90 protein-coding genes, 2 tRNA genes and 3 rRNA genes (1 of these 95 only partly in view) are annotated in these 115,343 nt (G+C 67.8%); 42 read left to right on the top strand and 53 right to left on the bottom strand.

The window, feature by feature from the left end:
• Positions 1-362 precede the first annotated feature (362 nt).
• The gene (purB, locus tag CAL29_RS10205; protein ID WP_094852942.1) at positions 363-1,739 is read right to left on the bottom strand and encodes an adenylosuccinate lyase; all 1,377 of its coding nucleotides are present in this window, start codon (positions 1,737-1,739) and stop codon (positions 363-365) included.
• A 157-nt stretch (positions 1,740-1,896) separates the two neighbouring features.
• Here purB and CAL29_RS10200 point away from each other — a divergent pair, with 157 nt between their 5' ends.
• Positions 1,897-2,508, top strand: coding sequence for a glutathione S-transferase (locus tag CAL29_RS10200; protein WP_094852941.1), 612 nt, complete (start codon positions 1,897-1,899; stop codon positions 2,506-2,508).
• Between the two features lie 13 nt (positions 2,509-2,521).
• Here CAL29_RS10200 and mnmA read toward each other — a convergent pair whose 3' ends face one another.
• A complete protein-coding gene (gene mnmA, locus CAL29_RS10195) occupies positions 2,522-3,634 on the bottom strand; it encodes a tRNA 2-thiouridine(34) synthase MnmA (RefSeq protein WP_094852940.1) in 1,113 nt (370 codons plus the stop codon).
• A 250-nt stretch (positions 3,635-3,884) separates the two neighbouring features.
• On the opposite strand from mnmA, the gene CAL29_RS10190 reads away from it, so the two are divergent.
• The 3 genes from CAL29_RS10190 to CAL29_RS10180 are packed head-to-tail and all read left to right on the top strand — an operon-like array spanning position 3,885 to position 6,775.
• Entirely contained in the window at positions 3,885-5,003 is a 1,119-nt protein-coding gene (locus CAL29_RS10190; protein WP_094852939.1) for a Re/Si-specific NAD(P)(+) transhydrogenase subunit alpha, read from the top strand.
• The gene (locus CAL29_RS10185; protein WP_094852938.1) at positions 5,004-5,330 is read left to right on the top strand and encodes an NAD(P) transhydrogenase subunit alpha; all 327 of its coding nucleotides are present in this window, start codon (positions 5,004-5,006) and stop codon (positions 5,328-5,330) included.
• Positions 5,327-6,775 carry an NAD(P)(+) transhydrogenase (Re/Si-specific) subunit beta gene (locus CAL29_RS10180; RefSeq protein ID WP_094852937.1) on the top strand — a complete coding sequence of 483 codons (1,449 nt, stop codon included), beginning with the start codon at positions 5,327-5,329 and terminating at the stop codon, positions 6,773-6,775. Before CAL29_RS10185 ends, CAL29_RS10180 begins: the two co-directional genes overlap by 4 nt.
• A gap of 28 nt (positions 6,776-6,803) precedes the next feature.
• Here CAL29_RS10180 and glcF read toward each other — a convergent pair whose 3' ends face one another.
• The 7 genes from glcF to CAL29_RS10145 all read right to left on the bottom strand — a co-directional run bounded on the left by glcF (position 6,804) and on the right by CAL29_RS10145 (position 16,130).
• Entirely contained in the window at positions 6,804-8,084 is a 1,281-nt protein-coding gene (gene glcF / locus CAL29_RS10175) for a glycolate oxidase subunit GlcF (RefSeq protein WP_094852936.1), read from the bottom strand.
• A gap of 6 nt (positions 8,085-8,090) precedes the next feature.
• On the bottom strand, positions 8,091-9,203 hold the full coding sequence (glcE, locus tag CAL29_RS10170; RefSeq protein WP_094852935.1) for a glycolate oxidase subunit GlcE: 1,113 nt from the start codon (positions 9,201-9,203) through the stop codon (positions 8,091-8,093).
• Between the two features lie 13 nt (positions 9,204-9,216).
• On the bottom strand, positions 9,217-10,719 hold the full coding sequence (locus CAL29_RS10165) for an FAD-linked oxidase C-terminal domain-containing protein (protein WP_094854004.1): 1,503 nt from the start codon (positions 10,717-10,719) through the stop codon (positions 9,217-9,219).
• Between the two features lie 111 nt (positions 10,720-10,830).
• Entirely contained in the window at positions 10,831-12,240 is a 1,410-nt protein-coding gene (locus tag CAL29_RS10160; RefSeq protein WP_094852934.1) for an FAD-binding oxidoreductase, read from the bottom strand.
• Positions 12,241-12,355: 115 nt separating this feature from the next.
• Positions 12,356-13,429 (bottom strand): 3-deoxy-7-phosphoheptulonate synthase AroG, encoded by a 1,074-nt coding sequence (gene aroG / locus CAL29_RS10155; RefSeq protein ID WP_094852933.1) that lies wholly within the window; start codon positions 13,427-13,429, stop codon positions 12,356-12,358.
• Between the two features lie 358 nt (positions 13,430-13,787).
• Positions 13,788-15,248: a metalloprotease TldD gene (gene tldD, locus CAL29_RS10150; protein ID WP_094852932.1), complete on the bottom strand. Its 1,461-nt coding sequence runs from the start codon at positions 15,246-15,248 to the stop codon at positions 13,788-13,790.
• 81 nt (positions 15,249-15,329) lie between these two features.
• Positions 15,330-16,130, bottom strand: coding sequence for a carbon-nitrogen hydrolase family protein (locus tag CAL29_RS10145; protein ID WP_094852931.1), 801 nt, complete (start codon positions 16,128-16,130; stop codon positions 15,330-15,332).
• Between the two features lie 149 nt (positions 16,131-16,279).
• Between CAL29_RS10145 and CAL29_RS10140 the strand changes: the two genes are divergently transcribed.
• Positions 16,280-16,645, top strand: a complete 366-nt coding sequence (locus CAL29_RS10140; protein WP_094854003.1) for an H-NS histone family protein — start codon at positions 16,280-16,282, stop codon at positions 16,643-16,645.
• A gap of 241 nt (positions 16,646-16,886) precedes the next feature.
• On the opposite strand, the gene CAL29_RS10135 is transcribed toward CAL29_RS10140, so the two are convergent.
• On the bottom strand, positions 16,887-17,531 hold the full coding sequence (locus CAL29_RS10135) for a DUF4136 domain-containing protein (RefSeq protein ID WP_094852930.1): 645 nt from the start codon (positions 17,529-17,531) through the stop codon (positions 16,887-16,889).
• A gap of 165 nt (positions 17,532-17,696) precedes the next feature.
• Here CAL29_RS10135 and pepN point away from each other — a divergent pair, with 165 nt between their 5' ends.
• Positions 17,697-20,402 carry an aminopeptidase N gene (gene pepN / locus CAL29_RS10130; protein WP_094852929.1) on the top strand — a complete coding sequence of 902 codons (2,706 nt, stop codon included), beginning with the start codon at positions 17,697-17,699 and terminating at the stop codon, positions 20,400-20,402.
• Between the two features lie 23 nt (positions 20,403-20,425).
• Positions 20,426-21,445 (top strand): class 1 fructose-bisphosphatase, encoded by a 1,020-nt coding sequence (locus CAL29_RS10125; RefSeq protein ID WP_094852928.1) that lies wholly within the window; start codon positions 20,426-20,428, stop codon positions 21,443-21,445.
• Positions 21,446-21,498: 53 nt separating this feature from the next.
• On the opposite strand, the gene CAL29_RS10120 is transcribed toward CAL29_RS10125, so the two are convergent.
• Together CAL29_RS10120 and CAL29_RS10115 are read right to left on the bottom strand one after the other, a co-directional pair.
• Positions 21,499-21,720: a YgdI/YgdR family lipoprotein gene (locus CAL29_RS10120; RefSeq protein WP_094852927.1), complete on the bottom strand. Its 222-nt coding sequence runs from the start codon at positions 21,718-21,720 to the stop codon at positions 21,499-21,501.
• Positions 21,721-21,921: 201 nt separating this feature from the next.
• Positions 21,922-22,911 (bottom strand): quinone oxidoreductase family protein, encoded by a 990-nt coding sequence (locus CAL29_RS10115; protein ID WP_094852926.1) that lies wholly within the window; start codon positions 22,909-22,911, stop codon positions 21,922-21,924.
• Positions 22,912-23,273: 362 nt separating this feature from the next.
• Here CAL29_RS10115 and CAL29_RS10110 point away from each other — a divergent pair, with 362 nt between their 5' ends.
• The 4 genes from CAL29_RS10110 to CAL29_RS10095 all read left to right on the top strand — a co-directional run bounded on the left by CAL29_RS10110 (position 23,274) and on the right by CAL29_RS10095 (position 28,133).
• Positions 23,274-23,774: a MarR family winged helix-turn-helix transcriptional regulator gene (locus CAL29_RS10110; RefSeq protein WP_179283974.1), complete on the top strand. Its 501-nt coding sequence runs from the start codon at positions 23,274-23,276 to the stop codon at positions 23,772-23,774.
• 97 nt (positions 23,775-23,871) lie between these two features.
• Positions 23,872-25,293 carry an efflux transporter outer membrane subunit gene (locus tag CAL29_RS10105; protein ID WP_094852925.1) on the top strand — a complete coding sequence of 474 codons (1,422 nt, stop codon included), beginning with the start codon at positions 23,872-23,874 and terminating at the stop codon, positions 25,291-25,293.
• Between the two features lie 19 nt (positions 25,294-25,312).
• Entirely contained in the window at positions 25,313-26,503 is a 1,191-nt protein-coding gene (locus tag CAL29_RS10100) for an HlyD family secretion protein (protein ID WP_094852924.1), read from the top strand.
• A 25-nt stretch (positions 26,504-26,528) separates the two neighbouring features.
• Positions 26,529-28,133: a DHA2 family efflux MFS transporter permease subunit gene (locus CAL29_RS10095; RefSeq protein WP_094852923.1), complete on the top strand. Its 1,605-nt coding sequence runs from the start codon at positions 26,529-26,531 to the stop codon at positions 28,131-28,133.
• Between the two features lie 107 nt (positions 28,134-28,240).
• Here the strand turns inward: CAL29_RS10095 and CAL29_RS10090 are convergent, their stop codons facing one another.
• The 3 genes from CAL29_RS10090 to pdxR all read right to left on the bottom strand — a co-directional run bounded on the left by CAL29_RS10090 (position 28,241) and on the right by pdxR (position 32,256).
• On the bottom strand, positions 28,241-29,239 hold the full coding sequence (locus tag CAL29_RS10090; protein ID WP_256977332.1) for a hypothetical protein: 999 nt from the start codon (positions 29,237-29,239) through the stop codon (positions 28,241-28,243).
• Between the two features lie 389 nt (positions 29,240-29,628).
• On the bottom strand, positions 29,629-30,696 hold the full coding sequence (locus CAL29_RS10085; RefSeq protein WP_094852922.1) for a tartrate dehydrogenase: 1,068 nt from the start codon (positions 30,694-30,696) through the stop codon (positions 29,629-29,631).
• A 48-nt stretch (positions 30,697-30,744) separates the two neighbouring features.
• The gene (pdxR, locus tag CAL29_RS10080; RefSeq protein ID WP_094852921.1) at positions 30,745-32,256 is read right to left on the bottom strand and encodes a MocR-like pyridoxine biosynthesis transcription factor PdxR; all 1,512 of its coding nucleotides are present in this window, start codon (positions 32,254-32,256) and stop codon (positions 30,745-30,747) included.
• A gap of 348 nt (positions 32,257-32,604) precedes the next feature.
• Between pdxR and CAL29_RS10075 the strand changes: the two genes are divergently transcribed.
• From CAL29_RS10075 to CAL29_RS10055, 5 genes are all read left to right on the top strand, one after another.
• Positions 32,605-34,176, top strand: a complete 1,572-nt coding sequence (locus tag CAL29_RS10075) for an ABC transporter substrate-binding protein (RefSeq protein WP_094852920.1) — start codon at positions 32,605-32,607, stop codon at positions 34,174-34,176.
• 120 nt (positions 34,177-34,296) lie between these two features.
• Positions 34,297-34,632 (top strand): cupin domain-containing protein, encoded by a 336-nt coding sequence (locus tag CAL29_RS10070; RefSeq protein ID WP_094852919.1) that lies wholly within the window; start codon positions 34,297-34,299, stop codon positions 34,630-34,632.
• Positions 34,629-35,687: a histone deacetylase family protein gene (locus tag CAL29_RS10065; RefSeq protein WP_094854000.1), complete on the top strand. Its 1,059-nt coding sequence runs from the start codon at positions 34,629-34,631 to the stop codon at positions 35,685-35,687. The genes CAL29_RS10070 and CAL29_RS10065 overlap by 4 nt, the downstream gene beginning before the upstream one ends.
• Before the next feature lies 1 nt (position 35,688).
• The gene (locus tag CAL29_RS10060; RefSeq protein WP_094852918.1) at positions 35,689-36,624 is read left to right on the top strand and encodes a DMT family transporter; all 936 of its coding nucleotides are present in this window, start codon (positions 35,689-35,691) and stop codon (positions 36,622-36,624) included.
• Between the two features lie 131 nt (positions 36,625-36,755).
• Positions 36,756-38,123: an aspartate aminotransferase family protein gene (locus CAL29_RS10055; protein ID WP_094852917.1), complete on the top strand. Its 1,368-nt coding sequence runs from the start codon at positions 36,756-36,758 to the stop codon at positions 38,121-38,123.
• Positions 38,124-38,246: 123 nt separating this feature from the next.
• Here CAL29_RS10055 and CAL29_RS10050 read toward each other — a convergent pair whose 3' ends face one another.
• Positions 38,247-39,842: a helicase HerA-like C-terminal domain-containing protein gene (locus CAL29_RS10050; RefSeq protein WP_094852916.1), complete on the bottom strand. Its 1,596-nt coding sequence runs from the start codon at positions 39,840-39,842 to the stop codon at positions 38,247-38,249.
• A gap of 159 nt (positions 39,843-40,001) precedes the next feature.
• Here CAL29_RS10050 and CAL29_RS10045 point away from each other — a divergent pair, with 159 nt between their 5' ends.
• The 7 genes from CAL29_RS10045 (at position 40,002) to CAL29_RS10015 (ending at position 45,435) form a co-directional block, all read left to right on the top strand.
• Positions 40,002-40,733: a YebC/PmpR family DNA-binding transcriptional regulator gene (locus tag CAL29_RS10045; protein ID WP_094852915.1), complete on the top strand. Its 732-nt coding sequence runs from the start codon at positions 40,002-40,004 to the stop codon at positions 40,731-40,733.
• A gap of 111 nt (positions 40,734-40,844) precedes the next feature.
• Positions 40,845-42,155 (top strand): phosphoribosylamine--glycine ligase, encoded by a 1,311-nt coding sequence (purD, locus tag CAL29_RS10040; RefSeq protein ID WP_094852914.1) that lies wholly within the window; start codon positions 40,845-40,847, stop codon positions 42,153-42,155.
• 43 nt (positions 42,156-42,198) lie between these two features.
• The gene (gene hemF / locus CAL29_RS10035; protein ID WP_094852913.1) at positions 42,199-43,134 is read left to right on the top strand and encodes an oxygen-dependent coproporphyrinogen oxidase; all 936 of its coding nucleotides are present in this window, start codon (positions 42,199-42,201) and stop codon (positions 43,132-43,134) included.
• On the top strand, positions 43,131-43,721 hold the full coding sequence (nadD, locus tag CAL29_RS10030; RefSeq protein WP_094852912.1) for a nicotinate (nicotinamide) nucleotide adenylyltransferase: 591 nt from the start codon (positions 43,131-43,133) through the stop codon (positions 43,719-43,721). The genes hemF and nadD overlap by 4 nt, the downstream gene beginning before the upstream one ends.
• 70 nt (positions 43,722-43,791) lie before the next feature.
• A complete protein-coding gene (gene rsfS / locus CAL29_RS10025; RefSeq protein WP_094852911.1) occupies positions 43,792-44,217 on the top strand; it encodes a ribosome silencing factor in 426 nt (141 codons plus the stop codon).
• A gap of 43 nt (positions 44,218-44,260) precedes the next feature.
• Positions 44,261-44,731 carry a 23S rRNA (pseudouridine(1915)-N(3))-methyltransferase RlmH gene (gene rlmH, locus CAL29_RS10020; RefSeq protein WP_094852910.1) on the top strand — a complete coding sequence of 157 codons (471 nt, stop codon included), beginning with the start codon at positions 44,261-44,263 and terminating at the stop codon, positions 44,729-44,731.
• 74 nt (positions 44,732-44,805) lie between these two features.
• Positions 44,806-45,435, top strand: coding sequence for a Maf family protein (locus CAL29_RS10015; protein WP_256977330.1), 630 nt, complete (start codon positions 44,806-44,808; stop codon positions 45,433-45,435).
• Positions 45,436-45,539: 104 nt separating this feature from the next.
• On the opposite strand, the gene CAL29_RS31985 is transcribed toward CAL29_RS10015, so the two are convergent.
• The 7 genes from CAL29_RS31985 to CAL29_RS09980 all read right to left on the bottom strand — a co-directional run bounded on the left by CAL29_RS31985 (position 45,540) and on the right by CAL29_RS09980 (position 55,536).
• Positions 45,540-47,357 (bottom strand): NEL-type E3 ubiquitin ligase domain-containing protein, encoded by a 1,818-nt coding sequence (locus tag CAL29_RS31985; protein WP_094852908.1) that lies wholly within the window; start codon positions 47,355-47,357, stop codon positions 45,540-45,542.
• A gap of 1,097 nt (positions 47,358-48,454) precedes the next feature.
• On the bottom strand, positions 48,455-49,783 hold the full coding sequence (locus tag CAL29_RS10005) for a dicarboxylate/amino acid:cation symporter (RefSeq protein WP_094852907.1): 1,329 nt from the start codon (positions 49,781-49,783) through the stop codon (positions 48,455-48,457).
• 358 nt (positions 49,784-50,141) lie between these two features.
• Positions 50,142-50,254: ribosomal RNA gene (rrf, locus tag CAL29_RS10000) — 5S ribosomal RNA — on the bottom strand.
• Positions 50,255-50,481: 227 nt separating this feature from the next.
• Positions 50,482-53,364 (bottom strand): 23S ribosomal RNA (locus CAL29_RS09995).
• Between the two features lie 334 nt (positions 53,365-53,698).
• Positions 53,699-53,774 (bottom strand) — tRNA-Ala (locus CAL29_RS09990).
• A gap of 35 nt (positions 53,775-53,809) precedes the next feature.
• Positions 53,810-53,886: transfer RNA gene (locus CAL29_RS09985), tRNA-Ile, on the bottom strand.
• Positions 53,887-54,005: 119 nt separating this feature from the next.
• Positions 54,006-55,536: ribosomal RNA gene (locus tag CAL29_RS09980) — 16S ribosomal RNA — on the bottom strand.
• The 16S, 23S and 5S rRNA genes sit together here with 2 tRNA genes alongside, the layout of an rRNA operon.
• Positions 55,537-56,293: 757 nt before the next feature.
• On the opposite strand from CAL29_RS09980, the gene rng reads away from it, so the two are divergent.
• Positions 56,294-57,778: a ribonuclease G gene (gene rng / locus CAL29_RS09975; protein ID WP_094852906.1), complete on the top strand. Its 1,485-nt coding sequence runs from the start codon at positions 56,294-56,296 to the stop codon at positions 57,776-57,778.
• A 56-nt stretch (positions 57,779-57,834) separates the two neighbouring features.
• Here the strand turns inward: rng and msbA are convergent, their stop codons facing one another.
• Positions 57,835-59,613: a lipid A export permease/ATP-binding protein MsbA gene (gene msbA / locus CAL29_RS09970; protein WP_094852905.1), complete on the bottom strand. Its 1,779-nt coding sequence runs from the start codon at positions 59,611-59,613 to the stop codon at positions 57,835-57,837.
• 122 nt (positions 59,614-59,735) lie between these two features.
• On the opposite strand from msbA, the gene CAL29_RS09965 reads away from it, so the two are divergent.
• The 4 genes from CAL29_RS09965 (at position 59,736) to CAL29_RS09950 (ending at position 65,045) form a co-directional block, all read left to right on the top strand.
• Positions 59,736-60,716 carry a glycosyltransferase family 9 protein gene (locus CAL29_RS09965; RefSeq protein WP_094853999.1) on the top strand — a complete coding sequence of 327 codons (981 nt, stop codon included), beginning with the start codon at positions 59,736-59,738 and terminating at the stop codon, positions 60,714-60,716.
• 34 nt (positions 60,717-60,750) lie between these two features.
• On the top strand, positions 60,751-61,518 hold the full coding sequence (locus tag CAL29_RS09960) for a YdcF family protein (RefSeq protein ID WP_094852904.1): 768 nt from the start codon (positions 60,751-60,753) through the stop codon (positions 61,516-61,518).
• A complete protein-coding gene (locus CAL29_RS09955; RefSeq protein WP_094852903.1) occupies positions 61,518-61,787 on the top strand; it encodes a YkgJ family cysteine cluster protein in 270 nt (89 codons plus the stop codon). The genes CAL29_RS09960 and CAL29_RS09955 overlap by 1 nt, the downstream gene beginning before the upstream one ends.
• A 291-nt stretch (positions 61,788-62,078) precedes the next feature.
• Entirely contained in the window at positions 62,079-65,045 is a 2,967-nt protein-coding gene (locus CAL29_RS09950; protein ID WP_094852902.1) for a S8 family serine peptidase, read from the top strand.
• A gap of 16 nt (positions 65,046-65,061) precedes the next feature.
• Here the strand turns inward: CAL29_RS09950 and CAL29_RS09945 are convergent, their stop codons facing one another.
• The 6 genes from CAL29_RS09945 to dnaE form a co-directional block, all read right to left on the bottom strand.
• On the bottom strand, positions 65,062-65,787 hold the full coding sequence (locus tag CAL29_RS09945) for a polysaccharide deacetylase family protein (protein WP_094852901.1): 726 nt from the start codon (positions 65,785-65,787) through the stop codon (positions 65,062-65,064).
• Positions 65,788-65,865: 78 nt separating this feature from the next.
• On the bottom strand, positions 65,866-66,996 hold the full coding sequence (locus tag CAL29_RS09940) for a glycosyltransferase (protein ID WP_094852900.1): 1,131 nt from the start codon (positions 66,994-66,996) through the stop codon (positions 65,866-65,868).
• Positions 66,993-67,757 carry a glycosyltransferase family 2 protein gene (locus tag CAL29_RS09935; protein ID WP_094852899.1) on the bottom strand — a complete coding sequence of 255 codons (765 nt, stop codon included), beginning with the start codon at positions 67,755-67,757 and terminating at the stop codon, positions 66,993-66,995. Before CAL29_RS09935 ends, CAL29_RS09940 begins: the two co-directional genes overlap by 4 nt.
• Entirely contained in the window at positions 67,754-68,647 is an 894-nt protein-coding gene (locus tag CAL29_RS09930) for a polysaccharide deacetylase family protein (RefSeq protein WP_094853998.1), read from the bottom strand. Before CAL29_RS09930 ends, CAL29_RS09935 begins: the two co-directional genes overlap by 4 nt.
• 35 nt (positions 68,648-68,682) lie before the next feature.
• Complete coding sequence (locus CAL29_RS09925) at positions 68,683-69,786, bottom strand: glycosyltransferase family 4 protein (protein ID WP_094852898.1); 1,104 nt, start codon at positions 69,784-69,786, stop codon at positions 68,683-68,685.
• Positions 69,786-73,277, bottom strand: a complete 3,492-nt coding sequence (gene dnaE, locus CAL29_RS09920; protein ID WP_094853997.1) for a DNA polymerase III subunit alpha — start codon at positions 73,275-73,277, stop codon at positions 69,786-69,788. Before dnaE ends, CAL29_RS09925 begins: the two co-directional genes overlap by 1 nt.
• 96 nt (positions 73,278-73,373) lie before the next feature.
• Here dnaE and lpxO point away from each other — a divergent pair, with 96 nt between their 5' ends.
• The gene (lpxO, locus tag CAL29_RS09915) at positions 73,374-74,273 is read left to right on the top strand and encodes a lipid A hydroxylase LpxO (RefSeq protein WP_094852897.1); all 900 of its coding nucleotides are present in this window, start codon (positions 73,374-73,376) and stop codon (positions 74,271-74,273) included.
• Between the two features lie 29 nt (positions 74,274-74,302).
• Here lpxO and hrpA read toward each other — a convergent pair whose 3' ends face one another.
• Positions 74,303-78,307 carry an ATP-dependent RNA helicase HrpA gene (gene hrpA, locus CAL29_RS09910; protein WP_094852896.1) on the bottom strand — a complete coding sequence of 1,335 codons (4,005 nt, stop codon included), beginning with the start codon at positions 78,305-78,307 and terminating at the stop codon, positions 74,303-74,305.
• Between the two features lie 74 nt (positions 78,308-78,381).
• A complete protein-coding gene (locus CAL29_RS09905) occupies positions 78,382-80,172 on the bottom strand; it encodes a DUF342 domain-containing protein (RefSeq protein ID WP_179283971.1) in 1,791 nt (596 codons plus the stop codon).
• Positions 80,173-80,387: 215 nt separating this feature from the next.
• Here CAL29_RS09905 and CAL29_RS09900 point away from each other — a divergent pair, with 215 nt between their 5' ends.
• From CAL29_RS09900 to CAL29_RS09890, 3 genes are all read left to right on the top strand, one after another.
• A complete protein-coding gene (locus tag CAL29_RS09900) occupies positions 80,388-81,158 on the top strand; it encodes an SDR family oxidoreductase (RefSeq protein WP_094852894.1) in 771 nt (256 codons plus the stop codon).
• A 197-nt stretch (positions 81,159-81,355) separates the two neighbouring features.
• Complete coding sequence (gene argA / locus CAL29_RS09895; protein WP_094852893.1) at positions 81,356-82,711, top strand: amino-acid N-acetyltransferase; 1,356 nt, start codon at positions 81,356-81,358, stop codon at positions 82,709-82,711.
• A 112-nt stretch (positions 82,712-82,823) separates the two neighbouring features.
• Positions 82,824-83,096 carry an oxidative damage protection protein gene (locus tag CAL29_RS09890; protein ID WP_094852892.1) on the top strand — a complete coding sequence of 91 codons (273 nt, stop codon included), beginning with the start codon at positions 82,824-82,826 and terminating at the stop codon, positions 83,094-83,096.
• A gap of 2 nt (positions 83,097-83,098) precedes the next feature.
• Here the strand turns inward: CAL29_RS09890 and CAL29_RS09885 are convergent, their stop codons facing one another.
• Positions 83,099-83,902 carry a helix-turn-helix transcriptional regulator gene (locus CAL29_RS09885; protein WP_094852891.1) on the bottom strand — a complete coding sequence of 268 codons (804 nt, stop codon included), beginning with the start codon at positions 83,900-83,902 and terminating at the stop codon, positions 83,099-83,101.
• A gap of 165 nt (positions 83,903-84,067) precedes the next feature.
• Between CAL29_RS09885 and CAL29_RS09880 the strand changes: the two genes are divergently transcribed.
• Entirely contained in the window at positions 84,068-85,561 is a 1,494-nt protein-coding gene (locus CAL29_RS09880) for an MFS transporter (RefSeq protein WP_256977324.1), read from the top strand.
• A gap of 15 nt (positions 85,562-85,576) precedes the next feature.
• Here the strand turns inward: CAL29_RS09880 and phoU are convergent, their stop codons facing one another.
• From phoU to CAL29_RS09865, 3 genes are all read right to left on the bottom strand, one after another.
• Positions 85,577-86,320 (bottom strand): phosphate signaling complex protein PhoU, encoded by a 744-nt coding sequence (gene phoU / locus CAL29_RS09875; RefSeq protein WP_094852889.1) that lies wholly within the window; start codon positions 86,318-86,320, stop codon positions 85,577-85,579.
• Between the two features lie 168 nt (positions 86,321-86,488).
• Positions 86,489-87,166: a ribose-5-phosphate isomerase RpiA gene (rpiA, locus tag CAL29_RS09870; protein WP_094852888.1), complete on the bottom strand. Its 678-nt coding sequence runs from the start codon at positions 87,164-87,166 to the stop codon at positions 86,489-86,491.
• Positions 87,167-87,316: 150 nt separating this feature from the next.
• The gene (locus tag CAL29_RS09865) at positions 87,317-88,672 is read right to left on the bottom strand and encodes a DNA recombination protein RmuC (RefSeq protein ID WP_256977323.1); all 1,356 of its coding nucleotides are present in this window, start codon (positions 88,670-88,672) and stop codon (positions 87,317-87,319) included.
• A gap of 290 nt (positions 88,673-88,962) precedes the next feature.
• On the opposite strand from CAL29_RS09865, the gene CAL29_RS09860 reads away from it, so the two are divergent.
• Positions 88,963-89,646, top strand: coding sequence for a PhoP regulatory network YrbL family protein (locus CAL29_RS09860; RefSeq protein ID WP_256977322.1), 684 nt, complete (start codon positions 88,963-88,965; stop codon positions 89,644-89,646).
• Positions 89,647-89,698: 52 nt separating this feature from the next.
• Here the strand turns inward: CAL29_RS09860 and CAL29_RS09855 are convergent, their stop codons facing one another.
• The 13 genes from CAL29_RS09855 to alr form a co-directional block, all read right to left on the bottom strand.
• Positions 89,699-90,388 carry a DNA-3-methyladenine glycosylase gene (locus CAL29_RS09855; RefSeq protein WP_094853996.1) on the bottom strand — a complete coding sequence of 230 codons (690 nt, stop codon included), beginning with the start codon at positions 90,386-90,388 and terminating at the stop codon, positions 89,699-89,701.
• Between the two features lie 147 nt (positions 90,389-90,535).
• The gene (locus CAL29_RS09850; protein WP_094852885.1) at positions 90,536-90,892 is read right to left on the bottom strand and encodes a Spx/MgsR family RNA polymerase-binding regulatory protein; all 357 of its coding nucleotides are present in this window, start codon (positions 90,890-90,892) and stop codon (positions 90,536-90,538) included.
• Positions 90,889-91,692, bottom strand: a complete 804-nt coding sequence (locus tag CAL29_RS09845; protein ID WP_094852884.1) for an ABC transporter permease subunit — start codon at positions 91,690-91,692, stop codon at positions 90,889-90,891. Before CAL29_RS09845 ends, CAL29_RS09850 begins: the two co-directional genes overlap by 4 nt.
• Positions 91,692-92,600, bottom strand: coding sequence for an ABC transporter permease subunit (locus CAL29_RS09840; protein WP_373559725.1), 909 nt, complete (start codon positions 92,598-92,600; stop codon positions 91,692-91,694). Before CAL29_RS09840 ends, CAL29_RS09845 begins: the two co-directional genes overlap by 1 nt.
• Complete coding sequence (locus tag CAL29_RS09835) at positions 92,597-93,724, bottom strand: ABC transporter ATP-binding protein (protein WP_094852883.1); 1,128 nt, start codon at positions 93,722-93,724, stop codon at positions 92,597-92,599. The genes CAL29_RS09840 and CAL29_RS09835 overlap by 4 nt, the downstream gene beginning before the upstream one ends.
• Before the next feature lie 6 nt (positions 93,725-93,730).
• Positions 93,731-94,834 (bottom strand): polyamine ABC transporter substrate-binding protein, encoded by a 1,104-nt coding sequence (locus CAL29_RS09830; RefSeq protein WP_094852882.1) that lies wholly within the window; start codon positions 94,832-94,834, stop codon positions 93,731-93,733.
• Between the two features lie 95 nt (positions 94,835-94,929).
• Entirely contained in the window at positions 94,930-95,595 is a 666-nt protein-coding gene (locus tag CAL29_RS09825; protein ID WP_094852881.1) for a 3-deoxy-D-manno-octulosonic acid kinase, read from the bottom strand.
• A gap of 40 nt (positions 95,596-95,635) precedes the next feature.
• Positions 95,636-96,064, bottom strand: a complete 429-nt coding sequence (locus CAL29_RS09820) for a group II truncated hemoglobin (protein WP_094852880.1) — start codon at positions 96,062-96,064, stop codon at positions 95,636-95,638.
• Complete coding sequence (locus tag CAL29_RS09815; protein ID WP_094852879.1) at positions 96,061-98,613, bottom strand: ABC transporter permease; 2,553 nt, start codon at positions 98,611-98,613, stop codon at positions 96,061-96,063. The genes CAL29_RS09820 and CAL29_RS09815 overlap by 4 nt, the downstream gene beginning before the upstream one ends.
• A gap of 192 nt (positions 98,614-98,805) precedes the next feature.
• Positions 98,806-99,006, bottom strand: a complete 201-nt coding sequence (locus CAL29_RS09810; RefSeq protein WP_094852878.1) for a hypothetical protein — start codon at positions 99,004-99,006, stop codon at positions 98,806-98,808.
• A 370-nt stretch (positions 99,007-99,376) separates the two neighbouring features.
• Positions 99,377-100,747: a DNA repair protein RadA gene (gene radA / locus CAL29_RS09805; RefSeq protein ID WP_094852877.1), complete on the bottom strand. Its 1,371-nt coding sequence runs from the start codon at positions 100,745-100,747 to the stop codon at positions 99,377-99,379.
• A 145-nt stretch (positions 100,748-100,892) separates the two neighbouring features.
• Positions 100,893-101,612: an SDR family oxidoreductase gene (locus CAL29_RS09800; protein WP_094852876.1), complete on the bottom strand. Its 720-nt coding sequence runs from the start codon at positions 101,610-101,612 to the stop codon at positions 100,893-100,895.
• A gap of 106 nt (positions 101,613-101,718) precedes the next feature.
• A complete protein-coding gene (gene alr, locus CAL29_RS09795) occupies positions 101,719-102,864 on the bottom strand; it encodes an alanine racemase (protein ID WP_094852875.1) in 1,146 nt (381 codons plus the stop codon).
• 121 nt (positions 102,865-102,985) lie between these two features.
• On the opposite strand from alr, the gene hpnC reads away from it, so the two are divergent.
• The 3 genes from hpnC to hpnE all read left to right on the top strand — a co-directional run bounded on the left by hpnC (position 102,986) and on the right by hpnE (position 106,249).
• Complete coding sequence (gene hpnC, locus CAL29_RS09790; protein ID WP_094852874.1) at positions 102,986-103,819, top strand: squalene synthase HpnC; 834 nt, start codon at positions 102,986-102,988, stop codon at positions 103,817-103,819.
• A 139-nt stretch (positions 103,820-103,958) separates the two neighbouring features.
• Positions 103,959-104,822: a presqualene diphosphate synthase HpnD gene (gene hpnD / locus CAL29_RS09785; RefSeq protein WP_094852873.1), complete on the top strand. Its 864-nt coding sequence runs from the start codon at positions 103,959-103,961 to the stop codon at positions 104,820-104,822.
• A complete protein-coding gene (gene hpnE, locus CAL29_RS09780) occupies positions 104,819-106,249 on the top strand; it encodes a hydroxysqualene dehydroxylase HpnE (protein WP_094852872.1) in 1,431 nt (476 codons plus the stop codon). The genes hpnD and hpnE overlap by 4 nt, the downstream gene beginning before the upstream one ends.
• Before the next feature lie 26 nt (positions 106,250-106,275).
• Here hpnE and crcB read toward each other — a convergent pair whose 3' ends face one another.
• The 4 genes from crcB to alaC form a co-directional block, all read right to left on the bottom strand.
• A complete protein-coding gene (gene crcB, locus CAL29_RS09775; RefSeq protein ID WP_373559724.1) occupies positions 106,276-106,665 on the bottom strand; it encodes a fluoride efflux transporter CrcB in 390 nt (129 codons plus the stop codon).
• A 118-nt stretch (positions 106,666-106,783) separates the two neighbouring features.
• Positions 106,784-108,193: a threonine synthase gene (thrC, locus tag CAL29_RS09770; protein ID WP_094852871.1), complete on the bottom strand. Its 1,410-nt coding sequence runs from the start codon at positions 108,191-108,193 to the stop codon at positions 106,784-106,786.
• Positions 108,190-109,494 carry a homoserine dehydrogenase gene (locus tag CAL29_RS09765; protein ID WP_094852870.1) on the bottom strand — a complete coding sequence of 435 codons (1,305 nt, stop codon included), beginning with the start codon at positions 109,492-109,494 and terminating at the stop codon, positions 108,190-108,192. Before CAL29_RS09765 ends, thrC begins: the two co-directional genes overlap by 4 nt.
• Positions 109,491-110,678 carry an alanine transaminase gene (alaC, locus tag CAL29_RS09760; RefSeq protein ID WP_094852869.1) on the bottom strand — a complete coding sequence of 396 codons (1,188 nt, stop codon included), beginning with the start codon at positions 110,676-110,678 and terminating at the stop codon, positions 109,491-109,493. Before alaC ends, CAL29_RS09765 begins: the two co-directional genes overlap by 4 nt.
• A gap of 179 nt (positions 110,679-110,857) precedes the next feature.
• On the opposite strand from alaC, the gene CAL29_RS09755 reads away from it, so the two are divergent.
• From CAL29_RS09755 to CAL29_RS09735, 5 genes are all read left to right on the top strand, one after another.
• Positions 110,858-111,316, top strand: coding sequence for an Mth938-like domain-containing protein (locus CAL29_RS09755; protein ID WP_094852868.1), 459 nt, complete (start codon positions 110,858-110,860; stop codon positions 111,314-111,316).
• Complete coding sequence (locus tag CAL29_RS09750; RefSeq protein WP_094852867.1) at positions 111,316-111,780, top strand: peroxiredoxin; 465 nt, start codon at positions 111,316-111,318, stop codon at positions 111,778-111,780. Before CAL29_RS09755 ends, CAL29_RS09750 begins: the two co-directional genes overlap by 1 nt.
• 54 nt (positions 111,781-111,834) lie before the next feature.
• Positions 111,835-113,562: a PhoH family protein gene (locus CAL29_RS09745; protein WP_094852866.1), complete on the top strand. Its 1,728-nt coding sequence runs from the start codon at positions 111,835-111,837 to the stop codon at positions 113,560-113,562.
• 64 nt (positions 113,563-113,626) lie between these two features.
• The gene (gene pdxA / locus CAL29_RS09740; protein ID WP_094853993.1) at positions 113,627-114,604 is read left to right on the top strand and encodes a 4-hydroxythreonine-4-phosphate dehydrogenase PdxA; all 978 of its coding nucleotides are present in this window, start codon (positions 113,627-113,629) and stop codon (positions 114,602-114,604) included.
• A 93-nt stretch (positions 114,605-114,697) separates the two neighbouring features.
• Positions 114,698-115,343, top strand: partial view of a LysR family transcriptional regulator gene (locus tag CAL29_RS09735; protein ID WP_094852865.1) — the 5' portion only. Its footprint extends 260 nt past the window's final position; the window shows 646 of its 906 coding nt (coding positions 1-646); its start codon is at positions 114,698-114,700; its stop codon lies beyond the right edge, outside the window.

The raw sequence follows: 115,343 nt of genomic DNA, 5'->3' as shown, positions 1-115,343 counted from the left end.
CCATTACGTTTCGTGTTTGCCGTGGATGCCCTCCTTCAGCAAGCAGCGTGCCTGACCCATCGAAAGGCGTGGCGGAAGTTCCTTTTCCCTATGAAGCAGGCCAGCCCGCGGGCGCAGGCGCGGGCGGCCGGCCTCTTTTCGATCGAATTTGGGGTGCGGGAAATAGATACAAAACGCGCGAGGCAAGTAACCCGATTTTTCCCACGGCGGGCAGGCGCCCTCCCCGCATGCCCGCCACAAAGCAAAACGCCCCGCATGAGGGGCGTTCAACCTGCAAGCTGCAAGCGCGCAAAGGCGCATGCAAGGGCGCCGGGCCTCGATTGCCGGCCGCCGGGCTCGCCGGCGGCCGCCGCCCGCTCCCGTCAGACGGCGCGGGCGAGTTCGACCGCCAGGCCGACGTAGGAGCGCGGCGTCATGGCCAGCAGCCGCGCCTTGGGTTCCTCGGGCAGCGCCAGGCCCTGGATGAACTCGCGCAGCGCGCTTTCCGTGATGCCCTTGCCGCGGGTCAGCGCCTTGAGCTGTTCGTACGGCTGCGGCAGGCCATAGCGGCGCATGACCGTCTGCACCGGCTCGGCCAGCACTTCCCAGGCGGCGTCGATATCCGCGTCGATGGCGGCCGTATTGACCTCCAGCTTGTCCAGGCCGCGCAGGCAGGCATCCCAGGCCACCATGCAATAGCCGAAGGCCACGCCGAGGTTGCGCAGCACCGTCGAATCGGTCAGGTCGCGCTGCCAGCGGGACACCGGCAGCTTGTCCGACAGATGGCGCAGCGTGGCGTTGGCCAGGCCCAGGTTGCCTTCGGAGTTCTCGAAGTCGATGGGATTGACCTTGTGCGGCATGGTCGAGGAGCCCACCTCGCCTTCCTTCAGGCGCTGCTTGAAGTAGCCCAGGGAAACGTAGCCCCAGACGTCGCGGTCCAGGTCCAGGATGATGACGTTGGCGCGCGCCACGGCGTCGAACAGCGCCGCCATCCAGTCATGCGGTTCGATCTGGATGGTGTGACGGTTCTGCGTCAGCCCCAGGCCATTGAGGACGCGCTCGCTGAAAGCCGGCCAATCGATTTCCGGATAGGCCGACAGGTGCGCGTTGTAGTTGCCGGTGGCGCCGTTGAGCTTGGCCAGCGGCTGCACGGCGGCGACGGCGTCGATGGCGCGCAGCAGGCGGGCCGCCACGTTGGCGAATTCCTTGCCCAGCGTGGTGGGGCTGGCCGGCTGGCCGTGCGTGCGCGACAGCATGGGCTGGGCGGCATTGGCCTGGGCCAGCGCGACCAGCTTGGCGGCGACTTTCTTCAGCGTCGGGAGCACCACGTTGTTGCATGCGCGCGACAACATGAGCGCATGCGAGGTGTTATTGATATCTTCCGAGGTGCACGCGAAATGGATGAACTCCGCGGCGCTGGAGAGTTCGACGTGATCCGCCACCTTTTCTTTCAGCCAGTATTCCACTGCCTTGACGTCATGGTTGGTGACACGCTCGATTTCCTTGATGCGCGCGGCGTCGGCCTCGTTGAAATCGGCCACCAGTTGCGTCAGCCGGGCGCGCGCCTCGTCGGAAAAACGGGGCAGTTCGGGCAGGCCGGCGTCGGACAGCGCCACCAGCCAGGCCACTTCGACTTCGACGCGGTGCGCCATGAAGCCCGCCTCCGACAACAGGCCGCGCAAGGCGTCGCCGCGCGAGGCATAGCGGCCGTCGAGCGGCGAAAGAGCGTTGAGTTGGCTGAGGGCGGGAGCGATATGCATGGGATAGGGCTGAAAGAGAGGAAACCGTTGAAAAGCGGGGCGATTTTATCATCCGGGATTTCCGCGCCCGCGCGGCGCGCCGGCGCACGCGCGCTCTCCATCGATACCGCGGCATCCTGCTATACTGCGGCCGCTTTCCGACTATGACAATGACACCATGAAACTTATCGGTTCTTATACCAGCCCTTACGTACGTAAAGTGCGTGTTGTCATGGCGGAGAAAAAACTCGATTACCGGATGGATGTCGAGAACGTCTGGTCGCCCGACACCAAGATCCAGCAATACAACCCGCTCGGCAAGGTGCCCTGCCTGGTCATGGAAGACGGCGGCGCGCTGTTCGATTCGCGCGTGATCGTCGAATACCTGGACACCCTGTCGCCGGTTGCCCGGCTGATTCCGCAATCCGGCCGCGACCGCGCCGCCGTCAAGTGCTGGGAAGCCATCGCCGACGGCGTGCTGGACGCCTGCGTGGCCATCGTCAAGGAAAAGCAGCGCCCGGAAGCGCAGCAAAGCCCCGACTGGATCAGCCGCCAATACGCCAAGATCCACGCCAGCCTGGACGCCATGGACAAGAGCCTGGGCGAACACGCCTATTGCATGGGCATCAACTACAGCCTGGCCGACGTCGCCGTGGGCTGTGCCCTGGGCTACCTGGACCTGCGTTTCGCCGATATCGACTGGCGCGCGGGCCACGCCAACCTGTCGCGCCTGTACGAGAAGCTGATGACGCGCGCCTCGTTCACCGACACGGCGCCGCCCGCCGCCTGAATCCGGAATCCGGCTAGGCGATGATGCCGCCTCCCAGGCAGACGTCGCCGTCGTACAGCACCGCCGACTGCCCCGGCGTGACCGCCCACTGCGCCTGTTCGAAATCCAGCGCGAAGGTCTCGCCCGCGGCGTCGCGCAGCGTGCAGGCCGCATCGCTCTGGCGATAGCGGGTCTTGGCGCCGTACCCGCCGGCCGCGGGCGGCGCGCCGGCCACCCAGCTTGCGTCTTGCGCGGTCAGCGTCCGCGACAGCAGCCAGGGGTGGTCATGCCCCTGCACCACATACAACGTGTTCCCCGCCAGGTCCTTGCGCGCCGAATACCAGGCGTCGGACGTGCCGTCGTCGCGCTGCGCCCCCTTGATCCCGCCCACGCCCAGGCCCTTGCGCTGGCCCAGCGTATAGAACGACAGGCCCTGGTGCGTGCCGACGCGCTTGCCCTCCGGCGTCAGGATGGGACCCGGCGCGGTGGGCAGATAGCGGTTGAGGAATTCGCGGAAGGGCCGCTCGCCGATGAAGCAGATGCCGGTGGAGTCCTTCTTGGCGGCGTTGTGCAGGCCGATTTCGTGGGCGATGCGGCGCACCTCGGTCTTGGGAATCTCGCCCAGCGGGAACAGCGTGCGCGCCAGTTGCGCCTGGTTCAGGCGGTGCAGGAAATAGCTCTGGTCCTTGCTGGCGTCCAGGGCCTTGAGGAGTTCGTAGCGCGGGCCGCCGGCCTCGTCGACGCGGCGCACCCGCGCGTAGTGGCCGGTGGCGATGCGTTCGGCGCCCAGGTTCATGGCGTGGTCGAGGAAGGCCTTGAACTTGATCTCGGCATTGCACAGGACGTCGGGATTGGGCGTGCGCCCAGCCGAATATTCGCGCAGGAAGTCGGCGAACACGCGGTCCTTGTATTCGGCCGCGAAATTGACCGCCTCGATGTCCACGCCGATCAGGTCCGCCACGCTGGCGGCATCCAGCCAGTCCTGGCGCGTCGAACAGTATTCGGAATCGTCGTCGTCCTCCCAGTTCTTCATGAACAGGCCGACGACGTCATAGCCTTGCTGCTTCAGCAGCCAGGCGGTCACCGAGGAATCGACGCCGCCGGACATGCCGACGACGACACGGCCCTTGGAGGAGGAATGCGACATAGGGAAATAGCGGAAATAGCGGGAAAAACCACGGAAAGGACAGGGGCGGCGCGCGCCATCGGCGCGGCTGCCGTCAAGCGGGCATTTTAGCGCCCGGGCCCCGCCCGCCCCCCGATAACCCCCACAAAGTCCGCCAAACACGGCATCATGTCACCCGGCGACACAGCTTCACGGTATCACCTGAGAACGAAAACCGCCCCTTCGAGGGGTCCGCGCGCCGCGCGGCAAAGGGGCACTTCCTGGAGAATCCATGAGAGTCGGAGTTCCACGCGAGACCCTGCCGGGAGAAACTCGCGTTGCTGCAACACCGGAAACGGTGAAGAAGTACGTGACCGCCGGGCATGCCGTCTGCGTCGAATCCGGCGCCGGGACGGCGGCCCGCTACCCCGACGAGGCCTACACGGCGGTGGGCGCCGGCCTGGGATCGGCGGCGCAGGCGCTGGGCGCGGAACTGGTGCTCAAGGTGCGCGCGCCGGCGGGCCCCGAACTGGGCCTGCTCAAGCCGGGCGCGGTGCTGGCCGGCATGCTGGACCCCTACGACGCCGCCGGCCTGGCGGCCCTGGCCGCCACCGGCGTCACGGGCTTCGCGCTGGAGGCCGCGCCGCGCATCTCGCGGGCGCAAAGCCTGGACGTGCTGTCCTCGCAGGCCAACCTGGCCGGCTACAAGGCGGTGCTGCTGGCCGCCCACCACTACGGCCGCATCTTTCCCATGATGATGACCGCCGCCGGCACGCTGAAGGCCGCGCGCGCCGTGATCCTGGGCGCGGGCGTCGCCGGCCTGCAGGCCATCGCGACGGCGCGGCGCCTGGGCGCGGTGGTGGAAGCTTCCGACGTGCGCCCCGCCGCGCGCGAGCAGGTGGAATCGCTGGGCGCCAAGTTCATCGACGTCCCCTTCGAAACCGACGAGGAACGCGAGATCGCCCAGGGCACGGGCGGCTACGCGCGGCCCATGCCGGCGTCCTGGATGGCGCGCCAGGCGGCCCTGGTCTCGGAACGCTGCCGCCAGGCCGACATCGTCGTCACTACCGCGCTCATCCCCGGCCGGCCCGCGCCCACCCTGATCGCCGCGGAAACCGTGCAGGCCATGAAGCCGGGCTCGGTGGTGGTCGACCTGGCCGTCGAGCGCGGCGGCAACTGCCCGCTCACGGAAAAGGACCGCGTCGTCGAAAAGCACGGCGTCATCCTGGTCGGGCTGTCCAACCTGCCCGCCCTGCTGCCTACCGACGCCTCGGCGCTCTATGCGCGCAACCTGCTCGATTTCCTCAAGCTCATCACGGCCAAGGACGGCGCGCTGGCGATCCAGCGCGAGGATGAAATCGTCGCGGCCTGCCTGGTCTGCGAAGGCGGCAACGTTTTGCGGAGCGCGTGAATGGACACCATCAGCCCCACCCTGATCAATCTCATCATCTTCGTGCTGGCCGTCTACGTGGGCTACCACGTGGTATGGAACGTGACGCCGGCCCTGCATACCCCGCTGATGGCCGTGACCAACGCGATTTCGGCCATCATCATCGTCGGCGCGATGCTGGCGGCGGCGCTGACCGAAGGCGGCCTGGCGCGCGCCATGGGCGTGCTGGCCGTGGCCCTGGCCGCCGTCAACGTCTTCGGCGGCTTCCTGGTCACGCGCCGCATGCTGCAGATGTTCAAGAAGAAGGAACGTCCGGCCGCGAACCGCGCCAAGGGAGACGGGCAATGATCTCCCTGAACCTGGTCACCCTGCTCTACCTGCTGGCCTCGGTCTGCTTCATCCAGGCGCTCAAGGGCCTGTCCCATCCCAACACCTCGCGCATCGGCAATGCCTTCGGCATCGTCGGCATGGCGCTGGCGGTGCTCACCACGGCGGCGCTGATCGCCGGCCTGGCGCGTCCGGGCGCGGCCGTCCCGGGCCTGGGCTGGGTCCTGCTGGGCCTGCTGATCGGCGGCAGCGCGGGCACCGTCATGGCCCTGCGCGTGGAGATGACGAAGATGCCCGAACTGGTGGCCTTCATGCACAGCATGATAGGCCTGGCCGCCGTGGCCATCGCCGTGGCCGTGGTCGCCGAACCGCATGCCTTCGGCATCGCCGCGCCGGGCGGCGGCCTGCCGCTGGGCAACCGCATCGAGATCTTCATCGGCTCCTTCGTCGGCGCCATCACGTTCTCCGGTTCGGTCATCGCCTTCGGCAAGCTGTCCGGCAAATACAAGTTCCGCCTGTTCCAGGGCGCGCCGGTGGTGTTCCGCGGCCAGCACGCGCTGAACCTGCTGCTGGCGCTGGCCATGCTGGCCTACGGCGTCTGGTTCGTCACCAGCCCGGGGGGCGGCGCGTGGACGCCTTTCGTCGTGATGCTGGTCATCGCCTTCATCCTGGGCGTGCTGATCATCATCCCCATCGGCGGCGCCGACATGCCGGTGGTGGTGTCCATGCTCAATAGCTATTCGGGCTGGGCGGCCGCCGGCATCGGCTTCTCGCTGGACAACCCCATGCTGATCATCGCGGGCTCGCTGGTGGGATCGTCGGGCGCGATCCTTTCCTACATCATGTGCAAGGCGATGAACCGCTCCTTCTTCAACGTGCTGCTGGGCGGATTCGGCAACGGCGGGGGCGGCGCCGAGACCGCCGGCGCGACGCCGCAGCGCAGCGTGAAATCGGGCAGCGCGGAAGACGCCGCCTTCATGCTGGAGAACGCCGAGACGCTGATCATCGTGCCCGGCTACGGCCTGGCGGTGGCGCGCGCCCAGCATGCGCTCAAGGATCTCACGGACCGGCTGACCGACCGGGGCGTCTCGGTGAAATACGCCATCCACCCGGTGGCCGGCCGCATGCCGGGACACATGAACGTGCTGCTGGCCGAGGCCGAGGTGCCCTACGACCAGGTGTTCGAAATGGACGAGATCAACGGCGAGTTCGGCCAGACCGACGTGGTGCTGGTGCTCGGCGCCAACGACGTGGTCAACCCGGCGGCCAAGAACGATCCGCAATCGCCGATCGCCGGCATGCCCATCCTGGAGGTCTACAAGGCGCGCACGGTGATCGTCAACAAGCGCTCCATGGCGGCCGGCTACGCCGGGCTGGACAACGAGCTGTTCTACATGGACCGCACGATGATGGTCTTCGGCGACGCCAGGAAAGTGATCGAGGACATGGGCAAGGCCGTGGAGTGACGCCGCGGCCTTGCCCGCCCCGCGGCGCTCAGGGCGCCGCGGCCGGCTTCGGCGCGCGCGCCAGCCGTTCGTCCAGCGATTCGATCCAGTGCCGCACCGGCGTGTCCGTGCCGCTTTGCAGATGGCCGATGCAGCCGACGTTGGAGGACAGGATGATGTCCGGCCGCGCCGGCGCGATGGCCGCCAGCTTGCGGTCGCGCAAGGACAGCGAGATCCCGGGGTTCAGCACGGAATAGGCGCCCGCCGAACCGCAGCAGAGGTGCTGCTCGTTGAACGGCTGCAACTCGTAGCCCAGGTCGGCCAGCAAGGCCTCCGTCTTCGGCCGCAGCGCCTGCCAGTGCTGCAGCGTGCAGGGCGGATGGAAGGCCGCGCGCACGGGCGCGTGCGGATCGCCCTCCTCCGCCGCGCGCGGGACGGCGGCCAGCCGCGCGCGCAGCTCCGCCGCATGCGGGGCGACGATCTCCGACACGTCGCGCACGACCGCCACGATGCGCGCCGCGCGTTCCGCGTACTGGGCATCGTGGCGCAGATGGTGCGCGTACTCCTTGACCATGGCGCCGCAGCCCGACGCGTTCATCACGATGGCCTCGACCTCGCCGTCGCGCACCGCCGGCCACCAGGCGTCGATATTGGCGCGCATCTGCCGCAGCGCGGCGGCCTGGTCGTCCAGGTGGAAATTCACGGCGCCGCAGCAGCCGCCCACGCCCAGCCTCGCGCCGATGCCGATGGCGTCGAGCACGCGCACCGTGGCCGCGTCGATGCCGGGCATCAGCGCCGGCTGCACGCAGCCCGCCAGCAGCAGCACCTGGCGCGCGTGGCCCCGCGTGTCGGGCAGCGCGCCGGCCTTGCGGCGCTGAGGCACCTTGCGCCGCAGGGCCGCCGGCAATATCCCGCGCACCGCCTGTCCCAGCCGCAAGGCCGGCGCGAACAGCGGTGAATTCAGGCCCTTGCGCAGCAGGGCCCGCTTGAGCCGCTGCCGCCAGGGACGCGGCACGCGCTGTTCGACCAGGTCGCGGCCGATGTCCAGCAGGTGGCCGTATTGCACGCCCGAAGGACAGGTGGTCTCGCAATTGCGGCAGGTCAGGCAGCGGTCCAGGTGGGTCTGCGTCGACGGCCCCGGCTCGGCGCCCTCCAGCATCTGCTTGATCAGGTAGATGCGGCCGCGCGGGCTGTCCAGCTCGTCGCCCAGCACCTGGTAGGTGGGACACGTGGCGGTGCAGAATCCGCAATGCACGCAGCGCCGGAGGATGGCGTCGGCCTCCCGGCCGAAATCGGTGTCGCGCGCCCACGAGGCGATTTGCGTCTGCATGATGCGTCATAGCTCCAGGATCAGCCGGCCCGGATTGAACAGGCCCAAGGGATCGAATTCCTGCTTCAGGCGGCGCGTGAGCTGGGCCACGCCCGGCTCCAGTGGATGGAAGACGCCGTCGGCGGGAACGTCCTCCTGGCGCGCCGGCCGGAACAGCGTGGCGTGCCCGCCGCGGGCCCGCGCGGCCGCGCGCAGCGCCGCCGCATCGCCGTTCGCGCCCGCGCACAGCCAGCGCTGGCCGCCGCCCCATTCGATCAGGGTCGGACCCAGGCCCAGCGGCGGCGTGGCGGGCGGCAGCGCCAGGCGCCACAGGCCGTGCCCGCGGTCGAAGAAAGGATGGGTCTGCTCGCGCAGGGAGGCCCAGTGATCCGCCGCCCGCCCGGCATCGACGGTTTCGCCGCCGATGCGCGCGCGCGCCGAGGCGATCGCCGGCGGCGCGCCGGACAGGCGCACCCACAACTGGCCGGGCAGCCCGGGCACCGGCAGCCAGGCCGTGGCCGATATCGGCATGGGCTCGCCGCGCCAGCGCGCGAACCAGGCCAGGGCCTGCGCCTCGTCGGCCTCCAGGCACAAGGTCGATTCCTCCATCGGCCGCGGCACCACCTTCAGCGACACCTCCAGGATGGCGCCGAAAATGCCTTGGGAACCGGCCAGCAGGCGCGATACGTCGTAGCCCGCGACGTTCTTCATCACCTCGCCGCCGAAACCCAGCACGCGACCCTGCGCGTCGAGCAGGCGCGCGCCCAGCACGAAATCGCGCACGGCGCCCGCGGCCATGCGGCGCGGCCCCGACAGGCCGGTCGCCACGCAGCCGCCCACCGTGGCGCCGCGCCCGTAGTGCGGCGGCTCGAAGGCCAGCATCTGGCCGCGTTCGGCCAAGGCCGCCTCCAGGTCCTTCAAGGGCGTGCCCGCCCGCGCGGTGACCACCAGTTCGGAAGGCTGGTAGTTGACGATGCCGTGATAGGCGCTGACGTCGAGCAGGCAATGGCCATCCTGCGGCCGCAGGGGCCGGTGATTGCCATAGAAGGCCTTGCTGCCGCCGCCCGTGATGAACACGGGCTTGTGCCCGGCGTGCGCCGTCATGACCTGGTCGCACAACTCCGACAGGACGAATTCCATGAAGGGCCCGGGTTCAAAAGCGCGAAAGATCGGGGAAACGCAGTTCGCCGCCGTGCACGTGCATCTTGCCGTACTCCGCGCAGCGCGCCAGCGTCGGTATCACTTTTTGAGGGTTCAGCAGGCAACGCGGATCGAAGGCCCGCTTGACCGCCAGGAAGGTGTCGAGTTCCTCGCGCGAGAACTGCACGCACATTTGATTGATTTTCTCCATGCCCACGCCGTGCTCTCCAGTCACGGTGCCTCCTACCTGTACGCACAGTTCGAGTATCGCCACGCCGAACTTGTCGGCGCGCTCGGTCTCTTCCGGCTTGTTCGAGTCGAAAAGAATCAAGGGATGCAAATTGCCGTCGCCGGCATGGAACACGTTCGCGCAGCGCAGGCCGAACTCGTCTTCCATCTGTTCGATGGCCGTCAACACGCGCGCCAGGTGGCGGCGCGGGATGGTGCCGTCCATGCAGTAATAGTCCGGCGAGACGCGGCCCGCCGCCGGGAAGGCGTTCTTGCGCCCGGCCCAGAAGCGCAGGCGCTCGGGCTCGGACGTGGATACCTGCAGGCGCGTGGCGCCGGCGGCGCCCAGCACGGCCTCCATGCGTTCGACTTCGTGATCGACTTCCTCGCGCGTGCCGTCGGACTCGCACAGCAGGATGGCCTGCGCGTCCATGTCGTAGCCGGCCTGCACGAAGGGCTCCACCATGTGGATCGCCTGGCGGTCCATCATTTCCAGGCCCGCGGGAATGATGCCGGCGCCGATGATCCGGGTCACCGCGTGGCCGGCCGCCTCGGCGCTGTTGAAGCTGGCCAGCAGCACCTGGGCGCAGGCGGGCTTGGGCAGCAGCTTGACGGTGATCTCGGTGACGACGCCCAGCATGCCTTCCGAACCGATGAATACCGCCAGCAGGTCCAGGCCGGGCGCGTCGGGCGCCTCCGAGCCGAGCTCGACGATATCGCCGTCTATGGTGACCACGCGCACGCGCAGGATGTTGTGGACGGTGAGGCCGTACTTCATGCAGCGCACGCCGCCGGAATTCTCGGCGACGTTGCCGCCTATCGAGCAGGCGATCTGGCTGGACGGGTCGGGCGCGTAGTACAGGCCGTAGGGGGCGGCGGCTTCGGAAATCGCCAGGTTGCGCACGCCGGGCTCGACCACGGCGGTCGCGCTGTCGCGGTCGATGCGCTTGATGCGGTTGAGCTTGGACAGCCCCAGCAGAACGCCTTGCGGATGCGGCATGGCGCCGCCGGACAAGCCGGTGCCGGCGCCGCGCGGCACGACGGGGGCGTTGAGCTTGCGGCAGATGCGCATGACCGCCTGGATCTGGGCCTCGGTCTCGGGCAGGCAGACGACGGCGGGCAAGGCGCGGTAGAGCGAGAGGCCGTCGCACTCGAACGGACGCGTGTCCTCTTCGCGGAACAGGATGCAATGAGGCGGCAGGACGGCCTGCAGGGCCGCGACCAGATCGGTCGCGGCGGGCGGCGCGCTTTGGGCGTCCGTGAGGTCTGTCTCTGCCTTGTTATCCATGGTGGAGAACAATAGCGCGAGGGATGGATTCGCACAGGCCGGGATTTACCCGGGGGATTGACCACGTAGTGCCCAAGGTTACTTTCCCGGGCCCGCGGCGGGCGAGGCCGGCTACCAGGCGAAGATCTTGCCGGGGTTGAGAATATTGTTCGGATCGAAGGCGTGCTTGAGGCTGCGCATCAGGGCCAGCGCGTCGGCGCCGTGTTCCTCTTCGAGGAACTGCATCTTGTGCAGGCCGACGCCATGCTCGCCGGTGCAGGTGCCGTCGGCGGCGATGGCGCGGCGCACGAGGGCGTGGTTGATGCGCTCGGACGCCTGCCATTCCTCGGCGCTGTCCGGGTCCAGCAGCATCAGGACGTGGAAGTTGCCGTCGCCCACGTGGCCGACGATGGTGAAAGGGAACGGCGCGTCGGCCAGGTCGCGCGCGGTTTCGCGCACGCAGTCGGCCAGGGCCGAGATGGGCACGCAGACGTCGGTGGTGCTGGCGCGGCAGCCGGGACGCAGTTGCAGGCCGGCGAAGTAGGCATTGTGGCGCGCGGCCCACAGGCGGCTGCGGTCTTCGGGACGCTCGGCCCAGTCGAAGTCCATGGCGCCGTGTTCGCGCACGATGTCCTGCACGGCCTGGGCATGCTCCTGCACGGCGGCGGCGCTGCCATGGAATTCGAAGACCAGCAGCGGCGTTTCCCGCAGGCTGAGCTTGCTGTGCAGGTTGACCGAGCGCACCGCATGTTCGTCCATGAACTCCACGCGCGCGACCGGGATGCCCATCTGCATGATCTCGATGACGCTGTCGACGGCGTCGCCCAGGGTCGAGAAATTGCAGACCGCCGCCGACACCGCTTCGGGTTGCGGATACAGCTTGACCGTCACCTCGGTGATGATGCCCAGGGTGCCCTCGCTGCCGACGAAGATGCGCGTCAGGTCGTAGCCGGCCGAGGACTTGGGCGCGCGGCGCGCCGTGCGCACGATGCGGCCGTCGGCGGTGACGACGGTCAGCGACAGCACGTTCTCCCGCATCGTGCCGTAGCGCACGGCGTTCGTGCCGGACGCCCGCGTCGCCGCCATGCCGCCCAGGCTGGCGTCGGCGCCCGGGTCCACCGGGAAGAACAGGCCGGTGTCGCGGATTTCCTCGTTGAGCTGCTTGCGCGTCACGCCGGCCTGCACGGTGACGGTGAAATCCTCGGCGTTCAGCGTCAACACCGCGTTCATGCGCGACAGATCCAGCGTGATGCCGCCCTGCACCGGCAGCAGATGCCCTTCCAGCGAAGAACCCGCGCCGTAGGGAACGACCGGCACGCGGTATTGATTGCAGATGCGCGCGAAGGCGGCGACTTCCTCCGTGCTCAGGGCGAACGCCACGGCGTCGGGCAGGATGTCCGGATACGGCGACTCGTCATGCCCATGATGCTCGCGCACCGCTTGCGCGACGGACAAACGATCGCCGAACAACGCCCGCAGCTCGTCCAGACAGGCGGCGGGAATCGGACGACGCAAGGTATCGGCGTGCAGGGGAGCGTTCATGGCATTCCTGAAGAATAGGACCGGCGCCGCCTCGCGCGGCCCCGCAAAATCCCATTTTAAGCCCGCCAGAAAGGGCGCCCCCCTGGGGGGCCGCGCTCCGCGCGGTACGGGGGCCTTATTTTCCAGAGGCCGAGCTATTGCGGCGGCGTTCGCGCACGGCGGCCGCCAGGCGCTCCAGCAACTGCACCGAGGAGTCCCAGTCGATGCAGCCGTCGGTGATGCTCTGCCCGTAGGTGAGCGCCTGTCCCGGCACCAGGTCCTGGCGCCCCGCCAGCAGATGGCTTTCCACCATCAGGCCGACGATGCGCGTATCGCCCGCCTCCATCTGGCGCGCGATGTCGTCGGCCACCATGGGCTGGTTTTCCGGCTTCTTGCTGCTGTTGGCGTGGCTGGTGTCTATCATCAGGCGCTGCGCCAGGCCCGCCTTCGCCAGGTCCTGGCAGGCAGCCTCGACGCTGGCCGCGTCGTAGTTCGGCGCCTTGCCGCCGCGCAGGATGACGTGGCAATCCTCGTTGCCGGCAGTCGAGACGATGGCCGAATGACCGCCCTTGGTCACCGACAGGAAATGGTGCGGTTGCGAAGCCGCCTTGATGGCATCCACCGCGATCTTGATGTTGCCGTCGGTGCCGTTCTTGAAACCGACCGGGCAGGAAAGGCCCGACGCCAGTTCGCGGTGCACCTGGCTTTCCGTCGTGCGCGCGCCGATGGCGCCCCACGACACCAGGTCGGCGATGTACTGCGGCGTGATCATGTCGAGGAATTCGCAGCCGGCCGGCACGCCGCGGCTGTTGATTTCCAGCAGCAGTTCGCGCGCGATGCGCACGCCCTTGTTGATGTTGAAGCTGCCGTCCAGGTCGGGATCGTTGATCAGCCCTTTCCAGCCCACCGTGGTGCGCGGCTTCTCGAAGTACACGCGCATGACGATCTCGAGATCCGCCTTCAGCCTTTCCCGCACGGCCTTCAGCCTGTCCGCGTATTCCAGCGCCGCCTTGGTGTCATGGATGGAGCACGGGCCGATCACCACCGCCAGCCGGTCGTCCATGCCGTGCAGGATGCGATGCAGCGCCTGGCGGGTATCGTGCACCACCGCCGACACGGCCTGGGTACACGAGAATTCACGCATCACGTGCGCGGGCGGAGTCAGTTCCTTGATTTCGCGGATTCGAAGATCGTCGGTATTGTGAGACACGGGTATTTCCTTCCTGGGGTGAGGGGCCAGGCTGGCGGACACAAAAAAAGCCGCCAGTTCGCTGGCGGCTTTTTTGGGGGGATTCTGTGCAGACTTCAGTATGCGCGCAATCCTTCCTCCGCCAGCGGCATCGGAAAGCCAAAAAAATAAAATCGGCCGGCGCCGACGGAATGGATCGCGGTATTCATGGGCTGGAACCATAGCACAAATTCTTGCAACATGAAAGCCGCCCTGAAAAAATGAAAGCCGCCCCGAGAAACCCGGGACGGCCACGGCGGCACAAGCCGCGCGCCGCCGATCGGACAAGCCGGCCGCCGGACACGGAGCCCGGCCACGCCGGCCGGCAAGCCAGCCCGGCCTAGGCCGTGCCGCCCACCGTCAGCCCTTCCATCCGCACCGTCGGCATCCCCACGCCCACCGGCACGCTCTGCCCTTCCTTGCCGCAGGTGCCGACGCCGGAATCCAGCCGCAGGTCGTTGCCGATCAGGCTGACCTTGGTCATGGCGTCCGGCCCGTTGCCGATCAGCGTCGCGCCCTTGACCGGATAGGTCACCTTGCCGTTCTCGATCATGTAGGCCTCGGAGGCGGAGAAAACGAATTTGCCGCTGGTGATGTCCACCTGGCCGCCGCCGAAATTGACGGCGTACAGGCCGCGCTTGACCGACGCGACGATTTCCTCGGGCGGGGTGGCCCCCGCCAGCATGTAGGTATTGGTCATGCGCGGCATGGGCAGATGCGCGAACGATTCGCGCCGGCCGTTGCCGGTGGCGGCGGTCTTCATCAGGCGGGCGTTCATCGTGTCCTGCATATACCCGCGCAGGATGCCGTCCTCGATCAGGACGTTGCGCTGCGTGGTATTGCCTTCGTCGTCGACGTTCAGCGAACCGCGGCGGTCCGGTATCGTGCCGTCGTCGATCACCGTCACGCCCTTGGCGGCCACGCGCTCGCCGATGCGGCCGGAAAACACGCTCGAACCCTTGCGGTTGAAATCCCCTTCCAGGCCGTGGCCGACCGCTTCGTGCAGGAGGATGCCCGGCCAGCCCGAGCCCAGCACCACCGTCATCTCGCCGGCCGGCGCCGGGCGCGCGTCCAGGTTCACCAGGGCCTCGTGCACCGCGTGCTCGACGTAGCCGCGCAGGATGTCGTCCGTGAAATACGCCAGGCCGGAGCGGCCGCCGCCGCCCGCATGCCCCATTTCGCGCCGACCGTCGCGTTCGGCGATCACCGTCAGCGACAGGCGCACCAGCGGACGCACGTCCGCGGCCAGCCGGCCATCGCTGCCGGCGACCAGGATCACGTCGTACTCGGCGCCCAGGCCGGCCATGACCTGGATCACGTGCGGGTCGCGGGCGCGCGCCATCCGCTCCACGCGCTCCAGCAGCGCCACCTTCTCCGGCGCGCCCAGGGTCAGCAAGGGATCGATGGCCGGATACAGGCCGCGTCCGGGCCCGGGATCGGCCGGCGCGGTGACGCGCGCCTTGCCGGCGCCCTGGCGGGCGATGCTGCGCACGGTGCGCGCCGAGGACAGCAGCGCCTCCGGCGACAGCGTATCGGAATAGGCAAAGGCGGTTTTCTCGCCGCTGATGGCGCGCACGCCCACGCCTTGCCCGATGGAAAAACTGCCGGTTTTCACGATTCCCTCTTCCAGGCTCCAGCCTTCGCTGCGCGTGTATTGGAAATAAAGATCGGCGTAATCCACCTTATGGGTGAATATTTCTCCCAACGCGCGCGCCATATCGGCCTCGCTCAATCCCCAGGGGTCGAGCAGCAAGGTTTTGGCGGTAGCGAGCGATTCAATGGCGGGATCGGTAATTTTCATGGCTGGACTCGACGGAGAACTTCACAATTTCTTCACGTTTTTTAGATAACCCGTTATTTATCGGGTGTAGACAATTTGCGATTACATGACGCGGTGCCGCAGTGCCGGCAAGGCTGTCCGCACTTCCGCAAGACGCTCGGCATCTATGTTACCCGCGACCACGCCCGGCCCCTCGGGCAACTGCGCGACAATTTCGCCCCAGGGATCGACCAGCATGGAATGCCCCCAGGTGCGCCGCCCATTGGGATGCACCCCGCCCTGGGCCGGCGCCAGCACATAGCATTGATTTTCGACCGCGCGGGCGCGCAGCAGCAATTCCCAGTGCGCTTGTCCCGTCGTATAAGTAAAGGCGGCGGGAACCAAAATCAAGCTGACGTCTCCAAAAGCTCGATAAAGCTCAGGGAATCTCAGGTCATAGCAGACCGACAATCCGACCTTGCCGAAAGGCGCATCGAAAATGCGCGGCGTCGCGCCCGGCCGGATGCTCGCGGCCTCGTCGAAGGATTCCGTGCCGCGCTGGAAGTTAAACAGGTGGATTTTGTCATAGCGCGCAATCCGCGCGCCGTCGGGCCCATATACCAGGGTCGTGTTATAGACTCTTTGCGGTTCCGGACAAACCATGGGCAGCGTGCCGCCGACCACATATATACCGTGCGAACGCGCCTGTTCGGCCAGGAATGCCTGGATCGGCCCGTCGTCCTCGTTCTCGCGCGCGGCCACCTTGTCGGTGTCCTTGCGCCCCATGAGGCAGAAATATTCGGGCAAGGCCACGAGGGCGGCGCCCTCCGCTACGGCCTCTGCGATCAGCGCGCCGGCCGCCTGCAGATTTTCCCGCACGTCCGGCGTACTGATCATTTGAATCGCGGCGACTTTGAAGGACATGGTTGATACTTCCTTGAACGAGCGCTGGACGGAAACATATGGATTCAAGAATTCTAAGGATAATAGCGGTATAAATTTTGTACCATTGCGGATACAATAACTTCATCCTGTCGGGAAAACCGAATTTCCATAATAAGGATCACAGCACCATGGTTAGAGAAAACTACGCGGCACAGCAGGCGAAGATAGAAAAGGAAATCGGCAAATTGCGCAAGCGCGCCGAATTGCTGCAGACCAAGCGACGCAAGCCCGTAGTGGCGTCGATCATTCGTTCGATGCGTGAATACAATATCACCCCCGAGGAAATCGCCGCGGCTTTCGGCAAGCCTGCCCGCGCGCCCGGCGTGCGCAAGAGCGCCGCGCCGGCCGCCGCGCCCCGCGCCAAGCGCGCCGTGGCGCCCAAGTACCGCCATCCCGATACGGGCGAAACCTGGAGCGGCCGCGGCAAGGCGCCGCGCTGGCTGACCGCCGCCGAGGCGGAAGGCGCCAAGCGGGACACCTTTCTCATCCAGTAAAGCCATGGGGCTGCCTGACAGCCCCTTGCGCATCGCCGCCCTGCTTCGACGGGCCGCCGCCAAAAACATCGCGCCGATATCCGGCGCGATGTTTTTTTATGTCTTCGGCCCCGCCGGCGCAAGCCTCGGGGCCAGCGGGAAGCCGATCGGGACAAATATATCCATTTATACGTATAAATGGCACGTCCCTGACTTATTTCATTAGTTAGTACATTGTATCTTCATTAAAACAACCTAATAATCAACGACCTACCGGGTATTCGACCTTCCGCTCGGAGCCATTATTGCCGGGGAACTGGTCGAAGATCGCCCGCACCAGATAAGGCATGACGCGCAGCAGACGGTCGCCGTCCGATACGCTATAAGCGCTGGCCCGATACACTTCGGCGCCGCCATTGGCGTTGTCGTGGATCGACAGCGTCAGCCAGTTGCGATAGGCCACCGTCGGCACGTCGACCCAGTCCGGTCCCCAGTAGCCGCCCCAGCCGCCCCAATAGCCGCGCGGACCGTAGAAGCCGGGATAGCCGCCGAAGAAGTAGGGGTTGTAGGGCTGCCGCACCATCACCTGGGTCTGCGCGACGCCGTAGGTAAAGGACACGTTGAACCGCGCGGGCGCCCCCTTGGCCGCCTCCACCAGGCCGGTCGCGCCGATGCCGGCGCGGACCGTGTCCTGGTACGAGAGGTATTCCAGATTATTCTCCTGCGCCGCATCGGCCGCGACGAAGCGGTACTTCTGGCCCGTCGCGTTATCGGGCCAATGCTGGAAGGACGTCACGCGCGCCGAGACCGTATGGGTGGTGGCGCAACCCGTCAACGCCACGGCGAACAAGACGGCGCAGCAAGCCTGGATCCAGCGCGAGAGGGACGAATTTTTATAGCGATTCATAACATGACTCCTGGGGAACGGCCACGCTCCTGTAAGGCCGCGACGCATCATACGTCTTGCGCATTCACTTGAGACAAGGCGTCGCGTATAAAGTTTTGCGCAGCAAGCATCAAGCCGCGTCCTACAATAGCCATGTCATTACTTCTTCCCGGGGAAAAATAGCCCATGCGCACCGATACTTCCGTGACCGTCTACCGCAAGGACTACCAGCCCTATCCCTTCGACATTCCCGAAGTGGCGTTGACGTTCGACCTGGAACCCGAGACGACCACGGTGACCTCGCGCCTGACCCTGCGCCGCCGCGCGCCCGGCGACACCGCGCCGCTGGTGCTGGACGGCAGCGAGCTGGAACTGGTCTCGGTGCATGTCGACGGCGCCGCCTGGGACGCCGGCCGCTACGCCTTGACCGCGCACACCCTGACGCTGCCCGGCCTGCCCGACCAAGCGGTGCTGGAGATCGTCAGCCGCTGCCGGCCGCAGGCCAACTCGACCCTGATGGGCCTGTACGTATCGAGCGGAAATTTCTTCACCCAGTGCGAAGCCGAGGGCTTTCGCCGCATCACCTGGTTCGCGGACCGGCCCGACGTGATGTCGCGCTATCGCGTCACGCTGCGCGCGCGGCCCGAGTACCCGCACTTGCTGAGCAACGGCAACCTGGTGGCCAGCCGCGCGCTGCCGGACGGCCGCCGGGAAGTGGAGTGGGAAGACCCCTTCCCCAAGCCCTGCTATCTGTTCGCCCTGGTGGCGGGCCGCCTGACCTGCCGCGAAACGCGCACCAGGACGGCCAGCGGCCGCGAGGTGCTGCTGCAGGTGTATAGCGATCCCGGTTCGGAGGACCGCACGGCCTGGGCCCTGGAGTCGCTGGAGCGCGCGCTGCGCTGGGACGAGACCCGCTTCGGCCTGGAGCTGGACCTGGACCGCTTCATGGTGGTCGCGGTGCGCGACTTCAACATGGGCGCGATGGAGAACAAGGGCCTGAATATCTTCAACGCGGCCTACGTGCTGGCGAATCCCGATACGGCCACGGACGCCAACTACGAAGGCATCGAATCGGTCATCGGCCATGAGTATTTCCATAACTGGACCGGCAACCGCGTGACCTGCCGCGACTGGTTCCAGTTGAGCCTTAAGGAAGGCCTGACGGTCTTCCGCGACCAGGAGTTCAGCGCCGACATGATGGCGCACGGCCTGGATGCGGCGGCCGCCGCCAGCGCGCGCGCGGTCAAGCGCATCGACGACGTGGCCACGCTGCGCGCCGCGCAGTTCCCGGAAGACGCGGGCCCCATGGCGCACCCCATCCGGCCCGAAAGCTACCAGGAGATCGGCAACTTCTATACGGCCACCGTCTACGAGAAAGGCGCCGAGGTCATCCGCATGCAGCACACGCTGCTGGGCGAGGAAGGCTTCCGCGCGGGGATGGACGAGTATTTCCGCCGCCACGACGGACAGGCCGTGACCTGCGACGATTTCGTGGCCGCGATGGAATCGGTCTACACGCGTCAGCATCCCGGCCGCGACCTGTCCGTGTTCCGGCGCTGGTATCGCCAGGCGGGCACGCCGCGCGTCACCGTGGCGATGGCCTACGACGCGGCGTCGCGGCGCTGCACCGTGACCCTGTCGCAGCGCTGCGCGGCGGTCGGCGTCGAGAAGACCGCCGCCGGCGGCGCCGCCAAGCTGCCCCTGCACATCCCCTTCGCCATCGGGCTGCTGGACCGCGCGGGCAAGACCCTGCCACTGTCGCAGGACGGCGCGCCGGCCACCGACACCGTGCTGCTGGAGCTGACCACCGACCGCCAGCAATGGGTGTTCGACGGCATTCCCAGCGAACCCGTGCCCTCGCTGCTGCGCGGATTCTCGGCGCCCGTCATCGTCGAGTACCCCTGGCGCGACGACGAACTGGCCTTGCTGTCGGCGCACGACCCGGATCCCTTCGCCCGCTGGGAAGCCGGCCAGGAACTGGCCACGCGCCAGATCCTCGCGCTGGCGGCGCACGTCCAGCGCGGCGAGGCGCTGAGCCTGCAGCCGGCGTTCGTCGAGGCCTGGCGCACCCTGCTGACCGATCCGCGGCTGGACGCGGCCTACCGCGCCCGCGCGCTGGCGCTGCCGTCGGAGAAGACGCTGGCCGAACGCATGGCCGAGATCGATCCCCCTGCCCTGGCCGCGGCGCGCGACTTCACGCGCGCGGAGCTGGGCCGCCAACTGGCCCAGGCCTGGGCCGAGGCGTTCGAGAACAACCAGACGCCGGGCGCCTACAGCCCGGCGCCCGTGCCGGCGGGCCGGCGCGCCTTGAAGAACCTGGCGCTGGCCCACCTGATGGCGGCCGGCGACGCGCGCGCGCAGGCGTGGGCCAACGAGCAATACGCGCAGGCCAGCAACATGACGGATCGTCTCGGCGCCCTGGGCGCGCTGGTCAACCATGGCCTGGCCGACGACGCCACGCGCGCCCTGGGCGAGTTCTACGAGCAATGGCAGCAGGACCCGCTGGTCATCGACAAGTGGTTCGCGCTGCAGGCCACGGCGCGCTCGACGTCGGTGGAGACGGTGCGCGGCCTGATGGCCCACCCCGCCTTCACGCTGCGCAATCCGAACCGCGCCCGCGCGCTGGTGTTCCAGTTCTGCCTGAACAATGCGCGCGGCCTGCATCTGCCCGACGGCAGCGGCTACGCCTTCTGGGTCGAGCAGGTGCTGGCGCTGGACGCGCTCAACCCCGAAATCGCCGCCCGGCTGGCCCGCGCCCTGGACAATTGGGCGCGCTATACCCCGGCCCTGCGCGAGCCCATGCGGCGCGCGCTGGAGCAGGTGCGCGCGCACGCGGGCCTTTCGCGCAACGTCAACGAAATCGTGTCCAAGGCGCTGGAACTGGCCGCCTGACTTCATTCATCCTGGAGATTCCCTTGAAACGAAAAACCCTCACCCAATACCTGATCGAGCAGCAGCGCGAACACGGCGTGGTCGTGCCGGAAGTGCGCCTGCTGATCGAAGTGGTGGCGCGCGCGTGCAAGGCCATCAGCCACGCCGTCAGCAAGGGCGCGCTGGGCGGCGTGCTGGGCAGCCTGGGCACGGAGAACGTGCAGGGCGAAGTGCAGAAGAAGCTGGACGTCATGTCCAACGAAATCCTGCTCGAGGCCAACGAGTGGGGCGGCCACCTGGCCGCCATGGCGTCGGAGGAAATGGAGACCATCCATCCAATTCCGAACCGCTACCCCAAGGGCGAATACCTGCTGCTGTTCGATCCGCTGGACGGCTCGTCGAACATCGACGTCAACGTGTCCATCGGCACCATCTTCTCGGTGCTGCGCGCGCATCACGAGGAGCCCGGCCAGCCCGTGGGCGAACAGGACTTCATGCAGCCCGGCAACAGGCAGGTGGCCTCGGGCTACGCGGTCTACGGCCCGCAGACCATGCTGGTCCTCACGGTGGGCAACGGCGTGGCCGGCTTCACCCTGGATCGCGAAATGGGATCCTGGGTGCTGACCCACGAGGAAATGCGCATTCCCGAGGACACCAAGGAATTCGCCATCAATATGTCGAACATGCGCCACTGGGCGCCGCCGGTGAAGCGCTACATCGACGACTGCCTGGCCGGCAAGACGGGCCCGCGCGGCAAGGACTTCAACATGCGCTGGGTGGCGTCCATGGTGGCCGACGTCCACCGCATCCTGACGCGCGGCGGCATCTTCATGTACCCGTGGGATTCGCGCGAGCCGAACAAGCCCGGCAAGCTGCGCCTGATGTACGAAGCCAATCCCATGAGCCTGCTGATCGAGCAGGCCGGGGGCGCCGCCATCGACGGCAGCCAGCGCATCCTCGACATCCAGCCCACGCAACTGCACCAGCGCGTCAGCGTCATCCTCGGCTCGAAGAACGAAGTCGAGACCGTGGCGCGTTATCACAAGGAATACGGCCAGGGCTGAGCCCGCGGCCGGCGCAAGCCGCGCGCGGCGCGGCCCGGCGGCTGCCTGGAGGCTTACTTCACTTCCTCCATGGAATGGACGTCGTCCTTGTTGATCTGCACCTTCCTGCCGTTGTCTTCGTACTGGTAGGTGCCGGACTTCTTGTCGTATTGCGGCTCATCCGGGGCGACGATCTGTTGTCCGTCCTTGGTTTGCACCACGGTCGGATGGGAGCAGGCCGCGAGGCCGCCCAACGCCGTCGTAGCCAAGGCCAAAGCCAGAAGTTTCCGGGTCATGTCGCATCTCCTCTAGGTCAGGGACATGATTCACCTTAGCCCAGGCCCCGGAAGGGTAGACGTGACGGTCTGTGCACAAAATGCGAGTGACTGTAATGACGCGGGCGCGGCGCAATGCACGCGGCGGCGTTCGAAGACGCCGCGATGCGCGTCTTCGACCGCCGCCGTCAGGACCGCTTCGATCCCCGCGTCAATCCCGCATCAATCCAGCGTCAGGATGGTCGCGCCGGTGGTCTTGCGGCCGGCCAGCGCGGTGTGCGCCTCGCCGACCTGCGCCAGCGGATAGCGCTGGCCGATGCTCAGCTTGATCTTCTTCTTGGCCACCAGGTCGAACAGCTCGCTGGAAGCGGCCTGCAGCTTGTCCAGCGTGTTGATGTGCAGGCCCAGCGACGGACGCGTCAGGTACAGGCAGCCCTTCTGGTTGAGGATGCCGACGTTCACGCCGGCCACCGGTCCCGAGGCGTTGCCGAAGCTGACCATCAGGCCGCGCGGCTCGATGCAGTCCAGCGAGGCTTCCCAGGTGTCCTTGCCGACGCCGTCGTACACCACCGGCACCTTCTTGCCGCCGGTCAGCTCCAGCAGCTTCTCGGGCACGTTCTCGCGCGAGTAATCGATGGTGGCCCAGGCGCCGTGCTCCTTGGCCAGCGCCGCCTTCTCCGGGCTGGAAACCGTGCCGATCAACTTCACGCCCAGGGCGCGCGCCCACTGGCAGGCGATCAGGCCCACGCCGCCGGCGGCGGCATGGAAAAGAATCGTCTCATTACCTTGCAGGCGGTAGGTTTGGCGAAACAGGTATTGCACCGTCAGGCCCTTGAGCATCATGGCGGCGGCTTCGTCGAAGCCGATGGCCTTCGGCAGCTTCACCACGTTCGCGGCCGGCACGTTGCGCACCTGCGCATAGGCGCCCAGGGGGCTCTGCCCGTAGGCCACGCGGTCGCCCGTCTTCAGGTGCGTGACTTCGCTGCCGACCGCCTCCACCACGCCCGCGCCTTCCGAGCCCAGGCCGTGCGGCAGCGGGTGCGGATACAGGCCGGTGCGGTAGTAGATGTCGATGAAGTTCAAGCCCGCGGCGTGCTGGCGGATCGTGACTTCCTTCGGGCCGGGGGGCGGCACTTCCAGGTCGACGAGTTTCAGGACCTCGGGACCGCCGTGGGTTTCGAGCTGGATTGCCTTTGCGATAGTGCTGGCCATGCAACGCTCCTTTTTCTGCGTTTATCGTTGGGTACAGGATGGATGGAAAGCGAGGGAATTCGCGCCGTCGCGCGCGGCGCACCGGCGCATGCCGGCCGCCGGCCGGCGTGCGCGCATGCGCCGGCCAGGATCGGCGCGCCGCGAATAGCCGCGGGCGGCCGGGGTGGCGGTCGTTGAAGTCATGGGCCGGATTTTATGTGCGGGAGCGCCACGTTTGCACCCCCTTTCTGCGTCGCCGGCGACACGCCGGCGCGGGCCGCGCGCGAACCCGCCGCCCCCGGGGCGATGGAGCGTCCCCGAAGACCCTGAGACCGTCCCTGTCTTTATTGACAATAACTGTCTAGGCAACTATATTTCGATCCATGAACATTGAGATCCCTGACACGTCAGACGATTCGCCGCCCTACCGGTGCGACCGCCTGCAAATGTTTGAAGAGAACCCCGGGTATCTCATCAAGCTGGTGTACAACGCGTTCACCCGGGCGCTGGACCAGGAGATGGCCCCGCTCGGACTGACGGCCTCGCAATGGCGCCCGCTGGCCATGGTCAGCCTGGGACGCGCCGACACGGGGGCCGAACTGGCGCGCATGACCGACGTCGACACGGGCGCCATGACGCGCACCCTGGATCGCCTGGAAGCCAAGGGATTGCTGCGCCGCCAGCGCAGCGAGCAGGACCGCCGCGTGGTCAAGATCGAGGTCACGGAAGAAGGCGCCGCCATCACCCGGCAGATCCCCCTGAACATTGCCCGTACCCTGAATCACTTTCTGCGCGGTTTCACGGAGAAGGAGGTGGAAATGCTCGCCCATTTCATGCGCCGCATGCTGGCCAACGGCTCGGCGCCGGTGCCGCCGCCCCGATGACGGCGCGGCGCAATCGGCGGCGTTTATTCGCCCAGTTTGCTGCCTAGGCAATTACATCCTGAACAAATACTTAAAGCATCTCATCTCCACACCTTCTATGAAACGCTTATTGAGCTCCTTGCTGGTCCTGACCCTGGGCGGTTGCGCGCTGATGGAGCCAGGTCCCCAACCGGTCAAGCAGGTCGACGGGACCGCGCTGGGCCTGAGCACGGCCACCGCCGACTGGCCCACGGACAAATGGTGGCGCCGCTACCAGGACAGCCAGCTCGACGCCCTGGTGGATGAAGCCCTGGCCAACAGCCCCTCGATGGCCTCGGCCCAGGCGCGCCTGGCCCAGGCCAACGCCGCCGTGGGCACGGCCCGTTCGCCGCTGCTGCCGCACGTCGACGCCACCTACAGCCTGCAGCGCGAGCATATTTCCAAGAACTACATCTACCCGGCGCCGCTGGCCGGCTCGGTGCAGAGCGACAACAGCCTGGGGCTGAACTTCAGCTATGAACTGGACTTCTGGGGCAAGCACAGCTCGCACCTGAAGGCCGCGCTGTCGCAGCAGCAAGCCGCCGAGGCCGACCGCCAGGCGGCTCGCGTCATGCTGAGCAGCGCGGTGGTGCAGGCCTACCTGAACCTGCAGGACGCCTTCGCGCAGCGCGAGGTCCTGCAGCGCATCCTCAAGCAGCGCGAGAACGTCCAGTCCATTACCGCCCAGCGCTTCAGCGCCGGCCTGGACACGCAGGTGGAAGTCAAGCAGGCCGACGCCGCGCTGGCCGCCGGCAAGGTGCAGTTGACCCAGATCGAGACCACGCTGGCGCAACTGCGCAACCAGGTCGCCGCGCTGGTGGGCGCGGGCCCGGAGCGCGGCCAGCGCCTGGCCGCCGCCACGCTGACCGCGCCCGGCGGCGCCCTGCCCGCCACCGTGCCGCTGGAACTGCTGGGCCATCGCGCCGACGTGACGGCCGCGCGCTGGCGCGCGGAAGCGGCGCAGAAGGAGATCGACGTCGCCAAGGCGCAGTTCTACCCCAACGTCAACCTCACCGCCTTCATCGGCTTCCAGGCCCTGGGCACCGGCAACCTGCTGGACGCCGGCAGCCGCGTCGCCAACATCGGGCCGGCGATTTCGCTGCCGCTGTTCCACAACGGCGAGCTCAACGCCAACCTGGCGGGCCGCCGCGCCGATGCCGACCTGGCGATCGCCGACTACAACCAGACGGTGCTGACCGCCGTGCAGCAGACCGCCGACGCGCTGGACGCGCTGCGCCTGCTGGAACGCGAGACCGTCGAACAGCGCCAGGCGCGCGCCTCCACCGACGCGGCCTACGACCTCGCCGTGAACCGCTACCGCGCCGGCCTGGGCAATTACCTGACCGTGCTGGTAGCGCAGGACAGCGTGCTGACGCAGGCGCGCCTGGACACCGACCTGCGCTTCCGCGCGTACAAGCTCGATGCCGACCTCGCCAAGGCCCTGGGCGGCGGCTACGTGGAGGCCGCCGCGGCCTCCGACGACCAGAACAACACCCATTGAACCCATCGGACACCACGTCATGAATGCCCCGCAGACTCCCAATCCCGCCCGCAAACGCCTGATGTTGCTGGCAACCGGTGTTTTCATTCTGATCGCCATCGCCTACGCCGTCTGGTGGTGGGTGGTCGGTTCGCATTTCGAGAGCACGGACGACGCCTACGTGCACGGCAACCTGGTGCAGATCACGCCGCAGGTGCCCGGCACGGTGGTGGCGATCGAAGCCGACGACACCGAGACCGTGCAGGCCGGCGCGCCCGTGGTGCGCCTGGACAACGCCGACACCGACATCGCGCTGGCGCAGGCCGAGGCCAAGCTGGGCCAGACGGTGCGCCAGGTGCGCACGCTGTACGTGCAGAACGATGCGCTGGCCGCCGACGTCGACGTGCGCGTGGCCGACATCGAACGGGCCCAGGCGGATCTGGCGCGCGCCCGCAGCGACTTCGCGCGGCGCCAGGCCCTGGCCAAGTCCGGCGGCGTCAGCGGCGAGGAAATCCTGCACGCCCAGACCACGCTGAAGAGCGCCGAATCCGGCGTGGCGCAGGCCAAGGCCGCCCTGGCCGCCGCCAAGGCCAAGCTGGCCACCAACCAGGCCCTGACGCACGGCACCACGGTCGAACAGCATCCCGACGTGCTCGAAGCCGCCGCCAACGTCCGCAACGCCTGGCTGGCCAGCTCGCGCACGGTGCTGCCGGCGCCGGTGACCGGCATGGTGGCGCGCCGCGGCGTGCAGGTCGGCCAGCACGTCTCGCCCGGCAGCACGCTGATGAACATCGTGCCGCTGGACCAGGTCTGGGTGGAAGCGAACTTCAAGGAAGGCCAGTTGCGCAACATGCGCGTGGGCCAGGACGTGGAACTGACCGCCGACCTGTACGGCGGCAGCGTCAAGTACCACGGCAAGGTGGCCGGCCTGGATGCCGGCACCGGCAGCGCGTTCGCCCTGCTGCCCGCGCAGAACGCCACCGGCAACTGGATCAAGGTGGTGCAGCGCGTGCCCGTGCGCATCGCGCTCGATCCCAAGGAGCTGCAGGCGCATCCCCTGCGCATCGGCCTGTCCATGGACGTGGAAGTCGACGTCGGCAAGCAGGAAGGCAAGGCCGTGACCGAGGCCACCCGCGCCGAGCCGGCCTGGTCGACGCGCGCCTTCGAGCCCGACCACAAGGAAGCGGACGCCATGATCCAGAAGATCATCCAGGCCAACCTGGCGCAATAAGCCGGCCAGGCAGGAGCGCACACCAGTGAGCGAGCAAAACACCAACGCCGGCGACGCGCCGGCCGCCCCGGCGCAGCCCCCCGGCACCTACGCGCCCCTGACCGGGGCCACGCGGATCGTCGGCGCGGTGGCGCTGTCGACCGCGGTGTTCATGAACGTGCTGGACACCTCGATCGCCAACGTCTCGATCCCGACGATTTCCGGCGACCTGGGCGTCAGCACCAGCCAGGGCACCTGGGTCATCACCTCCTTCGCGGTGGCCAACGCCATCACCGTGCCGCTGACGGGCTGGCTGACGCAGCGCTTCGGCCAGGTCAGGCTGTTCCTGGCCTCCACCCTGCTGTTCGTGCTGGCCTCGTGGCTGTGCGGCTTCGCGCCCACGCTGGAAGCGCTGATCGGCTTTCGCGTGCTGCAGGGCGCGGTGGCCGGTCCCATGATTCCGCTCTCGCAGGCCCTGATGCTGGCCAGCTTCCCCAAGGAAAAGGCCGGCATGGCGCTGGCGGTCTGGGCCATGACCACGCTGGTGGCGCCCGTGGCCGGGCCGCTGCTGGGCGGGTGGATATCCGATAACTACACCTGGCCCTGGATCTTCTACATCAACGTGCCGGTGGGCCTGCTGGCCGCGTGGATAAGCTGGCGCATCTACGGCAAGCGGGAATCGGTCACGCACAAGCGGCCCATCGACAAGGTCGGCCTGCTGCTGCTGGTGGTCTGGGTCGGTTCGCTGCAGGTCATGCTCGACAAGGGCAAGGAGCTGGACTGGTTCCAGAGCTCGACCATCGTCACCCTGGCCGTGGTGGTCGTCATCGCCTTCGTGTTCTTCGTGATCTGGGAGCTGACCGACGCCCACCCGGTGGTGGACCTGCGCCTGTTCAAGATCCGCAATTTCTCGGTGGGCGCGATCACCCTGGCGGTGGCCTACGGCGTGTTCTTCGGCAACGTGGTGCTGCTGCCGCTCTGGCTACAAAGCAATATGAACTACACGGCGACGGACGCCGGCATCGTCACCGCGCCCGTGGGCATCCTGGCCATCGTGCTCACGCCCGTGGTCGGCCGCCTGCTGGCCACGCGCGATCCGCGCCACTTGGTCACCTTCGCCTTCTGCGTGTTCGCGCTGGTGTGCTATCTGCGCTCCGGCTTCACGCCGCAGACGGACATGCGCAACCTGGTCATCCCGACCATCATCCAGGGCGCGGCCATGGCCGCCTTCTTCGTGCCGCTGACGTCGATCACGCTGTCCGGCATCGAACCCTGGCGCATTCCGGCGGCCTCGGGGCTGTCCAACTTCTGCCGCTTGACCATGGGCGGCTTCGGCACCTCCATCGCCACCACGGTGTGGGAGAACCGCGCGACCATGCACCACGCGCACCTGACCGAAACGGCCCGGCCGGGGACGCAGGCCTTCGACCAGGCGGTGAATTCGCTGTCGACGATAGGCATGTCGCCGCAGCAGTCGCTTTCCGCCGTGGACGGCATCGTCAACGCCCAGGCGTTCACGCTGTCGGCGCTGGACGTGTTCTATGCGTCGGCGGTGATCTTCATCGCGCTGATCGCGCTGGTCTGGTTCGCCCGTCCCGCCAGGGCGGGCAAGGGCGGCGGCGCGGCCGAGGCGGCGGCGGGCGCGCACTGAGGCCGGCGGCGCCGGCGCAAACAGCCAGGCTGAAGCACAAACGATACGGGCCGCTCATGCGGCCCGTATCTCATCGTGCTATCTCATATGCCTCGCCACGGATCGCGCTATGCCTCCGGAGGCGATAGCAAGGTGCGCCAGTTGACCTTGGGAATGATGCGGTCGGACAGCGCGCTGTCCAGCGACAGGTTGTAGAGCTCGACGCCGCGCGCCTGCAGCAGGTGCGCGGCATGGGCGAAGGACGGCTCTATCATGCGTTCGAAATTGCGCACCAGCCGGCTGGTCTCGGGACGCGCCCCTTCGTCGTAGAAGCGGCGGCCGCTGGAGAACCCCAGGTCCAGGCCGTGGATGTACATCTTCTTCACGCCGCCCGCCACCATCACCTGCAAGGCGGCATAGGCCACGGTATCCGCGTCGAACACCCCCCGCGCCACATTGAAGCTGAAGCCCAGCGCGCGCTCCGCGTCGAACACCGACATCTCCGGGCCGGCCTGCGCCAGCGCCAGCAGCTCCTGCGGCGTCGACGACGGCTGGTAGGCGCGCTCGGACACCACTTCGATGACGCAGATCCGGCACTTGTAGGTGGCCGGCGGAATCCCCTGCATCAGATAGCGCAGCACGTCCGGCGTGACGAACAGCGTCAGGTCGCGCGACACCACCTCGCGCATCAGGTCGATGCGGCGGCGCACGAAATTCTGGTCGATGACGCAGTAGTACTTGAACGGAATATCGAACTTGTGGACCAGCGCGATGGAGCCGTTCACGCCCATGGCCGTCTCGATGGGCAGGCGGTCGTACTGGATCTCGCCGATGGACGGACCGCTCAGGATCAGGTGCACCAGCTCGTGAGGGGCGGAGAAGGCCTCGCTGATGGGGGTCAGGGGCACGGAATGGCGAAAGGCCTTGAAGGCCGAGATGGCGCCCGTGGCGTCGCGCTTGATCGAGACGTAGGGCCACAGATGGCGGTTGTGCTGCATGCGCCGGCTGCGCATCGCCGAGTAGAACTTGCGCCAGAAGCGATCCAGGCGCTGATTGCCCACCTTGCCGTTGTAAAGCACCACGCCGCCGCCGTCGCCGTAGGTGCGCGGCGGCGCGGCACCGGGCATGCTTTCAGCGGTGTCGATAGCCAAACTTGTAGAAGGTAACAATGCCAAACTCGAACTCAGTGATCATGTCGTGCGGATAAGGAATGCAGCTCCGCCAGCATCACTGGACGCCCCCGCGCCCATGGGTCCGGCACTGCACGCAACACTATAACCTTACAACCGCATTCAAAATTGAAAATTCGATGAAACGGCGCAGCTAAAAACGCCGATTCGCTCCCAATGCCTTGCGATCTTCGTGAATTTATGTTGGTTCATACGGATCGGCATAGGACTGTTACATCAAATCCTTCCTTCCGCTCCCTCCCCGCCGCCCTTGCAAATAACGGGGCGGCAGCGCGGGGCGCCGGGTTTGTAACAGCCCTGCGTTATCGGCGTCCCCTTCCCTGCGCCTACGCCTGCGCCAGCCGCTCGGCGACGGCCTTGCCGACGTCGGCGGTCTTGGCGCTGCCCTGCATGTCCGGCGTGCGGGGACCGTGCTCCAGGACGGCCTCGATGGCGCGCACCACCGCCTGCGAGGCCTCCGGGTAGCCCAGGAAGTCCAGCATCAGCGCGCCGCTCCAGATCTGCCCGATGGGATTGGCGATGCCCTTGCCGTAGATGTCCGGCGCCGACCCATGCACGGGCTCGAACAGCGACGGGAACTTGCGTTCCGGGTTGAGGTTGGCCGAAGGCGCGATGCCGATGGTGCCCGTGCAGGCGGGACCGAGGTCGGACAGGATGTCGCCGAACAGGTTCGACGCCACCACCACGTCGAAGCGATCGGGATGCTGGACGAAGTGGGCGCACAGGATATCGATGTGGAACTTGTCCCACCGCACGTCCGGGTAGTGCCGGGCCATTTCGGCCACGCGGGCGTCCCACCAGGGCATCGAAATCGAAATGCCGTTGGACTTGGTGGCGGCGGTCAGGTGCTTGCCGCGCTTGCGCGCCAGCTCGAAGGCGAACTTCAGCACGCGTTCGGCGCCGATGCGGGTGAAAACGCTTTCCTGGATGACGACTTCGCGCTCGGTGCCGGCGAACAGCGTGCCACCGCTGTTGGAATACTCGCCCTCGGTATTCTCGCGGACGATGAAGAAATCGATGTCGCCGGGCTTGCGATTGGCCAGCGGCGAGACCACGCCGGGCATCAGCCGCACGGGGCGCAGGTTGATGTACTGGTCGAAATCGCGGCGGAAGCGGAAGAGCGAGCCCCACAGCGCCTCATGGTCCGGCACCTTGTCCGGCCAGCCGATGGCGCCGAAGAAAATCGCTTCATGGCCGCCGATCTGCTCGCGCCAGTCGTCCGGCATCATCTTGCCGTGCTTTTCGTAGTGATCGCAGCTCCAGTCGAAATGGTCCCACTGGAAATCGATGCCGAAGCGCGCCGCCGCCGCATCCAGCACGCGCAGGCCCTCGGGCATGACTTCCTTGCCTATGCCATCGCCGGCGATGACTGCGATCTTGTGTTTCTTTGCCACTGGGCTGTCTCCTTGGATACGGCATTCGGAATCCGGCTGGCGCCCGTCTCAGGCGCCGCGCGTCATGGGGGCCCGCCGCCGGTGCTCCAGGGCGGGCGTGATCACCTGCACCAGGCGCTGGAAGGACGGACCGATGAGATTATCAGGCACGCAGGCATAACCCAGCAACAGGCCCGGCGCGCCGGCCGTCCCCTCGTAGTAGCGCGACAGCGGCCGCACCGCCAGTCCCAGGGTGCGCGCCGCGATGGCGATGCCCAGGTCGTCGGTGCCCGCGGGCAGGTGCATGACCAGGTGCAGCCCCGCTTCGTGCGTGGAAATGGGCCAGCCGGGGCCGAATTGGGCCGTGATGGCGTCCCGCAGCAGGGTCTGGCGGCGCGCATAGACCTGGCGCATCCGCCGCAGGTGGGTCGCGTAGTGGCCCTTCTCGATGAAGTCCGCCAGCACCGCCTGGTCCATCAGGCGCCCTTCCCGGTACAACTCGGACAGGCCGATGCCGAACGGCGCGGCCAGCGCCCGCGGCAGCACCATGTAGCCCAGGCGTATGCCGGGGTAGAGCGTCTTGGAAAACGTCCCCAGGTAAAGGACGCGGTCGTGCTGGTCCATGCCTTGCAGCGAGGCCAGCGGCTTGCCGCCGAAGCGGAACTCGCTGTCGTAGTCGTCCTCGACGATCCAGGCGCCGTGCTGGCGGGCATAGTCGAGCAGGGCGCGCCGGCGGGAAAGGCTCATGATGTGGCCCAGCGGATACTGGTGCGAGGGCGTCACGAAAATGAAGCGGGGCGGCCGTGCCAGTTGCGCGGCGTCCGGCGCCATGCCCTCGTCGTCGACGTCCACCGGCACGGTCTCGATGCCGCAGGCCTGCAGCATGGCGCGCGCGCCCCAGTAGCCCGGGTTCTCCATCCACGCCGCCTGCCCGGCGTCGCCCAGCAGGCGCGCCAGCAGGCCGATGGACTGGTGGATGCCGGTGGTCAGCACCACCTGCTCGGGTTCGCAGCGGACCGCCCGCGACAGGCGCAGGTGCTCCGCCAGCACCCGGCGCAGGGGCATGTAGCCGGCGCCGTGCGCGTAGGTGAGCAGATCCGGCGGCGGCGACCGCCAGCGCCGGCCCAGCAGCTTGTTCCAGATGGCGTGCGGAAACAGGGAGACGTCGGGCACGCCCGGGACGAAGGCGCCCAGTTGGCTGTCCGAGGCCGAGGCCAGGCGCACCAGCCGGGCGCCGCGGCTGGACAACGCGGCCTGGTGCCAGGCGGGATCGTCGGCATGGCCGGGCGAATGCCCTGCCCCGCGCGTGCGCGGCGCGGTGTCGGAAACGAAGGTGCCGCTGCCGAAGGCGGACACCACGTAGCCCTCCGCCAGCAGTTGCTCGTAGGCGTGCATGACGGTGTTGCGGGATAACCCCAGGTCGTCCGCCAGGGTGCGGGTAGCGGGCATTTTGACCCCGGCGGCGATCTCGCCGTCGAGGATCAACGTGCGCAGAACGGTATATATCTGCCGCGATAGCGGTTCCTTCTCCCCTCTATCCAGGCGTTGCAGCAAGACTTCGGACAGGCTGACGTCGCGCAAGTGGCACCCTCCATGCGGAGAATTTTGGCTCTACTGAGAGTACCAAATATTCGATACGCTGCGCTCAGCAGTACACGCAGCACTTCAAGTACCGTCCACAAGAAAAAACACGCTACCGGGCCCGCAGCGGCCCGTCTCAAGGGGAATATCTTGCCGTCGGACTTCACGCCTTTGCCATCCCGCCTTCCCGCCGGCGCCGCGGCCCTCCGCGCCCGCCGTCGCGCGGCGGCGCCGCCTTCGCATCAAACCCCTATCGGGGCCTGAAGCTGTCTTCCGTTTTCTCCCACCGCCGGCGTCCCCACGAAGGCCGCCGGGCGACGCATCCACTTCCCGCTACGGAGGCCTGTTGTGAAACTCGACCAACGCTTCAAACTCGTCCTGGCGTCGCTGGCCGCCGCGGCCGCGCTGCCTTTCGGCGCGCAGGCGCAAACGCGCGGCGGCACGCTGAACATGATCGTGCAGCCCGAGCCGCCGGTCATCGTAACCGCCATCAACCAGCAGGCCCCGACCCAGTTCGTGGCCGGCAAGATCTTCGAAAGCCTGTTCACCTACTCGGCCGACCTCAAGCCGCAGCCCAGCCTGGCCAAGTCCTATGAGGTCTCCGCCGACGGGCTGACCTACACCTTCCATCTGCAGGAGGGCGTGAAATGGCAGGACGGCCAGCCCTTCACCGCGGACGACGTGGTGTTCTCACTGGCCGACATGCTGCCGAAGACGCACGCCCGCGCCCGCGTGCTGCTGAACCAGTTCGTCGCGTCGGTCGGCAAGACCGACGACCTGACGGTGGTGGTCAAGCTGAAATCGCCCTTCCCTGCCTTCCTGCTGGCCTTCGAGCCGGGCTTCGCGCCCATCATGCCCAAGCACATCTACGCCGGCACCGACTACATGAACAACCCGGCGAACCAGAAGCCGGTCGGCACGGGTCCCTTCATCTTCAAGGAATGGAAACGCGGCGAATACATCAAGCTGGTGCGCAATCCCAATTACTGGAAAGCGGGCAAGCCCTACCTGGACGAGCTGATCTTCAACGTCATTCCCGACTCCGCCTCGCGCGCCGTGGCGTTCGAGCGCGGCTCGGTCGACGTGCTGCGCGGCGGCGACGTCGACAACGTCGACGTCAAGCGCCTGCGCGGCCTGCCCAACGTGAAGTACACCACCGCCGGCTGGGAGATGTTCTCGCCGCAGGCCTACCTGCTGATGAACATGCGCAAGCCGCCCTTCGACAACGTCAAGGTGCGTCAGGCCGTGATGGCCGCGCTCAACCGCAAGCTCATCGTCGACAACATCTTCTTCGGCCTTGGCAAGCCGTCGACCGGTCCGCTGGTCTCCACCGAAATGTTCTACGACAAGAACACGCCGGCGCTGGACTTCAACATGAAGAAGGCGCGCGAGCTGATCAAGGAATCGGGCATCAAGCCGGGCGACTACACCATCCGCCAACTGGCCTTTCCCTACGGCGCGACCTGGGACCGCCTGGGCGAATACGTGAAGCAGGCGCTGGAGCAACTGGGCTTCAAGGTAGACACCGAAGCCACCGATGCCGGCGGCTGGGCCAGCCGCACCGGCAACTGGGACTTCGACATCACGTTGAACTTCACCTACCAGTACGGCGACCCGGCGCTGGGCGTGCAACGCCTGTACGTCGGATCGAACATCGTCAAGGGCACGCCCTTCGCCAACGTGCAGGGCTATAACAACCCCGATCTCGACAAGCTGTGGAACGAGGCCGCGTCCGAAGTGGACAAGGCCAAGCGCCAGGCGCTCTATTCGAAGATCCAGTCGGGCCTGGTCAGCGACGTCGCCAACGGCTACCTGCTCGATCTCGAATATCCCACGCTGTATCGCGCCAAGGTGCATAACCTGGTGAAGACGGCCATCGGGCTGAACGAGAGCTTCGACGACGTCTATATCGACAAGTGACGCGCGCGGGCCCCGCGGCGGCCGGCGCGCCGCGGCGGGGCCTGGCGCGGCGCCGGTCCCGCCGCCGCGCCGCCGTTATCGCGCCCCGAGCATTCCCCTTCGGTCTCCAGGAGACATACGATGCAACGCCCCGCCGCCGTTCCCACCGTCCAGATCGACAACGAACTCGTCAAGGTCACCGAATGGCGCTTTCCGCCCGGTGGCGAAACCGGCTGGCATCGCCATGGCATGCACTACGTGGTGGTGCCGCAGACCACCGGCGAGCTGCTGCTTGAAACGCCGCAGGGCGAGGTCCGCAGCCCCCTGACCACGGGCAAGTCCTATTACCGGCCGGTCGGCGTGGAGCACAACGTGATCAATCCGGGCGAGGCGGAATTCGTCTTCGTGGAGATCGAGCTGAAAGGCGCGGGCGGCGACGGCTGTTGCGCGCCCGCGCCATCGAAGGGGCAGCCATGAAGGCTTTCTTTTCCGCGGACCAGATCCTGCACGACCCGCAGCAGTTCATGCGGCTGGGCCGCATCAGCAAGCCCACCGACCTGCCGGCGCGCGCCGAAGCGCTGCTGGCGCAACTGCGGGCGCGCGGCATTCCCATCGACGAGCCGCCGGATTTCGGCCGCGCCCCGCTGGCGGGCGTGCACGCCGACGCCTACCTCGACTACCTGGAAAACGCCTGGGACGGGTGGCAGGCCTTGAAGAAACCGGGCGCCATCGAACCCGGCATCGAAGTGCTGCCCAATCTCTCGCCCTATTACAACGGCCGGGTCGAGGACGACGCGCGCGGCCCCTGCCCCTCGCCCTCCATCGTGGCGCAGACCGGCTATTACCTGAGCGACCTGTCCTGCCCCATCGGCCCCCATACCTGGCGTTCGGCGCTGCGCTCCACGCATAGCGCCGTGGCCGCCGCCGACCACGCGCGGGCCACGCAGGGCAGCGCCTACGCGCTGTGCCGCCCGTCGGGCCATCACGCGCACGCCGACCGGGCCGGCGGCTTCTGCTACTTGAACAGCAGCGCCGCGGCGGCGCAGCGCCTGCGGCTGAGCTACGACAAGGTGGCCGTGCTGGACGTGGACGCGCACCACGGCGACGGCACGCAGCACATCTTCTACCGCCGCGCCGACGTCATGACGCTGTCGCTGCATGCCGACCCCGCGCAGTACTACCCCTTCTACACCGGCTACGCGCACGAGCGCGGCTACGGCAGCGGCCACGGCTACAACCTGAACTACCCGCTGCCGCACGGCGCGGACGGCGCGGCCTTCCTCGCCGCGCTGGACGAGGCCCTGACCGCCCTGCGCGACTACCGGCCCCAGGCCCTGGTGCTGCCGCTGGGCTTCGACACCTACAAGGACGATCCCATCAGCGTGCTCAAGGTGGATATCGACGCCTACCGCCAACTGGGCGAGCGCATCGCCGGCCTGGGCCTGCCCACCGTGGTGGTGCAGGAAGGCGGCTACATGGTGGAAGCCATCGGCCCGGCCCTGGACGCCTTCCTGCAAGGCCTGGCGCCGTAGGATGAACACCACCGCCCACGCCGCGCCGACGCCGGCGGCCGCTTCCCAGCGCGCCGGTTGCCTGATCTTCGTGGCCGCGCTGGTGGCCTTCGCCACCTTCGACGCGGGCTCGAAGTACATGATCTCGCGTTATCCGCCCACCTTTCTCAACCTGATGCGCTACACGGCGGTCGCGCTGGTGGGCGCGCTCTGGCTGCTGCGCGCCTGGCGCGGCCGCGCGCGCGGCGCGCAGGCCGGCGCCCCTGTCCCGGCGCGGGCGGGCGCGGCCGGCCCGCGTCCCACCGGCCTGCTGGTGGTGCGCGGACTGCTGCTGTGCGCGGTGGCCACCTGCTACATGACCGCGCTGATCTGGATGCCTTTGTCCGAAGCCACCGCGATCTACTTCACCGCGCCGCTGATCATGGTGGCGCTCTCGCCCTGGCTGCTGCGCGAGCGCGTGCGCGCCCTGCAATGGCTGGCGGTGGCGGTGGGCTTCGGCGGCATGCTGCTGGTCGTGCGCCCGGGCGGCGACCTGCCCTGGATAGGCACGGCGCTGATGGCCGCGGCGGCGATCTGCTATGCCCTGTTCCAGTTGGCCACGCGGCGCCTGGCCGGGCAGACGCCGGGCTACGTGCAGTTCGCCTCGACCACGGCGATCTGCTGGGTGGGCGCGGCGCTGCCGGCGCCCTTCTTTCCGCTCGCGGCCACGCCGGGCGCCGGCGAGCTGCTGGCCCTGCTGGCGCTGGGCCTGTGCAGCGGCATCGCGCAGGTCCTGCTGATCGTCGCCTTCCAGCGGGTGGCGGCGTCCACGCTGGCGCCGCTGAACTACCTGCAGGTTCCCATGGCGGTTGCCTACAGCACCTTCCTGTTCAATCGGCCGCCCGACCTGGAGGCGGCCGCGGGCATCGTGCTGATCTGCGGCGCGGGATTGTTCCTGGCGTTGAACCGCCGCGCGTAGGGGCCAAGGGACCGCAACCCGCCGCCCGCTGACGGCCGCGCCGCTCCCATATATCATCCACCTATCGGCCGCGCATTCCCCCAACGCACTATCCGCCTGTACACCGCGGCCCCACAGCAGGAAACACGCTAATGTCCTCCCTCCAAGACAGCCACGGCATCGACGTCCGCAGCCATCTCCATCCCTACACCAATGCCATCAAGCACCGCAGCACCGGCCCGCGCGTCATCGAGCGCGGCCAGGGCATCTACGTCTACGACGACCAGGGCAAGCAATACATCGAAGGCATGGCCGGCCTGTGGAGCGTGGCCGTGGGCTTCGGCGAACAGCGCCTGGTCGAGGCCGCCACGCGGCAGATGAGCAAGCTGCCGTACTACCACACCTTCACGCACAAGTCCCACCTGCCCGCCATCGAGCTGGCCCAGCGCCTGGTCGACTACACGGAAGGCCGCATGGCGACGGCCTTCTTCACGAACTCCGGTTCGGAAGCCAACGACACCGTCGTCAAGTTCGTCTGGTACTACAACAACGCCCTGGGCCGTCCGCTGAAGAAGAAGATCATCGCCCGCCAGCGCGCCTACCACGGCGTGACGGTGGCCTCGGCCAGCCTCACCGGCCTGGCCGGCAACCACCGCGACTTCGACCTGCCCCTGCCGCAGATCAAGCACACCGCGTGTCCGCACCACTACCGCTATGCCAAGCCCGGCGAGTCGGAAGAGGATTTCGCCACCCGCCTGGCCAACGAACTGGAAGCGCTGATACTGCAGGAAGGCGCGGACACCGTGGCCGCCTTCATCGGCGAGCCGCTGATGGGCGCCGGCGGCGTCATCGCCCCGCCGCGCACCTATTGGCAGAAAATCCAGGCCGTGTGCCGCAAGCACGACATCCTGGTGATCGCCGACGAGGTCATCACCGGCTTCGGCCGCCTGGGCAAGCGCTTCGGCAGCGACGTGTACGGCATCGAGCCGGACATCATGGTGTTCTCCAAGCAGATCACCTCGTCCTACCAGCCGCTGGCCGCCGTGCTGCTGTCGCCCCAGATCAACGAAGTCATCGCCGAGAACAGCGGCAAGGTGGGGACACTGGGCCACGGCTACACGGCCAGCGGCCATCCGGTCGCCACGGCCGTGGCGCTGGAGAACCTCAAGATCATCGACGAGCGCGGGCTGATCGAGAACGCCGCCGAATGCGGCGCGCTGCTGCACGAGCAATTGCGCGCCCTGGCCGACCATCCGCTGGTCGGCGAAGTGCGCGGCGAGGGCCTGATCGCCGGCGTCGAGCTGGTGGCGGACAAGGCCACCAAGCGGCCGTTCGACCCGCTGGGCAAGGCCGGCGGCTATGCCTACGAGCAGGCCCACGAACACGGCCTGATCGTCCGCGGCATCCAGGACACCGTGGCCTTCTGCCCGCCGCTGATCATCACGCCCGACGAGGTGCGCGAAATGGTGACGCGCTTCAAGCGCACGCTGGACGACGTCACCCGCTACGTCGGGGCCTGAGCCCGAGCCCGAGCGGGCGACAATCGCCCGCGGCGGACCGGCCCTCGAAAAGCGATCGGCCGCTGGAAACAGCGGCCGATCGTCTTTTTGCGTCCATGCGCCGCCGTGAACGCCGCGCCCCGCTTACCGCCGGCGCGATCCCATCAGCGAGCCCAGCACGCCGCGCACGAGTTCGCGTGCGGCCTGGCGCAGGGCGGTCTTGGCCATGCTCTGCACCACGCCGTCGCGCTTGCCGCCGCGCGGGCCGGTGGAGCCGAACAGGACGTCGCTGACCTCCTTCATCAAGCCGCCGTCGCCCTGCGCCTGGCCCGGCTGGCCGGCCTGGCCGCCCGCCGGCGCGGTGCCGACCGGCGCGGAAGACGCCGGGCCCGCCGGCGCCGCCTGACCCGATGCGGAGCCCGCCCCCGGGGCCACCTCGTTGCCCAGGGTGCGCTGCGCCAGTACCTCGTAGGCGGAAACCCGGTCTATGGTCTGCTCGTACTTGCCCCGCAGCGGCGACGCGTCGCGCAGCGCCTGGCGCTCGGCCGCGGTGCAGGGGCCGATGCGGCTGGCCGGCGGCAGTATCCATGCGCGCTCGGTCATGCCCGGACGCCCCTTGACGTCCAGGAAGGACACCAGCGCCTCGCCCACGCCCAGGTCGGTGATCGCCGCCTCCAGGTCCAGCGCGGGATTCGGGCGCATGGTCTGCGCGGCCGTGCGCACCGCCTTCTGGTCGCGCGGCGTGAAGGCGCGCAGGGCGTGCTGCACGCGATTGCCCAACTGGCCCAGCACCGTGTCCGGGATGTCCAGCGGATTCTGGGTGACGAAGTACACGCCGACGCCCTTGGACCGCACCAGCCGCACTACCTGCTCGATCTTGTCCAGCAGCGCCTTGGGCGCGTCGGTGAACAGCAGATGGGCCTCGTCGAAAAAAAACACCAGCTTGGGCTGCTCCGGGTCGCCCACCTCCGGCAGCTTCTCGTACAGGTCGGCCAGCAGCCACAGCAGGAAAACGGCGTACAGGCGCGGCGACTGCATCAGCTTGTCGGCGGCCAGGATGTTGACCACGCCCCGCCCCTGCGCATCCGTGCGCATCAGGTCGGCGACGTCGAGCATGGGCTCGCCGAAGAACTTGTCCGCGCCCTGCGATTCCAGCGTCAGCAGGCCGCGCTGGATGGCGCCCACGGAGGCCGCCGAGACGTTGCCGTAGCGGGTCTTCAGTTCGCCGGCGCGGTCGGCCACGTTCTGCAGCATGGCGCGCAGGTCCTTCAGGTCCAGCAGCAACTGGCCTTCGTCGTCGGCCACCCGGAACACCAGGGACAGCACCCCTTCCTGGGTGTCGTTCAGCTCCAGCATGCGGGCCAGCAGCAGCGGCCCCATGTCGGAAATGGTGGCGCGCACGGGCTGGCCCTGCTCCCCGAACACGTCCCACAGGACCACGGGGCTGCCGCCCCAGGCCGGCGCGGGCACGCCCAGCGACGCCAGCCGCTCCATCAGCTTGGGCGCGGGCGTGCCGGGCTGCGCGATGCCGGTCAGGTCGCCCTTGATGTCCGCCATGAACACGGGGGTGCCGATGCGCGAGAACTGCTCGGCCAGCACCTGCAGGGTGACGGTCTTGCCGGTGCCGGTCGCCCCGGTGATGCAGCCATGGCGGTTGGCCAGGGCCGGCAGCAGCGCCAGTTCGGCGGCGCCGTTCTTGGCGATCGGCAGCGGGGGGACGGGAACGACGGGGTCGGACATGGGTAAAACTCCGGGATTGGACGGTTGCGGCAAGTGTAGAGCGAGCCGCCGCCGCTGTGTACGTCCGCCGGCGCTGCGCCCGCGCAACACTGCCGCCGGGACGGCGCGCCCGGCGGCACGGTAAAATAGCCGTTTTGCTCAAATCACAATCGGAAAGCCATGGCCGGACACAGTAAATGGGCCAATATCCAGCACCGCAAGGGTCGCCAAGACGCCAAACGCGGCAAGCTGTGGACCAAGATCATTCGTGAAATCACCGTCGCCGCACGGGCCGGCGGCCCCGATCCGGACAGCAACCCCCGGCTGCGCCTGGCCTGGGACAAGGCCACCGACGCCAACATGCCCAAGGACAATGTCCAGCGCGCCATCCAGCGCGGCGCCGGCGGCGCCGACGGCGCCAACTACGACGAAGTCCGCTACGAGGGCTACGGCATCGGCGGCGCGGCGGTCATCGTCGACTGCATGACCGACAACCGCACCCGCACCGTCGCCGACGTGCGCCACGCCTTCGCCAAGAACGGCGGCAACCTGGGCCAGGAGGGCTCGGTGGCCTTCATGTTCAAGCACTGCGGCCAGTTCATCTTCGCCCCCGGCACGCCCGAGGACAAGGTCATGGAAGCCGCGCTGGAAGCCGGCGCCGAGGACGTCGTCACGGACGAGGAAGGCGTGATCGAGGTCATCACCGCCCCGGCCGACTACGCCGCCGTGCGCCAGGCCTTCGACGCCGCCGGCCTGAAGGCCGAAGTGGACGGCATCGTCATGAAGGCGCTGAACGAAACCGAACTGGCCGGCGAGGACGCCGTCCGGATGCAGAAACTGCTGGACGCGCTGGAAGCGCTGGACGACGTACAGGATGTCTATACGACGGCCGTACTCGACGAGGCGCAATAACGCCCTTCCATCCCCATCCGCCCGCCTTCCCCCCGGACGGCGGGCACCGGTCGCGGCGCCCGGCGGCGCGGCGGCCGCACCCAGAATCTTCCAGACGCAGAACCTCCCATCATGAAACTCCTGGTAATCGGCTCGGGCGGCCGCGAACATGCCCTCGCCTGGCGCCTCGCGCAATCCCCGCGCGTGCACAAGGTCTACGTGGCGCCCGGCAACGGCGGCACGCAAGGCGGCAGCCTTGAGAACGTCGCCCTGACCAGCGCCGACGAACTGGCCGATTTCGTCCAGCGCGAAGGCGTGGCCCTGACCGTCGTCGGCCCCGAGGCGCCGCTGGCGGCCGGCGTGGTCGACACCTTCCGCGCCCGCGGCCTGAAGATCTTCGGCCCCACCAAGGCCGCCGCGCAGTTGGAAAGCTCCAAGGACTACGCCAAGGCCTTCATGGTGCGGCACAACATCCCCACGGCCCGCTACGAAACCTTCACCGATCCCGCCGCCGCGCACGCCTATATCGACCGCGAGGGCGCGCCCATCGTGATCAAGGCCGACGGCCTGGCCGCCGGCAAGGGCGTGGTGGTCGCCGCCACCCTGGAAGAGGCCCACGCCGCCGTCGACGCCATGCTGGGCGACGGCTCCCTGGGCGCCGCCGGCGCGCGCGTGGTCATCGAGGAATGCCTGCTGGGCGAGGAAGCCAGCTTCATCGTCATGGTCGACGGCCGCCACGTGCTGGCGCTGGCCACCAGCCAGGACCACAAGCGCCTGCGCGACGGCGACGAAGGCCCCAACACCGGCGGCATGGGCGCCTATTCCCCGGCCCCGGTGGTCACCCCGGAAATGCATCACCGCATCATGCGCGAAGTGATCCTGCCCACCGTGCAGGGCATGCAGCGCGACGGCATCCCCTACACCGGCTTCCTCTACGCCGGCCTCATGATCGCGCCGGGCGAGGATCCCGACCGTCCGATCAAGGTGCTGGAGTTCAACTGCCGCATGGGCGACCCGGAAACCCAGCCCATCATGATGCGCGTGAAAAGCGACATGCTGGACGTGTTCGAGCACGCCGTGGCGGGCACCCTGGACCAGGCCGACATCGTGTGGGACCGCCGCACCGCCCTGGGCGTGGTGCTGGCCGCGCACAACTACCCCGGCACGCCGCGCACCGGCGACGTCATCTCCGGCCTGCCCGAGGGCGCCGCCGACTGCATGGTCTTCCATGCCGCCACCCAGCGCGACGGCGCCACCGTCAAGACCTCGGGCGGCCGCGTGCTGTGCGTGACGGCGCTGGGCGACTCGGTGCGCATGGCGCGCGAGCGCGTCTATGAAACCGTGAACCGCGTGGTGTTCGACGGCCGCCAGTACCGCGGCGACATCGGCTGGCGCGCGCTCAAGCGCGCCCCGGCCGCGGCCAAGCCCAAGGCGGGGTCGTGAGCCGGAACGGCCCGGCACGGACTCGGCCATGAATGCAGGCGCCATGAACCCCGCCCCCGCCTCCCGCTTGCCGGAGGCGCTGCCGATCGGCGCGGCGCGCGACTATTTCACCAGCCTGCAGGACCGCATCGTCGCGGCGCTGGAGCAGGCCGACGGCGCCGCCTTCCGCAGCGATCCCTGGCAGCGCCCGGAAGGCGGCGGCGGGCGTTCGCGCCTGCTGGAAGGCGGCCAGTTGCTGGAACGGGCGGGCGTCCTGTTCAGCCACGTGCACGGCGCCGCCCTGCCGCCCTCGGCCAGCGCCCGCCGGCCCGAGCTGGCGGGACGCCCGTGGCAGGCCATGGGGGTGTCGCTGGTGCTGCACCCGCGCAACCCCTACGTGCCGACCGTCCACATGAACGTGCGCCTGTTCGTGGCGCCGGCCCGCCACAGCGGCGAGTCCGACGTGTTCTGGTTCGGCGGCGGCATGGACCTGACGCCCTATTACCCCTACGAGGAAGACGCGCGGCATTTCCACCGGACCTGCCGCGACGCGCTGGCGCCTCACGGCGCGGACTACTACCCCCGCTACAAGAAGTGGTGCGACGAGTATTTCTTCCTCAAGCACCGCGGCGAAACGCGCGGCGTCGGCGGCATCTTCTTCGACGACCTGGATGAGGGCGGCTTCGACGCGGCCTTCGCCCTGGTGCGCGGCGTCGGCGACGCCTTCCTGCCCGCCTACATGCCCATCGTGGCCCTGCGCCGCGACCAGGCCTACGGCGAACGCGAGCGCGACTTCCAGGCCTACCGGCGCGGCCGCTACGTGGAATTCAACCTGGTCTACGACCGCGGCACGCTGTTCGGCCTGCAGTCCGGCGGCCGCACCGAATCCATCCTGCTGTCCATGCCGCCGCTGGCCCAGTGGCGCTACGACTGGCAGCCGGAAGCCGGCACGCCGGAAGCGGTATTGGCCGGCTACCTGAAGCCGCGGGAGTGGTTTTGAAGAAGATCGGCCTGCTCGGCGGCAGCTTCGATCCGGTGCACCTGGCGCACCTGGCGCTGGCGCGCAGCGCGCTCGACGGCCTGCGCCTGGACCAGGTGCAGTTGCTGCCCGCGGGCCAGCCCTGGCAGCGCGCGCCCCTGCGGGCCAGCCCGGCGCAGCGCTGCGAGATGATCCGCCTGGCGATCGGCGGTATGCCGGGCCTGGCCCTGAACACCATGGAGGTCGAGCGCGACGGCCCCACCTATACGGTGGACACCCTGCGCGCCCTGCCCCCGGGCGCCGCCTACGTGTGGCTGCTGGGCGCCGATCAACTGGCCAATTTCTGCACCTGGCACGCCTGGGAGGACATCGTCGCCCTGGCGGACCTGGCGGTCGCCACCCGGCCGGGCAGCTCGCTGACGCCGCCGCCGGCCCTGGCCGCCGAGCTCGAACGCCTGGGCCGCCGCCTGCAACCGTTGCCTTTTTCCGACATGCCCGTGTCGGCGTCGGAAATCCGGCGCAGACTGGCGCAGGACCTGCCGGTCGACGATCTGCTGCCGCCCGCGGTCGCCGAGTACATCCGCACCCACCATCTCTATCACGACTGAGCCCGCCGGCGCCCGAACTTCCGGCAGCACAATACCGGCGCGCCGCGCGCCGGAGGTTATATTTGCGACTATGGACATACAAAAACTGCAACGCGCCGTCATCGACGCCCTCGAGGACGTCAAGGCGCAAGACATCAAGGTCTTCAACACCACCCACCTGACCAGCCTGTTCGACCGCGTCATCATTGCCAGCGCGACCTCGAACCGGCAGACGCGCGCCCTGGCGGCCAGCGTCAGCGAACGCGCCCGCGAGTTCCTCAAGCTGAAGCCGACCATCGAGGGCGAGGACACGGGCGAATGGGTGGTCGTGGACCTGGGCGACATCGTCGTGCACATCATGCAGCCCGCCATCCGCCAGTACTACAACCTGGAGGAAATCTGGGGCGGCAAGCCGGTGCGCGTCAAGCTGCTGCCGCAATCGACGTCGCCGGCGCTCTCCGGCAACATGATGGGCACGGTGAGCGGCGCCACCTACGACGACGGCGACGAATTCTGAACCGTCCCCGCCGTCTCCTTTCCCCCACTGACGCCGATACGCCGTGAAACTGATCGTCGCCGCCGTCGGCAACCGCATGCCGGCCTGGGTCGAAACGGCCTGGGACGACTATGCGCGGCGCCTGCCGCCCGATTGCGCGCTGGAATTGCGCGAGATCAAGCCGGAGCCCCGCACCAGCGGCAAGACGCCGGCCCAGATGATGGCGGCCGAAGCGCGCCGCATCGAGGCGGCCCTGCCGCCGCAGGCCCTGCGCATCGCCCTGGACGAGCATGGCCGCGACCTGACCACCATGGCGCTGTCGCGCACCCTGGAGCAGTGGCGCGCCGGGGGCCGCGACGTGGCCTTCCTGGTCGGCGGCCCGGACGGCCTGGACGCGGCCCTGAAGACCTCCTGCGCCTCGCAGATCCGGCTGTCGTCCCTGACCCTGCCCCATCCCATGGTGCGGGTGGTGCTGGCCGAGCAGTTGTACCGGGCCTGGGCCATCCTCAGCAATCATCCTTACCACCGCGCCTGATCGCGGCGGCGCGCGCCTTCATCGCGCCTGATCCGTCGCAGCGCGCCTAGTTCTTCATGCCATCCGGACCGACCGTGACGAAGCCCCATGCCGAATCCGCGCGAGACGCGCCCCGTATCTACCTGGCCTCGGCGAGCCCGCGCCGCCGCGAACTGCTGACCCAGATCGGCGTGGCCCATCGCGTCCTGGCGGTGCCCGCGCCGCCGGGAGAAGACGAGCCGCGCCATGCCGGCGAGGCGGCGGAAATCTACGTGCGCCGCACCGCCCGCGAAAAAGCCGAACGGGGCGTGCGCTACCTGCGCGACCAGGCCCTGCCCGCCCTGCCGCTGCTGGCGGCGGACACCACGGTCATCCTGGACGGCGACGTGCTGGGCAAGCCCGCCGACCGCGCCGACGCCATCGACATCCTGCGGCGCCTGTCCGGCCGCGCGCATCAGGTGCACACCGCCGTGGTGGTGGCCGCCGCCGGCGCGCTGCACGAAGCGGTATCGGTCACCGAAGTCCGCCTGCGTGCGCTCAGCCAACAGGACATCGAACGCTATTGCGACAGCGGCGAACCCTTCGGCAAGGCCGGCGCCTATGGCATCCAGGGATTGGCGGGGGTTTTCGTCGCGCATATCGCCGGCAGCTACACCGGGGTGATGGGACTGCCGGTATTCGAGACGGCCGAACTGCTGGGCCGTGCCGGCATCGCGCTGCCCTGATTTTCCGGCGGGGTCGTGTTTCGGAGGCCTGCGAAGGTCCCGGACGCTCCCAAGTCCTCGACGTCCCGGAGCACTGAAGTCCGGCGAATCTCCGGGACGCGGCGCTACACGCGGCGCCAGCCTGTCGCGGATGCGGATGCGAGCGTAGGCGCCAGCGGTGATGCGCCGTTCCGCGCGCCGGCATCGAAGGGCAACCTGATGGGCGCGCCGTTCGCCGACGCGCTTTCCAGCAGGTCCATGGTCACCGGCAGCAACAGCGCCAACTGCATGCGCCGCGCCACCGCCGGGCCGGCGTCCTTGCGCGCATCGTCGCGGACCGCGCCGTCGGCGCCGGCCAGCGCCAGGGCCCGCATCGCGGCGTCGAGCTCCGCCTCGTAGGCCGTCTCCAGCGCCTCGTAGCGCCGCGCGTCGGCGCGGGCGTATGCCTCGGCCGCCTGGCGCTTGAGCAGGCCGGTCCATGGCGGATAGTCGAGCACCAGGAAGGCCGGGAATTCCTGCTCGCCGCGCCGCTGCACCTCGGCCATCGCCATCGACCTGACGCGCGGCCCGTCTACCTGGCTGGAGTCCAACGTCATGCGTTCCGGCGCGAGCGCCCACAAGTCCAGCGCATCCGGGCCGCACACCAGGCACAGGACCGCCAGATGGATCTCCAGTTCGTCCAGCACGAAATCGCGGTCGGTGCGGATATCGATCCGATGCTCGAGCTCGTCGAGCTGGCCCAGCGCGTCGGGCGCCGCCATGAGGTCGACGCTCAGCAGTTCGCCGTCCGGCAGGTAATCGAAGCCGTCTATCGCGTCGTCGCCGACGCGGCTGGAAGCGCGCGAGCGTCCCCCTTGTCCAGCCTGCCCTGCCTGCCCGGCTTGCCGGACCACGGCCTCGACGGAATGGCGCCTGATCTCATGCACCAGTTGCGCGGCGACGTCGCTCAGCACCCCGAGGGTGTAGACCTGTCTCGCGATGTCGAGCACCCGGGGGATATTCCCGTCCAGCAGGCCTTCGTCGATGTCGCTGTTCAGGCGATGGATCGCCAGGCGATTGTAGGCCAGCACCACCCGGTCGGAGCAGGTTTCATTCGCCTCGCGACAGGCGCCCAGCGTGGTCTCCCGCAGCGCCGGGCGAAACGCGAGATCGACCAGCCAGTCGCGTATGCCGTTGCGGAAATGTTCGTGTTTCCGGTAGGCGGGAACCTGCGTCAGGCGCTGCAGGAAGGAATGGAAGGCCGTCGCTTCGCGGGCGGGGATGGCGTCCCCGGCCAAGGCAGGGTTGTCGCCCCCTGGGGTGTCGTCCCATGCACCGGCGCCGGGCGCCGCGAACAGTTCGCGGCATATCGCGTCCCACCGCTCGGCCGCCTCCCGATAGCGCGGGGCATTCCGGGGGCGAGGACAACAATAAAGACCGCAGCAGATCGCGCAGCAGGATCTCGGTGCGCGTCGAAGCCGGCGTCGGCACGGCCCCCAGGTCGATGGCCAAATAACGGTTCCGCCGCAAGGCCTCCGGCACCTCCAGATGCGCGGTCGCCGCCGACCGCAGGAACAGGCCGCGCAAGCCGGCGGGAAGTTCGTCCATGCTCGCGGGCAGCGATTCCAGCGGGTTGCCCGCGGCGTACAGGAACACCAGCCCCGCCGGCAGATTCGCCGGAATCCCGCGAAAGCGATTGCCGGAGATATCCAGCGAACGAACCCCGCCGCCGAGCCGCGGCAGCGTATCCAGGTTCGTCTCCCTGAGCGACAGCGTGACGAGACGGTCCAACGCGCACAGCTTGTCCAGGAAAACGGCCGGCGCGCGTCCCAGATCGCAGTAGGACAGGTCCAGCTCGGCCAGGTCCGCCGGCAACATGGCGGCCTCGAACCGCATCCCGCGCGGGTTGCGCAGTTCCAGCGTCCGTAGCGAGCGCGGCATGTTGCGCCAATCGCCGAGGGCATTTCCGGACAGGTTCAGGCAGCGGATGCCCGGCGGAATGGGCGGAATGCTGTCCAGCCCGAGATAGCTGAGGTCCAGCGACATGCGGATGGGCAGCGCTTCGGGCCGGGCCTTGTCCAGCGTGGTCAGCAGGTCCCTGAACAGCCCAAGGTCCAGTCCGCCATAGCAACGCATTTCGACCAGGCTGCCGCGCATCTGCGCGATGGCGCGTTCGCGGGCCTCGCGCCGGTCCCCGGGCGGGGCGCTCGCCAGCCAGTGGCGCCAGGCCTGTTCGAGCTGGGGATCGATGGCGCGCAGGGGATGATCCAGGGCCAGCGACGCGTGATAGGGCTCGCCGGACGACAAGCGCGTCGCGTCCTTGTACAAGCCGGCCAGTGTCTTGAGCGCATCCGGCAGCGCGGCGCTCGCCAGGTAGTCCAGGTCCACGAGCCAGCCCATTCCGCCGGCCGCGCCCATCGGGACGCCCGGCATGCCGGCGTGGCCGCCGCCTTCGCGCCAGACGATATCCGGCGTCCTTCCCTGCGCCTGCGCCCAGGTCGCGTAGGCCCGCAGCAGCGTGCGCCCGTTGGGATCATCCGAGACGCGTTTCAATGCCGCGTGCATGCGCTCGTACTGGACCGTGGGCAGCGAACCGGGCAGCCACGGGGCCAACACCGGATCGGTGCACAGGATGGGAGGCGGCGACGCGCCGTCGGAGGCGATGCCCCAGACGACGCCGCTGCCGGACAAGGAAGGCACAGGCATACCGGATCTCCGCGCAATGAAAGAGTGACGGCGATCGGTTACCTGAAATCCATATTCGTTCCCACTTCTTAACATTCGCCGTGCGGCGAGGCCTGTATGCCAGCGTCCCCGCCAGCGTCCCTGCCTGCATCCCGCGCCGCTGCCCGCTTGCCCTGCCCCTGCCTGCGGCTCATGCGCAAACCTGCGTCCCGCCTTGGCCGGGCGCGTCCCTCAAACGCGGAAAGGACCGCGTCTCCAAAAGAATCGCCCCCGGAAAGCCGGATTCAAGTCCGGTTTTCCGGGGGCGTTCCACAAGCACGGCCCGCTTTGCCCCTGGCCGGGCGGCGCCAATGTCCGCCCGGCCAGGAACAAGACGTCAATGCGAGCTGGTGGCGGAGGCCGTGACGGTCGCGGGCACGGGATCGCCATTGAGGGCGGCGTGCAGCGCGGGCTCGTCCAACTCGCCTTCCCAACGCGCCACGACCACGGTGGCGCAGGCGTTGCCGACCAGGTTGGTCAGCGCGCGGCATTCCGACATGAAGCGGTCCACGCCGAGAATCAGCGCCATGCCGGCGACCGGCAGATCGGGAATCACGGTCAGCGTGGCGGCCAGCGTGATGAAGCCGGAGCCCGTCACGCCCGCCGCGCCCTTGGAACTCACCATCGCCACCAGCAGCAGCAGGATCTGCTGCGACCAGGTCAGGTGGATATCGCAGGCCTGCGCGATGAACATCGCGGCCATCGTCATGTAGATGTTGGTGCCGTCGAGGTTGAAGGAATAACCCGTGGGCACGACCAGGCCGACCACCGACTTGGGCGAGCCGGCGCGCTCCAACTTCTGCATCAGGGAAGGCAGGGCGGCTTCCGACGAGCTGGTGCCCAGCACCAGCAGCAGCTCTTCGCGGATATAGCGCACCAGCTTGACGATGGAGAAGCCGTTGTAGCGCGCGACCCCGCCCAGCACGACCAGCACGAACAGGATGGAGGTGGCGTAGAAGGTGCCGACGAGGGCCGCCAGGTTGATCACCGACTTGATGCCATAGGCGCCGATGGTGAAGGCCATGGCCCCGAACGCGCCGATGGGCGCCGCGCGCATCAGGATGGCGACCATCTTGAAGACGGGGATGCTCAGGGACGTCAGCAGGTTGTAGATGGGACGGCCGCGCTCGCCCACCAGGGCCAGCGCCACGCCGAACAGCACGGAGACGAACAGCACCTGCAGGATGTCGCCGGTCACGAAGGGGCCGGCCAGCGAACTGGGGATGATGTTCATCAGGAAGCCGGTGACGGTCGAATCGTGCGCCTTGGTCACGTAGCCGGCCACCTTCTTGCCGTCCAGCGTGGCGGGGTCGATGTGCATGCCCACGCCCGGCTGCGCCACGTGGCTGACCAGGATGCCGACGATCAGCGCGATGGTGGAGAAGGTCAGGAAATAGATGAAGGCCTTGCCGGCGACGCGGCCCACGCGCTTGAGGTCGCTCATGCCGGCGATGCCGGTCACCACCGTCAGGAAGATCACCGGCGCGATGATGAGCTTCACCAGCTTGATGAAGCCGTCGCCCAGCGGCCGCATGGCCTCGCCCAATTCAGGTTTGTAATGGCCCAGCAGGATGCCGATGACGATGGCGATGATTACTTGCACATAGAGAATCTGGTACCACTTGTGCGGCTTGCCCGGGACTTCGATGTTGTCTGCGTCTATCATTTAATAATCCGTGATGTCGGTGGTGCATTTTCCGCCAAGGGTGCGGGGGAAAATCCACGTCTTGAGTTACTAGCCCTCTTATCCATAGCGCTATAGAGGCGGCTCGGCCGTTATGGTAGTCCAACTGACAGGAAGATGTCGGCGCGGCCGGCGGAAACATCGAAGGTTTCATTACGCTGGGGGCTTGTTGATGGCCCGAGAAGACAAAAGGCCCGCCTGGATGACCAGGCGGGCCTTTGCATGAGGGCTTGTTTGTTCGTGTGCGCGTCAACCGAGCACAGCTATTTTCCGTGCGCATAAACCGAGCGCATAAAAACAAACCCCCGCTGGATCACCAGCGGGGGTTTGCACAATAAGAGCCTGACGATGACCTACTTTCACAGACGTCCGTCCACTATCATCGGCGCAAAGGCGTTTCACTGTCCTGTTCGGGATGGGAAGGAGTGGGACCACCTCGCTATGGTCGTCAGGCGTAAGGGGTTGCACGTCGTGAACCGGTTCGTAAACCAGCCACGCCGCGCCAATCTGGGAAGAAGCTTACAACAGTATGTTCGTAGATTCAGGCGATGGGTTGCAATCGCTTTGCACACGCGATGCCACGTCACGATGATTTCATCGTGTCGAATCGTTGGGGTTGTTGGTGTCCGCCGGCACGAGGTCCACTCACTCGCGCCACACGGACCAACCATCAGGGTTATAGGATCAAGCCTCACGGGCAATTAGTATCGGTTAGCTTAACGCATTACTGCGCTTCCACACCCGACCTATCAACGTCCTGGTCTTGAACGACCCTTCAGGGGGCTCGAGGCCCCGGGATACCTAATCTTCAGACGAGTTTCCCGCTTAGATGCCTTCAGCGGTTATCTCTTCCGTACATAGCTACCCGGCAATGCCATTGGCATGACAACCGGTACACCAGAGGTACGTCCACTCCGGTCCTCTCGTACTAGGAGCAGGCTCCGTCAAGTATCCAACGCCCACGGCAGATAGGGACCAAACTGTCTCACGACGTTTTAAACCCAGCTCACGTACCTCTTTAAATGGCGAACAGCCATACCCTTGGGACCGGCTACAGCCCCAGGATGAGATGAGCCGACATCGAGGTGCCAAACACCGCCGTCGATATGAACTCTTGGGCGGTATCAGCCTGTTATCCCCAGAGTACCTTTTATCCGTTGAGCGATGGCCCTTCCATTCAGAACCACCGGATCACTATGTCCTGCTTTCGCACCTGTTCGACTTGTCAGTCTCACAGTCAAGCACGCTTATGCCATTGCACTATCAGCACGATTTCCGACCGTACCTAGCGTACCTTCGAACTCCTCCGTTACGCTTTGGGAGGAGACCGCCCCAGTCAAACTGCCCACCATGCACTGTCCCCAACCCGGATCACGGGCCAAGGTTAGAACCGCAAACAGACCAGGGTGGTATTTCAAGGTCGGCTCCACCGAATCTAGCGACTCGGTTTCAGCGCCTCCCACCTATCCTACACAGGCCGGTTCACAGTCCAATGCAAAGCTACAGTAAAGGTTCATGGGGTCTTTCCGTCTAGCCGCGGGTAGATTGCATCATCACAAACACTTCAACTTCGCTGAGTCTCGGGAGGAGACAGTGTGGCCATCGTTACGCCATTCGTGCAGGTCGGAACTTACCCGACAAGGAATTTCGCTACCTTAGGACCGTTATAGTTACGGCCGCCGTTTACCGGGGCTTCGATCAAGAGCTTGCACCCCATCACTTAACCTTCCGGCACCGGGCAGGCGTCACACCCTATACGTCGACTTTCGTCTTTGCAGAGTGCTGTGTTTTTAATAAACAGTCGCAGCCACCGATTCTCTGCGACCCCATCATGCTCAGCGCGCAGGCGCCTCACACTACCGGGGCATACCTTCTCCCGAAGTTACGGTATCAATTTGCCGAGTTCCTTCTCCCGAGTTCTCTCAAGCGCCTTGGAATATTCATCCCGTCCACCTGTGTCGGTTTGCGGTACGGTCTCGTACAGCTGAAGCTTAGAGGCTTTTCTTGGAACCACTTCCAATCACTTCGCGAAACATGTTCGCTCGCGCCACACCCTTGAGTCATGCGCCCGGATTTGCCTAAGCGCCCTCTCTAATGCAGCAACAGGGACATCCAACACCCTGATGATCTTCCGCGATCCGTCCCCCCATCGCACTGTACGACGGTGCTGGAATATTAACCAGCTTCCCATCAGCTACGCATCTCTGCCTCGCCTTAGGGGCCGACTCACCCTGCGCCGATGAACGTTGCGCAGGAAACCTTGGACTTACGGCGAGGGGGCTTTTCACCCCCTTTATCGCTACTCATGTCAGCATTCGCACTTCTGATACCTCCAGCAGCCTTTACAAGCCACCTTCACAGGCTTACAGAACGCTCTCCTACCGCGTGCACCTAAGTGCACACCCGCAGCTTCGGTTTATCGCTTAGCCCCGTTACATCTTCCGCGCAGGACGACTCGATCAGTGAGCTATTACGCTTTCTTTAAAGGATGGCTGCTTCTAAGCCAACCTCCTGACTGTCTATGCCTTCCCACTTCGTTTCCCACTTAGCGATAATTGGGGACCTTAGCTGGCGGTCTGGGTTGTTTCCCTCTTGAGTCCGGACGTTAGCACCCGGTGCTCTGTCTCCCAAGCTGGACTTGCGGGTATTCGGAGTTTGCCATGGTTTGGTAAGTCGCCATGACCCCCTAGCCATAACAGTGCTCTACCCCCCGCAGTCATACTTGAGGCACTACCTAAATAGTTTTCGGAGAGAACCAGCTATTTCCAGATTTGTTTAGCCTTTCACCCCTATCCACAGCTCATCCCCTAGTTTTTCAACACTAGTGGGTTCGGTCCTCCAGCACGTGTTACCGTGCCTTCAACCTGGCCATGGATAGATCATCTGGTTTCGGGTCTACACCCAGCGACTGAATCGCCCTATTCGGACTCGCTTTCGCTACGCCTTCCCTATTCGGTTAAGCTCGCCACTGAATGTAAGTCGCTGACCCATTATACAAAAGGTACGCAGTCACCCCACAAGGAGGCTCCTACTGTTTGTATGCATACGGTTTCAGGATCTATTTCACTCCCCTTCCGGGGTTCTTTTCGCCTTTCCCTCACGGTACTGGTTCACTATCGGTCGATCACGAGTATTTAGCCTTGGAGGATGGTCCCCCCATCTTCAAACAGGATTTCACGTGTCCCGCCCTACTTTTCTCACGCTTAGTTCCACACCCAGAATTTCGTCTACAGGGCTATCACCTGCTACGGCCGGCCTTTCCATACCGTTCGACTATCCTGCGTGCTAAAACGTGAAGGCTCTTCCGATTTCGCTCGCCACTACTTTCGGAATCTCGGTTGATTTCTTTTCCTCGAGCTACTGAGATGTTTCAGTTCACCCGGTTCGCCTCCATGACCTATGTATTCAGTCATGGATACCGTCTCGCGACGGTGGGTTTCCCCATTCGGACATCTGCGGATCAAAGCTTGTTTGCCAGCTCCCCGCAGCTTTTCGCAGGCTACAACGTCCTTCATCGCCTGTGATCGCCAAGGCATCCACCATATGCACTTAGTCGCTTGATCCTATAACGCTAATGGCTATACAACCAAACAACCACCTTCAATTCAATGTCTGACATGACATCGCATTTGTGCCGTTCCAAATTGCTTTAGAACTATTAATGCAATCACAACCCGTATTCACCTTTCGTCCGATCACTCGAACTACTCGACGAACACATTGTCGTTTTGCTTCTTCCAGATTGTTAAAGAACGATATACAGCTTTATTGGATTAAAAACCCAACGTTTAACCCTGCATCACACTCGATGCAGCCCTAAACGTTGGACTCTCTTCGCTTTCCACGGACCCGACGATCAGCCTACTCACCCACTTGCCCGGTTACCCAAGCAATTCGTGGTGGAGGTGAACGGGATCGAACCGATGACATCCTGCTTGCAAAGCAGGCGCTCTCCCAGCTGAGCTACACCCCCATTTACCCGTCGCATACACCGCGCCGCGTAAAACCTGGTGGGTCTGGTTGGATTCGAACCAACGACCCCCGCCTTATCAAGACGGTGCTCTAACCGACTGAGCTACAGACCCAATTAATCATCGGATCCGCTGTGGATGACAGACAAATAAACCTCTCTGCCCTGCCACCGATCCAGCCATATCAACAACCGATAAGTGTGAACGCTTGACACCAATCACGCTTCGCTCTGAAAGGAGGTGATCCAGCCGCACCTTCCGATACGGCTACCTTGTTACGACTTCACCCCAGTCATGAATCCTACCGTGGTAATCGCCCTCCTTGCGGTTAGGCTAACTACTTCTGGTAAAACCCACTCCCATGGTGTGACGGGCGGTGTGTACAAGACCCGGGAACGTATTCACCGCGACATGCTGATCCGCGATTACTAGCGATTCCGACTTCACGCAGTCGAGTTGCAGACTGCGATCCGGACTACGATCGGGTTTCTGGGATTGGCTCCCCCTCGCGGGTTGGCGACCCTCTGTCCCGACCATTGTATGACGTGTGAAGCCCTACCCATAAGGGCCATGAGGACTTGACGTCATCCCCACCTTCCTCCGGTTTGTCACCGGCAGTCTCATTAGAGTGCCCTTTCGTAGCAACTAATGACAAGGGTTGCGCTCGTTGCGGGACTTAACCCAACATCTCACGACACGAGCTGACGACAGCCATGCAGCACCTGTGTTCCGGTTCTCTTGCGAGCACTGCCAAATCTCTTCGGCATTCCAGACATGTCAAGGGTAGGTAAGGTTTTTCGCGTTGCATCGAATTAATCCACATCATCCACCGCTTGTGCGGGTCCCCGTCAATTCCTTTGAGTTTTAATCTTGCGACCGTACTCCCCAGGCGGTCAACTTCACGCGTTAGCTGCGCTACCAAGGTCCGAAAACCCCAACAGCTAGTTGACATCGTTTAGGGCGTGGACTACCAGGGTATCTAATCCTGTTTGCTCCCCACGCTTTCGTGCATGAGCGTCAGTGTTATCCCAGGGGGCTGCCTTCGCCATCGGTGTTCCTCCACATATCTACGCATTTCACTGCTACACGTGGAATTCCACCCCCCTCTGACACACTCTAGCCCGGTAGTTAAAAATGCAGTTCCAAAGTTAAGCTCTGGGATTTCACATCTTTCTTTCCGAACCGCCTGCGCACGCTTTACGCCCAGTAATTCCGATTAACGCTTGCACCCTACGTATTACCGCGGCTGCTGGCACGTAGTTAGCCGGTGCTTATTCTGCAGGTACCGTCAGTTGCGCCAGGTATTAACCAGCGCCGTTTCTTTCCTGCCAAAAGTGCTTTACAACCCGAAGGCCTTCATCGCACACGCGGGATGGCTGGATCAGGGTTGCCCCCATTGTCCAAAATTCCCCACTGCTGCCTCCCGTAGGAGTCTGGGCCGTGTCTCAGTCCCAGTGTGGCTGGTCGTCCTCTCAAACCAGCTACGGATCGTCGCCTTGGTGAGCCTTTACCCCACCAACTAGCTAATCCGATATCGGCCGCTCCAATAGTGCGAGGTCTTACGATCCCCCGCTTTCCCCCGTAGGGCGTATGCGGTATTAGCTACGCTTTCGCGTAGTTATCCCCCGCTACTGGGCACGTTCCGATACATTACTCACCCGTTCGCCACTCGCCACCAGACCGAAGTCCGTGCTGCCGTTCGACTTGCATGTGTAAGGCATCCCGCTAGCGTTCAATCTGAGCCAGGATCAAACTCTTCAGTTCAATCTCTGTTTGCGCGCCCTCTAATCCAGCAAGCCAGACCAAGGACGCATTTCGCATTTGCTCAAAGGAAGTGAGAACCAAGACAAATTGCTTTGTCTCGCATTTCTTACTTCTTTGTGAGCACTTGATTTCGTTGGCGCCATCGATTGCTCGACGGTCGCGCGATCCGCATCAAGCGCCCACACTTATCGGTTGTTTCGTTGTTAAAGAGCGGTACTGCTGAATTCGGTACTACGTACTGCCTGCTGTTTACCTGACTTGCTGGGCGGCTTTCGTCGCGTCGCTGTGTCAGCAGCAGAGAAACGAGATTATGAAGCAGTTTTTCGAAGTTGTCAAATTCATTTCTGAACTTTTTTACTTCCTTCAAACGCTGCGTGCTTCGTCGAAGTCACCGCCTTGCATCTGAATGCAGCCTTGCTCGACCCGTTGCCGGATCTCGCTGAAACCGTGTCGGGCGGCGCTGCGCGCTCAACCATCAACGACCTCACCTCACTTCACCTTCGCTACCCTGCTGGCGCTTCGGAGCCGTTGCCGGCTTCGTTGTCGCGTTTGCGTTTGAGCAGCGAAGAAAGAGACTATAGCACGGTTTTTTAAGCACGTGCAAGTCGACGGGAGAAAAGATTAAAAATCCCGCTACGCAACGGCAGTGACGGGCCACTTTGTGGATAGACTTCACTCATCGGCGGCCCGCCGGACGCGAGGCCGAGGCCGCCACGGAACACCACATACATATATACATATAGAAGAAGCTTCGATCATGCCCTCTAGCACCGTGCTGCCTCAGGAAGACATACTGATCAACGTCACCCCCTTCGAAACCCGCGTCGCCATCATCGAGCAAGGGGCGGTCCAGGAACTGCACGTGGAGCGCAGCATCCAGCGGGGCCAGGTTGGCAACGTCTATCTCGGCCGGGTCGTCCGCGTCCTGCCCGGCATGCAAAGCGCCTTCGTCGACATCGGGCTGGAGCGCGCCGCCTTCATCCATATCGCCGACCTGCGCGAAAACCGCAGCGAGCGCAGCCAGGGCCTGACGCCCACCCCTATCGAAAAGCTGCTGTTCGAGGGGCAGACGCTGATGGTGCAGGTGATCAAGGATCCCCTCGGCACGAAGGGCGCGCGCCTGTCGACCCAGATCAGCATCGCCGGCCGCATGCTGGTCTACCTGCCGCACGATCCCCATATCGGGATCTCGCAGAAGATCGAGTCGGAAACGGAACGGGTACAACTGCGCGAACGCCTGCATGCGCTGGTGCCCGCCGACGAGAAAGGCGGCTTCATCGTCCGCACCCAGGCCGAGGGGGCCACCGACGAGGAACTGCAGGCCGATCTCGAATACCTGCGCAAGCTGTGGTCCAGCGTGCAGGCCCAGGCGCGCACCCAGCCGGCCCCGACCGTGCTGCACCAGGACCTGACGCTGGCCCAGCGGGTGTTGCGCGACATGGTCGGCCCGCGCACCGGCACCATCCGCGTCGATTCGCGCACCACCACGGTCAGCCTGATCGAATGGGCCAAGCTGTACACGCCTTCCGTGGTGGAACGGATCACCCACTACAGCGGCGAGCGGCCGCTGTTCGACATGGCCAACGTCGACGAGGAAATCGCGCGGGCGCTGTCGCGCCGCGTCGACCTGAAGTCCGGCGGCTACCTGATCATCGACCAGACCGAAGCGTTGACGACGGTCGACGTGAACACCGGCGGTTTCGTCGGCGGCCGCAATTTCGACGACACCATCTTCAAGACCAACCTGGAGGCGGCACAGGCCATCGCCCGCCAGTTGCGGCTGCGCAACCTGGGCGGCATCGTGATCCTGGACTTCATCGACATGGAAGACCCGGAGCACCGCGAGACCGTGCTGGCCGAGCTGCGCAAGGCCCTGGCGCGCGACCGCACGCGCATGACGGTCAACGGCTTCACGCAACTGGGCCTGGTGGAGATGACGCGCAAGCGGACGCGCGATTCGCTGGCGCACCAATTGTGCGAGCCCTGCCCCACCTGCCAGTCGCGCGGCCACGTGCGCACCGCGCGCACGGTCTGCTATGAAATCCTGCGCGAGATCCTGCGCGAGGCGCGCCAGTTCAATCCCAAGGAATTCCGCATCCTGGCCTCGCAGGAGGTAGTGGATCTGTTCCTGGAAGAAGAAAGCCCGCACCTCGCCATGCTGGGCGATTTCGTGGGCAAGAAGGTGTCCCTGGAAGTCGAGGCCGCCTATAACCAGGAACAGTACGACCTGATCCTGATCTGAAGCGGCGCGGCGGGCGGGCGGAGGAAAACCGCCCGGCCGTCCACCGCGGTCCGGTCTCAGTCCGTATCTCGGAACTGCATGCGGTACAGGGTGGCATACAGGCCGTTGGCCGCCAGCAGATCTTCGTGCCGGCCGTTTTCCACCACCTGCCCCGCGTCCAGCACGATGATGCGGTCGGCATTCTGGACGGTGGACAGCCGGTGGGCGATGACCAGGGTGGTGCGGCCCTTCATCAACCGCTCCAGCGAGGCCTGCACCTGGCGCTCCGATTCGTTGTCCAGGGCCGAGGTCGCCTCGTCCAGGATGAGGATGGGGGCGTTCTTGATCAGGGCCCGCGCGATGGCCAGGCGCTGACGCTGGCCGCCGGACAGGCGCGCGGCGTTCTCCCCTACCGGCGTCTGCAAGCCCTTGGGCAACTGGTTGACGAAGTCGCGCAGGTTGGCGGCTTCCAGCGCGGCCATGACCTGCTCGTCGGTCGCCTGCTCCAGCGAGCCATAGCCCACGTTCACCGCGATGGAGTCGTCGAACAGCACCACGTCCTGGCTGACCAGCGACAGGTGCGAGCGCAGGCTGGCCAGCGTCAGGTCGTTGATTTCGACGTCGTCGACCAGGATGCTGCCCGCCGTGGGCAGGACGAAACGCGGCAGCATGTTCACCAGGGTGGTCTTGCCGCTGCCCGAGCGGCCCACCAGGGCCACGGTCTCGCCCGGCTGCACGCTGAAGGAGACGTTGCTCACCGTATCCTGGGCGGCGTCCGGGAAGCGGTGGCTGATGCCGCGGAATTCGATCTTGCCGCGCACCGGGACGGGCAACGTGCGCGTGCCGCTGTCCAGTTCCGGCACCTGGTCGATCAGTGTGAAGACGCTTTCGGCGGAGACCAGCATGCGCTGCATCTTGCCGGCCAGGTTGGTGAGCCGCTTGACCGGGTCGAACAACTGCGCCAGGGAGGCCATGAAGGCGGCGAAACTGCCGGCGGTGAGCGTGCCCGCGTTGGCCTGCCCCAGCGCCACGGCGATGATGGCGGCCACCGAGATGGAAATGCAGACCTGCGTCAGCGGCGTCATCGCGGCGTCGGCGACGGCGCTGCGCATGGCGAAACGGCGCAGGCGCGAATTGACGTAGGCGAAGCGGCCGCGCTCGTACTCGTAGCCGTCGAACAGCTTGATGACGCGCTGGCCGTCGATGCCCTCGCCGACCACGCGGGTCAGCTCGGCGTTCATGTTGACGGTGTCGCGGTTGATCTTGCGCAGGCGCCGGATGAACACGCGGGCGATCAGCACCGATACCGGCAGCATGACCAGGATGATCAGCGTCAGCACCCAGGACATGTACAGCAGCACGCAGATCAGCGCCACCACCACCAGCGACTCGCGCACCAGCACGGTGATGACGTCGGTGGCGTAGCCGGTGACGTTGCCGGCGTCGATGGTGAAGCGGTTGAGCAGCCGGCCGGTGTCGCCCCGCTTGAATTCGGCGTCGGGCAGGCCCAGCAGGCGGTCGAACATCTCCTGGCGCATGCCGCGCAGCACGTTGTTGGCCACCCAGGCGAGCAGGTAGTCGCTGAAGAAGTTGCAGGCGCCGCGCAATACGATGAGGCCGACCACGGCCAGGGGAATGGCCCAGACGTAATAGGGTTTGGTGCCGGAGAAGCCGTCGTCCAGCAAGGGCTTCATGATGACGGCCAGGGTCGGCTGCGTGCCCGCGGCGCCCGCCATCAGCAGAACGGCAAGAATCAACGCTTTCCAATGCGACCCGACGCGGGAATAAATGCGGGCCCAGATGACGGACTTCACCGCCTGGCTACCAGCCTGCGCGTTACGTGCGGCAGAATTCAAGAAATCTCTCGCTTTTATACAATCCTGACCGGCGATTGTACCGTTGGCGCGCCAAGTCCCGCGGCGCCCGCCCCGGCCATCCCCGTATCCTTTACAAAAGCTCCATTTTCCCCTTGCCCGCCATGCCGTCCAATCTTCGCCTGTACGTCAGACTGCCCAATTGGGTAGGCGACGTCTGCATGAGCCTGCCCTCCCTGTACGCGCTGCAGGCCACCGGCCTGCCCCTGACGATCTGCGCCCGCCCCTGGGCGCGCGACCTGTTGGCGGGCGTGGCGCCGGCGCAGGACTTCGTGCCCATGCGCGGCGCCTGGCGCGCCGACCGCGCGGCGCTGCGCCAGCAACTGCGCGAGCGCGGCGCGCGAGCGCGCGACTGCCGCGGGCTCTGCCTGCCCGATTCGCTGTCCAGCGCCGCGGTCTTCCGGCTGGCCGGGATACCCACCGCCGGCTACCGCGACGATGGCCGCAGCCTGCTGCTGCGCTGGCCGGTCGACAAGCCCCGCGCGCCGCTGCACGCGGTCCAATCGTGGCACTACCTGACCCGCAAGGCGCTGGCGTGCTGGGGCCTGCCGGCCGGCGCCGAGCAGCCCGGGCCGGAACTGGGCCTGACGCCGACCGCCGACCAGATGGCGGCGGCCGACGCCGCCTTGGCCGAGGCCGGCCTGGCGCGCGGCGGCTTCGTGCTGATCGCGCCGACCGCGACCGGGCTGCATCGCGGCCGCAACAAGGTCTGGCCGGGCTTCGACGCGTTGACGCGGGGCCTCCAGGCGCGGGGCGTCGAGGTGGCCATGTGCCCGCCGCCGGCCGAGGTCGAGGAGGCGCGGCGCAACGCGCCCTCCGCGCGCCTGCTGCCGGCCCTGGGGCTGGGCGCCTTCGCCGCGCTGACCACCCGCGCGGCGGTGGTCGTGTGCAACGACTCGGGCGTTTCCCACGTGGCCGCCGCCGCCGGCGCGCGCCAGGTCACGCTGTTCGGCGTCACCGACCGCGAGCGGACCGGCCCCTGGTCGCGGGATGCCGTGTGCCTGGGCTCGAACGGCCACTGGCCGGACGTGGCCGAGGTGGAGCCGGCCGTGCAGGCGCGAATCGCTGCCCCCATCGCTGATTGACAGGGACGCCGACCGTCGGAACAATCGTGCCGGTATGGAAATCGCAAGTCTGCTGGCAAACCTGATCATCCCCCTGAACCTGTGCCTGACCCTGGTCGCCCTGGGCCTGGTATTGGCATTGTTTCGCCTGCGCGTCACGGGCGCGATCGTCGCCATCCTGGGGCTGGCGTGGGCATTGGCCTGGTCGCTGCCGGCGACCACGCTATGGCTGGGCGGCGCGCTGGAACGGCAATATCCCTATAAGCAGCCGGCCGAGCTGCCGACGGCGGACGCCATCGTGGTCCTGGGCGGCAACACCGCCAACAGCCGCCCGAACTGGTTCCTGCCCTACGACCGCGATACCGCGATCACCCGCCTGCAGACCGCCACCCAGCTCTACCTGGCCGGCCGCGCGCCGAAGATCGTCCTGTCCGGCGGCGCGCTGTCGGGCGACGTCAGCGAAGCGCAAGGCATGGCCCACGTGCTGCGCCAGGCGGGCATCCCCGAACAGGTGCTGATCCTGGAGAACTTCAGCCGCACCACCTACGAGAACGCCACGCTGACCGAGGACGAATTGCGCGACCATCACCTGGGCACCGTGCTGCTGGTCACTTCCGCCCTGCACATGCCGCGCGCCATGGCCGCCTTCCGCAAGCAGGGCGTCACCGCCATCGCGGCGCCTTCCCTGCCGCAGATCTTCATCCCCGACACGCAGCCGCCGCTGTCGCCGTGGTGGCCCGACATGCGCACCTTCGACGCCAGCCGCTCCATCATCAAGGAGTATTCGGGGCTGTTCGTGTACTGGCTGCGGGGCTGGGTGTAATGGCCGTCTCCTGTCGCCCCGGTTGCGGCGCCTGCTGTATCGCGCCGTCCATCGCCAGTCCGCTGCCGGGCATGCCGCAAGGCAAGCCGGCGGGCCAGCGCTGCGCGCAACTGCTCGACGACATGCGCTGCGCGGTCTTCGGCAAGCCGGAACGGCCGGCCTTCTGCGGCGGGCTGCAAGCGGCCGCGGACATGTGCGGGCCGGACCGCGCCCATGCCATCGCCTGGCTGACCAAGCTGGAAGCGGATACGGCGCCGGCCTCGTCCTGACGCGGCGTATCGGGCCTCCCGCTCTCACATCGCTGCCCCATACCGCTGCCCCCTATCGCTTTCCCATATCCCTTCAATACCGGCGCCGGTCCGAATAGCCGCCGCGCCGGTCGGCGTTTTTCCGCCGCCGCGCCGGAAAAAACCGTCTTGCGCCGCGTTCGCATGGAAGCGGCAGTCTCCTGTCGAGTGGAATTTTCTCCTATTGGATAACCCTATTCGATTGCTTAATTCAATCATGCGATTCAAGAGGAACCGCATGAACGAGCCGATTCAATCGACAAGGAGCATCCCATGGCGAAGAACGACCCGCGTTTCCCCCAAGCCGCCGCCGCATCGCCGGGCAGGCGCTTCCGCTTCATACCCAAGCTCGGCGCCCTCGCGCTGGCGCAGGTCTTCAGTCCCCTGGCCATGGCCGAGGGCGACGACTGGAATCTCGCGCGCGTCCGGGCCAACGAGACCTTCCACCTCGGCAAGACGGGCGCCGGCGTGCTGGTGGGGGTCGTCGACGACGGCATATTCGCCGACGACCCGGCGTTCGCGGGCCGGATCGACCCGCGTTCCGCTGGCTTCGACGACACCGACAATGCCCGGTTCCAGGCGCAGGCGGCCACGGACAGCCACGGCAGCATGGTGGCGGGCATCATCGCGGGCAGCGGGCGCAACGGCGACGTGCGCGGCGTCGCCCCGGATGCCCGCCTGCTGGTGGCGCGCTACGACGACGGCAGCGGCGACGGCGAGGACAGCTCGTCGCGCGCGACGCGCCATGCGGTCGACGCGGGCGCCCGGATCATCAACCAGAGCTTCGGGCCGCCGCCGTATCCGCGCCTGCGCGACGACGACGGCGAGCTCAACTCCGAACATGCCGTGCTCGGCCAGCACATCATCGAGTTCGACAGCCGCCGGAACACCTTGCAGAAATACGATGCCGAGGCGGTTTCGTATGCCGCGTCCAAGGACGTGCTGGTGGTGGTCGCGGCCGGCAACGAGTTCGGGGAGCAGCCGGTCGCCTCCCTGAATCCCAGCGGCAACGGCATGCTGCCCCTGATCACGCCGGAAAACACCCGACGCGGCCTCTACCGCTTCGTCGACGCGTCGGCGCCGGACCACGACGCCGACGACCCCGAAACCTACACCTACATCGACCCTGACGACGCGCGGGTCTCCGGGTTGGACTATTCGCCGCTCAAGTCCTCCGTGATCGCCGTCGTGGCGACCGACCGCGACAACAACATCACACGCTACAGCAACCGCTGCGGCGATGCGTGGCAATGGTGCATCGCCGCCCCGGGCGGCGACCAGGACGCCGAGGACGAAGGCGGCGGGTCCGCCGGGAACAGCTATCGGGTGATCGGCGACGGCGGCGAGCGGGCCAGGCGTGTGGCCGGCACGTCGGGCGCCGCGCCGCACGTCGCCGGCGCCGCCGCGATCGTGCGCGGCGCATTCCCCTTCCTGACCGCCGCGCAAACCCAGGAAACCCTGTTGACCACCGCCAACGACACGGGCCGCCTGTCCGACCGCCGCACCTACGGCCGCGGCCTGCTCGACGTCGAGCGCGCGTCCCGCGGCCCGGGCGCCTTCGGCGCGGAAGGCTTCGGCCGCTTCTTCGACGTCGACACCCAGGGCCACGACGGCGTCTTCTCCAACGACATCAAGGGTCCCGGCGGCCTGGTCAAGCGCGGCGCCGGCACGCTGGAACTGAGTGGCGCCAACACGTTCAATGGCGACACGATCGTGGCGGGCGGCACCCTGAAAGTGACCGGCTCGACCGCCGCCTCCAAGCTCAACGTACGGCCGGGCGCCACGCTGACGGGCTCGGGCACCGTCGGCGCCACCGCCGCCGACGGCATCGTCGTCCCGGGCGGCGCCGGCGGCCGGGTCCTGACCGTGGCGGGCGACTTCACGCTCGGGCCGCAAGGCGTCATCCGTTCCACCCTGGCCGGCGACGGCACGCTCGACCGCCTCGCGGTCGTGGGCAGCGCCAGCTTGAACGGCGGCACCTTGCAGGTGAACGGCGTGAACTCGTCCCTGCTGGGCCGGCAGTTCACGCTGATCGACACCGGACAAGGAGCGAGCGGGAATTTCGACCGGGTGCAAGGCGACGCCGCGCCGCTGTTCTCCTCGATAAGCACGTCCGTGCAGGACCGGCGCCTGACGGTGAGCGTCGGCCGCAACCCGGGCGGCTTCGGCGCGGTGGCCGCCAATGCCAACCAGCGCGCCGCCGGCAAGGCCGCCGATACGCTGCGGGCCGGCAACCCGGTCTTCGAGCGGCTGTTCAACGCCACCGATGCCGATACGGCGCGGCGCACCCTCGCGCCCCTGGCCGGCGACATCCACCCCAGCGTCAACGGGATGCTCGCCGCGCAGCAGGCGCAAACGCGCGCGATCCTGCTGGACCGGGCGGCCCCGCCCCGGGCCGGCGCCGCGGACGCGAACGGCGGCGCCGGGGCCTGGGGCGAGTACCTGAACCAGCGCGGCAACCTGGCCGGCGACGGCAATGCCGCAGGCCTGCGGCGCGGCGGCAGCGGGCTGATTTTCGGCGCCGATACCGCCGTCTCCCCCGCCACCCGCCTGGGCGGCGCGCTGTCCTTCGGCAACGCCAGCGTCAATACCCGGGGGACGGGCGCCGGACAAAGGGCCGGCATCGGCGGCGCATCCGTGTCGGCCTACGGTTCCACCGAGGCCGGCGCGGCGAACCTGCGCTATGGCGCGACGCTGGGCATGCATGACGTCAAGACGCGCCGCGACACCGGCTTCGGCAGGGCGAACGCCAAGTACAGGACAGGCGCCGCGCAGGTCTTCGGCGTCGCCGGCCTGCCTTACGCCATCGGCGACGCCGTGGTCGAGCCCTACGCGGGCCTGGCCTACGACCACGCCCGCAGCGGGAGTTTCAAGGAGTCCGGCGCCGGCGCGGCCAATCTGCGGGGCAGCCGGGCCGCCCAGGGCAACCTGAGCAGCACCCTCGGCGTGCGCGCGCATACCGCCTGGGACCTGGGGAAGGACGGCAAGCTCGGCGTCCATGGGCAGGCGGGTTGGCAGCACGCCTACGGCAACGTCACGCCGGCCACCCGCATGCGCCTGGGCGACTCGGCGGCCTTCACGACGCTGGGGCTGCCGCGCAGCCGCGATACCTTGCTCGTGAACGCGGGCGCCACGTGGCACTACACCCGTGACGGCTCGGCCAGCCTGGGCTACGGCGGCGCCTTCGGCGACCGCGGCACGGACCACAGCGTGCGCCTGAACCTCGGCTGGCGCTTCTGACCGGCGCGGGCGCCGCTCAACGGCGCCTGCGCTTGTCCTCGTAGGCGGTGAGCGTCTTGCGCAGGAAGCTGAACAGGCTGGTGCCGCCGGCGACCAGGACGCGCTTCAGGGCATAGGGATCGTCGCCGGCGTGCGCCAGGCCGCGCCGCGTCACGGTGGCGTTGTCGTAGCCGGCCTCGCGCGCCATGCGGCAATGGTCTTCCGTGTACTCGCCGTAGGGATAGCAGAAGGCCGTGACCGGCTGGCCCGAGGCGGCTTCCAGTTCGCCGCGCGAATCGGCGATCTGGCGCATGGCTTCCTCGGGCGCGAGCTGGGGCAGGTGGACATGGTCCAGCGTGTGCGAGCCCACCTCCATGCCCGCCGCCGCCCATTCCCGCATTTCCGCCACGCTCATCAGGGGCGACGCCGGCACGCCCTTGTCGGCGTCCCAGACATTGGCGCCGTCGAACTGGCGCGCGACGAAATAGTTGGTGGCCGTATAGCCCAGTTCCCGCAGCACCGGCAAGGCGTTGCGGTGCACGTTGCGATAGCCGTCGTCGAAGGTGATGCCGAAGACCTTGCCCTGGCGCTCGCCGCGCACGTAGGGCATGAGATCGCGCATGGACAGGCCGCGATAGCCGAAGCGGCGCAGCCAGGCCATCTGGCGGCGGAAGCGCGCCGGATGCACGGTCAGGCCGCGGTACGGCGATCCCGGCGGCGCGGGCTCGCCGATCTGGTGGTACATGAGGATGGGGATCGGCATGCGCCGGATTATATCGGCCGCCGCCACGCACGGCCGCGCCCGGGCCGGCGGCGCGCCCTGCTCACCGGGCCGCCCTGCTCAGGCCGGGCGTCGCGCGGGCGCGGCGGCCAGCGCCGCTTGGTAGACCTCGAAGGTGCTGGCGACGAAAGGCCCCAGGCTGAACTCGCGGGCGCTGCGTTCGCGCGCCGCCGCGCCCATCGCGGCGATGCGGCCCGGATCGTCCAGGATGCCGCGCAGCACGGCCGCGATGGCGTCGGGCGCGCGCACGGGCACGATCCAGCCGTCGACGCCGTCGATGATGTTCTCGGGCAGGCCGCCCGCCGAGGTGACGAGCGCCGGCAGGCCCAGCGCCATCACCTCGCGGCAGGCGAAGGACAAGGCCTCGCGGTAGGACAGGACGAAACCGACGTCGCAGGCGGCCAGCGCCGGCCGCACGTCGTCGAGCAGGCCGGGAAAGACGACGAGGTCCTGCACGCCCAGCTCGCGCACCCGCGCCATCTTCGCGTCGTTGGGCGGATCGCCCGCCACCAGCACGCGGAAACGCTCGCGCTGTTCCGGCGCCAGGGCAGCCAGGGCCGCCATGAGGTCCAGCCATCCCTTGTCGTAGTCGGTGCCGCCGGCGCTGCCCAGCAGGATCTTGCCGCGCCAGGCCGGGCCGAAATAGCGCTCGCGCAAGGCTTCGTGCAGCGAGGACGACGGCGGCGAGAAGTATTCGGTGTCGATGCCGTGGCGGATGGTGGCGATGGGCAGGGCGCGATACGGCGAGTCGCGCAGCAGGCCGGCGACGAAGTCGCTGACGGCGATCACGTAGTCGGTGGCGAAGCGGGCGCGCAGGCGATGCCCCAGCGTGTTCAGCGGCAGGTCGTTGTGCTTGGTGAAGACGATGCGCGGACGCCGCATGCCCAGCGTGGCCAGCATGACGTGGCGGTGGTCGGACGAGCCGTTCACGTGCACGACGTCATAGCCCTCGCGCGCGATCAGGCCGCGCAGCGCCGCGCGCTCGGCGAAAAAGCCCGAGGCGCGCGTGCTGAAGCGCGCATCCACCACCTTGACGCCGGGAATGGCGCCGGCGTAGCGATACAGCCGGCTGGTGGCCGGCGTCGCCACCGTGATGTCGTGCGCCGGCGCCAGCCCGCGCGCCAGGTTGAGGATGTAGGTGACGTGCCCGCCGCCGTTGCGCGGGTGGAAATTCGTGTAGAGGATTTTCATGGGCGCTTGTCCTCGTCGCCCATGAACATCAGCTTGGCGTAGCGCGAGAAACTGCCCGCCGCCGCCGTCACCGCCAGCACCACGCCCTGGCGGCCGTCGAGGAAACCGCGCCGGAGCAGGTAGATGCGCACGAAGGTCCAGAAGCCATGGCCCAGGGCGCTGAAGATGGACGCGCGCTTGCCGCGGGCGTACATCATCGTGGCGGCGTCGGAGGAATAGCGGTTGCTCTTGGCGATCAGCGCTTCCAGGTTGGGATAGGAATAGTGGATGAAATGGGCCTCCAGCCGCCCTGCCCGCCAGGCGCTCACGGGCACCACCTTCTCGTGGACGGCGGCGTCGGTGAAGCGCCCCGCGCCGCGCCGGAACAGCCGCAGCACCGGGTCGGGCCACCAGCCGCTGTGGCGGATGAAGCGCCCGCAGAACTCGGACAGGCGCGGGATTTCATAGGCATCCTTGTCGCCCGTCTCGATGGCCTGGCGGATCTCCCGCGCCAGTTCGGGCGTGACCCGCTCGTCGGCGTCGATGGACAGCACCCACTCGCCCTGCGCCAGCGCCAGCGCGCGGTTCTTCTGCGGCCCGAAGCCGGGCCAATCGGCGGTCTGCTCCACCGTCGCCCCCATGTCGCGCGCCAGTTCCACCGTATTGTCGCTGCTGCCCGAATCGACCACGATGAATTCGTCGGCGAACGCCACGGACTCCAGGCAGGCGACGATGTGCGCCGCTTCGTTCTTGGTGATGACGATGACCGACAGCTTCTTCATGAACGGCGGCCCCGCAGGCGCGCGCGCAGCCGTTTCTTCCAGGATTTCCAGGCGTTGTAGCGCGGCCCCCAGAAGGGATGGGCGGCCCACCACAGGCGCTTGGCCAGCCACGCGCCGGGCTGGTTGCGCACGGCGAAGCGGTAGATGTGTTCCGCTCCCGCCGCGCCCGGCGCGCCGGCGGCGACGTTCTGGCCGAAGGGGTCCGTCGTATAGAAATGGCGGAAGCCCGCGGCCCGCCCTTCCTGCATGTAGTCGTCGTCGAAATAGCCCTGCGGCCAGCAGAGATGGTCGCTGGCCTCGCCCAGCCGCGCCAGCAGCGTGGCGCGCGAATCCGCCAGTTCCTTGGCCATGTGCGCGCGCTTGGACGCCGTGTCCGGGCCGCAGGCCTGGTCCCAGCGCGTATGCGTATGCGTGTGGCTGTGGAACTCGAAGGTGCCGGCCGCGCGCATGGCCTCGATTTCGCTCCAGCGCAGCATGACGTCGTCATGGCGGCCGGCCTCGATCAGCTTCTTGCTGGCATCGTGGTCCGGCGCGGCCGGCAAGCTGGCCGCGGGCACGCCGTCCTGGCCTTCGTAGGGACGCACGGGGCCCTCGCCTATCCAGCCCGTGATCACGAACAGCACGGCGTGCATGCCGTAGCGCTGCAACACCGGATGGGCGTAGACCCAGTTGTCGAGATAGCCGTCGTCGAAGGTGATCAGCACCGACTTGTCGGGCACGGGGCGACCCGCCAGGTGGCCGGCGAAGCGCTCCGCGGTCAGGGAGGTGTAGCCGTTGCGCGCCAGCCAGGCGATCTGGCTTTCGAAATTGGCCGGCGTGGTGTTGATCATGCCGCCGGCCGGCGTGACGTGGTGGTACATCAGCACCGGCACGTTGTGGGCGGGCTTGATCGGCGCGACGCTGAGCGGATCCTTGATCGCGTTCTTCATGCGCCGCGCTCCGCCAGCCATTTGCGATAGATCGCCTCGGTGCGTTCGGCCAGGCGCTGCGGCGAGAAAATCCCTTCCTCGCGGATCATGCGCCGCCCCGCCTCGCCCATGGTCCTGCGCAGTTCGGGATCGTCGATCAGGCGCTGCAACGCGCCGGTCAGCGCCGGCTGGTCGTGCAGGGGCACCAGGAAACCGGAGACGCCGTCGCGGAACATCTCGGACACGCCGCCCACGTCGGTGCCGACCACCGGCAGGCCGCTGGCCTGCGCTTCCACGTAGACGGTGCCGGAGGCCTCCTGCTCCGTGGCCAGGGCGAACAGGTCGAAGCCGGCCAGCAGGTTGGGCACGTCGCGGCGCGTGCCCATCAGATGGATGCGCGATTGCATGCCGAGTTCGGCGATATAGGCCTGCACCCGTTCGAAGGTGGGCGAACCGCTGCCGACGAACACCAGGTGCAGGTGGGGCCGCGTGCGCATCAAGGGCAGCATGGCGTCGATCAGCGCGCGGTGCCCCTTGGCGGGCCGCATCACGGCCACGCAGCCGACCACGACGTCGCTCTGGGACAAGCCCAGTTCCTCGCGCAAGGTCGACTTCTCGATGGGCGGCGGCGGCACGATGGGCGAATACAGCGTGGCGATGCGATCGCGCGGCACGCCCCGCGTGATCAGGTATTCGCGCACGTGGTCGCTGACCGTGGTGACGCGGTGCGGCAGCCAGGTGTACGACCACATCGAGCCGACCTTGCTGGCCAGGTGGCGGGTGCGCACGATCAGCGGCGGCGTGCCCGCCAGCCGCGCGGCGGGCGCGGCGATCACCGTGTCGCGGCGGCTGTGGGTATTCAGCACGTCGTAGCGGCCGGCGCGCAGGATGCGCTTGATGGCCGCGATGCCCTTGAAATAGTTGCCCACGCCGGCCATGTCGACCTTGTGCACGGTAAAGCCGGCGTCGCCCAGGCGCTCCACCAGTTGCGCGCGCGATTGGACCACCGCCTCCATGTGGTGGCCGCGCTCGCGCATGGCCACCATTTCCTTGAAGATGCGATGCTCCTGGCCGCCGAAAGCGGTGGCGGCCTCGGAATGGATAATGCGCAGGGGTTGCATCAGTAAGAGATCTCCACGCCGTCCGGGCGCGCCCACTCACCCAACTGTTCCAGCAAGGTGTCCGCCATGCGGACCCGCCATTCCTCGCTCAGGCGGACCGTGCAGCGGAAATTGTCTTTCTTGTATTCGACCTCGACCGGGATGCCGGGGATGCCGTTCTCCGGCTCGGCGCGGTAGGGATTGAGCAGCTTGCGCAACTGCTCGGCGTTGGCGTTGCCGTTCAGGCGCACGCGCAGCACGCGGGCGCGCGCCTCGCGCGCCAGTTGCAGGTCGTACAGGGATTCGGCCACGATGCGCATGCCGCCCGAGTATTCGTCGTTGCTGACCTTGCCGTGCACGATGATGAGCTGGTCCTCGCGCAGGCGGTTGCGGTGCTTCTCGTACAGTTCGTTGAAGACCGAGATTTCCACCTGGGCGGTGCCGTCGTCGATCACCGCGAACACCATCTTGCCGCGCCGGGTCATCATCACCCGCACGCCGGCCAGCACGCCGCACATCCATTGCGGATCGCGCTGCGGCTCCAGGCGCGCCAGCGTCATCGGCACGATGCGGCGCACCTCGTCGCGCCAGGCGTCGAACAGGTGGCCGCTGAAGAAATAGCCCAGCGCCTGCTTTTCCTCGGACAGCCTGGTATGCAGGTTCCAGGGCGCGACCTTGGACAGCTCGCTGGCCACCACGTCGCTGCTGTCGTCGCCGAACAGCGAGACCTGGTTGGCGCTGCGGGCCGCCTGCTCGGCGGCTTCCATCGCCGTCGGCACCGAGGCCAGCATGGCGGCGCGGTTGGGCTCGATGGCATCGAAGGCGCCGGCGCGGATCAGGGCCTCGATGGTGCGGCGGTTGACCGAGTGCTTGTCGACGCGGCGGCAGAAATCGAACAGGTCCTTGAACGGACCGCCCTGCTCGCGGGCGCGGATGATTTCCTCGACCGCGCCCTGGCCGGTGCCCTTGACCGCGCCCAGGCCGTAGCGCATGGTGCGCGGCGGCTGCCCCTTGGCGGTGTGCTCGTCCTCGACCGGCTGGAAGCGGTAGCCGGAGGCGTTGACGTCCGGCGGCAGCACCGCCACGCCGTTGTCGATGGCGTCGCGGCAGAAGATCTGCACCTTGTCGGTGTCGTCCATATCGGACGACATGGTGGCGGCCAGGAACTCGGTCGGGTGATAGGCCTTGAGCCAGGCGGTCTGGTACGAAATCAGCGCGTAGGCGGCCGAGTGCGATTTGTTGAAACCGTAGCCGGCGAACTTTTCCATCAGGTCGAAGAGCTTGACCGCCAGGTCCGGGTCGTGGCCCTTCTCCACCGCGCCTTTCTGGAACAGCTCGCGGTGCTTGGCCATTTCCTCGGGCTTCTTCTTGCCCATGGCGCGGCGCAGCAGGTCGGCGCCGCCCAGCGAGTAGCCGCCGATGATCTGCGAGATCAGCATCACCTGCTCTTGGTAGACGATGACCCCGTAGGTGCTCTTGAGGGTCGCTTCCAGGTCGTCGTGGAAGTAGTCCACCGGCGCGCGGCCGTGCTTGCGGTTGACGAAGTCGTCCACCATGCCGGATTCCAGCGGACCCGGCCGGTAGAGCGCCAGCATGGCGATGATGTCTTCGAAGTTGCTGGGGCGCAGCTTCTTCAGCAGCTCCTTCATGCCGCGCGATTCCAACTGGAACACGGCGGTGGTGTTGGCGTCGGTCAACACCTTGTAGGCCGCCTGGTCGTCCAGCGGCACGGCCATGATGTCGAAGTCGCGCTTGGTCGCGTTGAACTGCCGCACGTAGCGCACGGCCCAGTCCAGGATGGTCAGGTTGCGCAGGCCCAGGAAGTCGAACTTCACCAGGCCGGCCGCTTCGACGTCGTCCTTGTCGAACTGCGACACCGCGCTGTTTTCCTGGCCGGGCTGGCAATACAGCGGGCAGAAATCGGTGAGCTTGCCGGGCGCGATCAGCACTCCGCCGGCGTGCATGCCGATGTTGCGGGTCAGGCCTTCGAGCGGCTGGGCCAGGTCCACCAGGCCGCGCACTTCCTCTTCCTGCTCGTAGCGTTCCTTGAAGGCCGGCTCGTCCTTGAGGGTGCGCTCCAGCGACCAGGGATCGGCCGGGTTGAAGGGGATCAGCTTGGACAGGCCGTCGCAGAACAGATAGGGCATGTCCAGCACGCGGCCGGCGTCGCGCACCACGGCCTTGGCGCCCAGCGTGCCGAAGGTGGCGATCTGGCTGACGGCCGCGCGGCCGTACTTTTCCTTCACGTAGTCGATGACGCGTTCGCGGTTGTCCTGGCAGAAATCGATATCGAAGTCGGGCATGGACACCCGCTCCGGATTCAGGAAGCGTTCGAACAGCAGGTCATAGCGGATGGGGTCGAGGTCGGTGATGCCCAGCGCGTAGGCCACCAGCGAACCGGCGCCGGAACCCCGGCCGGGACCGACCGGCACGCCGTTGTTCTTGCCCCAGTTGATGAAGTCCTGCACGATCAGGAAGTAGCCCGGGAAGCCCATCTGGATGATGGTCTTGCACTCCCAGCGCAGGCGTTCGTAATACTGCTCGCGCTTGGACTCGCGCTCGGCCGGGTCCGGATAGAGCACTTCCATGCGTTTTTCCAGGCCCTGCTCCGACAACTGGACCAGGTAGTCGTCCAGGGTCACGCCCTCGGGCGTGGGGAAGATGGGCAGGCGGGGCTTGCCCAGCACCAGGGTCAGGTTGCAGCGCTTGGCGATTTCGACGGTGTTGGCCAGCGCGGACGGCACGTCGGCGAAACGGCGCGCCATTTCCGTGCTGTCCATCAGGTACTGTTCCTCGGTGAACCGGCGCACGCGGCGCGGGTTGGCGAGGATTTCGCCCTCGGCGATGCAGACGCGCGCTTCGTGCGCCTGGAATTCGTCGCGGTCGAGGAACTGCACCGGGTGCGTGGCGACGACCGGCAGGCGCGCTTCGGCGGCCAGGCGCAAGGCGGCCTGGGTATACGCCTCGTCGCCGTCGAAACCGGCGCGATGCAGCTCGACGTAGTAGGCGCCCGGGAAGGCCTGCGCCCACACCCGCGCCAGGGCCAGCGCGGTGACGGCGTTGCCGGCCTCCAGCGCCTGGCCGACGTCGCCGGCGCGGCCGCCGGACAGGACGATCAGCCCCTCGCTGCCCAGCAGCCAGTCGCGCCGCACCTCGGCGCGGCCCTTGTGCTGGTTGGTCAGGAAGGCGCGCGACAGCAGGTCGCAAAGATTGAGGTAGCCCTGGCGGTTGCGCACCAGGACCAGGACGCGGAACGGCTTGTCGCGGTCCTCGTCGTTGGTCAGCCAGATATCGCAGCCGGCGATGGGCTTGACGCCGGCGCCGCGCGCCGCCTTGTAGAACTTGATCAGGCCGAACAGGTTGGACAGATCGGTCAGCGCCACGGCCGGCTGGCCGAGCTTGGCGACGCGCTTGATCAGGTCGGGGATACGGACGAGTCCATCCACCACCGAAAACTCGGAGTGGACACGCAAATGGACAAAAGGGGACGGGGCTACGGCGGCTTCTGACATGTCCGCGATTGTACCCAGGCCGCCTTTTTCGCGCGCGGTTTGGACCGGCCTGTGCAAGAATAGGCGGTTATCTCGTATCGAACGGTGTTTTACGTTATGAAATGGCTGATTCCCGGCATCTGGCTGGCCGCCATCCTCTATGGGCACTACAGAGGCAAGGTGCGCCTGTCCTGGGGCCGCGTGTTCCTGGACCATTCGGTCCTGCTGGCGCCGGTCAACGCCTTCATGGTGCTGACCTCGCGGGTGCCGACCTCGCCCTACGTCTCCACGCGGGAATTCCCGGAACTGCAGAAACTGCAGGACAACTGGGAAATCATTCGCGACGAGGCCTTGCGGATGCAGGAATTGCGCCGCATCAAGGCCGCCGAGAACCACGACGACATCGGCTTCAACTCCTTCTTCAAGTACGGCTGGAAGCGGTTCTACCTGAAGTGGTACGACGCCCGCCACCCGTCGGCCGAGGAGCTATGCCCGCGCACGGTCGCCATCCTCAAGACCATTCCGACGATCAAGGCGGCGATGTTCGCCGAATTGCCCGACGGCGGCCAGTTGAACAAGCACCGCGACCCGTTCTCGGGATCTCTGCGCTACCACCTGGGCCTGGCCACGCCCAACGACGACCGCTGCTACATCGAGGTCGACGGCCAGCCCTATAGCTGGCGCGACGGCGAAGGCGTGGTGTTCGACGAGACCTACATCCACGAAGCGCACAACCGTTCCGGCGCCAACCGCGTGATCCTGTTCTGCGACGTCGAGCGGCCGCTGAAGTGGCGCTGGGCCGAGGCCTTCAACCACTGGTTCGGCCGGGTGGTGATGTCGGCCGCCAGTTCGCCCAACGACAGCGGCGACAAGACGGGGGCGATCAACCGGTTGACCCACCTGCACCATCAGATCGACCTCAAGCGCAAGCAGTTCAAGGCCTGGAACCGGACGGTGTACAAGACCGTCAAGTGGGCCCTGGTGGCGCTGGTGGTCGGGGCGTTCATCTGGCTGTAGCCCGGCGGGCGCGCCGTCCCTGACGGCGCCTACCGCTGCATCGACTCCCAGGTCTTCATCAGCCGCTTGACCGACACGGGCATCGGCGTGCGCAGCTCCTGCGCGAACAAGGCGACGCGCAGCTCTTCCAGCAGCCAGCGGAATTCGTCCAGGCGCGCGTCGGGCGCGCCCTTGAGCGCGGCGCGGGCGCGCTGGTACTGGGTCAGCAAGGGCGCCATCTCCGCCATCAGGCGCTGGTCGCGCCCGGGATCGGCGCGCAGCTTGTCGATGCGCGCCACCGCCGCCTTCAGGTAGCGCGGGAAGTGCGCCAACTGGGCATAGGGCGTGTCGCGCAGGAACCAGCGATGCACCAGCGCGCCGCACTGCTGCTGCAGGTCGGCATAGGCCGCGGCATGCGCCTTGGCCTGCGGCAGCTTGCGCTGCAGCGCCGCCCACTCCGTGAGTATCGTCCCCGCCAGGCGCGCCACCTCCTGCGCCAGCAGGCCCACCCTGCCCTTGCCTTCGTTGCGGCGGCTGTCGAACTCGGCGGCATTGGCGGGCCAGGGCTCGGCCAGGCAGGCCTGCGCCAGGGCGGTGTCGACGATCTGGTCGCGCAATTCCTCCAACGTGCCCAGAGGCATGAAGAGCATGCTGATGCGGGTCAGGTCGGCCAGGTTCTTTTCCAGGAACTTGACCTGCTCGCGCAGCCCCAGGCGGAACAGGCGCAGCAGGCCCGCGCGGTGGTGGCGGCGCGCCTCGCCGGGATCGTCGTAGACATCCAGGTCGCAATGCGTGCCGCGATCGACCAGGGCCGGATAGCCGATCACCGACTGGCCCTTGCGCCGGATCTCCATGATCTCCGGCAGTTCGCCGAAGGTCCACGCCGTCAGGCCCTCCTGGGCCAGGGCCTGGGCCACCTGGTTGTCGCGCGCGGCCATCTGCTGGAAGTCGGCCTGCGCCTGGCGGCCATGTTCCGCCTTCAACTGGGCCAGGTTGCGGCCGGCGTCGAGCATGCGGCCATGCTCGTCGACCACCCGGAAATTCATGAACAGGTGCGCGGGCAGGGTCTCCAGCTTGAAGTCCGAGGCCTGCGGGCGCACCTTGAGCTGTTCCCACATATCGGCCGCCAGCGCGTCCAGCAGGCCCTGCCGGGGCTCGCCGAGGCGGTCGAACCAGCGGTCGTAGAAGCCGGCGGCGTAGTCCGGCAGCGGGACGCAGTGGCGGCGGATCTTCTGCGGCAGGGATTTCAGCAGCAGTTGCACCTTCTCCTTGAGCATGCCGGGCACCAGCCATTCGCAGCGCTGGGCGTCGACCTTGTTCAGGGCGAACAGCGGCACCGACAGCGTCACGCCGTCGCGCGGCGAACCGGGCTCGAAGTGGTAGTCCAGGGCCATGGAGACGCCCTGCCATTCCAGCTTCTTGGGAAAGACTTCCGTGGTGACGCCCGCGGCCTCGTGGCGCATCAGTTCGTCGCGCGTCAGCAGCAGCGCGGCGGCGCCGGCCTTGTCCAGGCCGTTGACCCATTTTTCCAGGGTGGCGGTCTGGCTCATGCCGGCCGGGATCTGGCGGTCGTAGAAGGCGTGGATGAGTTCGTCGTCGACCAGGATGTCGGGGCGGCGCGCGCGGTGCTCCAGCTTCTCGATCTCGGCGATCAGGCGGCGGTTGTGCGCCACGAAGGGCAGGCGCGTGTCGATCTCCCCCGGCACCAGGGCCTGGCGGATGAACAGTTCGCGCGCGTGGGCCGGGTTGATGCGGCCGTAGTGGACGCGGCGGCCGGAATAAATCGTCAGGCCGTACAGGGTGGCGCGTTCGTTGGCCACCACCTGGCCGGCTTTTTTCTCCCAGCGCGGGTCGCTCCAGTTGCGGCGCAGCAGGTGGGCGGCGGCGCGCTCGATCCAGGCCGGCTCGATGCGAGCGACGCAGCGCGCGTACAGGCGCGTGGTCTCCACCAGTTCGCCGGCCACGATCCAGCGGCCGGCCTTCTTGGCCAGGCGCGAACCGGGATGGATGAAGAAGCGGATGTCGCGCGCGCCCAGGTAATGGCCCGCGCCGGCCGCCCCGGCCTCGTCGCTCTTGAAGCCGATATTGCCCAGCAGGCCCGACAGCAGCGCCAGGTGCAATTGCTCGAAGGTGGCCTCGGCGGTATTCAGCCGCCAGCCCTGCTCGCCGACCACGCTGGAGAGCTGGCTGTGCACGTCGTGCCATTCGCGCAGGCGCAGCGGCGACAGGAAGTTCTGCCGCAACAGGGCCGCCAGCTTGCGCTGCGAGGCCTTGTGCTCGACCTGCTCGTGGTACCAGCGCCAGAGCTTCAGGTAGGACACGAACTCCGATTTGTCGTCGGCGAACTTGGCGTGCGCGTTTTCGGCGGCCTCCCGCTCGTGCATGGGGCGGTCGCGGGGGTCCTGCACGGACAGCGCCGACGCGATGATCAGCATCTCGGTCAGGCACTGCTGTTCGCGCGCGGCCAGGATCATGCGGCCGACGCGCGGGTCGACGGGCAGGCGGGCCAGTTCCTGGCCGGTGCGCGTGAGGACGAAACGCGGGCCGCGTGTTGCCTCGGTCCCTTCGGCCGCTTTCGTCCCTTCGGTCGCTTTCGTCCCTTCGGCCGCGTCGCCGCCGTCGCCGGCCGCGCCGGTTTTCCGCGCGGGCGCGGCGCCGGCGCCTGCGTCGGCCGCGTCGGCCCCGTCACCCTCCCCGTCCTCCGGCGCGGCCTCGATCGCGCCCAGTTCCTGCAGCAGGTGGTAGCCGTCCGCGATGGCGCGCCCGGGCGGCGCCTCGACGAAGGGGAAGCTTTCGATGTCGTTCAGGCGCAGCGACTTCATGCGCAGGATCACCGAGGCCAGCGAGGACCGCAGCACTTCGGGATCGGTGAAGGGCGGCCGCGCGTTGAAGTCGTCTTCCGCGTACAGCCTGATGCAGACGCCCGGGCCGACGCGGCCGCAACGGCCCGCGCGCTGGTTGGCCGAGGCCCGGCTGACGGGCTCGATGCGCAACTGCTCCACCTTGTTGCGCCACGAATAGCGCTTGATGCGCGCCAGCCCGCTGTCGATGACGAAGCGGATGCCGGGCACGGTCAGCGAGGTCTCGGCGACGTTGGTCGCCAGCACGATGCGGCGCGCGTTGCCGCGCGGCCGGAAGATCTGCTCCTGCTCGGCCTGCGACAGGCGGGCGAACAGGGGCAGGATCTCGGTGCCCGGCGGGTGGTGCTTGCGCAGGGCTTCGGCGGCCTCGCGGATTTCCCGTTCGCCGGGCAGGAAGACCAATACGTCGCCCGGGCCGTGGCGCGCGCACTCGTCCACGCCGTCGACGATGGCGTCGATCAGGTCGCGCTCTTCGTCGCCGGAGCGGTCGCGGCCGCCCGCGCGCGGCCGGCGCGCGGCGGTTTCCTCGATATCGTCCTCGGTCTCGTCCTGGCGCACCGGCCGGTAGCGGATCTCCACCGGGTACAGTCGGCCGGACACCTCGATGACGGGCGCCGCCGTGCCGTCGGCCGCGGCGAAATGGCGGGCGAAACGCTCGGCATCGATGGTGGCCGAGGTGATGATGACCTTCAGGTCCGGGCGGCGCGGCAGCAACTGCTTGAGATAACCCAGCAGGAAATCGATGTTCAGGCTGCGCTCGTGGGCCTCGTCGATGATAATGGTGTCGTAGCGGCGCAGCAGCGGATCGCGCTGCGACTCCGCCAGCAGGATGCCGTCGGTCATCAGCTTGATGGCGGCGTTCGGGCCGGTGCGGTCGTTGAAGCGCACCTGGTAGCCGACCAGCTCGCCCATGGGCGTATTCAATTCCTCGGCGATGCGCTTGGCCACGGAGGTGGCGGCCAGGCGGCGCGGCTGCGTGTGGCCGATCATGCGGCACCGGCCGCGGCCGGCGTCCAGGCAGATCTTGGGCAACTGGGTGGTCTTGCCCGAACCGGTCTCGCCGCTGACGATGACCACCTGGTGGCTGGCGATGGCGCGCGCGATCTCGTCGCGCCTGGCGCTGACGGGCAGGTCTTCCGGGTAATGGATGGGGGGGATTTCGCGCGGCGGCGCGGGCGGATGCTTGACGGTCATTGCCCGAATTATAGAGGGCCGCCCCCTCGCCACAGCGGGAAGGCGGCCCTCCGCACCAGGGGCACGCCGCCCGCTCAACGCATGGTGAACTTGCCGTCGCTCAGCGTGGCCTTGCCGCCGCCCCGGTCCTCGATGACTTCCTCGCGGCGATTGCCGATCTGCAGGTCGACGCCGCCATAGATCCGCTTGCCGACCTCGATGGCCGCGCCCTCGGTGGCGTCTTTCTCGGCGGCCAGTTCCTCTTCCTTGGCGGCCACCGCCGCCAGGTCGCGCGTCAGCTTGGCATGGGTCTGCAAGGCCCGCGCGCCGATGCCGTTGGCGCCTTTCTCCGGATGCTTGCGCAGGAAGACCAGCAGTTGCTCCAGCTTGTCCTTTTCCTCGGTCAGGCGCGCGCGCGTGCGCGCCAGGGCCAGCTTCTGCGTCTGCGCGTGCGGGTTCACGCCCACCTGCACCAGGGTCTTGACGCCGGCCATGGTGCCCAGCGTCACGGCGCGCACCAGGCGCAGCGCGCGCACCTGGCCGCCGTTGATGCTGCCCTGGCTGGCGCCCTTGCCTCCCACCGTGACGCTGTCGCCGGCCGCCACGTCGCTCTGGCGGATTTCGCTTTCCACCACCACGTCCTTGCCGGCGCTGATGGTGGCGTTGCCGATGAAGCGCGCCTGCACGGAGCCCCTGGCGACGACGTGCGCGCCGCGCGCGGCGGGCTCTCCGCCCAGCCCGGCGCCCTCGGCCGCGCCCAGGATGCCGCCCTTGACCACCACGTTGCCGCCGGCGTCGATCTGCGCCGCCTCGACGGTGCCGCTGACCACGACGTCGCCGGTCACCTTGACCTGCATGCCGGTGGTGATGTCGCCGTTGACCTGCAGCGTGCCGTCGAAATCGATGTTGCCCGAGGACAGGTCGACCGCCTCGACCTGGACCACCGGATTCACCGACATGCCATGGCCGCTGGCCGGCACCGACGGCGCGCCGGCGATGGTGGCCACCAGCACCTCGGGGTCGTCCGCGGCGCGCGCGACGCCCGTCAGCTCGGGGTCGTAGGGAATATCTTCCGGCTCGGGGGCCGGCGCCACCTGGCCCAGGACGTTGATGCCGTCCTTGCCGCGCCGGCCGGGAATACGGCGCATCAGGCGCATGCCCGGCTTGACCAGCAGCAGGTTGCCCAGGGTGCGGTAGTCCACCAGCGCGCGGTCGTCGACCTGGGCGTGCTGCGGATGGGTGTCCAGCAGGGACTCGAAGACGGTGGGCTCGCCGTCGGCGGGGGGAATGCCCTCGGCGATCACGATGTCTTCGCAGGAACCCGCCTCGACGGCCTGCAGCAGCAAGTCCTCCTTCACGCCGAACGCCACCTTGTGCTCGGCCAGCACCGCGCGCACGTCGGCCAGCCCGACGTGACGGCCGCCGCGCGGCGGCCGCAGCGTCAGCAGGACCTGCATGTGGTCGGCCTCGAAGGCCAGGTCGAAGCTGCCGTCGTAGACCTCGCCGACGATTTCCTCGACCACGTCGGGGTCGTCATCGGGCAGGCCGGCCGCGGCATCCGCCTCGGCGCCGACCTCGGCCGGCGCGTTCGCCAGCTCCACCACGGCGCCCAGGCGCGACGCCGCCGATTCGATGGCGGCCAGTTCCGTCACCAGGGCCGCGCCTTCGTCGGCGCCGTGCGAGGCCGTCGCCAGGGCGCCGGCGTAGCGCGCGGCGGCCTCGCAACAGCGATCGACGAAACGGGCCACGGCCGCGGGATCCAGGGCGTCGGCGGTCCACCCCCGCGTCGCCACCACCGTCTCCAGCATTTCGGCGCTGGGCGGCTCGGCATCCAGGCCGGCGCGAAAACCCGCGCGCAACGCGTGCGTCTCCGGGTCGAGGGTCAACCAGTAGCGCTGCTCCACAATGAGAACGTCCCCAATATTTGATCGATAGCCGATCGAGCCTGCCGGAAGCCGGGCGCGGTTTGCCGGCATTCCCAGCCGCCGCGGCATAGAATGCGAGTTGGCCCGCAAGGGCAATTATTTCAAAATATTAATATCATTTTCCGCGTTTTCCACCACGCGATACAAAATTTTTCTAACGTTAAGGGAACATCTCCATGGATCTGGGACTGCAAGGAAAAACCGCCCTGGTGTGCGCCTCCAGCAAGGGGCTGGGCCGCGCGTGCGCGCTGTCGCTGGCGCGCGAAGGCGTGCACGTGGTGATGTCGGCGCGCGGCGCCGAGGCCCTGGAGCAGGCGGCCGCCGCCATCCGCGCCGAGACCGGCGCCCAGGTGACCACCGTGACGGCCGACGTCGCCACCGCCGAGGGACGCGCCCGCCTGCTGGCCGCCTGCCCCCGGCCGGACATCCTCGTCAACAATGCCGGCGGCCCCAAGCCGGGCGATTTCCGCGACTGGAGCCGGGACGACTGGATCGCCGCGCTCGACGCCAACATGCTCGCGCCCATCGAACTGATCCGCGCCACCGTGGACGGCATGATCGAGCGCCGCTTCGGCCGCATCGTCAACATCACCTCGGCGGCGGTGAAGATGCCCATCGAGACGCTGGGCCTGTCCAACGGCGCCCGCAGCGGCCTGACCGGCTTCGTCGCCGGCCTGGCGCGCCAGGTGGTGGCGCACAACGTGACCATCAACAACCTGCTGCCCGGCCCCTTCGCGACCGATCGCCTGCTCAGCACCGCCAAGGCCACGGCCGGCCAGTCGGCGGAGCAGGCGCTGGAGGCGCGCCGGCAGCGCAATCCGGCCAAGCGCTTCGGCGACCCGGCGGAGTTCGGCGACGCCTGCGCCTTCCTGTGCGGCGCGCGGGCCGGCTACATCACCGGGCAGAACCTGGTGATGGACGGCGGGGCGTATCCCGGCACCCTGTAGGCGCCGGACGGGCGGCGGGAAATTCCGTGGACGCGCGCGCGAATCGGGCGCGAGCCGGCGAACGCGCGCGCGGATGTCCCGGATGCAATCCTGGATACGAACTTCCGCGAAATGACCTCGGGACCTCGTCCGGGTATTCCCTGCTGGTCCTATAATTTCGAGTTCCCTTTTTCCTCTCCAGGAAGTCTCGCCGCATCATGCCCGACCAGGACCAAGACACCGTCTCCGCGCTGGAAGCCCCGGGCTTCGCGCCCGCCCAGTTCGTCCGCTGGTTTCGTGAAGTCGCCCCCTATGTGCACGCGTTCCGAGGCAAGACCTTCGTCGTCGCCTTCGGCGGCGAACTGGTGCAGGCGGGCGCGCTGAACACGCTGGTGCAGGACCTTTCCCTGCTGTCGTCGCTGGGCATCCGCCTGGTGCTGGTGCACGGCTCGCGGCCGCAGGTCAACGAACAGTTGCGCCTGAAGGGCTACACGCATCAATTCGACCGCGGCCTGTCGCCCACCGACGCGGCCTCGCTCGAATGCGCCAAGGAAGCGGCCGGCGAGATACGCCTGGACATCGAGGCGGCCTTCAGCCAGGGCCTGCCCAACACGCCGATGTCGCATGCCCGCATCCGCGTGATCTCCGGCAATTTCGTCACCGCCCGCCCTTCCGGCGTCATCGACGGCGTGGACTACAAGCACACCGGCCTGGTCCGCAAGATCGACGTCGACGCCATGCGCCAGGCCATGGAGCAGGGTTCGGTCATCCTGCTCTCGCCGCTGGGATTCTCGCCCACCGGCGACGCCTTCAACCTGGCGATGGAAGACATGGCGACCAGCGTGGCCGTGGCGCTGCGCGCCGAGAAGCTGATCTTCCTGTCGGTGACCGACGGCGTGCGCGACGACGACGGCAACGTGGACACGGAACTGGCGCGCGTCGACGCCGACGCCCTGCTGGCCAAGGGCGAGCTGGACGAGGACACGTCGACCTTCCTGCAATACAGCTCGCTGGCGGTCAAGCGCGGCGTGGCGCGCGCCCACATCGTGCCCTACGCGCTGGACGGCGGCGTGCTGCTGGAGATCTTCACCCACGACGGCGTGGGCACCATGGTCGTCGAGGACACGCTGGACGACCTGCGGCCGGCCACGCTGGACGACGTCGGCGCCATCCTCAGCCTGATCGAACCGCTGGAGGCCGACGGCACGCTGGTGCCGCGCGGACGCGGCGTGGTCGAGCGCGACGTCGAGAACTTCACCGTGCTGGAGCACGACGGCGTCATCTACGGCTGCGCGGCGCTGCACCCCTTCCCGGACGAGCAGATGGCGGAAATGGCCTGCCTGATCGTGCATCCGGAATGGCAGGGTTCGGGCGAAGGGGAAATCCTGCTGCGCCATATGGAGTCGCGCGCCCGCGCCATCGGCGCCAAGCGGCTGTTCGTGCTGACCACGCGCACCTCGCACTGGTTCCTCAAGCGCGGCTTCGTCACCGGCGGCATCGCCGACCTGCCGCGCGAGAAGCAGCACAACTACAACCGTTCGCGCAACAGCCTGATTTTCATCAAGCGGCTGTAGGCATCATCGGGCGGCGGACGGGCGCAAGCCCCGCCGCGCGGGGCGGTTTCTCCCCGGGCGCAATGCCGCCTCGGTTAAAATCGTCCCCTTCCCTTTTTCAGGCATTACCGTCATGGCCCGTACCGTTAATTGCGTCAAACTCAAGCGTGAAGCCGAAGGGCTGGACTTTCCTCCCTACCCCGGCGAGCTGGGCACGCGCATCTGGCAAAGCATCTCCAAGGAAGCGTGGGAAGAGTGGAAAGGCGTCCAGACCCGCCTGGTCAACGAAAACCGCCTGAACCTGGCCGACGCGCGCGCCCGCAAATACCTGCAACAGCAGATGGAGCGCTTCCTGTTCGAAGACGGCGCCGTCGAAGCGCAAGGCTTCGTGCCGCCCTCGGCCTGAGGCTATTCCGGGGCAGCGCCGTCGCGCTGGCGCGCATAGACCACCAGCCGCAGTCCCCGCTCCCCGTCGATCGTCAACGAGGTGTGCTCGAACGGCTCGGCCCGGCCGTCGATCACCAGTCTTCTCATGCCGGTGCACGGGGCGTGAACCTCGTGCTTGCGCCACTCCGCCTTGAATTCCGGCGAAACCTTCTCCAGTTCGGCCACCAGTTCGTGGATATCGGACTCCCGCGGCGCGCGCGCGAAATCCCGGCGGAAGCTGGACAGCATCAGCGGCGCCTGCGCTTCCCAGGCATCGACGCGCTCGCGCAGGACCGGATCGGTGAATAGCAGCCACAGCAGGTTGCGCCGGCCCGGCGGCTGCGCGCCGAAGCCGAACAGCCGATCGGCCGGCGCATTGAAGGCCAGCACGTCCCAGCGCAGGTTGAGCACGTAGGCCAGGTGCGGGGCCAGGTCGTGCATCAGGCGCAGCACCAGCGGCGGCGCCACGCACCAGGTCTTGCCCGGCTCGGCCGGGAGGCGTTCGTGGGCCAGCAGGAACAGGTGCCGGCGCTCGGCCGCGTCCAGTTTCAGGACGCGCGCCAGGTTATCCAGGAAAGCGGCCGATACGCCGATCTCGCGCCCTTGCTCCAGCCACGTGTACCAGGTCACGCCGACGCCCGCCAGCGCGGCGACTTCCTCGCGCCGCAAGCCCGGCGTGCGCCGCCGTCCGCCGCTGGGCAGGCCCGCGTCCGCGGGCGACAGCCGTTCGCGGCGTGCCCGCAGGAAGTCGGCCAGTTCCTGCCGGGTGCGTTCCAGGGTGCGCATCGTCTATCCGATTGCTTTGAGTAACAGCATAAACAGTTAAATTGTAATGGCTTAAGAAGCGGCCGAGAATGCGCGCGTTATTCCTTTCGGCAACACCAGATGCGCGCGAATACGACGTCCCCTTCTCTTCCGACCTCGCCCGGCCCTGCGGGTGGCCTCAATCCCGTGACTGCCCCTGACGCAGCTTCGGCCGAAGCCGGGACGGGCGCCGATGCCGACGTCTGCGCCAATGCCAACGCCGGCGCCAATACCGCCGCCCCTTGGCGTGGCTTGGCTGTCCTTCTGCTGGCGGGTTTCGTGACGATCTTCGACCTGTTCGTGGTCAACGTCGCCATCCCCGGCATGCAAGCCGGGCTGGGGGCCAGCTTCGCGCAGGTCGGCTTCATCGTGGTCGGCTATGAACTGGCCTTCGGCGTATTGCTGATCACGGGCGGACGGCTGGGCGACCTGTTCGGGCGCCGCCGCCTGTTCGCCGCCGGCATGGCCGGTTTCACGGCCGCCTCCGCGCTGTGCGGCCTGGCGCCCGGCGTGGGCTTCCTGATCGGCGCGCGGGTGCTGCAAGGACTGGCGGCCGCCTTGCTGTTTCCGCAGGTCTACGCCTCCATCCGCGTCAACTTCGCCGGCGACGACAGCCGCCGCGCCTTCGGCCTGCTCGGCATGACGCTGGGCCTGGCCGCCATCGCCGGCCAGGTCTTGGGCGGCTGGCTGGTGCACGCCGACCTGTTCGGACTGGGCTGGCGCAACATCTTCCTCATCAACGTCCCCATCGGCCTGTTCGCCATCGCCGCCGCGCGCTGCATCCCGGAATCGCGCGCGCCGCGCCGGGCGGCGCTGGATTGGGGGGGCGTGGCCCTGGCCAGCGCCGGGCTGGCATGCCTGCTGGTGCCCTTGATCGCAGGGCCGGGCCAGGGCTGGCCGGCCTGGAGCCTGGCGATGCCGTGCGCGGCGGCGGCGTTGCTGGCGGGGTTCTGGCGGCAACAGGAAGGGCGCAGGATGGCGGGACGGCTGCCGCTGGTGGACATGCGCCTGCTCGCGCAACGCCGTTTCGCGCTGGGCGCGACGCTGGTGCTGCTGGTCTACTCCACCTCCAGTTCCTTCTTCCTGTGCTTCGCCCTGCTGGCGCAGACGGGACTGGGGCTCGACCCCTTCGCGGCGGGCAGCATCTTCGCGCCGTGCAGCGTGGGCTTCGTGGCGGCATCGCTGGCGATGCCGCGGCTGGTGGCGCGTCGGGGAACGGCGGCCATCATCGTGGGCGCGGCGGTCTATGCAGTGTCGATCGGCGTGTTGATCGCGCAGGTGCACGCGGCGGGCGCGTCGCTGGCGCCGGCGCCGGCGCGGCTGATTCCCGTGCTGCTGGCGGTCGGCGTGGGCCAGGGCGCCATCATGACGCCGCTACTGAACCTGGTGCTGGGCTTCGTCGAGCAGGCCCAGGCCGGCATGGCGTCCGGGGTGATCTCGACCGTGCAGCAGGTCGGCGCGGCGCTGGGCGTGGCCGCGGTCGGCATCCTGTTCAGGGCGGCGCTGGCCGGCGGCGACGGCGCGGCGACGCAGGCCGGCCGCTACGCCTCGGCCTTCGTCGCGGGAATGCTTTACAACCTCGCGGCATCGCTGGCGGTGTGCGGGCTGTTGTGGGCGCTGGCGCGCAGGCAGCGCCCATGAGGAAACGCGGCGCGTTCAGGCTTGCGCGTCGGTCGCGTCCTGCGCCTTCGGGGTTTCCTCTTCGCCGCGCGCCTGGCGCTCGGTGTTCTTGGCGCCGGTGTGGCGCACGTCCGCGCCGCGCACCATGTAGATGACCCGTTCCGACATGTTCTTGGCGTGGTCGCCGATGCGCTCCAGCGCGCGCGCCACGAAGATCACGTCGATGGAGGGGGAAATGGTGCGCGGGTCCTCGATCATGTACGAGATCAACTGGCGCAGCGCGGCCTTCCATTCCTTGTCCACGCCCTTGTCGCTGCGCACCACCGCGGCGGCCTGCACGGCGTCCAGGCGGGCGAAGGCGTCGAGCGCCTGGCGCAGCATTTCGCGCACGGCGTCGGCCATGTGGCGCAGGTCCACGCTGGGCGTGTAGCGCACTTCGTCGTCATGGATGCGGCGGGCCACGGTGGCGATCTTCTCCGCTTCGTCGCCGCAACGCTCCATGTCCGTCAGCATCTTGGACACGGCCATCAACGTGCGCAGGTCGATGGCGGTGGGCTGGTGGCGCGCCAGGATCTGGCTGATGCGCTGGTCGATGTCGACTTCGTAGCGGTTGACTTCCTTCTCGCGCTCGCGAACCTTGTCGACGAGCAGCGTATCGCCGTTGGTCAACGCTTCGGCGGACTCCTGGATCATGACCTCGACGACCCCGCCCATCGCGAGGAATTGCGACCGGACAGCTTCCAGATCGGCGTCGAATTGTTTGTTTGTATGCTCGGTCATCCGGGCTCCCAGCGGTTTAAGGGCTTGATGTATGCGCCTCGCGCGCAGCCGGGCTGGCTGCCGTGTATCAGCGTCGCCCGGAAGGTTATGACTTGTTTATGACAGGATTATGAACCGATCGGGCCGCTCCCGCGCGCGGCCCGGTCGGCGCGGCCCCCGGGGGAACGATCAGGACCGGCTGAGGCGCCGGATGCCGTTCTGCGTGGCGAGCAGCGCCAGGTCCGCGCCGGGGCGCGAGAACAGGCCGCAGGTCACCACGCCGGGGATGTTGTTGATCTCCAGTTCCAGGGCCGGCGCGTCGGTAATGACCAGGCCGGACACGTCCAGGATGACGTTGCCGTTGTCGGTCGTGAAGCCCTGGCGCACGGCGGGGCGGCCGCCCAGCTTGGCCAGCGTGCGCGACACGGCGGCGACGGCCATCGGGATGACCTCCACCGGCAGCGGGAAGGCGCCGAGGCGTTCGACCAGCTTCGATTCGTCGGCGATGCAGACGAAACGGTCGGCCACCGAGGCGACGATTTTCTCGCGGGTCTGCGCGCCGCCGCCGCCCTTGATCATGTGCAGGCGGGCGTCGATCTCGTCGGCGCCGTCGACGTAGACGGGCATGCGGTCGATGTCGTTCAGGTCGAACACCGCCAGGCCGTGCCCCTGCAGGCGCTTGGCGCTGCGTTCGGAACTGGCGACTGCGCCGCGCACGCGGCCCTTGAAACGCGCCAGGCCGTCGATGAACAGGTCGGCGGTGGAACCGGTGCCGACGCCGATGACGACGTCGGGGCCGGCAAGCTGTTCGACGATTTCCAGGGCCGCGTCGGCGGCCTGCTGCTTCAATTCTTGCTGGGAAAGCATGGCGGGAGGCTCAAAAAAACGGAATAAAGGACGGCGGACGATCCGCGCCGGCGGACCGCGAGCCCGCAATTTAGCAGAATCGGGGGAACATCCGGCTGGCGCGGGCTGCGCGCGCGAAGAACACCCATTTGCGAAGAACACGCATGGACACTAGCCCTCCGCACCCTCCTCCGTCTCGCCGCGCTGCCCCAGCAGGCGCGCCGCCTGGTCCTCCGGCAGGGACTCCACCTGCTTCAGGCTACGCAACATGGCGCGCGTGCGCACTTCCGTCTGCCCTATCTTGTTCCCCGCCGTCTCCAGCGTCCGCTTGACCGCCGCCAGCGATTCGCCGAAACGGCCGAACTCCGTCTTCACCGCCCGCAGCACCTGCCACACCTCGGAAGAACGGCGCTCGATGGCGAGGGTGCGGAAGCCCATCTGCAGGCTGTTGAGCAAGGCGGCCAGGTTGCCGGGCCCGGCCACGTTGACCCGCAGGTCGTGCAGGCGGTCCAGCACGCCCGGGCGGCGCAGCACTTCGGCGTACAGGCCCTCGGTGGGCAGGAACATGATGGCGAAGTCGGTCGTGTGCGGCGGCGCGATGTACTTGTCGGCGATCAGGCGGGCCTGTATCTCCACCGCGCGCGCCAGCGCCGCGCCGGCGGCCCGCGCGGCCTCCGCGTCGGCCGCTTCCTCGGCCGCCATCAGGCGCTCGTATTCTTCCTTGGGAAACTTGGCGTCGATGGGCAGCCAGACCGGCTCGCCGCCCTCGCCCCGTCCCGGCAGGCGGATGGCGAATTCGACGATGGCGTCGCTGCCGGGCACGGGCTTGACGTTGCGGCCGTATTGCTCGGCCGTCATGGTGTCTTCCAGCAGCCGGGCCAACTGGACCTCGCCCCAGGTGCCGCGCGACTTGACGTTGGTCAGCACCCGCTTGAGGTCGCCCACGCCGGCGGCGAGGGATTGCATTTCCCCCAGCCCCTTGTGGACGGCCTCCAGACGGTCCGAGACCAGCTTGAACGATTCGCCCAGCCGCTGCTCCAGCGTGGCGTGCAGCTTGTCGTCCACCGTGCGGCGCATCTCCTCCAGCTTGGCGGCATTCTCGGCCTGCAAGGCGGCCAGCCGCTGCTCGACCGTCTGCCGCACTTCCAGCAGGCGGCGGTCGTTGAGGTCGACGAGGTTGCGCAGCTCCTGCCGCAACTGGCCCGCGAAGCGGTCCAGCGATTCCGCCGCCTCCACCCGCGCCGCCTGCGCGTCGCGCCCCAGGGCGCCGCGCAAGGCCTCGTGGCTATGGCCCAGCTCCTGGCGCAAGGCCCTGTCGGCCGCGCCGAATTCCTCGCGCAGCCCGCGCTGGTTGTCGGCCAGGTCGGCGCGCACGGTCTTTTCGATTCTCTCCAGGCCGGCGAGCAGGAGATCCAGCCGCTCGTCCGCGGCGGGCCGCCGGCGCCAGGCCAAACCCGCCAGCAGGGCCGCCAACAGCGCGGCGGCCAGGCTGAGCCAGACGACGATATCCAGGGGTAACTTGGGCAAAAGGCCTCCAAAATGGAACAATCGGAATAATTACAGCCATTTCGGCCGTAAATGCGGTCATATTGGTCTGATTATGTGGGAATAACGCCACAGAACTGTCAGATTTTCCTTCACCTGAGGCCGCATCGAGTTCAAACTACGGTCACCGTAGAATTTTCGTCACAAATAGGTGGCAGCACATTTTGCTTGTTGTGCCGACCCCCTTCGACCTTATGAGCATAGTCCCGCTGCCGCGGCATCGAAACGCCGCCCAGACCGCTCCTCTGCCAGCGCACGTTCCCGGCCATGGATTGCCTTTCGGCACCCTGCAGTTGGACGAGCTCGTCCCTATCGCCTCCGGCACGGAGCGCAGCGTCTACCAGCACCCGTATGAACCCAATCTGCTGGTCAAGGTGGTCAACCGCCGCGCGTTCGCGCAGACGATGAGCAAGCACCCCTGGCGCCGCCTGACCAAGACGCTGTTCCAGCGCGAAGGCGCCTACAGCGCCTACATCCACGAACTGGCCGAGTACGCGGCGGCGCATAACGCGGCCGCCGGCCGCTGGCAGATTCCGATGGCCCGCGTGGTGGGCCTGGCCGAGACCTCGCAGGGCCTGGGCGTGCTGGTGGAGAAGATTTCCGACGGCGCGGGCGGCCTGGCGCCGACGGTCGAGGACGTCGTCAAGCGCGACGGCTACCTGGCGCCGGAGCTGACGCGCCAACTGGCGTTCTTCTTCGACTCGCTGGCCGACCATCACATCATCCTCAACGACATTTCGGCGCGCAACATCGTCATGGGCCAGAACGCCCAGGGCGAGAGCGGGCTGTACCTGATCGACGGCTTCGGCTCCAAGCAGGCCGTGCCGATCTACGCGCTCAGCAAAAGCCTGAACCGCCGCCGCATCCAGCGCAAGGTCGAAGCCATGATCGAACGCCTGAAGGCCCGCGCCGCGCGCGCGCACCGGGCACGCATCGCCGGCACGATCTCCGAGTAGGGACCCCGGGTAGGGAAAGAGCGCGAAGCGCCGAGACACAGGCCGGACGGGGTCAGGTCGACATGGCCTGACCCCTGCAAGGCCTCCCGCCCCGCGTGACCCAGGCATAGTCCCTGTCCGCCACCTGTCCCCGCCGCAGCGGATTGCGCGTGCAGAACGGCGCATAGGCGGGATCCACGTAACGGTAATGCAGATGTTCGTCGCGGCCCGGCGGAATGCCCAGGCGCGTCGTGCGCAGCAGGCGCGCCGGCCGGGCGCCGACGTCGTCGACGAACAGGCGGCCCGGATCGAAGCCCTGGCCGTCCCACTCCGGCACCTTCAGGTCGAGGGCGCGGCACAGCAGGGTCTGGCCCGCGCACAGCCGCTGGGGCGGCCGCGCCGCGCCGCGCGCGTCCGGGTTCAGGGCCTGCATCCGCGCCAGGGCGTCCTCGCCGGAAACGTCGTCCAGCCACGGATGGCCCGACTTGATGAGCACCGCGTTGCCGGGGCCGGCCGCGCTGAAATTCAGCGAATCGCCGCCGCGCGCGTAGTACATGTAGATGACGCCGCCGTCCATGAACAGGGCGCGCCGCTTGTGCGTATAGCCCAGCGAGGCGTGGCTGCCCTTCTCTTCCAGGTAATAGGCCTCGGTCTCGATGATGCGCGCCGCCAGCCACAGCCCGCCGCTGCGCCGCCGCAGCACCATGCCTATCAGTTCGCGGGCGAGCTGGCCCGCGTCGCGGTTGAAGAAGGCGTCGGGCAGCGGCCGGCCGACGACCGCGTCGGAACGGTAGGCGTAGGCGGCGTCGCCGTTCGGCGCCTTCACGCCGCGCCTGCCGTCGGCGTCATCCACGTCGTCCACGTCGTCCGCGTCATCCGGATCATCCGCGTCGTCCGAGTCGTCCGCGCTTCAGGCGAACCGTTCGCCGTAGCGCTTCTCGGAAAAGCCCACCGCCGCCGTGCCGTCCGGCGTGACGCTGACGGGGCGGCGCACCAGGGCCGGGAATTCCTTGATCAGCGCCAGCCACTGCGCGTCGGTGGACGCGCCGCGGCGCTCCTCCGGCAGGGCGCGCCAGGTCATGGACGTCCGGTTGACCAGTTTTTCCCAACCGCCCAGTTGCTTGGCCCAGTCCTTCAGCAGGGCCGGCGCCACCGGATGGTCGCGGTAGTCGATGAACTCGTGGCTGACGCCATGTTCGTCCAGCCAGGTGCGCGCCTTCACGCACGTGCTGCACTGCTTGAGACCATAGAGAACGACTTGCTTCATGAAGACAGCTCCTTGCGGCGTTGCAGGCGGTTGGCGACGACCACGCAGATGCCGACGGCCAGGATGAACAAGGCCGCCAGCGCGTTGACCTCGGGCTTCAGGCCCAACCGCACCCGCGAAAAGACTTCCAGCGGCAGGGTCGTGTAGCCCGGGCCGGACAGGAAGGAAGACAGGATCACGTCGTCCAGCGACAGCGTGAAGGACAGCAGCCAGGCCGACGCCAGGGCCGGCGCGATCAGCGGCAGCGTGATGACGAAGAACACCCGCAGCGGCGTGGCGCCGAGATCCAGGGCGGCCTCCTCCAGCGAGCGGTCCAGGTCGCGCACCCGCGACTGGATGATCACCGCCACGAAGGCCATGGCGAAGGTGGTGTGGCCGACCCAGATGGTGAACACGCCATTGTCGGGCCAGCCCACCAGGCTGCGCACCTCGACGAACATCAGCAGCAGCGAAATGCCGACCACCACTTCCGGGATCACCAGCGGCGCGCTGAGCATGCCCAGGTAGAGCGAGAAGCCGCGGAAACGGCCCATGCGCGCCAGCACGTAGCCGGCCCAGGTGCCGATGACGGTGGCCGCCGTGGCCGCCAGCGCCGCCACGCGGAAAGACAGCCAGGCCGCGCTCAGCAGCGCATCGTCGTGGAACAGCGAGGCATACCACTTGAACGAGAAGCCCGACCACGCGGTCACCAACGGCGAATCGTTGAAGGAGAACACCACCAGGCTGAGGATGGGCACGTACAGGAACAGGAAGCCCAGGCCCAGCGCCAGGGCCCGCAACACGGGATTGGGACGCAGCATCACCGCCTGCCCTCCCGCGTCGCGTCGGCCTGCCGGACCTGGTTGTATTGGAACAGCGCCAGCGGCACCAGCAGCAGGAGCACCATGACGCAGGTGACCGAGGCCGCCATGGGCCAGTCGGCGTTGTTGAAGAACTCGCTCCACATCACGCGGCCCATCATCAGCGTATTGGCCCCGCCCAGCATCTCCGGGATCACGTATTCGCCCACCGCCGGAATGAAGACCAGCATGGCGCCGGCGATCACGCCCGGCCGCGACAGCGGCACGGTGATCCGCCAGAAAGCCTGCCAGGGCTTGGCGCCCAGGTCGTAGGCGGCTTCCAGCAGGCGCAGGTCCATCTTCACCAGGTTGGCGTACAGCGGCAGGATGAAGAACGGCAGATAGGAATAGACCATGCCGATATAGACCGCCAGGTCGGTGCGGTAGATCTCCAGCGGCTGGGAAATGATGCCCAGGGAGATCAGGAACTTGTTGAGCAGGCCGTCGTTGCGCAATATGCCCACCCACGCATAGACGCGCAGCAGCAGCGAGGTCCAGAACGGCAGGATCACCCCCAGCAGCAGGATGTTGCGCGTGGCGGGCGCCGAGCGGGCGATGTAGTACGCCATGGGATAGCCGATCAGCACGCAGGCCAGCGTGCTGATGGCGGCGATCTTCACCGAGTTCAGGTAGGTCGCGAAATACAGGCTGTCCGTGAACAGCAGCGCGTAGCCGCGCAGGTGCAGGCTGAACTGCAGCGCCTGGTCCTTGTACTCCAGCAGCGAGGTATAGGGCGGGATGCCGAACTGGAGATCGGCGAGGCTGATCTTCAGGACCAGCAGGAAAGGCACCAGCAGGAACAGCACCAGCCACAGGAAAGGCGGGATCACCGCCAGCGTGCGTCCCGACGGCAGCAGGCGGCGCATCATGAAGGCAGCACCGTCGCGCTGTCGGCGCCCCAACTGGCGTGGACTTCCTCGCCCACCGACGGCGCGTCGCTTTGCGCCAGCACGCGGCGCGGCACGCTGGCCTCGATCTGCGCGCCGGAATCCAGGCGGATCTGGTACAGCGCGTAGCTGCCCATCCAGGCCATGTGCGTGACCATGCCGTGCGCCCAGTTGTGCTCGGCTTGCGGGCGTTCGCGCGACACGACGATGCGCTCCGGCCGGATCGAGACGTGCACCTGCATGCCCAGGGGCTCGCTGACGCCGTGGCTGACGTAGAGCGGACGCGACAGCGCTTCGCTTTCGATGGCGACGTGATCGGGCTCGTCGACCACGATGGTGCCGGTGAACAGGTTGGTGCTGCCGATGAAGCCGGCGACGAAGCGCGAATTGGGAAACTCGTAGACGTCCTGCGGCGCGCCGCATTGGACGATCTGGCCTTCGGTCATCACGGCCAGGCGATGCGCCATGGTCATGGCCTCTTCCTGGTCGTGCGTCACCATGATGCAGGTCACGCCGACCTGCTCCAGGATACGCACCAGTTCGATCTGGGTCTTCTGGCGTATCTGCTTGTCCAGCGCCGACATCGGCTCGTCCAGCAGCAGCAGCTTGGGACGCTTGACCAGGCTGCGCGCCAGCGCCACGCGCTGCTGCTGGCCGCCGGACAACTGGTGCGGCTTGCGCCGCGCATAGCCGGCCATCTGCACCAGGTCCAGCGCCTCGAACACGCGGTCGTGGATCTCGGCGCGGTCCACGCCCTCCTGCTTCAGGCCGAAGGCGACGTTGGCCTCGACCGACATGTGCGGGAACAAGGCGTAGGACTGGAACATCATGTTGACCGGCCGCCGGTAGGGCGGCACCGCCGTGATGTCCTCGCCATCGAGCAGGATCTGGCCGGAGGTCGCTTCCTCGAAGCCCGCCAGCATGCGCAGCAGCGTCGACTTGCCGCAGCCCGAGCTGCCCAGCAGCGCGAAGATTTCGTTGCGCTTGACGTTCAGGCTGACCGAACGGACGGCGACCGTGTCGCCGAAGATCTTCACCAGGTCGGTCACCCGGACGAACTCGTCCGGATCCGCCGTGTGCTGCGCCGGATAACGGCTATCGCTCATGATGGCTTATCTTCCGGACTTCAGTTCGGCCCACATGCGGGTCTGCAAACGCAGGATGTTGACCGGTTGCGGCTTGATCACGTAAAGCGTCTTGGCGACGTCCGGGGGCGGATAGATCATGGGATTGTCCGCGACGTCCTTCACCACGTACTTGCGCGCCTCTTTATTGGCATTGGGATAGAACATGGTGTTGGTAATGGCCGCGTGCACCTGCGGGGTCTCGATGTAATTGATGAAAGCCAGCGCCTCGTCCACGTGCTGGGCGTCCTTCGGGATGGCCATCACGTCGAACCAGGCCGGCGCGCCGCCCTGGGGGATGTAGTAGTTGATGTCGTAGGGCTGCTTGGCGTCCTTGGCGCGCTTGCGCGCGATCATGACGTCGCCCGAGAAACCGTAGACCATGCACAGGTCGCCCACGGCCAGTTCGTCGATATAGCCCGACGAGCTGAACTGACGGATGTAGGGACGAATCTTCTTCAAAAGTTCCAGCGCATCCTTGTAGTCGTCCGGATTGCTGCTGTTGGGATCCTTGCCCAGGTAGTGCAGGACCGCCGGGAACACCTGCGCGGCTTCGTCCAGCATGGAGATGCCGCAATCCTTCAGCTTGGCGGCGTTCTCGGGCTTGAACAGCATGTCCCAACTGTTCAGGGGCGCGTCCTTGCCGAAGATCTGCTGGACCTTGGTGACGTTGTATCCCAGGCCGTTGGTGCCGTAGCCCCAGGGCACCAGGTACTGGTTGCCCGGGTCGACCGTGGCGACCAGCGCCATCAGGTCGGGATCCAGGTACTTCCAGTTCGGGATCTTGGACTTGTCCAGCTTCTGGAACAGGCCGCCCTGCAACTGGCGCGCGGCGTAGTGGGTGGACGGCACGACGACGTCGTAGCCGGACTTGCCGGTCAGCAGCTTGGCCTGCAGGGTGTCGTTGTTGTCGTAGACGTCGTAGCGGACCTTGATGCCGGTCGCCTTCTCGAACCCGGGGATGGTGTCGGGCGCGGTGTATTCGGCCCAGTTATAGACGTTGACGACCTTTTCCTGGGCATGGGCCGTCGTCATGACCGCGGCCGCCAGCACCGCCCCAACCGCGTAGCGGATACCCGCATTGATTTTCATCCAGGGCCCCTTGCCTTGAAAGTTTGTAGACCTGCCGCAGCCCGATTCCCCTGGCGCGCCAAAAGCAAAATGATAATGGGTTTTTACGGCCCGCGTCAGTCGGGTTGGCTGGCCATGTAGCGCCGGTAGGAGGCGGCCAGCCTGTCGTAGAAGGCCACGCCGTCCGCGCCGCCGACCTTTTCCAGGGACCGGCGCAAGCGGCGCAGGTTGCCGGCGCGGGCCGATGCCGACGCGCCGCCCTGCCGCCCCCGGTCGAAATCGATGATCCAGGCCTTGCCCTCGCCGTCGACGAGGATGTTGTAGGCGTTCAGGTCGGCGTGCCAGACGCCGGCCTGGTGCAGGCGCGCCACGGCGCCGGCCGCGGCGTCCCAGACCTCCCGGTCCAGCAGCAGGGCCAGCGGCCGCACGTCGGGCAGCCGCTCGACGATGATGGCGGCCTCGTAGACCAGGCCCCGGCGCCAATAGGCGGCCGCCACGGGCGCGGGCACCGGCAGCCCCTGGGCCGACAGCGACTCCAGCAGGCGGAACTCCATGAAGCTGCGCGTGCGGTCCGCGCCCAGCCAGACGTAGCTGCGGTCGCTGACGCGGGCGACCATGCCCCCGCGCCGGTAATGGCGCAGCACGCCCTCGCCGAAGTCGTCGCGCACGAACCACGCCGCCTGGCGGCCTCCGGCCGCCACGGCTTCGGCGCGGTCGCCATAGGCCGTGGGGTCGAACAGGTCCGGGCCGGGCCGGCAGATGCGCGCGGCGTCGTAGAGCATGGCGCCCGCGGGCGCCGCGTCCCATGCCAGATGGGCGGTGTCAACCCTCACGATTGCGCATCCAGTCCGCGGTGCCGTAGAAGGAATGCAGCAGGCGGTCCATCAAGGCCTGCTCCAGGCCCCGGTCGGCCATGGCGCGTCCCATGCAGACGACCCACTGGTCGCGCTCCCGCGTGCCGATGGAAAACGGCAGGTGGCGGGCGCGCAGCCGCGGATGGCCGAAGCGCGCCACGTAATGGTCGGGACCGCCGAAATAGCCGCACAGGAACCAGAACAGCTTGTCGCGCGCGCTGTCCAGGCTGGGGCCATGCGCGGCGCGCAGCTCGGCCAGGTCGGCGTCCATGTCCATCAGGTCGTAGAAGCGGTCGACCAGCGCCCGCACGCCGGGCTCGCCGCCGAGTTGTTCGAAGATGCTGCGCGTGTGGTCGATCGGCTCGAATATCGGTTCGACGCGCGTCGTCGTTGTCATAGTGCTTCCCGCAAGGTGACCAGCGGCGGCGTCCGCAGGACGCCGCGCAGGGCCAGGGCGCCCCCGCCCCAGGCCCCCAGCATGCCGGCCGCGAGACCAGCCAGCCAGGGCCACAGGCTGAGCGTGATACTGAAATCGAAAACGTAGCGCGACAGCGCCCAGGCCACCGCGGCGGCGCCGGCCGCGCCCAGCAGGCCGGCCAGGCCGCCCACCGCCAGCAGCTCCAGGCGCTGGGCGCGCGCCAACTGGCGCCGCGTGGCGCCCAGCGCCCGCAGCACCGCGGCCTCGCGCACGCGCTCGTCGCGCGTGGCGCTCAAGGCCGCCGCCAGCACCAGCACGCCGGCCGCCAGGGTGAACACGAACAGCAGTTGCACCGCCTGCACCACCTGGTCGAGCACGGTCTGCAACTGCTTCAGGATGGCGCCGACGTCGAAGACGGTGAGGTTGGGAAAATCGCGCACCAGCCGCGGCAGAAGCTGCGTCTGGTCGTCGGGCAGGTGGAAGGACGTGATCCAGCTCTGCGGCGCGTCGGCCAGCACCGAGGGCGACAGCATGGCGAAGAAATTCACGCGCATCGTGTCCCAGTCGACCGCGCGCAGGCTGGTGACCTCGACGTCCACGGTCTGGCCGGCGATGTCGAAGGTCAGCTTGTCGCCCATCTTCACGCCCAGGGTGGTGGCGATGCCGGACTCCATGGAGACTTCGCGCGAGACCGGCGCCATCCACTTCCCGTCGACCAGGCGGTTGTAGGACGGCATCTGCTTGTCGTAGGAGAGATTGAATTCCCGGTCCACCAGGCGCTTGGCGCGGCCGTCCTCGTAATCGGCCGCGGAGACGGCGCGGCCGTTGATGGCGACCATGCGGCCGCGGATCATGGGATAGAGATCGGCCTGCCCGATGCCGCCCTGCGCCAGCCGCTCGGCCACCGCCGCGCGCTGGTCGGGCTGGATGTTGATGAGGAAACGGTTGGGGGCGTCCGTCGGCAAGGTGCGCTGCCAGCCGGCGATCAGGTCGGTGCGCGTCATGGCCAGCAGCAGCAGGGCCATCAGGCCGATGGCGAGCGCGCAGACCTGCGTGATCGTGGCGGCGCGCCGCCGCACCACCCCGGCCAGCGCGAAGCGCAGCGCCGGCATGCCGTCGGCGGCGCCGCGCAGGCGCGCCAGCAAGGCCACGCAGAGTCCGGCCAGCACGGCGAATACCGCGAAGGCGCCCAGGAAGCCGCCGGCGATGATGGCGCCCAGCCGGGCGTTGCCGGCGAACCACCAGATCAACAGGGCGAAGCCGGCCGCGCCCACCACGTAGCCGAGCACGCTGCCGGTCCGCAGGCCGCTGTCGTCCCGCCGCAGCACGCGCGCCGGCGGCACGTGGCGCAGCCGCGCCAGCGAAGGCAGCGCGAAGCCCAGCAGCAGCCACAGGCCGGTGGCCAGGCCCTGGACGGCGGGCACCGGCGACGGCGCGGGCAAGGCGGTGTCGATCAGGCGCGCCAGCACCTGCACCAGGCCCTCGTGCACGGCGTAGCCCGCCGCGCCGCCGGCCAGCGAGGCCAGCACGCCGACCAGGATGAACTCCACCGTCAGCATGCGGGTAATGGCCGATTGCGACGCGCCCAGGCAGCGCATCACCGCCACGCCGTCGCGATGCCGCTGCATGAAGCGGTTGGCGGCCAGGGCCACCGCCACGGCGGAAATCAGCACCGCCAGCAGGGCCACCAGCGAGAGGAAACGCTGGGCGCGATCCAGCACGCGGCGCACGTCGGGCCGGCCGGATTCCACGGTGGCGATCTTCTGGCCGCGCTGCAGGTTCTCGCCCAGCCAGGCCGAGTAGGCCGCCACGGCGGGCGGATCGCCGGCCGCCAGCAGCGCATAGTCGACGCGGCTGCCCGGCGCGATCAGATGCGTGGCGGGCAGGTCGTCGGCGCGCATCATGACGCGCGGCGAGACGTTGACGAATTGCAGGCTGCGATCCGGCTCGTAGGTCACCACGCGGGCGATGCGGAAACGCGAGTCGCCGAGCGTCAAGGTGCCGCCCACCGCGACGTCGAGCATGCCCAGCAACTGCGGGTCCACCCAGACCGTGCCGGGTTCGGGCACGTCGCGCGTGGGCGTATCGGCGCCGAACGGCGCGTCGGCCGTGCGCAGGCTGCCGCGCAGCGGATAGCCCGGCTCGACGGCCTTCAAGGACACCAGTTGGGCATTGTCGCCGGCGCCCGCCATGGAGGGGAACTGCCAGGTGTGGACCAGCTTCAGGCCTTCCTGCAAGGCGCGCTGCTCGAAGGCGGGCGGCAGCGGCGCGTCGGCGTCGAGCACCACGTCGGCGCCCAGCATCTGCGCGGCGTCGCGTTCCAGCGCGCGCCCTACCCGGTCCGCCAGGAAGCCGACGCTGGTCACGGCGGCTACCGCGACGATCAAGGCGATGACCAGCAGGCGCAGCTCGCCGGCGCGGGTGTCGCGCAGGAACGCGCGCGCGCCCAGGCGCAAGGCGTGCAGGAAGCCGTGAGGGGAAGCGGGCGGCGCGGCGGAGAAAGCGGCGGCGGCGGAGGATGCGGGCATGGGCGTATCGTACCTAAACCTGACGATAGTCTGGCGCTCTGCAGTGAGAAAAAGTCCCGCCGGCCCCGTCATGCGCCGGGGGAATAAGCAAAAGAGAAAAGGCCCCGGGAAGCGTTTTTTGCCCAGAAACGGCAAAAAAAAAGGCGAAGCTTCCTCGCGAAAGCTTCGCCCTGGACCTCGGTGCCCGCGAAATTACTTGGCCGGGGTGGCGGGGGCCGTCTTGGCGGACGACTTGGCGCCGGACTTCTTGGCCTTCTTGTGCTTGTGGGTTTGCGAGGTCTTGGGCTTGGCGGTCGTCGAAGCATCGGCGGCGAAGGCCGCCGGCGCCGCGGCCAGACCGATCGTCAGCGCCGAGACGGACAGAAAAGCAGCAATGCGGGAGCGAGTGGTCATGAATGACTCCAGAATTAATAAGGCCACCGGGCCTTGATTCCACGGGCACGGCGATCTTGCCGCGTTCCCCGTACTGCGTTTGAGCAGGGAGTTCATGGAAGGTTTCATGCAAACTCAAAAAAATTTCATACCCGATGCAACGTGATGCGAATACGCGGATTTTCCGCGCTCCGCACGGGAATTACGCAGCTTCTTTAACGCCCAAGCTGTCGTTTATCTTAAAAAGAAGCCGAAAGTAAAAGCGCGGTCTTTCGAATTTGGATATTCGCCGCGGGCCGCCCGGATAATCCGCCGGCACGTTCGCGGATAATGCCGCGCATCCCGCGAATAATCGCAAAAGCCGCCGCCCTGGCCGCGCGCGGACTACCCGTCAGGCTTCCTTCAATTTATCCAGGGCGTCTTCCAGGCGGTCGCAGGCCCATACTTCCAGGCCCTCGATCGGCTGCCGCGGCGCATTGGCCTTGGGAATCAGCGCCACGTTGAAGCCCAGTTTCGCGGCCTCGCGCAGGCGTTCCTGGCCGCGCGGCGCCGGACGGATTTCGCCGGCCAGCCCCACCTCCCCGAAGGTCACCAGCCCGCGCGGCAGCGGGCGATCGCGCAAGGACGACATAATGGACAGCAGCACCGGCAAATCGGCGGCCGGCTCGCTGATGCGCACGCCGCCCACCGCGTTGACGAACACGTCCTGGTCCGAGGTCACCACGCCCGCGTGCCGGTGCAGCACCGCCAGCAGCATGGCCAGGCGGTTGCTTTCCAGGCCCACTGTCAGGCGCTTGGGATTGGGCGCGTGCGCGGCGTCGACCAGGGCCTGGATCTCCACCAGCAGCGGCCGCGTGCCTTCCTGGGTGGCCATCACGCAGGAACCCGCCACCTGGCGGTCGTGCTGCGACAGGAACAAGGCCGAGGGATTGGCCACGCCGCGCAGGCCGCGATCCGTCATCGCGAACACGCCCAGCTCGTTGACCGCGCCGAAGCGGTTCTTGAAGGCGCGCACCAGGCGGTACGAGGAATGGGTATCGCCCTCGAAATACAGCACGGTGTCGACGATGTGCTCGAGCACCCGCGGGCCCGCCAGCGCGCCGTCCTTGGTGACGTGGCCGATCATGACGATGGCGATGCCGGTCTGCTTGGCCAGGCGGGTGAGCTGGGCGGCGCATTCGCGCACCTGCGACACCGAGCCGGGCGCCGCCGTCAATTCGCTGCTGTAGAGGGTCTGGATGGAGTCGATGACCGCGACCACCGGCTGCTGTTCGGCGACGGCGGCCTGGATGGCTTCCAGCCGGATTTCCGCCAGCAGGTCGACGTTGCCCGTCGGCAGCCCCAGCCGGCGCGCGCGCAGCGCGACCTGCTCGGCCGACTCTTCGCCGGTCACGTACAGCACCTTGGCGCCGGCCGACATGGAAGCCAGCGCCTGCAGCAGCAAGGTGGACTTGCCGATGCCGGGGTCGCCGCCGATCAGCACCACCGCGCCCGCCACCAGGCCGCCGCCCAGGACGCGGTCGAATTCGTCCAGGCCGGTGGGCTGGCGCGGCACTTCGCGCGCCTCGATCTCGGCGAGGCTGCGCACCGGGCTGGCCGCCGCCAGGGGGGCATAGCGATGCTGCGCGGCGGCCGCGGAGGCCGGGCTTTCGACGGTTTCCGCCAGGGTGTTCCAGGCGTTGCAATGCGGGCACTTGCCCTGCCACTTGAGGCTGGTGCCGCCGCATTCGGCACAGACGTAGACGGTTCGGGATTTGGCCATGCCGGCAGTTTAGCGAATGCGCCTGGCCGGCGCGGCGGAGACGCGTTGAAAGGCGCGGCCGCGCGCGCGGCCAGCGTGTTTCCCGCGGGGCTGCCTCCTCATGCGCGATGGACACGCGCGCAAACGCGCGCCCGCCCCGCCGGGTTCAGCCGCGGCCGGCGATGCTGCCGCCGCCGTCCACGCCCAGCACCTGGCCGGTGATGAAACCGGCGTCGTCGGACAGCAGGAAGGCGATGGCCGCCGCCACTTCCGCCGGGCTGCCCAGGCGCTTCATGGGAATGCCGGCCAACACGCGCTTTTCCCCTTCGCTGCCGACCGGCCGGCTGGCGCGGAACAATTCGGTTTCGATGGGGCCCGGCGCGACGGCGTTGACCGTGACGCCGTAGTCGGCCAGTTCCAGCGCCCAGGTCTGCGTGCAACCGACCAGCGCGGCCTTGGCCGCCGAATAGCTGGTGCGCTCCTGGCTGCCGTGGATGGCGCGGCTGACCACGTTGACGATGCGGCCCGAACGGCGCGCCTTCATCGATTCGACGAAGGCCTGCACCACCTGCACGGCCACGCGCACGTTCAGGTCCAGCACGTTGTAGAGCGAGGCCAGTTCCACCGAGCCCAAGGGCTGGGGCAGCACCAGGCCGACGTTGTTGACGATGGCGTCGACGGGGAATTTTTCGCGGATCTCGCGCAGCACGTCCTCGGTCTTGCCGGCATCGGCCAGGTCGCAGGCGTATAGATAACCCGGGAAATCGACGTCATTGGTATGCCGGGCGATTCCCACCACGTGACAGCCCATATCGGCCAGACGGCGGGTAAGCGCCCAGCCTATGCCCTTGGTGGCGCCGGTGACCAGCACGCATTTGTCTTTCATGGGAACAACCTCGAATCTGCATTGAAGAGAAGTCCCAAGTAGACACCATCCGGGCCCCGGCTGTCTTGCTTTTGCCCCGCTACGCCGGGCCGCTGCTTTCACCGTGTTACGGCACGACCTGGAGCGGCACCCGCGGCGCCAGGGCGCATAACAATTCGTACCCGATTGTTCCGGCCGCCTGGGCCACTTCGTCGACCGCCGGGCCGCCCTCGCCCCACAGCACCACCGGCGCGCCGATGCCGGCCGCCGGCGCCGGCGTCAGGTCGACCGCCAGCATGTCCATGGAAACGCGGCCCAGCAGGCGCGTGCGCACGCCGGCCACCGTGACCGGCGTGCCGGTGCCGGCATGGCGCGGGTAGCCGTCGGCGTAGCCGCAGGCCACCACGCCCACGCGCAGCGGCCCCTCGGCGCGGAACAGGCCGCCGTAGCCCACGGCGTCGCCGGCCCGCAGTTCCTGCACGCCGATGAGGCGCGAGGCCAGGGTCATGGCCGGACGCAGGCCGAAGCTGTCGGCGCCGGCGTCGGCGAAAGGCGTGCCGCCATACAGGCAGATGCCGGGGCGCACCCACGCGCCGTGGTCGTCGCGCGCCAGCGAGACGGCGGGATAGCGCAGGGTGGCCGCGGAATTGGAGACGCTGACCGGGCCGGGCAGGCCTTCGGTGACGCGGTCGAACACCGCCATCTGGGCCGCGATGCCCTCCGGGCCGTCGGCGTTGGCGAAGTGCGTCATCTTGCCGACGCTGTTCAGCACGCCGTCGTCGCGCATGCGCAGGGCCGAGCGATAGGCGGCGCGATAGGCGTCCGGCGCGAACCCCAGCCGGTTCATGCCGGAGTTGAGCTTCATGAAGATGTCCAGCCGGCGCGAGCGGCGGCCTTCGGCCAGGATGGCCAACTGGTCCGCATGGTGCACGGCGGTGGTCAGGTGGTAGCGGTCCAGCACCTCCACGTCGGCCGGCTCGAAAAAGCCTTCCAGCAGCAGGATGGGGCCGCCCCAGCCGGCCTCGCGGCAGCGCACCGCTTCGTTCAGGTCCAGCATGGCCAGGCCCTGGGCCTGCCGGAAACCGCGCACCGCCGGTTCGATGCCGTGGCCGTAGGCGTTGGCCTTGATCACGGCCCAGATAGAAGGCGGCGCCAGGGGCTGGCCCTGCGCCGCCGTGGCGGCCAGCGCGGCCTGGTGGAGATGGTTGCGGACGACGTCGAGATTGTGCGCGAGGGCGTCGACGGAAATCGTGGCGTGGATAGGGCGTGGCATGGCGGGCGGCGGAGGACGATCGCCAGCTTGGCGACCGGCGTTAGTCTACCCGATGCCTCGCGGCGGCCTCACTAAAATAGCGGCGATTCCATTGCGGCGATTTTGCGCAGTATCCCTCTCCATGTCCGTCGATCATTACGAAAACTTTCCCGTCGCCTCCATCCTGCTGCCGCGCCGCCTGCGCGGGGCGGTCGCCGACATCTACCGCTACGCGCGCAGCGCCGACGATATCGCCGACGAGGGCGAGGCCACGGATGCGCAGCGGCTCGCCGAACTGGCCGCCTATCGGGCGGAGCTGCACCGCATCGCCGGCGCGGGCGGCCCGGCCGAGGAACGGCTGGCGCCGGTATTCGCGCCGCTGGCGGCGACCATCGCCCGCCACCAGTTGCCCATCACGCCCTTCCTCGACCTGCTGTCGGCCTTCGAGCAGGACGTGACGGTCAAGCGCTACCCCGACGAAGCCGCCCTGCTCGACTATTGCGCCCGCTCCGCCAACCCGGTCGGCCGGCTGATGCTGCATCTCTATGGCGTGTCCGACGCCGAGGCGCTGCGCCAGTCCGACGCCATCTGCACCGGCCTGCAACTGGTCAATTTCTGGCAGGACGTCCGCGTCGACTGGCGCAAGGACCGCGTCTACCTGCCGCAGGACGCCCTGCGGCGCCACGGCGTCGGCGAGGAAGACCTGGCGGCCTGCCGCCTGACGCCGCAATGGCAGGCGCTGCTGGGCGCCCAGGTAGCGCGGGCGCGGGCGCTGTTACACTCCGGGGCGCCGCTGACCCGGCGCCTGCCCGGCCGTATCGGCCTGGAGCTGCGCCTGGTGGTGCAAGGCGGGCTGCGCATCCTGGAACGTATCGAGCAGGCCCGCTACGATGTGTTCATGAATCGCCCGGAACTGGGCGCGCGCGACTGGTGCGTCATGCTGTGGCGCGCCTTGTTCGTGCGGACCGCCGCCTGAACGGCGGCGCGTTTCGTCCCCGTTCCGCCTGGTATTCCGCCGTGCCGCGGCTTTCCCTACGCCCCGCATGCCCCCGGCATGCACCGATTCCTAACGTTACCGCCGACAGGGGCATCGGCCCCGCCCCTGCCCGACCGACATGACTCCCGACGAATACTGCCAGGACAAGGCCGCCAAGAGCGGGTCCAGTTTCTACTACGCTTTCCTGTTCCTGCCCCCGGAACGGCGGCGCGCCATCGTCGCGATGTACGCGTTCTGCCGCGAGGTGGACGACGTGGTCGACGAGGTCAGCGACGTTTCGGTGGCGCGCATCAAGCTGGCCTGGTGGCGCACCGAGATCGACCGCATGTTCGGCGGCGCGCCCGACCATCCGGTGACGCGCGCGCTGGAGCCGCACCTGCAGCCCTACGGGATTACGCGCGAGCGCCTGCTGGCGGTGATCGACGGCATGGAGATGGACCTGGACCAGACGCGCTACCTGGACTGGCCCGGCCTGCGCAAATACTGTTGGCACGCGGCCGGCGTGGTGGGCGAACTGTCGGCCTCGATTTTCGGCTACGGCGATCCGGCGACGCTGGAGTACGCGGAGAAGCTGGGCCTGGCGTTCCAGATGACCAATATCATCCGCGACGTCGGCGACGATGCGCGGCGCGGGCGCATCTACCTGCCCATCGACGAACTGCAGCGCTTCGGCGTGAAGGCGGCGGACATCCTCAACGGCAAGTATTCCGAGGGCTTCCCGGCGCTGATGGCGTTCCAGGCGCAGCGCGCCCGCGAGCTCTACCGCGAGGCCATGCGCGCGCTGCCGGAATCCGACCGGCGCGCCCAGCGGCCGGGGCTGATGATGGCCGCCATCTACCATGCCCTGCTCGACGAAATCGAGCGCGACGACTGGCAGGTGCTGCACCAGCGGATTTCGCTGACGCCGCTGCGCAAGCTGTGGCTGGCGTGGAAGACGTGGGTCAGCGGCGGCCGCGGGCTGGTGCGGCGCCTGGCGCGATGAAAACGCCGGCCGCGCGCCGGGTCGCCGTGGTCGGCGCCGGCTGGGCGGGCCTGGCGGCGGCGGTGGCGCTGCATGACCGCGGCTGGGCGGTCACCGTGCTGGAGGCCGGGCGCACGCCGGGCGGGCGCGCCCGGCGCGTCGCGCATCCGGACTTCGACGCGCCCTTGGATAACGGCCAGCACATCCTGCTGGGCGCCTACACCGACACCCTGGCCCTGATGCGGCGCCTGGGCCGCGATCCCGCCCGCCTGCTCGCGCGGCTGCCGCTGGCCTTGGCCAGCCTGGACGGCGCCTTCCGGCTGCGCGCGCCGCGCCTGCCGGCGCCGTTGCACGCGGCCGCCGCGTTGCTGGGCGCGCGCGGGCTGGACGGCGCCGCGCGCGGGGCGGCCTTGCGGCTGATGCTGGCCCTGCGGCGCGCGCGGTGGGAAGCGCCGGCGGCCGACAGCGTGGCCGCCCTGCTGGCGCGGCATGGGCAGCCGGAAAGCGCCGTGCGGTGGCTGTGGGAGCCGCTGTGCCTGGCGGCCTTGAACACGCCGGCGGCGCAAGCCGACGCCCGGCTGTTCGCCCACGTCCTGCGCGACAGCCTGGCCGGCCGGCGCGCCGCCTCGGATCTCCTGCTGCCGCGCGCCGATCTGTCCGCGCTGTGGCCCGACGCCGCCGCGGCCCTGTGCGAGGTGCGCTATGGCGTGACGGTGCGTTCCGTCGAACCCGCCGCGCGCGGCGTGCGGATCGACGGCGATGCCTATGACGCCGCCGTCCTCGCCGTTCCGCCCGCCAACGCCGCGCGCCTGCTGGGCGCGGCGCTCGGCGATGATTTCGGCGATGATTTCGGCGATGCTCTCGGTGATGCGCTCGGCAATGACAATGCGGCGCATGCCAGCGCGGCGCGCCCTGGCGGTCCGGAGCACGACGACGACCTGGCTGCGCGGCTGGCCGGGTTCGAATACTCCCCCATCGCGACGCTGAATCTGCGACTGGCCGCGCCGTGGCGGCTGCCCATGCCGATGATGATGCTGCGCGAGGACGCGGCGCGCGGGCATGACGGCCAATGGCTGTTCGACCGCGCCGCGCTGGCGAACGATCCGGCGCGCGGGGAATTGTCGGTGGTGGTCAGCGCGGCGTCGCGCCTGGCCGGGCGCCTGGCGCGGGACGGCCGCGACGCGGTCGTGGCCGCGCTCATCGAACAGGTGCGCGAACAGGCCGCGCGCGGCGGCCTGCCGGCCCTGCCCGGCGTGGCGCGCGCGGAACTGCTGGTCGACAAGCGCGCCACCTTTCTCGCCACGCCGGGCCAGGCGCGGCCGGGCAACGCCACGGCGTGGCCCACGCTATGCCTGGCGGGCGACTGGACCGACACCGGCTACCCCGCCGTCCTGGAAGGCGCCGTGCGCAGCGGCCAACGCGCCGCGGCATTGATCGCGGGCGCTTAAGGGTCAGGGTCAGGGGCAGACGCTGATCAGGCCAGGGCCCGGACGGTGAACAGGCCCGCCGCCGTCAGCAGGAGCGAGCCGGCCAGGCTGACGCCCGCGTACAGCACGGCGGCGCCGTATTGGCCGCGTTCGAGCATGCCCACGGTTTCCGCCGAAAAGGTCGAGAAGGTCGTCAGGCCGCCCAGGAAACCCGTGATGCAGGCCAGCCGCACCCAGGCGGGCCAATCGGGATGCGCCGCGACCAGGGCCACCATGACGCCGATCGCATAGCCGCCGCCGAGGTTGGCGGCCACCGTGCCCATAGGGAAGGACTCATGGCGGTTCAACGCCAGCGCGAGCAGCCAGCGCAGCCATGCTCCCAGGGCGGCCCCCAGGCCGATGGCGAGGAAATTCAATGGCGATAGCACCGGCAGCATGTCGATCCCTTGTCGAGCGCGAAGCCCCCATTATCGCCAGCGCGCGCCCTCCGTCAACGGCGGCGCCGCGGGGGCCTTGGTCCCGGCTTGCCCGCCGAAGACTTGCCGGCACGCGCCCCTATAGCGCCGCGTGCTCCCGCACGTAGCGCCGCACCGCTTCCACGTCGTTGTCCATCACCTGGACCCGCTGCGGCAGCGATTCCAGGCCCGCCAGCGCGGCCGGCGGCGGCGCCGGGCGGCCCAGCGCCGCCTCGATGGTCTCGGAGAACTTGGCCGGCAGGGCCGTCTCCAGCACCAGCATGGGAATGCCGGGTTCGACGAAGGCGCGCGCCACCTTCACGCCGTCGGCGGTATGCGGATCGATCAGCACGCCGCAGGCGTCGTAGGTCGCGCGTATGGTCGCCAGGCGGTCGGCGTGCGAACTGGCGCCGGCCACGAAACCGTACTTGTCGGCGAACTCGCCCAGGTGGCCCGACAGGTCGAAATACCCGTCCGCCGCCAACTGGCTCCACAAGGCCTTGACGCGGGCGCCGTCGGCGCCGACCAGGTCGAAGATGAAGCGCTCGAAATTGGACGCGCGCGAAATATCCATCGACGGGCTGGACGTCGCATGGGTCTGCTGCGCCGAGCGCGGACGATAGATGCCGGTGCGGAAGAATTCCTCCAGCACGTTGTTCTCGTTGGTCGCCAGCACCAGGCGGCGGATCGGCAGGCCCATGCGGCGGGCGATGTGGCCGGCCAGGATGTTGCCGAAGTTGCCCGACGGCACCGCGAACGACACCTGTTCGCCGGCCTGGGTGGTGGCGCGCAGCCAGCCGTGCACGTAGTACACGATCTGGGCGGCGATGCGCCCCCAGTTGATCGAGTTGACCGCGCCCAGGTGGCAGGCCGCCTTGAATTCCAGGTCGCCAGCCAGGGCCTTGACGATGTCCTGGCAATCGTCGAACACGCCGCGCACGGCGATGTTGTGGATGTTGGCGTCCTGCAGCGAATACATCTGCGCGCGCTGGAAGGCGCTCATGCGGCCATGCGGCGAGAGCATGAACACCGAGATGCCCTTCTTGCCGCGCAGCGCGTATTCCGCCGCCGAACCGGTGTCGCCCGAGGTCGCGCCCAGGATGTTGAGCGTGGTGCCCCGCTTGGCCAGCACGTATTCGAAGGCCTGGCCCAGGAACTGCATGGCCATGTCCTTGAACGCCAGCGTCGGGCCTTCGGACAAGCCCAGCAGGCTCAGCTTGCCGTCCAGCGGACGCAGCGGCACGATGTCCTCGCTGCCGAAGATGCGCGCCGTATAGGCGGCATGCGTCAGGCGGCGCAGGTCGTCGGCGGGAATGTCGGTGATGAACAGCGACAGCACCTCGAAGGCCAGGTCGGCGTAGGACAGGCCGCGCCAGGCTTCCAGTTGCGCGGCCGTCAGCTTGGGCAGCGCCTGCGGAACCGCCAGGCCGCCGTCCGGCGCCAGGCCTTCGAGCAGGATGTCGGAGAACGGCTGCGGCGTCATGCCGCCGCGGGTGGAAACGTAGTTCATGCCAGGGTCTCCATGCGGATGCGCGTCACCTTGGAACGGACGAAAGGCAGCGCCTCGATGCGGGCGATGGCCTGGTTGACGTCGCCCTCCACCGCTTCATGCGTCAGGAAGATGATGTCGGCGCCGCCGATGATCGAGGGCTGCTGGATCATGGAGCCGATGGAAATCGAGCGCTCCGCCAGCACGCGGGCGATATCGGCCAGCACGCCGGGCTGGTCGTCCACCCGCAGGCGCAGGTAATAGGAGGTCGATACCTTCTCGATCGGCAGGATGGGCGTGTCCGACATGGCATCCGGCTGGAAGGCCAGGTGCGGCACGCGGTTGCCCGGATCGGCGGTGTGCAGGCGGGTCACGTCGACCAGGTCGGCCACCACGGCCGAGGCGGTGGGCTCCTCGCCCGCGCCCTGGCCGTAATACAGCGTCGGGCCGACGGCGTCGCCGCGCACCAGCACGGCGTTCATCGGGCCTTCCACGTTGGCCAGCAGGCGCGTGCTGGGCACCAGCGCCGGATGCACGCGCAGCTCGATGCCCTCGGGCCGGCGGCGGGTGATGCCCAGCAGCTTGATGCGGTAGCCCAGGCGTTCGGCGTGGGCGATGTCTTCCTGCGCCAACTGCGAGATGCCTTCGATGTAGGCCTTGTCGAACTGCACCGGCACGCCGAAAGCCAGCGAGGCCAGCAGCGTCAGCTTGTGCGCGGCGTCCACGCCCTCGACGTCGAAGGTGGGATCGGCCTCGGCGTAGCCCAGGCGCTGCGCCTCGGCCAGGACCTCGGCGAAGGGCAACCCGCGGCTGCGCATTTCCGACAGGATGAAGTTGGTGGTGCCGTTGATGATGCCGGCCACCCACTGGATGCGGTTGGCGGTCAGGCCTTCGCGTATCGCCTTGATGATGGGGATGCCGCCGGCCACGGCGGCCTCGAAGGCCACCATCACGCCGCGCTCGGAAGCGGCGGCGAAGATTTCGTTGCCGTGCTTGGCCAGCAGCGCCTTGTTGGCGGTGACCACGTGCTTGCCCTGCGCGATGGCCTCCAGGACCAGTTCGCGCGCCAGCGTATCGCCGCCGATCAGCTCGACCACGATATCGATGCCGGGGTCGCGCACCACGTCGTGGGGATTGGTGGTGATCGTCGCGCCGCCGCCCACGCGGCTGGCCGCCTTGGCCGTATCGCGCACGGCGATATGGGTGACTTCGATGCGCCGGCCGGCGCGTCGCGCGATTTCTTCCGCGTTGCGCGACAGCACCGTCCAGGTGCCACCGCCCACCACGCCAAGGCCCAGCAGGCCTACCTTCATGGGATTCATTTCAGCAATCCGTCCTTGCGGAACATTTCCTTAATGCCGCGCACGGCCTGGCGCGTGCGTTGCTCGTTTTCGATCAGGGCGAAGCGGACGTACTCGTCGCCGTATTCGCCGAAACCTATGCCAGGCGAGACCGCCACCTTGGCGTCGGCCAGCACCCGCTTGGAGAATTCCAGCGAGCCCATGGCCCGGTAGGGCTCGGGAATCCGTGCCCATATATACATGGAGGCCTTGGGGATCTCCACGTCCCAGCCGGCTTCGCGCAGGCCGCGGGCCAGCACGTCGCGACGGCTGCGATACTGCTCGACCACTTCGTTGACGCAGTCCTGCGGCCCTTCCAGCGCGGCGATGGAAGCCACCTGGATGGGCGTGAACGTGCCGTAGTCGTGATAGCTCTTGATGCGCGCGAGCGCGTGCACCAGTTCGCGGTTGCCCACCATGAAGCCGACCCGCCAGCCGGCCATGTTGTAGCTCTTGCTCATGGTGAAGAATTCCACCGCCACGTCGCGCGCGCCCGGCACCTGCATGATGGACGGCGCCACGTAGCCGTCGAAGCAGATGTCGGCGTAGGCCAGGTCGTGCACCACCAGGATGTCGTGCTCCCGGGCCAGCGCCACCACCCGCTCGAAGAAGGACAGGTCCACGCACTGCGCGGTGGGGTTGCTGGGAAAGCCCAGCACCATCATCCTGGGCTTGGGAATAGACTCGCGCACCGCGCGCTCCAGTTCCTCGAAGAAGTCCACGCCCGGGGTCATGCGCACCGAGCGGATATTGGCGCCGGCGATCACCGCGCCATAGATATGGATGGGATAGCTGGGGTTGGGCACCAGCACGGTGTCGCCGCGGTCCAGCGTGGCCAGCATCAGGTGCGCCAGGCCTTCCTTGGAGCCGATGGTGACGATGGCTTCGGCGTCGGGATCGATGTCCACCGCGTAGCGGCGCTGGTACCAGTTCGAGATCGCCTTGCGCAGGCGCGGAATGCCCTTGGACACCGAATAGCCGTGCGTGTCGGGCCGGCTGGCGGCCTCGACCAGCTTTTCGACGATATGGGCCGGCGTGGCGCCGTCCGGATTCCCCATGGACATGTCGATGATGTCCTCGCCCCGGCGCCGCGCCGCCATTTTCAGCTCGCCCGTAATATTGAATACGTACGGCGGCAGGCGCTCGATGCGCGGGAACTTCCTCATGGCGAAAATCCTTGGGGCGGGGAGGGATACAAGGCGGAACCCGATAATCTAGCCTAACGCGGCCCCCTGGGCAAATTGGACGGAACGGGAGCCTTCCCCCGCGATTTCCCCTGTCTATCCCGCACAACATGCCGGCATCCCGATGCGCTATCATCCACCCAACAAGCCGGAGCCATTTATTGAAGCTGCATACTGATCCTGCGTCGGCTGCCTTGAATACCGTCACCGCCTACGGCGACGGCTATATCGAAGTCAACCAGGTACGCTTTTCCCACGCGGTCGCCTTCGGCCCCGAAGGCCCGGTCGCCCACTGGCCGGTCCAGGCGCCCGACCAGATCACCCCCCAACTCTTGCGCCAGGCCGCCGGGCTGCCCGAAGCGGCGCGCGATCCCCTGGCCTTCCTGGACGAGGCCGAAGGCGCCCCGGCGCCCTTGCCGCCGAACGCGCCCGAGGTGCTGCTCATCGGCACCGGCGCGCGCCAGCGCTTCCTGCCGCCCCAGGTGCTGGGGCCGCTGCTGACGGCCGGGGTCGGGATCGAGGTCATGGACACCCAGGCCGCCGCCCGGACTTACAACATTCTGATGTCAGAAGGCCGCCGCGTCGTCGTCGCCCTGATTCCGCAAGGAGAATCGACCTGATGAAACCCATCATCGGCAAGCCCGCACCGCTTTTCACCGCCGAGAGCACCATCGGCCCCGTCAGTCTCGAACAGTGCCGCGGACGCGCCGTTGTCCTCTATTTCTATCCCAAGGACAACACGCCCGGCTGCACCACGGAAAGCCAGGATTTCCGCGACCTGCACGCCGACTTCCTGGCGGCGAGCTGTATCGTGCTGGGCATTTCGCGCGACACGCTGAAGTCGCACGAGAACTTCCGCTGCAAGTACGACCTGCCCTTCCCCCTCATCGCCGATGCCGACGAGACCGTCTGCAACCTGTTCGGCGTCATCAAGCAGAAAAACATGTATGGCAAACAGGTGCGCGGCATCGAACGCAGCACCTTTCTCATCGATGCCTATGGTTTGCTGGTCCAGGAGTGGCGCGGCGTGAAGGTGCCGGGCCATGCCAAGGAAGTTCTGCAGGCTGCCAAGAGTATTGGTTGATTCGTTGCCGGCGCGCTTCGCCCGCCGCCGGCCACCCACAGGAGAGTGACGCTTATGCCGCTTCCGAAGTTGCCCACCCGCCCCGCCGCTATCCTGACTTTCCCCACGGGCGAAGCCGCCCGGCCGGCCGCGCCCGCGGCCGCCGAAGTCGCCACCCTGCAGCCCGAGCTGGAGGGCATCTCGCCCGCTCGCGCCGGCAAGAGCGGCGCCGCCGCCCCCGCCCGGCAGCCGGCCGCGCGCAAGACCGCCGCCCGCAAGACTGCCGGCGCCGCGGCGCCGGCCCCGGTGGTCGAGGCCGTGCCGGCGCCCCTGGCCGCCGCGCCGGCCGCCGTGCCGACGCCTATCGTCAAGGCGACAGGCAAGAGCGAGGGCAAATCGCGCCCCCGCGCCGAGAGCGAGCCGCGCAAGCTGTTCGTGCTGGACACCAACGTGCTGCTGCACGATCCCACGTCCATCTTCCGCTTCGAAGAGCACGACATCTTCCTGCCGATGATGACGCTGGAAGAGCTGGACCACCAGAAGAAGGGCATGTCGGAAGTGGCCCGCAATGCGCGCCAGGTCAGCCGCTCGCTGGACCACCTGGTGGCCGAGGCCGGCCAGCAACTGGACCGGGGCCTGCCGCTGAACGCGCTGGGCAACAAGGACGCCAGCGGGCGCCTGCTGTTCCAGACCACAGCCATCCACAGCACCCTGCCGTCGGACCTGCCCATGGGCAAGGCCGACAACCAGATCCTCGGCGTGGTGCGCGCCCTGCAGGAGAAATACACCGAGCGCGAAGTGGTGCTGGTGTCCAAGGACATCAACATGCGCCTGAAGGCGCGCGCCCTGGGCATGGCGGCGGAGGACTACTTCAACGACCACGTGCTGGAAGACTCCGACCTGCTCTACACCGGCGTCATGCCGCTGCCGGAGGACTTCTGGAACAAGCACGGCAAGGACGTCGAATCGTGGCAGCAGGGCGGCACCACGTTCTACCGCGTCCACGGCCCCCTGTGCGCCCAGTTCGTGGTCAACCAGTTCGTCTACTTCGAAGGCCAGATGCCGCTGTACGCGCAGGTGCGCGAGGTCAACGGCAAGACGGCGGTGCTGGCGACGCTGCGCGACTATACCCACGGCAAGAACAACGTCTGGGGCATCACCGCGCGCAACCGCGAACAGAATTTCGCCCTCAACCTGCTGATGAACCCGGATATCGATTTCATCTCCCTGCTGGGCCAGGCCGGCACCGGCAAGACCCTGCTGGCCCTGGCGGCCGGCCTGACGCAGGTGCTGGAGACCAAGCGCTACACGGAAATCATCATGACCCGCGTCACCGTGCCGGTGGGCGAGGACATCGGTTTCCTGCCGGGCACGGAAGAGGAAAAGATGCTGCCGTGGATGGGGGCGCTGGAGGACAACCTGGACGTGCTCAACATGGGCGACGGCGAAGGCAACAACGACTGGGGCCGTGCCGCCACCATGGACCTGATCCGTTCGCGCATCAAGGTGAAGTCCCTGAACTTCATGCGCGGCCGCACCTTCCTGAACAAGTACCTGATCATCGACGAGGCGCAGAACCTGACGCCCAAGCAGATGAAGACGCTGGTCACCCGCGCCGGCCCCGGCACCAAGGTGATCTGCCTGGGCAACATCGCCCAGATCGACACCCCCTACCTGACTGAGGGCAGCTCGGGCCTGACCTACGTCGTCGACCGCTTCAAGGGCTGGCCGCATTCGGGGCACGTGACCCTGCAGCGCGGCGAGCGTTCGCGCCTGGCCGACTACGCGGGGGACGTCCTCTGATGTCCGGACCGCGCGCAACGCCGTGAATACCGCAGCCTCCCGCTTCCTGCCGCTGGGCATCACCATGGGCGATGCCGCCGGCATCGGCCCGGAAATCATCGTCAAGGCCTATGCCCAGGGCCTGGGCGCGCCGGCCGTGGTCTACGGCGACGCCGGCACGCTGCGGCGCGCCGCGGCCTTGCTGGGCGCGCGGCTGGAGGTGGCGGAAATCGCGGCGCCCGCCGAGGCCGCGTCCTGCGCGGCCGGCGTCATCCCGGTCATCGCCTGTTCGCCCGCCCTGCCCGCCGACCTGCCCGCCGGCAAGGTCAGCGCGGCGGCCGGCCGCGCGGCCTACGACTACGTCTGCGCCGCCATCGACGACGCCAAGGCCGGCCGCATCCGCGCCATCGTCACGGCGCCGTTGAACAAGGAATCCATGAACGCCGGCGGCGCCGATTATCCGGGCCACACGGAGATCCTGGCGGAACGGTCCGGCACGCGCGATTTCGCGATGATGCTGGCCAACCGCGAGCTGCGCGTCCTGCTGGTGACCATCCACGTGGCGCTGGCCGACGTCTTCGCCGGCATTACGCGCGCGGCCGAGCTGCGCGCCATGCGGCTGGCCGACCTCGCCTGCCGCCAGATGGGCATCGCCCGCCCGCGCGTTGCCGTGGCCGGCCTGAATCCGCACGCCGGCGAGAACGGCAAGTTCGGCCGCGAGGACCTGGACGTCATCGCCCCGGCCATCGCCGACGCGCGCGCCGAGGGCATCGACGCCAGCGGCCCCTGGCCCGGCGATACCGTCTTCATGCGGGCGCGGCGCGGCGACTTCGACATCGTGGTGGCGCAGTACCACGACCAGGGCCTGATCCCGGTCAAGTACCTGGGCGTGGACGAAGGCGTCAACGTCACCATCGGCCTGCCCTTCGTGCGCACCAGCGTGGACCACGGCACCGCCTTCGACATCGCCTGGCGCGGCGTGGCCGACCACGGCTCCCTGATCACGGCCTTCGACCTGGCGCTGGCGATGACGCCGCAGGACGCGGACGCGGCATCCACCTAGCACCCAGGCCGGCCGCGGGCCGGAACCCGGCGGCCAGCGCCCGCGCGTTTTGGGCGGCGGGCCGCCCGCAAAACAGCCACCCGAGGCCCGGACATGCGCGTCAAGCTGCGACAGATCGAAGGATTCCTGGCGGCGGCCGATACGCTGTCCTTCTCCCGCGCCGCCGAGCGCATCGGCATGACGCAGCCGGCCTTCTCGCAGTTGATCCGCGACCTGGAGGGCGCGCTCGACGTCAAGCTGTTCGACCGCAGCACCCGCCGCGTGCGCATCACCGACATCGGCGCGCAATTGCGCGACCAGATGCGGCGCGGGCTGCTGGAGATCGACAACGCCTGCAACAACGCCCGCGCCATCACGCAGCTCAAGCAGGGCCGCCTGTCGCTGGCGGTGCTGCCATCCCTGGCGCTGGGGCTGGTCAACGACGCGCTGGCGGATTTCCACGACGCCTATCCCGAGGTGCGCCTGCGCCTGCACGAGGCGCGCAGCCCGCACATCGCCGGCCTGGTGCTCGATTTCGAAGTCGATTTCGCCATCTGCTCCCGCTTCGAATCGCCGCATCCCCTGGTGTTCGAGCGCCTGTTCGACGACGAACTGGTGGCCGTGCTGCCGCGCGGACACGCCCTGGCGCGCCGCCGCGCGCTGAACTGGCGCCTGCTGGAAGACCAGACGCTGATCTGGTTGCAGGCGCAGTCGGACCTCATCCGCAAGGCTTTCGCCGAGAACGGCATCGCCAAGCAGG

It is taken from the genome of Bordetella genomosp. 10 (assembly GCF_002261225.1).
Classification (GTDB): Bacteria; Pseudomonadota; Gammaproteobacteria; order Burkholderiales; family Burkholderiaceae_B; genus Bordetella_C.
This window is presented reverse-complemented; position numbering and strand designations above follow the sequence as displayed.

What these genes read in the sequence shown, in the direction of transcription:
- CAL29_RS10100 (WP_094852924.1), top strand. Translation starts at nt 25,313, where the DNA reads ATGAATGCCCCGCAGACTCCCAATCCCGCCCGCAAACGCCTGATGTTG.
- CAL29_RS10070 (WP_094852919.1), top strand. Translation starts at nt 34,297, where the DNA reads ATGCAACGCCCCGCCGCCGTTCCCACCGTCCAGATCGACAACGAACTC.
- glcF (WP_094852936.1), bottom strand. Translation starts at nt 8,084, where the DNA reads ATGCAGACGCAAATCGCCTCGTGGGCGCGCGACACCGATTTCGGCCGG.
- CAL29_RS10110 (WP_179283974.1), top strand. Translation starts at nt 23,274, where the DNA reads ATGAACATTGAGATCCCTGACACGTCAGACGATTCGCCGCCCTACCGG.
- thrC (WP_094852871.1), bottom strand. Translation starts at nt 108,193, where the DNA reads ATGAACTACGTTTCCACCCGCGGCGGCATGACGCCGCAGCCGTTCTCC.
- CAL29_RS09830 (WP_094852882.1), bottom strand. Translation starts at nt 94,834, where the DNA reads ATGAAAATCAATGCGGGTATCCGCTACGCGGTTGGGGCGGTGCTGGCG.
- lpxO (WP_094852897.1), top strand. Translation starts at nt 73,374, where the DNA reads ATGAAATGGCTGATTCCCGGCATCTGGCTGGCCGCCATCCTCTATGGG.
- CAL29_RS10055 (WP_094852917.1), top strand. Translation starts at nt 36,756, where the DNA reads ATGTCCTCCCTCCAAGACAGCCACGGCATCGACGTCCGCAGCCATCTC.
- CAL29_RS09750 (WP_094852867.1), top strand. Translation starts at nt 111,316, where the DNA reads ATGAAACCCATCATCGGCAAGCCCGCACCGCTTTTCACCGCCGAGAGC.
- phoU (WP_094852889.1), bottom strand. Translation starts at nt 86,320, where the DNA reads ATGACCGAGCATACAAACAAACAATTCGACGCCGATCTGGAAGCTGTC.
- CAL29_RS09890 (WP_094852892.1), top strand. Translation starts at nt 82,824, where the DNA reads ATGGCCCGTACCGTTAATTGCGTCAAACTCAAGCGTGAAGCCGAAGGG.
- CAL29_RS31985 (WP_094852908.1), bottom strand. Translation starts at nt 47,357, where the DNA reads ATGCCCTCGGCGATTGGCGCAACATGCCGCGCTCGCTACGGACGCTGG.
- CAL29_RS09960 (WP_094852904.1), top strand. Translation starts at nt 60,751, where the DNA reads ATGGAAATCGCAAGTCTGCTGGCAAACCTGATCATCCCCCTGAACCTG.
- CAL29_RS10120 (WP_094852927.1), bottom strand. Translation starts at nt 21,720, where the DNA reads ATGACCCGGAAACTTCTGGCTTTGGCCTTGGCTACGACGGCGTTGGGC.
- alr (WP_094852875.1), bottom strand. Translation starts at nt 102,864, where the DNA reads ATGCCACGCCCTATCCACGCCACGATTTCCGTCGACGCCCTCGCGCAC.
- CAL29_RS10065 (WP_094854000.1), top strand. Translation starts at nt 34,629, where the DNA reads ATGAAGGCTTTCTTTTCCGCGGACCAGATCCTGCACGACCCGCAGCAG.
- glcE (WP_094852935.1), bottom strand. Translation starts at nt 9,203, where the DNA reads ATGGAATTCGTCCTGTCGGAGTTGTGCGACCAGGTCATGACGGCGCAC.
- CAL29_RS10135 (WP_094852930.1), bottom strand. Translation starts at nt 17,531, where the DNA reads ATGAATCGCTATAAAAATTCGTCCCTCTCGCGCTGGATCCAGGCTTGC.
- hpnE (WP_094852872.1), top strand. Translation starts at nt 104,819, where the DNA reads ATGAAAACGCCGGCCGCGCGCCGGGTCGCCGTGGTCGGCGCCGGCTGG.
- rpiA (WP_094852888.1), bottom strand. Translation starts at nt 87,166, where the DNA reads ATGCTTTCCCAGCAAGAATTGAAGCAGCAGGCCGCCGACGCGGCCCTG.
- CAL29_RS10045 (WP_094852915.1), top strand. Translation starts at nt 40,002, where the DNA reads ATGGCCGGACACAGTAAATGGGCCAATATCCAGCACCGCAAGGGTCGC.
- CAL29_RS09945 (WP_094852901.1), bottom strand. Translation starts at nt 65,787, where the DNA reads ATGCCGATCCCCATCCTCATGTACCACCAGATCGGCGAGCCCGCGCCG.
- CAL29_RS09965 (WP_094853999.1), top strand. Translation starts at nt 59,736, where the DNA reads ATGCCGTCCAATCTTCGCCTGTACGTCAGACTGCCCAATTGGGTAGGC.
- hrpA (WP_094852896.1), bottom strand. Translation starts at nt 78,307, where the DNA reads ATGACCGTCAAGCATCCGCCCGCGCCGCCGCGCGAAATCCCCCCCATC.
- CAL29_RS09840 (WP_373559725.1), bottom strand. Translation starts at nt 92,600, where the DNA reads ATGATGCGCCGCCTGCTGCCGTCGGGACGCACGCTGGCGGTGATCCCG.
- CAL29_RS10115 (WP_094852926.1), bottom strand. Translation starts at nt 22,911, where the DNA reads ATGGCCAGCACTATCGCAAAGGCAATCCAGCTCGAAACCCACGGCGGT.
- purB (WP_094852942.1), bottom strand. Translation starts at nt 1,739, where the DNA reads ATGCATATCGCTCCCGCCCTCAGCCAACTCAACGCTCTTTCGCCGCTC.
- CAL29_RS09765 (WP_094852870.1), bottom strand. Translation starts at nt 109,494, where the DNA reads ATGAATCCCATGAAGGTAGGCCTGCTGGGCCTTGGCGTGGTGGGCGGT.
- CAL29_RS10090 (WP_256977332.1), bottom strand. Translation starts at nt 29,239, where the DNA reads ATGCCCGGTGCCGCGCCGCCGCGCACCTACGGCGACGGCGGCGGCGTG.
- CAL29_RS09820 (WP_094852880.1), bottom strand. Translation starts at nt 96,064, where the DNA reads ATGACAACGACGACGCGCGTCGAACCGATATTCGAGCCGATCGACCAC.
- CAL29_RS09825 (WP_094852881.1), bottom strand. Translation starts at nt 95,595, where the DNA reads ATGCTCTACGACGCCGCGCGCATCTGCCGGCCCGGCCCGGACCTGTTC.
- CAL29_RS09950 (WP_094852902.1), top strand. Translation starts at nt 62,079, where the DNA reads ATGGCGAAGAACGACCCGCGTTTCCCCCAAGCCGCCGCCGCATCGCCG.
- CAL29_RS10200 (WP_094852941.1), top strand. Translation starts at nt 1,897, where the DNA reads ATGAAACTTATCGGTTCTTATACCAGCCCTTACGTACGTAAAGTGCGT.
- alaC (WP_094852869.1), bottom strand. Translation starts at nt 110,678, where the DNA reads ATGAGGAAGTTCCCGCGCATCGAGCGCCTGCCGCCGTACGTATTCAAT.
- CAL29_RS09935 (WP_094852899.1), bottom strand. Translation starts at nt 67,757, where the DNA reads ATGAAGAAGCTGTCGGTCATCGTCATCACCAAGAACGAAGCGGCGCAC.
- CAL29_RS09940 (WP_094852900.1), bottom strand. Translation starts at nt 66,996, where the DNA reads ATGAAAATCCTCTACACGAATTTCCACCCGCGCAACGGCGGCGGGCAC.
- radA (WP_094852877.1), bottom strand. Translation starts at nt 100,747, where the DNA reads ATGGCCAAATCCCGAACCGTCTACGTCTGTGCCGAATGCGGCGGCACC.
- tldD (WP_094852932.1), bottom strand. Translation starts at nt 15,248, where the DNA reads ATGAAAATTACCGATCCCGCCATTGAATCGCTCGCTACCGCCAAAACC.
- CAL29_RS10140 (WP_094854003.1), top strand. Translation starts at nt 16,280, where the DNA reads ATGGTTAGAGAAAACTACGCGGCACAGCAGGCGAAGATAGAAAAGGAA.
- hpnD (WP_094852873.1), top strand. Translation starts at nt 103,959, where the DNA reads ATGACTCCCGACGAATACTGCCAGGACAAGGCCGCCAAGAGCGGGTCC.
- mnmA (WP_094852940.1), bottom strand. Translation starts at nt 3,634, where the DNA reads ATGTCGCATTCCTCCTCCAAGGGCCGTGTCGTCGTCGGCATGTCCGGC.
- rsfS (WP_094852911.1), top strand. Translation starts at nt 43,792, where the DNA reads ATGGACATACAAAAACTGCAACGCGCCGTCATCGACGCCCTCGAGGAC.
- CAL29_RS10180 (WP_094852937.1), top strand. Translation starts at nt 5,327, where the DNA reads ATGATCTCCCTGAACCTGGTCACCCTGCTCTACCTGCTGGCCTCGGTC.
- CAL29_RS10005 (WP_094852907.1), bottom strand. Translation starts at nt 49,783, where the DNA reads ATGATAGACGCAGACAACATCGAAGTCCCGGGCAAGCCGCACAAGTGG.
- CAL29_RS10105 (WP_094852925.1), top strand. Translation starts at nt 23,872, where the DNA reads ATGAAACGCTTATTGAGCTCCTTGCTGGTCCTGACCCTGGGCGGTTGC.
- CAL29_RS10050 (WP_094852916.1), bottom strand. Translation starts at nt 39,842, where the DNA reads ATGTCCGACCCCGTCGTTCCCGTCCCCCCGCTGCCGATCGCCAAGAAC.
- CAL29_RS10185 (WP_094852938.1), top strand. Translation starts at nt 5,004, where the DNA reads ATGGACACCATCAGCCCCACCCTGATCAATCTCATCATCTTCGTGCTG.
- CAL29_RS09815 (WP_094852879.1), bottom strand. Translation starts at nt 98,613, where the DNA reads ATGCCCGCATCCTCCGCCGCCGCCGCTTTCTCCGCCGCGCCGCCCGCT.
- CAL29_RS09955 (WP_094852903.1), top strand. Translation starts at nt 61,518, where the DNA reads ATGGCCGTCTCCTGTCGCCCCGGTTGCGGCGCCTGCTGTATCGCGCCG.
- CAL29_RS09800 (WP_094852876.1), bottom strand. Translation starts at nt 101,612, where the DNA reads ATGAAAGACAAATGCGTGCTGGTCACCGGCGCCACCAAGGGCATAGGC.
- CAL29_RS10165 (WP_094854004.1), bottom strand. Translation starts at nt 10,719, where the DNA reads ATGGATAACAAGGCAGAGACAGACCTCACGGACGCCCAAAGCGCGCCG.
- pepN (WP_094852929.1), top strand. Translation starts at nt 17,697, where the DNA reads ATGCGCACCGATACTTCCGTGACCGTCTACCGCAAGGACTACCAGCCC.
- CAL29_RS09900 (WP_094852894.1), top strand. Translation starts at nt 80,388, where the DNA reads ATGGATCTGGGACTGCAAGGAAAAACCGCCCTGGTGTGCGCCTCCAGC.
- hemF (WP_094852913.1), top strand. Translation starts at nt 42,199, where the DNA reads ATGAACCCCGCCCCCGCCTCCCGCTTGCCGGAGGCGCTGCCGATCGGC.
- hpnC (WP_094852874.1), top strand. Translation starts at nt 102,986, where the DNA reads ATGTCCGTCGATCATTACGAAAACTTTCCCGTCGCCTCCATCCTGCTG.
- CAL29_RS10060 (WP_094852918.1), top strand. Translation starts at nt 35,689, where the DNA reads ATGAACACCACCGCCCACGCCGCGCCGACGCCGGCGGCCGCTTCCCAG.
- CAL29_RS09925 (WP_094852898.1), bottom strand. Translation starts at nt 69,786, where the DNA reads ATGCAACCCCTGCGCATTATCCATTCCGAGGCCGCCACCGCTTTCGGC.
- purD (WP_094852914.1), top strand. Translation starts at nt 40,845, where the DNA reads ATGAAACTCCTGGTAATCGGCTCGGGCGGCCGCGAACATGCCCTCGCC.
- CAL29_RS10145 (WP_094852931.1), bottom strand. Translation starts at nt 16,130, where the DNA reads ATGTCCTTCAAAGTCGCCGCGATTCAAATGATCAGTACGCCGGACGTG.
- CAL29_RS09845 (WP_094852884.1), bottom strand. Translation starts at nt 91,692, where the DNA reads ATGCTGCGTCCCAATCCCGTGTTGCGGGCCCTGGCGCTGGGCCTGGGC.
- CAL29_RS09835 (WP_094852883.1), bottom strand. Translation starts at nt 93,724, where the DNA reads ATGAGCGATAGCCGTTATCCGGCGCAGCACACGGCGGATCCGGACGAG.
- CAL29_RS09885 (WP_094852891.1), bottom strand. Translation starts at nt 83,902, where the DNA reads ATGCGCACCCTGGAACGCACCCGGCAGGAACTGGCCGACTTCCTGCGG.
- CAL29_RS10160 (WP_094852934.1), bottom strand. Translation starts at nt 12,240, where the DNA reads ATGAACGCTCCCCTGCACGCCGATACCTTGCGTCGTCCGATTCCCGCC.
- CAL29_RS09745 (WP_094852866.1), top strand. Translation starts at nt 111,835, where the DNA reads ATGCCGCTTCCGAAGTTGCCCACCCGCCCCGCCGCTATCCTGACTTTC.
- CAL29_RS09810 (WP_094852878.1), bottom strand. Translation starts at nt 99,006, where the DNA reads ATGACCACTCGCTCCCGCATTGCTGCTTTTCTGTCCGTCTCGGCGCTG.
- CAL29_RS09850 (WP_094852885.1), bottom strand. Translation starts at nt 90,892, where the DNA reads ATGAAGCAAGTCGTTCTCTATGGTCTCAAGCAGTGCAGCACGTGCGTG.
- CAL29_RS10190 (WP_094852939.1), top strand. Translation starts at nt 3,885, where the DNA reads ATGAGAGTCGGAGTTCCACGCGAGACCCTGCCGGGAGAAACTCGCGTT.
- crcB (WP_373559724.1), bottom strand. Translation starts at nt 106,665, where the DNA reads ATGCTGCCGGTGCTATCGCCATTGAATTTCCTCGCCATCGGCCTGGGG.
- dnaE (WP_094853997.1), bottom strand. Translation starts at nt 73,277, where the DNA reads ATGTCAGAAGCCGCCGTAGCCCCGTCCCCTTTTGTCCATTTGCGTGTC.
- pdxA (WP_094853993.1), top strand. Translation starts at nt 113,627, where the DNA reads ATGGGCGATGCCGCCGGCATCGGCCCGGAAATCATCGTCAAGGCCTAT.
- rng (WP_094852906.1), top strand. Translation starts at nt 56,294, where the DNA reads ATGCCCTCTAGCACCGTGCTGCCTCAGGAAGACATACTGATCAACGTC.
- argA (WP_094852893.1), top strand. Translation starts at nt 81,356, where the DNA reads ATGCCCGACCAGGACCAAGACACCGTCTCCGCGCTGGAAGCCCCGGGC.